Source organism: Pseudomonas sp. 382 (assembly GCF_002759075.1).
Classification (GTDB): Bacteria; Pseudomonadota; Gammaproteobacteria; order Pseudomonadales; family Pseudomonadaceae; genus Aquipseudomonas; species Aquipseudomonas vlassakiae.
The window spans coordinates 228,892-343,343 of the sequence record NZ_PEMX01000004.1 but is presented as its reverse complement, the minus strand read 5'-3'; the positions used below and the strand labels follow the sequence as shown (position 1 = coordinate 343,343).

The 114,452-nt window shown below is 64.1% G+C and carries 105 protein-coding genes and 1 pseudogene (2 of these 106 only partly in view); 86 read left to right on the top strand and 20 right to left on the bottom strand.

Annotation, left to right across the window (positions count from 1 at the left end; genetic code table 11):
- Both CQW31_RS07935 and CQW31_RS07930 read left to right on the top strand, forming a co-directional pair.
- Window positions 1–2,825, top strand: a pseudogene (locus CQW31_RS07935) (amino acid adenylation domain-containing protein) (its annotated part extends 3,811 nt beyond the left edge of the window); the annotation flags it as partial.
- Between the two features lie 59 nt (window positions 2,826–2,884).
- Window positions 2,885–3,832, top strand: a complete 948-nt coding sequence (locus CQW31_RS07930; RefSeq protein WP_099814233.1) for an alpha/beta hydrolase — start codon at window positions 2,885–2,887, stop codon at window positions 3,830–3,832.
- A gap of 447 nt (window positions 3,833–4,279) precedes the next feature.
- On the opposite strand, the gene CQW31_RS07915 is transcribed toward CQW31_RS07930, so the two are convergent.
- From CQW31_RS07915 to pvdM, 5 genes are all read right to left on the bottom strand, one after another.
- On the bottom strand, window positions 4,280–6,760 hold the full coding sequence (locus CQW31_RS07915; RefSeq protein ID WP_082433630.1) for a TonB-dependent receptor: 2,481 nt from the start codon (window positions 6,758–6,760) through the stop codon (window positions 4,280–4,282).
- A gap of 84 nt (window positions 6,761–6,844) precedes the next feature.
- Window positions 6,845–8,503 carry a cyclic peptide export ABC transporter gene (locus CQW31_RS07910; protein WP_099814232.1) on the bottom strand — a complete coding sequence of 553 codons (1,659 nt, stop codon included), beginning with the start codon at window positions 8,501–8,503 and terminating at the stop codon, window positions 6,845–6,847.
- Between the two features lie 156 nt (window positions 8,504–8,659).
- A complete protein-coding gene (locus tag CQW31_RS07905; RefSeq protein ID WP_099814231.1) occupies window positions 8,660–9,514 on the bottom strand; it encodes a formylglycine-generating enzyme family protein in 855 nt (284 codons plus the stop codon).
- A 25-nt stretch (window positions 9,515–9,539) separates the two neighbouring features.
- Window positions 9,540–10,829 carry a pyoverdine-tailoring periplasmic protein PvdN gene (gene pvdN, locus CQW31_RS07900; protein WP_099814230.1) on the bottom strand — a complete coding sequence of 430 codons (1,290 nt, stop codon included), beginning with the start codon at window positions 10,827–10,829 and terminating at the stop codon, window positions 9,540–9,542.
- A complete protein-coding gene (gene pvdM / locus CQW31_RS07895) occupies window positions 10,829–12,187 on the bottom strand; it encodes a pyoverdine-tailoring dipeptidase-like protein PvdM (RefSeq protein ID WP_099814229.1) in 1,359 nt (452 codons plus the stop codon). Before pvdM ends, pvdN begins: the two co-directional genes overlap by 1 nt.
- A gap of 177 nt (window positions 12,188–12,364) precedes the next feature.
- On the opposite strand from pvdM, the gene CQW31_RS07890 reads away from it, so the two are divergent.
- Entirely contained in the window at window positions 12,365–13,996 is a 1,632-nt protein-coding gene (locus tag CQW31_RS07890; protein ID WP_054886192.1) for a twin-arginine translocation signal domain-containing protein, read from the top strand.
- A 466-nt stretch (window positions 13,997–14,462) separates the two neighbouring features.
- Here CQW31_RS07890 and CQW31_RS07880 read toward each other — a convergent pair whose 3' ends face one another.
- Complete coding sequence (locus CQW31_RS07880; protein WP_099814228.1) at window positions 14,463–15,419, bottom strand: endonuclease; 957 nt, start codon at window positions 15,417–15,419, stop codon at window positions 14,463–14,465.
- Between the two features lie 133 nt (window positions 15,420–15,552).
- Between CQW31_RS07880 and CQW31_RS07875 the strand changes: the two genes are divergently transcribed.
- Entirely contained in the window at window positions 15,553–17,391 is a 1,839-nt protein-coding gene (locus CQW31_RS07875; RefSeq protein WP_158238179.1) for a diguanylate cyclase domain-containing protein, read from the top strand.
- Window positions 17,392–17,756: 365 nt separating this feature from the next.
- On the opposite strand, the gene CQW31_RS07860 is transcribed toward CQW31_RS07875, so the two are convergent.
- Window positions 17,757–18,083: an AzlD domain-containing protein gene (locus tag CQW31_RS07860; RefSeq protein WP_099814226.1), complete on the bottom strand. Its 327-nt coding sequence runs from the start codon at window positions 18,081–18,083 to the stop codon at window positions 17,757–17,759.
- On the bottom strand, window positions 18,080–18,799 hold the full coding sequence (locus CQW31_RS07855) for an AzlC family ABC transporter permease (RefSeq protein ID WP_099814225.1): 720 nt from the start codon (window positions 18,797–18,799) through the stop codon (window positions 18,080–18,082). The genes CQW31_RS07860 and CQW31_RS07855 overlap by 4 nt, the downstream gene beginning before the upstream one ends.
- Before the next feature lie 107 nt (window positions 18,800–18,906).
- On the opposite strand from CQW31_RS07855, the gene CQW31_RS07850 reads away from it, so the two are divergent.
- Window positions 18,907–19,785 (top strand): LysR family transcriptional regulator, encoded by an 879-nt coding sequence (locus tag CQW31_RS07850; RefSeq protein ID WP_054886339.1) that lies wholly within the window; start codon window positions 18,907–18,909, stop codon window positions 19,783–19,785.
- 33 nt (window positions 19,786–19,818) lie between these two features.
- On the opposite strand, the gene CQW31_RS07845 is transcribed toward CQW31_RS07850, so the two are convergent.
- Window positions 19,819–20,313, bottom strand: a complete 495-nt coding sequence (locus CQW31_RS07845) for a hypothetical protein (protein WP_054886338.1) — start codon at window positions 20,311–20,313, stop codon at window positions 19,819–19,821.
- 216 nt (window positions 20,314–20,529) lie between these two features.
- Between CQW31_RS07845 and CQW31_RS07840 the strand changes: the two genes are divergently transcribed.
- Window positions 20,530–21,528, top strand: a complete 999-nt coding sequence (locus CQW31_RS07840; RefSeq protein WP_054886337.1) for a sensor domain-containing diguanylate cyclase — start codon at window positions 20,530–20,532, stop codon at window positions 21,526–21,528.
- A 215-nt stretch (window positions 21,529–21,743) separates the two neighbouring features.
- Here CQW31_RS07840 and lpdA read toward each other — a convergent pair whose 3' ends face one another.
- Genes lpdA through CQW31_RS07815 form a run of 4 tightly spaced genes read right to left on the bottom strand, consistent with a single transcriptional unit; the run spans window position 21,744 to window position 26,696 of the window.
- On the bottom strand, window positions 21,744–23,123 hold the full coding sequence (lpdA, locus tag CQW31_RS07830; protein ID WP_099814223.1) for a dihydrolipoyl dehydrogenase: 1,380 nt from the start codon (window positions 23,121–23,123) through the stop codon (window positions 21,744–21,746).
- 2 nt (window positions 23,124–23,125) lie between these two features.
- Window positions 23,126–24,403, bottom strand: coding sequence for a dihydrolipoamide acetyltransferase family protein (locus CQW31_RS07825; RefSeq protein ID WP_054886335.1), 1,278 nt, complete (start codon window positions 24,401–24,403; stop codon window positions 23,126–23,128).
- Window positions 24,404–25,462 (bottom strand): alpha-ketoacid dehydrogenase subunit beta, encoded by a 1,059-nt coding sequence (locus CQW31_RS07820; RefSeq protein WP_054886334.1) that lies wholly within the window; start codon window positions 25,460–25,462, stop codon window positions 24,404–24,406.
- 1 nt (window position 25,463) lies between these two features.
- Window positions 25,464–26,696: a 3-methyl-2-oxobutanoate dehydrogenase (2-methylpropanoyl-transferring) subunit alpha gene (locus CQW31_RS07815; protein ID WP_054886333.1), complete on the bottom strand. Its 1,233-nt coding sequence runs from the start codon at window positions 26,694–26,696 to the stop codon at window positions 25,464–25,466.
- A gap of 197 nt (window positions 26,697–26,893) precedes the next feature.
- Between CQW31_RS07815 and bkdR the strand changes: the two genes are divergently transcribed.
- From bkdR to CQW31_RS07800, 3 genes are all read left to right on the top strand, one after another.
- Window positions 26,894–27,379: a Bkd operon transcriptional regulator BkdR gene (gene bkdR, locus CQW31_RS07810; protein WP_012315571.1), complete on the top strand. Its 486-nt coding sequence runs from the start codon at window positions 26,894–26,896 to the stop codon at window positions 27,377–27,379.
- A gap of 294 nt (window positions 27,380–27,673) precedes the next feature.
- Window positions 27,674–28,915 carry a glutamine synthetase family protein gene (locus CQW31_RS07805; RefSeq protein WP_178075559.1) on the top strand — a complete coding sequence of 414 codons (1,242 nt, stop codon included), beginning with the start codon at window positions 27,674–27,676 and terminating at the stop codon, window positions 28,913–28,915.
- 130 nt (window positions 28,916–29,045) lie between these two features.
- A complete protein-coding gene (locus tag CQW31_RS07800; RefSeq protein ID WP_054886331.1) occupies window positions 29,046–30,389 on the top strand; it encodes an MFS transporter in 1,344 nt (447 codons plus the stop codon).
- Window positions 30,390–30,556: 167 nt separating this feature from the next.
- Here the strand turns inward: CQW31_RS07800 and CQW31_RS07795 are convergent, their stop codons facing one another.
- From CQW31_RS07795 to flgA, 4 genes are all read right to left on the bottom strand, one after another.
- Window positions 30,557–31,300, bottom strand: a complete 744-nt coding sequence (locus tag CQW31_RS07795; RefSeq protein WP_054886330.1) for a flagellar brake protein — start codon at window positions 31,298–31,300, stop codon at window positions 30,557–30,559.
- 80 nt (window positions 31,301–31,380) lie between these two features.
- Entirely contained in the window at window positions 31,381–31,848 is a 468-nt protein-coding gene (locus tag CQW31_RS07790; RefSeq protein WP_054886329.1) for a flagella synthesis protein FlgN, read from the bottom strand.
- A 50-nt stretch (window positions 31,849–31,898) separates the two neighbouring features.
- Window positions 31,899–32,207, bottom strand: coding sequence for a flagellar biosynthesis anti-sigma factor FlgM (gene flgM, locus CQW31_RS07785; protein ID WP_054886328.1), 309 nt, complete (start codon window positions 32,205–32,207; stop codon window positions 31,899–31,901).
- 152 nt (window positions 32,208–32,359) lie between these two features.
- Complete coding sequence (gene flgA / locus CQW31_RS07780; RefSeq protein ID WP_054886327.1) at window positions 32,360–33,112, bottom strand: flagellar basal body P-ring formation chaperone FlgA; 753 nt, start codon at window positions 33,110–33,112, stop codon at window positions 32,360–32,362.
- A gap of 78 nt (window positions 33,113–33,190) precedes the next feature.
- On the opposite strand from flgA, the gene CQW31_RS07775 reads away from it, so the two are divergent.
- The 64 genes from CQW31_RS07775 to CQW31_RS07430 all read left to right on the top strand — a co-directional run bounded on the left by CQW31_RS07775 (window position 33,191) and on the right by CQW31_RS07430 (window position 100,019).
- A complete protein-coding gene (locus CQW31_RS07775) occupies window positions 33,191–34,120 on the top strand; it encodes a chemotaxis protein CheV (protein ID WP_054886326.1) in 930 nt (309 codons plus the stop codon).
- A 50-nt stretch (window positions 34,121–34,170) separates the two neighbouring features.
- Window positions 34,171–34,998 carry a protein-glutamate O-methyltransferase CheR gene (cheR, locus tag CQW31_RS07770; protein WP_099814221.1) on the top strand — a complete coding sequence of 276 codons (828 nt, stop codon included), beginning with the start codon at window positions 34,171–34,173 and terminating at the stop codon, window positions 34,996–34,998.
- A gap of 360 nt (window positions 34,999–35,358) precedes the next feature.
- Window positions 35,359–35,766, top strand: coding sequence for a flagellar basal body rod protein FlgB (flgB, locus tag CQW31_RS07760; protein WP_054886324.1), 408 nt, complete (start codon window positions 35,359–35,361; stop codon window positions 35,764–35,766).
- Between the two features lie 3 nt (window positions 35,767–35,769).
- Window positions 35,770–36,213 (top strand): flagellar basal body rod protein FlgC, encoded by a 444-nt coding sequence (gene flgC / locus CQW31_RS07755; protein WP_027921143.1) that lies wholly within the window; start codon window positions 35,770–35,772, stop codon window positions 36,211–36,213.
- 15 nt (window positions 36,214–36,228) lie between these two features.
- Complete coding sequence (gene flgD, locus CQW31_RS07750) at window positions 36,229–36,942, top strand: flagellar hook assembly protein FlgD (protein ID WP_054886323.1); 714 nt, start codon at window positions 36,229–36,231, stop codon at window positions 36,940–36,942.
- Window positions 36,943–36,969: 27 nt separating this feature from the next.
- A complete protein-coding gene (gene flgE / locus CQW31_RS07745; protein WP_054886322.1) occupies window positions 36,970–38,316 on the top strand; it encodes a flagellar hook protein FlgE in 1,347 nt (448 codons plus the stop codon).
- A 72-nt stretch (window positions 38,317–38,388) separates the two neighbouring features.
- Window positions 38,389–38,574: a hypothetical protein gene (locus CQW31_RS07740; RefSeq protein ID WP_054886321.1), complete on the top strand. Its 186-nt coding sequence runs from the start codon at window positions 38,389–38,391 to the stop codon at window positions 38,572–38,574.
- Between the two features lie 338 nt (window positions 38,575–38,912).
- The gene (gene flgF / locus CQW31_RS07735) at window positions 38,913–39,653 is read left to right on the top strand and encodes a flagellar basal-body rod protein FlgF (RefSeq protein ID WP_099814220.1); all 741 of its coding nucleotides are present in this window, start codon (window positions 38,913–38,915) and stop codon (window positions 39,651–39,653) included.
- A gap of 47 nt (window positions 39,654–39,700) precedes the next feature.
- A complete protein-coding gene (gene flgG, locus CQW31_RS07730) occupies window positions 39,701–40,486 on the top strand; it encodes a flagellar basal-body rod protein FlgG (protein WP_027921148.1) in 786 nt (261 codons plus the stop codon).
- 47 nt (window positions 40,487–40,533) lie between these two features.
- On the top strand, window positions 40,534–41,229 hold the full coding sequence (gene flgH, locus CQW31_RS07725; protein WP_027921149.1) for a flagellar basal body L-ring protein FlgH: 696 nt from the start codon (window positions 40,534–40,536) through the stop codon (window positions 41,227–41,229).
- A 12-nt stretch (window positions 41,230–41,241) separates the two neighbouring features.
- The gene (locus tag CQW31_RS07720; RefSeq protein ID WP_099814240.1) at window positions 41,242–42,351 is read left to right on the top strand and encodes a flagellar basal body P-ring protein FlgI; all 1,110 of its coding nucleotides are present in this window, start codon (window positions 41,242–41,244) and stop codon (window positions 42,349–42,351) included.
- 11 nt (window positions 42,352–42,362) lie between these two features.
- Window positions 42,363–43,529 (top strand): flagellar assembly peptidoglycan hydrolase FlgJ, encoded by a 1,167-nt coding sequence (flgJ, locus tag CQW31_RS07715; protein WP_099814219.1) that lies wholly within the window; start codon window positions 42,363–42,365, stop codon window positions 43,527–43,529.
- 12 nt (window positions 43,530–43,541) lie between these two features.
- Entirely contained in the window at window positions 43,542–45,590 is a 2,049-nt protein-coding gene (flgK, locus tag CQW31_RS07710) for a flagellar hook-associated protein FlgK (protein WP_099814218.1), read from the top strand.
- A 13-nt stretch (window positions 45,591–45,603) separates the two neighbouring features.
- On the top strand, window positions 45,604–47,175 hold the full coding sequence (locus CQW31_RS07705) for a flagellar hook-associated protein 3 (RefSeq protein WP_099814217.1): 1,572 nt from the start codon (window positions 45,604–45,606) through the stop codon (window positions 47,173–47,175).
- 74 nt (window positions 47,176–47,249) lie between these two features.
- A complete protein-coding gene (locus CQW31_RS07700; protein ID WP_099814216.1) occupies window positions 47,250–50,816 on the top strand; it encodes a glycosyltransferase in 3,567 nt (1,188 codons plus the stop codon).
- A gap of 225 nt (window positions 50,817–51,041) precedes the next feature.
- Window positions 51,042–51,815 carry a glucose-1-phosphate cytidylyltransferase gene (gene rfbF, locus CQW31_RS07695; protein ID WP_099814215.1) on the top strand — a complete coding sequence of 258 codons (774 nt, stop codon included), beginning with the start codon at window positions 51,042–51,044 and terminating at the stop codon, window positions 51,813–51,815.
- Window positions 51,797–52,879 carry a CDP-glucose 4,6-dehydratase gene (rfbG, locus tag CQW31_RS07690; protein WP_099814214.1) on the top strand — a complete coding sequence of 361 codons (1,083 nt, stop codon included), beginning with the start codon at window positions 51,797–51,799 and terminating at the stop codon, window positions 52,877–52,879. Before rfbF ends, rfbG begins: the two co-directional genes overlap by 19 nt.
- Entirely contained in the window at window positions 52,876–53,436 is a 561-nt protein-coding gene (locus CQW31_RS07685) for a dTDP-4-dehydrorhamnose 3,5-epimerase family protein (RefSeq protein WP_054886313.1), read from the top strand. The genes rfbG and CQW31_RS07685 overlap by 4 nt, the downstream gene beginning before the upstream one ends.
- The gene (locus CQW31_RS07680; protein WP_054886312.1) at window positions 53,433–54,659 is read left to right on the top strand and encodes a class I SAM-dependent methyltransferase; all 1,227 of its coding nucleotides are present in this window, start codon (window positions 53,433–53,435) and stop codon (window positions 54,657–54,659) included. The genes CQW31_RS07685 and CQW31_RS07680 overlap by 4 nt, the downstream gene beginning before the upstream one ends.
- Complete coding sequence (locus CQW31_RS07675) at window positions 54,656–55,534, top strand: NAD(P)-dependent oxidoreductase (RefSeq protein WP_099814213.1); 879 nt, start codon at window positions 54,656–54,658, stop codon at window positions 55,532–55,534. The genes CQW31_RS07680 and CQW31_RS07675 overlap by 4 nt, the downstream gene beginning before the upstream one ends.
- Window positions 55,524–56,591 (top strand): class I SAM-dependent methyltransferase, encoded by a 1,068-nt coding sequence (locus CQW31_RS07670; RefSeq protein ID WP_099814212.1) that lies wholly within the window; start codon window positions 55,524–55,526, stop codon window positions 56,589–56,591. Before CQW31_RS07675 ends, CQW31_RS07670 begins: the two co-directional genes overlap by 11 nt.
- A gap of 20 nt (window positions 56,592–56,611) precedes the next feature.
- The gene (locus CQW31_RS07665) at window positions 56,612–57,349 is read left to right on the top strand and encodes a cephalosporin hydroxylase family protein (RefSeq protein ID WP_099814239.1); all 738 of its coding nucleotides are present in this window, start codon (window positions 56,612–56,614) and stop codon (window positions 57,347–57,349) included.
- A 30-nt stretch (window positions 57,350–57,379) separates the two neighbouring features.
- Complete coding sequence (locus CQW31_RS07660) at window positions 57,380–60,277, top strand: TIGR00180 family glycosyltransferase (RefSeq protein WP_099814211.1); 2,898 nt, start codon at window positions 57,380–57,382, stop codon at window positions 60,275–60,277.
- Window positions 60,278–60,537: 260 nt separating this feature from the next.
- On the top strand, window positions 60,538–61,473 hold the full coding sequence (locus CQW31_RS07655; protein ID WP_099814210.1) for a ketoacyl-ACP synthase III: 936 nt from the start codon (window positions 60,538–60,540) through the stop codon (window positions 61,471–61,473).
- A gap of 251 nt (window positions 61,474–61,724) precedes the next feature.
- A complete protein-coding gene (locus CQW31_RS07650; RefSeq protein WP_054886307.1) occupies window positions 61,725–62,576 on the top strand; it encodes a flagellin domain-containing protein in 852 nt (283 codons plus the stop codon).
- 72 nt (window positions 62,577–62,648) lie between these two features.
- A complete protein-coding gene (locus CQW31_RS07645; RefSeq protein WP_054886306.1) occupies window positions 62,649–63,023 on the top strand; it encodes a flagellar protein FlaG in 375 nt (124 codons plus the stop codon).
- Between the two features lie 80 nt (window positions 63,024–63,103).
- A complete protein-coding gene (fliD, locus tag CQW31_RS07640) occupies window positions 63,104–64,513 on the top strand; it encodes a flagellar filament capping protein FliD (protein ID WP_099814209.1) in 1,410 nt (469 codons plus the stop codon).
- A gap of 151 nt (window positions 64,514–64,664) precedes the next feature.
- Window positions 64,665–65,060 carry a flagellar export chaperone FliS gene (gene fliS, locus CQW31_RS07635; RefSeq protein ID WP_054886304.1) on the top strand — a complete coding sequence of 132 codons (396 nt, stop codon included), beginning with the start codon at window positions 64,665–64,667 and terminating at the stop codon, window positions 65,058–65,060.
- A gap of 17 nt (window positions 65,061–65,077) precedes the next feature.
- Window positions 65,078–65,374, top strand: a complete 297-nt coding sequence (locus CQW31_RS07630) for a flagellar protein FliT (protein WP_099814208.1) — start codon at window positions 65,078–65,080, stop codon at window positions 65,372–65,374.
- 167 nt (window positions 65,375–65,541) lie between these two features.
- Window positions 65,542–67,017 (top strand): transcriptional regulator FleQ, encoded by a 1,476-nt coding sequence (fleQ, locus tag CQW31_RS07625; protein ID WP_099814207.1) that lies wholly within the window; start codon window positions 65,542–65,544, stop codon window positions 67,015–67,017.
- A gap of 413 nt (window positions 67,018–67,430) precedes the next feature.
- Window positions 67,431–68,648: a PAS domain-containing sensor histidine kinase gene (locus tag CQW31_RS07610; RefSeq protein ID WP_054887160.1), complete on the top strand. Its 1,218-nt coding sequence runs from the start codon at window positions 67,431–67,433 to the stop codon at window positions 68,646–68,648.
- Window positions 68,648–70,024 carry a sigma-54 dependent transcriptional regulator gene (locus CQW31_RS07605; RefSeq protein ID WP_099814205.1) on the top strand — a complete coding sequence of 459 codons (1,377 nt, stop codon included), beginning with the start codon at window positions 68,648–68,650 and terminating at the stop codon, window positions 70,022–70,024. Before CQW31_RS07610 ends, CQW31_RS07605 begins: the two co-directional genes overlap by 1 nt.
- A 106-nt stretch (window positions 70,025–70,130) precedes the next feature.
- Window positions 70,131–70,463, top strand: coding sequence for a flagellar hook-basal body complex protein FliE (gene fliE / locus CQW31_RS07600; protein WP_054887158.1), 333 nt, complete (start codon window positions 70,131–70,133; stop codon window positions 70,461–70,463).
- A 15-nt stretch (window positions 70,464–70,478) separates the two neighbouring features.
- Complete coding sequence (fliF, locus tag CQW31_RS07595; protein ID WP_054887157.1) at window positions 70,479–72,254, top strand: flagellar basal-body MS-ring/collar protein FliF; 1,776 nt, start codon at window positions 70,479–70,481, stop codon at window positions 72,252–72,254.
- Window positions 72,247–73,266 (top strand): flagellar motor switch protein FliG, encoded by a 1,020-nt coding sequence (gene fliG / locus CQW31_RS07590; RefSeq protein ID WP_054887156.1) that lies wholly within the window; start codon window positions 72,247–72,249, stop codon window positions 73,264–73,266. Before fliF ends, fliG begins: the two co-directional genes overlap by 8 nt.
- A 133-nt stretch (window positions 73,267–73,399) precedes the next feature.
- Complete coding sequence (gene fliH / locus CQW31_RS07580; protein WP_054887155.1) at window positions 73,400–74,164, top strand: flagellar assembly protein FliH; 765 nt, start codon at window positions 73,400–73,402, stop codon at window positions 74,162–74,164.
- A complete protein-coding gene (gene fliI, locus CQW31_RS07575) occupies window positions 74,154–75,512 on the top strand; it encodes a flagellar protein export ATPase FliI (protein WP_099814204.1) in 1,359 nt (452 codons plus the stop codon). Before fliH ends, fliI begins: the two co-directional genes overlap by 11 nt.
- A 6-nt stretch (window positions 75,513–75,518) precedes the next feature.
- Window positions 75,519–75,971 (top strand): flagellar export protein FliJ, encoded by a 453-nt coding sequence (gene fliJ, locus CQW31_RS07570; RefSeq protein WP_054887153.1) that lies wholly within the window; start codon window positions 75,519–75,521, stop codon window positions 75,969–75,971.
- A 122-nt stretch (window positions 75,972–76,093) separates the two neighbouring features.
- The gene (locus tag CQW31_RS07565; RefSeq protein ID WP_054887152.1) at window positions 76,094–76,399 is read left to right on the top strand and encodes an STAS domain-containing protein; all 306 of its coding nucleotides are present in this window, start codon (window positions 76,094–76,096) and stop codon (window positions 76,397–76,399) included.
- An 8-nt stretch (window positions 76,400–76,407) separates the two neighbouring features.
- Window positions 76,408–78,099: a fused response regulator/phosphatase gene (locus CQW31_RS07560; RefSeq protein ID WP_099814203.1), complete on the top strand. Its 1,692-nt coding sequence runs from the start codon at window positions 76,408–76,410 to the stop codon at window positions 78,097–78,099.
- A 60-nt stretch (window positions 78,100–78,159) separates the two neighbouring features.
- Window positions 78,160–78,507 (top strand): Hpt domain-containing protein, encoded by a 348-nt coding sequence (locus CQW31_RS07555; protein WP_054887150.1) that lies wholly within the window; start codon window positions 78,160–78,162, stop codon window positions 78,505–78,507.
- Window positions 78,508–78,578: 71 nt separating this feature from the next.
- Window positions 78,579–79,886, top strand: a complete 1,308-nt coding sequence (locus CQW31_RS07550) for a flagellar hook-length control protein FliK (RefSeq protein WP_099814202.1) — start codon at window positions 78,579–78,581, stop codon at window positions 79,884–79,886.
- Window positions 79,887–80,298: 412 nt separating this feature from the next.
- Window positions 80,299–80,796, top strand: coding sequence for a flagellar basal body-associated protein FliL (fliL, locus tag CQW31_RS07535; protein WP_054884191.1), 498 nt, complete (start codon window positions 80,299–80,301; stop codon window positions 80,794–80,796).
- 9 nt (window positions 80,797–80,805) lie between these two features.
- Entirely contained in the window at window positions 80,806–81,774 is a 969-nt protein-coding gene (gene fliM, locus CQW31_RS07530) for a flagellar motor switch protein FliM (RefSeq protein WP_054884190.1), read from the top strand.
- A gap of 47 nt (window positions 81,775–81,821) precedes the next feature.
- Complete coding sequence (gene fliN, locus CQW31_RS07525) at window positions 81,822–82,286, top strand: flagellar motor switch protein FliN (RefSeq protein WP_054884198.1); 465 nt, start codon at window positions 81,822–81,824, stop codon at window positions 82,284–82,286.
- A gap of 12 nt (window positions 82,287–82,298) precedes the next feature.
- Window positions 82,299–82,745 (top strand): flagellar biosynthetic protein FliO, encoded by a 447-nt coding sequence (gene fliO, locus CQW31_RS07520; protein WP_054884197.1) that lies wholly within the window; start codon window positions 82,299–82,301, stop codon window positions 82,743–82,745.
- On the top strand, window positions 82,745–83,512 hold the full coding sequence (gene fliP, locus CQW31_RS07515) for a flagellar type III secretion system pore protein FliP (protein WP_054884189.1): 768 nt from the start codon (window positions 82,745–82,747) through the stop codon (window positions 83,510–83,512). Before fliO ends, fliP begins: the two co-directional genes overlap by 1 nt.
- 21 nt (window positions 83,513–83,533) lie before the next feature.
- On the top strand, window positions 83,534–83,803 hold the full coding sequence (gene fliQ / locus CQW31_RS07510; RefSeq protein WP_054884188.1) for a flagellar biosynthesis protein FliQ: 270 nt from the start codon (window positions 83,534–83,536) through the stop codon (window positions 83,801–83,803).
- A 7-nt stretch (window positions 83,804–83,810) separates the two neighbouring features.
- Complete coding sequence (gene fliR / locus CQW31_RS07505; RefSeq protein WP_054884187.1) at window positions 83,811–84,587, top strand: flagellar biosynthetic protein FliR; 777 nt, start codon at window positions 83,811–83,813, stop codon at window positions 84,585–84,587.
- Between the two features lie 2 nt (window positions 84,588–84,589).
- On the top strand, window positions 84,590–85,732 hold the full coding sequence (flhB, locus tag CQW31_RS07500; RefSeq protein WP_054884186.1) for a flagellar biosynthesis protein FlhB: 1,143 nt from the start codon (window positions 84,590–84,592) through the stop codon (window positions 85,730–85,732).
- Between the two features lie 213 nt (window positions 85,733–85,945).
- On the top strand, window positions 85,946–88,075 hold the full coding sequence (gene flhA, locus CQW31_RS07495) for a flagellar biosynthesis protein FlhA (protein ID WP_099814201.1): 2,130 nt from the start codon (window positions 85,946–85,948) through the stop codon (window positions 88,073–88,075).
- Between the two features lie 11 nt (window positions 88,076–88,086).
- A complete protein-coding gene (gene flhF, locus CQW31_RS07490) occupies window positions 88,087–89,394 on the top strand; it encodes a flagellar biosynthesis protein FlhF (RefSeq protein ID WP_054884184.1) in 1,308 nt (435 codons plus the stop codon).
- Window positions 89,395–89,487: 93 nt separating this feature from the next.
- The gene (gene fleN / locus CQW31_RS07485; RefSeq protein ID WP_054884183.1) at window positions 89,488–90,321 is read left to right on the top strand and encodes a flagellar synthesis regulator FleN; all 834 of its coding nucleotides are present in this window, start codon (window positions 89,488–89,490) and stop codon (window positions 90,319–90,321) included.
- Window positions 90,318–91,058 carry an RNA polymerase sigma factor FliA gene (fliA, locus tag CQW31_RS07480; protein WP_099814200.1) on the top strand — a complete coding sequence of 247 codons (741 nt, stop codon included), beginning with the start codon at window positions 90,318–90,320 and terminating at the stop codon, window positions 91,056–91,058. The genes fleN and fliA overlap by 4 nt, the downstream gene beginning before the upstream one ends.
- Before the next feature lie 107 nt (window positions 91,059–91,165).
- Window positions 91,166–91,540 (top strand): chemotaxis response regulator CheY, encoded by a 375-nt coding sequence (locus tag CQW31_RS07475; protein WP_099814199.1) that lies wholly within the window; start codon window positions 91,166–91,168, stop codon window positions 91,538–91,540.
- A 19-nt stretch (window positions 91,541–91,559) separates the two neighbouring features.
- Window positions 91,560–92,348, top strand: a complete 789-nt coding sequence (locus tag CQW31_RS07470; protein ID WP_099814198.1) for a protein phosphatase CheZ — start codon at window positions 91,560–91,562, stop codon at window positions 92,346–92,348.
- 12 nt (window positions 92,349–92,360) lie between these two features.
- Window positions 92,361–94,580: a chemotaxis protein CheA gene (locus tag CQW31_RS07465; RefSeq protein WP_099814197.1), complete on the top strand. Its 2,220-nt coding sequence runs from the start codon at window positions 92,361–92,363 to the stop codon at window positions 94,578–94,580.
- 47 nt (window positions 94,581–94,627) lie between these two features.
- The gene (locus tag CQW31_RS07460) at window positions 94,628–95,758 is read left to right on the top strand and encodes a chemotaxis response regulator protein-glutamate methylesterase (RefSeq protein ID WP_099814196.1); all 1,131 of its coding nucleotides are present in this window, start codon (window positions 94,628–94,630) and stop codon (window positions 95,756–95,758) included.
- On the top strand, window positions 95,758–96,498 hold the full coding sequence (locus tag CQW31_RS07455; protein ID WP_054884177.1) for a flagellar motor protein: 741 nt from the start codon (window positions 95,758–95,760) through the stop codon (window positions 96,496–96,498). The genes CQW31_RS07460 and CQW31_RS07455 overlap by 1 nt, the downstream gene beginning before the upstream one ends.
- Before the next feature lie 3 nt (window positions 96,499–96,501).
- A complete protein-coding gene (gene motD, locus CQW31_RS07450; protein WP_054884176.1) occupies window positions 96,502–97,359 on the top strand; it encodes a flagellar motor protein MotD in 858 nt (285 codons plus the stop codon).
- A gap of 67 nt (window positions 97,360–97,426) precedes the next feature.
- Complete coding sequence (locus tag CQW31_RS07445) at window positions 97,427–98,218, top strand: ParA family protein (protein WP_054884175.1); 792 nt, start codon at window positions 97,427–97,429, stop codon at window positions 98,216–98,218.
- Window positions 98,215–99,099: a CheW domain-containing protein gene (locus tag CQW31_RS07440; RefSeq protein ID WP_099814195.1), complete on the top strand. Its 885-nt coding sequence runs from the start codon at window positions 98,215–98,217 to the stop codon at window positions 99,097–99,099. The genes CQW31_RS07445 and CQW31_RS07440 overlap by 4 nt, the downstream gene beginning before the upstream one ends.
- A gap of 43 nt (window positions 99,100–99,142) precedes the next feature.
- Window positions 99,143–99,622 carry a chemotaxis protein CheW gene (locus tag CQW31_RS07435; protein WP_016393802.1) on the top strand — a complete coding sequence of 160 codons (480 nt, stop codon included), beginning with the start codon at window positions 99,143–99,145 and terminating at the stop codon, window positions 99,620–99,622.
- A gap of 1 nt (window position 99,623) precedes the next feature.
- Window positions 99,624–100,019: a DUF2802 domain-containing protein gene (locus CQW31_RS07430; protein ID WP_054884173.1), complete on the top strand. Its 396-nt coding sequence runs from the start codon at window positions 99,624–99,626 to the stop codon at window positions 100,017–100,019.
- A 97-nt stretch (window positions 100,020–100,116) separates the two neighbouring features.
- Here CQW31_RS07430 and CQW31_RS07425 read toward each other — a convergent pair whose 3' ends face one another.
- Genes CQW31_RS07425 through CQW31_RS07415 form a run of 3 tightly spaced genes read right to left on the bottom strand, consistent with a single transcriptional unit; the run spans window position 100,117 to window position 104,817 of the window.
- A complete protein-coding gene (locus tag CQW31_RS07425) occupies window positions 100,117–102,858 on the bottom strand; it encodes a dermonecrotic toxin domain-containing protein (protein WP_099814194.1) in 2,742 nt (913 codons plus the stop codon).
- 58 nt (window positions 102,859–102,916) lie between these two features.
- Window positions 102,917–103,261 carry an EscU/YscU/HrcU family type III secretion system export apparatus switch protein gene (locus CQW31_RS07420; protein ID WP_054884171.1) on the bottom strand — a complete coding sequence of 115 codons (345 nt, stop codon included), beginning with the start codon at window positions 103,259–103,261 and terminating at the stop codon, window positions 102,917–102,919.
- Window positions 103,258–104,817, bottom strand: a complete 1,560-nt coding sequence (locus CQW31_RS07415) for a flagellar hook-length control protein FliK (RefSeq protein WP_099814193.1) — start codon at window positions 104,815–104,817, stop codon at window positions 103,258–103,260. The genes CQW31_RS07420 and CQW31_RS07415 overlap by 4 nt, the downstream gene beginning before the upstream one ends.
- Window positions 104,818–104,948: 131 nt before the next feature.
- Here CQW31_RS07415 and ccmA point away from each other — a divergent pair, with 131 nt between their 5' ends.
- From ccmA to CQW31_RS07350, 13 genes are all read left to right on the top strand, one after another.
- The gene (gene ccmA, locus CQW31_RS07410; protein WP_054884169.1) at window positions 104,949–105,581 is read left to right on the top strand and encodes a cytochrome c biogenesis heme-transporting ATPase CcmA; all 633 of its coding nucleotides are present in this window, start codon (window positions 104,949–104,951) and stop codon (window positions 105,579–105,581) included.
- Entirely contained in the window at window positions 105,569–106,246 is a 678-nt protein-coding gene (gene ccmB / locus CQW31_RS07405) for a heme exporter protein CcmB (RefSeq protein ID WP_371263234.1), read from the top strand. The genes ccmA and ccmB overlap by 13 nt, the downstream gene beginning before the upstream one ends.
- 45 nt (window positions 106,247–106,291) lie before the next feature.
- Window positions 106,292–107,059, top strand: a complete 768-nt coding sequence (locus CQW31_RS07400; RefSeq protein ID WP_054884196.1) for a heme ABC transporter permease — start codon at window positions 106,292–106,294, stop codon at window positions 107,057–107,059.
- Entirely contained in the window at window positions 107,056–107,232 is a 177-nt protein-coding gene (gene ccmD / locus CQW31_RS07395; protein WP_054884168.1) for a heme exporter protein CcmD, read from the top strand. Before CQW31_RS07400 ends, ccmD begins: the two co-directional genes overlap by 4 nt.
- Window positions 107,229–107,684 (top strand): cytochrome c maturation protein CcmE, encoded by a 456-nt coding sequence (gene ccmE, locus CQW31_RS07390; protein ID WP_054884167.1) that lies wholly within the window; start codon window positions 107,229–107,231, stop codon window positions 107,682–107,684. Before ccmD ends, ccmE begins: the two co-directional genes overlap by 4 nt.
- Window positions 107,685–107,695: 11 nt before the next feature.
- Window positions 107,696–109,669: a heme lyase CcmF/NrfE family subunit gene (locus CQW31_RS07385; protein WP_177332353.1), complete on the top strand. Its 1,974-nt coding sequence runs from the start codon at window positions 107,696–107,698 to the stop codon at window positions 109,667–109,669.
- The gene (locus tag CQW31_RS07380) at window positions 109,666–110,202 is read left to right on the top strand and encodes a DsbE family thiol:disulfide interchange protein (protein WP_054884165.1); all 537 of its coding nucleotides are present in this window, start codon (window positions 109,666–109,668) and stop codon (window positions 110,200–110,202) included. The genes CQW31_RS07385 and CQW31_RS07380 overlap by 4 nt, the downstream gene beginning before the upstream one ends.
- A complete protein-coding gene (locus tag CQW31_RS07375; protein WP_054884164.1) occupies window positions 110,199–110,675 on the top strand; it encodes a cytochrome c-type biogenesis protein in 477 nt (158 codons plus the stop codon). The genes CQW31_RS07380 and CQW31_RS07375 overlap by 4 nt, the downstream gene beginning before the upstream one ends.
- Window positions 110,668–111,858 (top strand): c-type cytochrome biogenesis protein CcmI, encoded by a 1,191-nt coding sequence (gene ccmI / locus CQW31_RS07370; protein WP_054884163.1) that lies wholly within the window; start codon window positions 110,668–110,670, stop codon window positions 111,856–111,858. The genes CQW31_RS07375 and ccmI overlap by 8 nt, the downstream gene beginning before the upstream one ends.
- Before the next feature lie 12 nt (window positions 111,859–111,870).
- Window positions 111,871–112,287 carry a hypothetical protein gene (locus tag CQW31_RS07365; protein ID WP_099814192.1) on the top strand — a complete coding sequence of 139 codons (417 nt, stop codon included), beginning with the start codon at window positions 111,871–111,873 and terminating at the stop codon, window positions 112,285–112,287.
- Window positions 112,288–112,488: 201 nt separating this feature from the next.
- Entirely contained in the window at window positions 112,489–113,427 is a 939-nt protein-coding gene (locus tag CQW31_RS07360; protein ID WP_099814191.1) for a 2-hydroxyacid dehydrogenase, read from the top strand.
- A gap of 42 nt (window positions 113,428–113,469) precedes the next feature.
- Complete coding sequence (locus tag CQW31_RS07355) at window positions 113,470–114,258, top strand: PhzF family phenazine biosynthesis protein (protein WP_099814190.1); 789 nt, start codon at window positions 113,470–113,472, stop codon at window positions 114,256–114,258.
- A gap of 76 nt (window positions 114,259–114,334) precedes the next feature.
- Window positions 114,335–114,452: the start of a GFA family protein gene (locus tag CQW31_RS07350; protein ID WP_099814189.1), read on the top strand. 290 nt of this gene lie beyond the right edge of the window; only the first 118 of its 408 coding nucleotides appear in the window; it begins with the start codon at window positions 114,335–114,337; its stop codon lies beyond the right edge, outside the window.

The following is a 114,452-nucleotide window of genomic DNA, read 5'->3' as shown; positions in this document are numbered from 1 at the left end:
GCCTGGCCTACATGGTCGAGGACTCGGGGATGGGCTTGCTCATCACCGAGAACGGGCTGCAGGACCGCGTGCCGGCACAGGCCGCCCTGCAGCGCCTGCTGCTCGATGCCGAAGACCAGGGTCATTGGCCAGAAACCGCCCCCGTGTCGCAGGCGCGGCCGGGCAACCTGGCCTACCTGATCTACACCTCGGGCTCGACCGGCCGACCGAAAGGCGTGGCCGTGCCGCAAGGGCCACTGAGCATGCATTGCCAGGCCATTGCCGAGCTGTACGAGATGGAACCTGGCGTGCGCGAGCTGCACTTCATGTCGTTCGCCTTCGACGGCGCGCACGAACGCTGGCTGACCACGCTGATGGTCGGTGGCACGCTGGTGATTCGCGATGGCAGCCTTTGGACCCCGGAGCAGACCTGCCGCGCGCTGCACGAGCAGCGTATCGACATCGCCTGTTTCCCGCCGGCCTACCTCAAGCAGATGGCCGAGTTCGTCGAGGGCAGTGGCATGCCGGCGCCGCCTGTGCGCATCTACTGCTTCGGTGGTGATGCGGTACCGGAGCGCAGCTTCGAGCAGGTCCGCGCTGCACTGCGCCCGCGCTACTTCACCAATGGCTATGGCCCCACCGAGACCGTGGTCACGCCGTTGCTGTGGAAGGCGGCGGGTGGTGACCACTGCGGCGCCGACTACGCGCCCATCGGGCGTGCCGTAGGCGAGCGCAGCCTGCATGTGCTGGACGAGCAGCTCAACCCGTTGCCGGTGGGCTTCCCCGGCGAGCTGTACATAGGTGGTGAAGGGGTCGCCCGTGGCTATCAGAATCGCCCTGGGCAAAGCGCCGAACGCTTCATGCCCGATCCGTTCGGCAAACCCGGCGCACGGCTGTATCGCACCGGCGACCTGGTACGCCTGCGCGAAGACGGCATTCTCGATTACCTGGGGCGTATCGACCAGCAGGTGAAGATCCGCGGTTTCCGTATCGAGCTGGGTGAAGTCGAAGCGGCGCTGCGTCGCCAGCCGGGTGTCGAGGATGCCTTGGTGGTGGCACGCGACAGTGCTTCGGGCAAGCAGCTGGTGGGCTACGTGGTGGGTGAGCCGTCGCTGTCGGGAGACCGGCTGAAGATGGCCCTGCGCGCCAGCCTGCCGGACTGGATGGTGCCCATGCAGGTCATGGTGTTGCCCGTGTTCCCGGTCACGCCCAATGGCAAGCTGGATCGCAAGGCGCTGCCGGAACCGAGCTTCCAGCAGGAGGCCTATGTGGCGCCACGCAACCTCGAAGAACAGCTGCTGGCCGAGATCTGGGCACAGGTGCTGCAGGTCGAGCAGGTCGGCATCGAAGACAATTTCTTCGAGCTGGGCGGTGACTCGATCCTCAGCTTGCAGGTGGTGTCGCGGGTGAAGAACCACCCAGGCCTGGAACTCGACCTGAAGCTGCGTGACCTGTTGCGTTATCAGACCATTGCCGGCATCTGCGAGCGGCCGGTGGAAACCGTCAGTGGCAAGCTCGAGGATCACAGCCTGCAGGCTGGCGAAGGTGCCTTCCGCCTGCTGCCGATCCAGGAATGGCTGTTCGCCGAGGACATGCGCGAGCCGCAGCACTTCAACCAGGCGCTGATGCTCAAGGCGCGCGGTGCGCTGGACCTGGATGCGCTGGAACGCGCCCTGGGCGTGATCCAGCGGCATCACGATTCGCTGCGCTTGCGCTTCAGCCGCGACGGTGGCCGTTGGCTGCAGCACTACCTGGCCGAGGACGCCTGTGCGCCGCAGCTGTGGCGCCGCGAGGCCGCCGATGCGCAAGCGCTGGAGCAACTGGCCAACCAGGCGCAACGCAGCCTGGACCTGGGCGAGGGCCCGATGTGGCGTGCGATGCACGTGAGCATGGCCGACGGTGAAGCCCGCCTGTTGCTGGTAATCCACCACCTGGTGGTGGATGCGGTGTCGTGGCGTGTGTTGCTGGAAGACCTGCGCACTGCCTACGAGGCCTGCTGCCTGGGCCAGGAACCCAGGCTGCCGATGCGCAGCAGCAGCTACCGCGCCTGGGTCGAGCGCCTGGTGCAGGATGCCGGGCGTATCGCCGCCGAAGAAAGCGACTGGTGGCTGGGGCAGCTGGACCGTGCGGGCCAGGACCTGCCGTGCGACAACCCCAGGGGCCGCAACCAGGTCAGTGAACAGGCAGTGGCCAGGGTCGTGCTCGACAGTACCCCGACCAGCCGCCTGCTCAAGGAGGCACCAGCGGCCTATGGCACGCAGATCAACGACCTGTTGCTGACCGCCCTGGGCCGTGTGCTGTGCCGTTGGAGCGAACAGGAGTCGGTGCTGGTGCAACTGGAAGGCCATGGCCGCGAAGACGTGTTCGAGGCCCTCGACCTGTCGCGCACGCTGGGTTGGTTTACCAGCATGTTCCCGGTTCGCCTGCAGCCCGAGGCGGATATCGGCAGCTCGATCCTGGCTATCCAGGGGCAACTGCAGGCGGTGCCCAACAAGGGTATCGGTTATGGCGTGCTGCGCTACCTCGGTGAACCAGCGCTCGGCGAGCGCCTGGCGCGCCTGCCGCAGGCGCGGATCACCTTCAACTACCTGGGGCAGTTCGACCAGAGCTTCGATGACAAGGCACTGCTGGTGCCAGCGGCCGAGGGCACGGGGGATTGCTACAGCCCTGTGGCGCGCCTGGGCAACTGGCTGGAGATCATCGGTCAGGTCTACGACGGTTGCCTGGCGCTGCGCTGTGTCTACAGCACGCGCCGCTACCGCCCGGAGACCGTGCAGGCGCTGATGGACGACTACCGTGCCGAGCTGGAGCTGCTGATCGACCACTGCCTGGCACGACTGGGCTGAGCCTTTCCACCATCCTATCGGGGGAGGCCGCTGCAGGCCTCCCTCTCTCGAGGAACACCATGCTGCATCCTGAACTTGAAGCTTTTCTCGACCTGGCCGAGGCCAATGCCGGCAACGCGCCGTTCCATCACATGAGCCCCGAGCAGGCTCGCCGAGTCTTCCAGCAGTCTACCGAGCAATTGCGCTGGGCAGCGCCCGAGGGCCTGGCCGTCGAAGCGCTGCAAGCGCCGGGCAGGGACGGTGCGGCCATCCCGCTGCGCCTGTACCGGCCGCCGCAGGCAACGGCCCCGCTGCCGGTGCTGGTGTATTTTCACGGCGGTGGCTTTGTCGTCGGCAGCCTCGACAGCCATGATGGCGTGTGCCGCGAACTGTGCGCACGGGCCGGTTGCGCGGTGCTGGCGGTGGGTTACCGGCTGGCGCCGGAGCACCGCTTCCCGGTGGCCCTGGAAGACGGCCAGGATACCTTGGCCTGGTTGGCCAGCGAGGCTGAACAGTTGGGCCTGGACAGTGCGCGTGTGGCCTTCGGTGGCGACAGCGCCGGCGCGACCTTGGCCACGGTGCTGGCAATCGAAGCGGCGCGCGCGGGGGAGCAGGCGGTGCTCAAGCCTTGCGCCCAGCTGTTGTGCTACCCGGTCACCGATGCCAGCCGGCAGAGTGTTTCGCGTACGCTGTTTGGTGAGGGCTATCTGCTGGAGAGCGATACCCTGGAGTGGTTCTACGACCATTACGCACGCACCCCGCAGGACCGCCACGACTGGCGTTTCTCGCCGCTGCTGGCCGAGGACCTGAGCGGTGTGGCGCCTGCCATCATTGCCTTGGCCGGGCTCGATCCGCTGCTGGATGAAGGCCGGGCTTATGCCGAGCGGTTGCGCGAGGCGGGGGTCAAGGTCGAGCTGGTGGAGTTGCCGGGGTTGACCCATGACCTGCTGCGCATGGCTTCGGTGCTGCCGGATGTGCTGCAGGTGCATGAGCGGTTGTGTGCAGTTTTGAGTAGGGTGTTGGGGTAGGGGTAGGGGTAGGGGTAGGGGTGGGGGTGGGGCTGGGGTGTTCGCCTTGAGGTTTGCAGCGCCTGTGAGATCGAGCGCCGCCCGCGCGGCGCATCGCGGGCGAGCCCGCTCCCACATCTGTTTCGGGCCAGTCTCTCCTGTGATGCCAACAGGGACCGCCTTGTTGGCATGGCGATGCATTTCAATGGGCGCTGATGCCGCTTCACCTGTCTCCAGTCATGCACCAAGGCGAATCCTGTTGGCGGCACAGGAGTAACTGGCCCGAAACAGATGTGGGAGCGGGCTTGCCCGCGATGCGCCGCGCGGGCGGCGCTCGATCTCACAGGCGCTGCAACTCTCAAGGCAGGCACCTGCTGCCCTTGCCACACTCTCAATACAGAAAACCAGAATACACAACAAACAAAAAGGGCCGCTAAGCGGCCCTTTCCATGTTCAAGCAAACGCTCTTCAGAAATCGCCCTTGAGGGTCAGCATGAAGTTGCGTGGCTCGCCGTAGTAGTTACCCCAACCGGTAGCACCGATGGTGGAGTAGTACTTCTTGTCGAACAGGTTGTTGCCATTGACTGCTACCGTCCAGTGCTCGTCCAGGCGGTACTGCACGCGGCCGCTCCACAGGGTGTAACCCGGCTGCTCGATATGGATGTTGCCCTGGCGGCGGAAGTTGTCGCTCTGGCTGGACACCCCGGCACCGATGGTCCAGCGATCCAGCGCGCCATCGAGCTGGTAGTCACCCCAGACCTTGAGCATGTGCCGCGGAATGAAGCTGGAAGTGAAGGTCAGCTCGGTCGGGTCGGTATCGTTGATGGTCTTCAGGTACTTGGTCTGGGTGTAGGTGTAGCCAGCCAGCAACTGCAGGCGATCGATCGGCGAACCGCTGATCTCGGCCTCGAAGCCCTGGGCGCGCACCTTGCCGCTGTCGGTGTAGCAGTAGCCATCGCTGGAACCGGCACAGACATTCTCGTAGTCGGTTTCGGCGCGGTGGTCTTCGATGGTGCGGAACAGGTTGAACGAGGTGTTCAGCTGGCCGTCGAGCAGCTCGCCCTTGATGCCGAGCTCATAGCTGCCACCGGTCTTGGGCTGCAGCGATTTCCCATCGGCGGTAGTCAGGTTGCCTTGTGGCTGGAAGATCTGCGCATAGCTGGCGTAGGCGGTCCACTGGTCGTTGAGGTCGTAGAGCAGGGCGCCGAACGGGGTGACCTCGCCATTTTCCTGGCTGCGGATATGCTCCCAGGTGTCCCAGCGCTGGGTGTAGGAATCGCGGTTGTTGCGGTACCAGCTGACGCGGGTGCCCAGCACCAGGGTGAGGGGCTCGGCCAGTTTCAGGCGCAGGTTGGCATAGGTGCCCCACTGGGTGGTGGTGGAGTCGGTCGGAAACGGGCCGCCGCGGATGGTGCCGGTCTGGTAGTCGGCCTTCGACGGATGCGGGAAGTTATCCGATGGGTCGAACGGGTTCTGTGTGCCGCTCAAGGCCAGCAGGGCGAAGTAGTCGTGGTTCTTCTGGCGGCTGGCGTTGGCGCCGATGATCAGCTCGTGCTCCAGGCCGAACGCCTCGAATTTACCGTCGATGTAGCTATCGAAACCGTAGTCGTCCTGGTCGTAATCGAAGCGGCCGGAATAGCGGCCCATCGCTCCGGTGGTGGCGCCCACCGGCACCGAGCCTTCGGAATAGCCGTACTCGATGTTCTGGTTGTTATGGGTGTAGACCGAAGCGAAGTTCAGCGACCAGTCATCGTTGAAGCGGTGCTTGGCGTCGGCGAAGGCGGTGATGCGCTCGCTCTGCAGGTCGTTCCAGCTGGCACCCAGGCAGGTCGAGCGGGACAGCTTCAGGTCGCTGCCGTCGGCATAGCGCGGCAGGCCGTGGTAGCAGGGAGTGGCGTCGACATCCTCGTACGCCAGGCCGAAGCCCAGGGTGGTGTCGGGGGTGACGTCCCAGTCGATGGCGCCGTAGGCAATACGGTCCTGGCGCTTGGAGTTGTCGTAGAAGTACTGCTTGTCCTGCAGCGCCGCCACGGCGCGGCCACGCACGGTACCCGACTCGTTCAGCGGGCCGCCCACGTCCACCTGGCTGCGGTAGTTGTCCCAGCTGCCGGCGGACAGGGTCACGCTGGTGTGGGCCTTGTCCTGGCCACGCTTGCGCACGAAGTTGACGCCACCGGCCGAGGAGCCGGAGCCTTTCATCATGCCGGCCGCGCCCTTGAGGATCTCGACCCGGTCATAGAACGCCATGTCGCTGGAAAAGCTGTTGGCCTGCACGTAGTTGCCGCCCACATCCAGCGGTACGCCGTCGTACTGGTACTGGCCGTCGAGGTTGAAACCGCGCGAGTAGAAGTACTTGCCGCCCATGGGCGAGTCGTAGGTGGTGATGCCGGGCGTCTTGTCCAGCACCTGCTCCAGGGTGTTGAGGTTCTGGTCGTCGAGCATCTTGCGGGTCATGACGGTGACCGACTGCGGCGTTTCCTTCAGGGTATGCACACCTTTGCCAATGGTCACGGCGCGCGCTGCGTACGAGTTGGTCCCCTCACTCGTGGCGTTCAGTGCATTGGCATTGATGTTCAGCGGTCCCAGCTCCATCGCCGAAGACGAACCCGATGCGCCATTGAGGATCACCGTGTGGCCGTCGATCTGGTAGGTCAGGCCGCTGTCACGCAGCAGCAGGCGCAGCGCCTGTTCCGGCTCCATGTTGCCGCGCACTGCCGGTGCGGTGGTGTTGCGCACGGTTTCCGGGCTGTACAGCAGCTGCAGGTCGGCCTGCTTGGCCAGTGTGTTGAGTGCCCCGACCAGCCCTTGAGAAGGGATATTCAGTTGCACGGGCTCGGCGTGGGCGCTCATCGAAGCTGCCAGCGCACAGGCCAGCAGCGACGGGGTGAGCAATGCCAGTGATTTGCTGCGAACCGCCCGGGCGAGCGGCGAAACCGTGGTAATCGACATGCGGATACTCAGTGTTGGCAGATTGACTAGTTATGAGATTTATTTGCATTTATGTGACGTACCGGCTCCCCAGAACCGGAAAGATCAATGTGAAAATTCTGTTATTTCTTCTTCCACCCGCTTGCCGTTGCGCAGACGCAGCAGGTGATCGGCCACGTCGAAGTAGCGGTCGTCGTGGCTGATGACGATGATGGTCTTGCCCAGGCGCTTCAGTTCCGGCAGCAGTTCGGTGTAGAAAATGCGGCGGAACGTCGGGTCCTGGTCGGCGGCCCATTCGTCGAATACCAGCACGGGGCGTTTCTCCAGCCAGGCGTTGACCAGTGCCAGGCGCTTGCGCTGGCCGGTGGACAGGTCGGTGGTGGTGAAGGCGCCGTCACGGATCTGCACCTTGTGCGCGATCTCCAGGCGTTGCAGGTACTTGCCGGCGTCCTCGGGCAGGGCCTGGGCGTCCTGCAGCAGGTCATCGAACAGGTAGTAGTCGGCAAACACAGTGGTGAACAGCTGGCGGTAGTCATCGCGGTTGGCTGCGGTGACCGGCTGGCCATCGAGCAGGATCTCCCCCTGCTGCGGCGCGTACAGGCCCAGCAGGAGCTTGATCAGGGTGGTCTTGCCGCAACCGTTCTCACCGACGATGAACAGGATGTCGCCCTGTTCGATGCGCAGGTTGACTGGCCCCAGCGCGAACGGCGACGCACCGGCGACTGGTGGGAAGGCAAAGCCGACGTCGCGCAGTTCGAGGCTGCGGATCTGCTGGTCCGGCACTTCGGCGGCTGCGAGCAGCAGGTGCGGCTCGGGCGAGGAGAACTGCTGCGACAGCTCGGCAATGCGGCGGAAGGCGATCTGCGCACGGCTGACGATCGGCAGGGTCGAGACCAGGTGCTCCAGCGGCCCTTTCATGTACAGCAGCACCAGCACGAAGCCGCTGGTGACCTTCGGGTCGCTGACCAACTGGGCCTGCTGCAGGGCCAGCACCAGGCCGATGACCACGAAGAACAGCATCGAGCCCAGGCTCTTGGCGATGACGAAGATGTTGATCGAGCGCACGTGGGTATCGCGGATGTAGTTCGCCGTGCGGCTGATGCGTTCGTTGAACATGCGCTGGCGGCGCGGCCGGCTGATGCGCAGTTCCTTGGCACCCGAAGCGACGCCATCGTAGTGCTTCTGCAGTTCGTCTTCGGCTTCGCGCGCCGCATTGAAACCGCGAATGCCGCGGATGCGTGCGATGTACTGCACGGCCGTGCCGATCAGCACGGCAAGCGCGGCGATCAGGAACATCGGCCAGGACAACTGCGCCAGGTAGCCGAGGCAGCCCAGGGTCACCGACAGCGAGATGGCCAGCGGCGCGAAGGCGAAGGCGAAGTCGCTGATGGTGTCGACGTCATGGGTCAGCACCGGGATCAGGCGGTGGCTGCGGTAGCGCTCGATCTGTTCGATCGGTGCGCTGAGCACCTTTTCGCCCAGGTCGCGGCGCAGGCCGGCAATGACGTGCTGGCCGACATAGTTGGTGCCGATGTCCGAGGCGATGGAGGAGGCCAGCGCCACCAGGCAGATGCCGGCGAACGCCAGCACCACGCCCCAGCTCAGGGCGCCGGGGGCATGCAGCAGGTTGTTGATGTTGGCCAGCAGCAAGGTGATGCAGAAGCCGCCGACGATGCCCAGCCCGACGGCAAAGGCGACGATCAGCCGGTAGGGTTTGAGCAAGCCGAGGAGTTCGCGAAGGGCGCCAGGGGTCGATTGGTTCATGCTGAGTTCCTGGTGGATGCGCGGATGCGCTTTGGGGCGCTGTGCGGGGCAGGCGCCGTGCGGGCCATTGCCCTGTGAGGAAGACGTTCGAGAAGTGTTCTTATTTAGGAGGCCCAGGCCGCGGGCCTGGGCAGGTGCAGCTGGGGGGGGCGCGCTTCAGAGCTCGCGGGCTACCCGGAAGCCCAGCCAGTCGCCGCGCACGTAGGGTTCGCGGTAGTTGCGGTTGCCGGAGCGGGAGAACACCGGCGCTTCGCTGTAGTCATTGCCACGGATGTGGTTGTACTCGCAGCTCGCTTCCATCCAGGCGCTGCCGTCGCTGGGGGCGCCGACGTAACTGTCATGCATGCAGTCGGCAACCCACTCGTAGACGTTGCCATGCATGTCGTACAGACCGAAGGCGTTGGCCGGGAAGCTGCCGGCAGGCGAGGTGTAGTTGTAGCCGTCGGCGGCGCCATAGGTGTTGGCATGCTTGGCGATGCTGTATTCCTTGCCTTCATCGAAGGGGAACGGGAACGGGCCGCTGGTGCCTGCGCGAGCACCGTATTCGCGCTCGGCTTCGCTGAGCATGCGGTAGTGCTTGCCGGTCTTCTTCGACAGCCAGGCGACGTAGGCCTTGACCTCGTCATAGCTGATGCACACCGCCGGCTGGTCGGGGCCTTGCGGGTAGCTGGGCTTGCCGTTGGTGCAACGCCGGCCCGGGCGGTCGTCGCCGTCGGGGAGGGTGACCTTGGCGTCGCGCTGCCAGGCCTCCAGCTGCTTGGCCTGCACCTGGAACTGGCTGATGGCGAAGGGCTTGGCGAAGGTCACGGTGTGCATCGGGCCTTCGTCGGGCTGGCGGCCGACTTCGTCATCGGGTACGCCCATGGTGAAGCTGCCGGCCGGCAGCACGACCATCTGAGGGCAATCCTTGCAGTCCTTGAACGTCTTGCCAGGTGCGTGCGCGTCGGCGGCGAAGGCCGGGGCGCTGGCGAGCAGGGCGGCCACCAGGGCCAGGGGCTTGAACATGTGCATGGCGGTTCTCTTGAAAGGCAAAAGGTCAGGCGAGTTGCGGGGCGAGGATGGCCATCACCCGGTCGATCTCGGCTTCGTCGTTGAGCAGGCTCGGAGCCAGGCGCACCACCGGGCCGACGTCACGGTCCACGGCGTCGCTGATTACCTTGTTGGCCATCAGGTGGCGGGCGACGGCGTCACACGCGCGACCCTCGACGCGGAAGAAGGTGAAGCCTGCGGACAGCTGGCTGCTGCGTGGCGTCACCAGCTGCACCTTGGCGTGCTCGGCGAGGCGCTGCTTGAGGTAGTCGTTGAGCTGGTGCACGCGGGCCTGGACATCGGCCTTGCCCAGTTGCAGGTGCAGTTCGAACGCCTTGCCCAGGGCCAGGCGATGGTCGAAGGCGTGGTAGCCACCGGGGGTCATCAAGGTGCCGAAGTTCTCACCCTTGGTGAAGGTCGGCAGGCTGGGCACCAGGTACGGCTGCGGCTTTTCTTCGCGGGCGATGATCACGCCGGTGCCGCGTGGGCCGAACAGCCACTTGTGGGTGCCGGCGATGAAGTAGTCGCAGTTGAAGTCGGCGAAGGTCACGTCTTCGATGCCGAAGCCGTGCACGCCGTCGACCACGTAGATGATCCGGTCCTGCTCGTCGCGGCTCTGGTTGAGGGTTTTCACCAGTTCGCCGACTTCGCGGATCGGCAGCTTGACGCCACTGCCGGACTGCACCCAGGTCATGCCCAGCACGCGGGTTTCCGGGCGGATGGCCCGGCGAATATTGCCGAGCATTTCGTCCACCGAGGCCAACTGCGGCTCCTTGAACAGCGTCACGCGGCGCACCTGGGTGCCCATCAGCCGCTCGCGGTAGGCCAGGCGGGTATTGGTAGAGTAGTGCTCGTGGGCGCTGACCAGGATCTCCTTGCCTGGAGCCACCTGCAGGCCGCCGTAGATCATCGACAAGCCTTCGGTGGTGCTGCCGGTCAGGGCCACCTGGCCTGGCTGCACGCCGAAGTAGCGGCCGGCCCAGGCGCGCACTTCGTCTTCATAGCCCCAGAGCTCCTCGCGGTCCCAGTCGACCATTTCGCCCGGGTTCTGGTCCAGCCGCGCACGGAAGTGGGCGATGGCCTCGCTGACCATGCGGGGGTGCGAGGCCAGCAGGAAATTGCAGAAGTGCAGGTAGGCCGGGTCCAGGTCGAACTGCTGGCGCAGGGCCTGCCATTTGTCCTGGCCGGTTTTTGCCGCAGGCGCGGCTGCCAGTGCGGTCTGGGCAAAGTTGCCGGTCAAGGGCAGGGCGGCGGCGAGCAGGCCGGCCTGCTTGAGAAAGCGGCGACGGTCGTTCATCAGCCACGCTCCGCTTGAGTGTTGGCAGCGGGCTTGGCCAGGCGCTGTACTTCTTCCCACACACGCAGGAAGTTGCCGCCCCACAGCTTGGCGATATCGGCATCGGAGTAGCCGCGCTGGATCAGTTCGGCGGTGACATTGCGCGACTCGCCGACATTCATCCAGCCAGTGACGCCGCCACCGTCGTTGAAGTCGGAGGCGATGCCGACATGATCGATGCCGATCTTGCGCACCGTGTAGTCGATGGCGTCGACCATGTCCTTGACCGTGGCGCGGGGCTCTTCGTCGAGGATGGCGTAGAGCGCGCTGGCGTATTCGCCGAACTTCTTCTCGGGCCAGATGGAAATGATCGCGTCACCCGGCATCAGGGCGTTGGCCAGGCCGTTCAGCGGCTGCAGGTCGAAGCGCTTGCGCAGGGCATTGAGCTTGTCCAGGGTGCCCTGGCTCAGGGGCTTGAGGTAGGCCGGGAAGCCCACCACCTGCACCACGCCACCGCTGTGCTTGATCGCTTGCAGCTCGTGGTCGCTGAGGTTGCGCGGGATGTCCACCAGCGCCCGCGGTGCGGAGTGGGAAGCGACCATCGGCGCGCGGCTCAGGCGGGCAACGTCTTCCAGGGCCAGGGTGGACATCTGCGACACGTCGATGATCACGCCAAGGTCGTTGAGCCGACCCACAGCCTGCTCACCCAGCGGCGACAGGCCACCGAGGGCATCGGGGGTGTCGTTGAGGAACGGCAGCGGGCGCGAGGAGTCGGCCCAGGCGTTGTTGCCCACGTAGCTGAAGCCGAACATGCGCATGCCGCGTGCGGCCCAGGTGTCCAGGGCATCGAGGTCGTGGCCCAGCGGGTAGGCATTGAGCATGCTGAGGAAGATCGCGAACTTGCCTTCGCCATGCAGGCGGCGGAAGTCGGCGGGGGTGTAGGCGATGGCAAACTGGTTGGGGTAGTCGCGGACCATGCCGGTGAGGATCTTGTAGCGCATCTCCTGCTGTTGGCGCGCTTCGTCGACGAAGGCGGCGGTCGGGCGATGGGGGGCGTTCGGGCCATTCCAGATTTCCGGCCAGCCGAAGATCGTCAGCGCAGCGCCGGAAAGGCGACCGCGGCCGGCCTTGACCAGGTCGAACTGGCCGCTGCCATCCTTGTCGGCCTCCTTGCCTTCGGTGCCGAAGTTCAGCGGCACGGTGATGTGGCTGTCGAAGGAGATGATGCGCTCCTGGAGTTCTTCGGCATGTTTCATCACCTCACGCGGGTAACCGGCCGGCAGGTAGATGAAGAAGTACCAGGCCGCGGCGCCCGCAAGCGCGAGGATCAGCGCCAGGGCAGCGAGGTAGGGGGCCTTGCGCAAGCGTGTCGTGTTCATTGCCATCCCGTTGGTTGCAGGGTCGATGCGGTTGCGGCAGCCGCGATCACGGGGCTTGCCTGTCACGGAGGGACGAGAGCGACAGCGGGAAATTTAGCGACGTGCTGCCGGTAAATTTGCCGGGCGGCGTCTCGTTCTAGCTCGATAGGCGTGGCTGACACGGATACGGATGTGGCGATGAGGTTTTCCAGGCGTGGGTTCATGGTGGGGCTGGCAGTCGCCGGGGCGGCGGGTTCGGCAGCGTGGTATGCACGCCAGCCGCGTGACCATGATGAAAAGCTCAACAAAGATGAGGTCGAGACCCCCGGCGAAGCCACGGTAGAGGCCGCCGCAGGTATCGGCGTGCGCACTGCTGACAAGCTACGCGGCATCTGGGACCTGCGCTTTACGGGTACCGAGGCTGGCCTCGATGGCCTGCCTCTTGAGGGTGTGCAGATGCTCCTCGATGTCGGCCCGACCGGGCGCTCGCTGCGCGGTTTTGCTGACCTCGGTGAACGCCTGCGCGGCGCTGACGAACCGCGCTATCGGGTGCTGGGCGAGCTGGTGAGCGCTGATGCGGGCAAGGTCCGCTGGCGCCTGGTACCGGCGGATAGCTCGGCGCCCAGCCATGAACTGGAGGCCACCCTCGACGAGGTCTGGGCAAGTTGGGGCGAAGCGGGAGCCGGCACCCTGAGCGGGCGTATCCGCCGTATCGATCGGCCACTGCTGAGCACTGAACCGGACAACCATTTCGTCGCCAGCAAGCGTGCCTTCCCCGAAGCACGCCAGGTCACGCCGTTGGCGCCAGCGCTGTTGGCCTGGCTGGTATCGCCCGAGCACCGCCTGTTCCACCAGGTGTGGCACGCCACCCGAGACAAGTGGCATCGGCTCGACGAAGACAAGCGCGACGGCCTGCGCGGCGCCGGCTGGCAGCCCGGCCCGCGTGACGCCGAGCGAGGCGCGCGCGGGCGGCGCAAGCACCTCAACGGTTCGGGTGAAGACTTCTTCTTCATGCACCGGCACATGCTGGCGCACGCCCGCCAGCTGCAGCCCGACCTGCCGAACTGGACGAAGCTGCCGCTGCCGTCACCTTATGTCGAAAGCGACCGGCTGGGCTTCATCCGTTATCAGGAGAACCATGACGGCAATTCGGTGCCGCCGGCGTGGGTCGCAGCGGATGACGAGGAGCTGAGCCAGTGGCTGCATGGGGTCAAGGCGGCGGAGACTTTCTTCAGCAATTTTCAGGTCTGGGAATCGCAATACCAGGACCCGGATTACCTCAGCCGCCTGACCCTGGGGCAGTTCGGTTCGGAAGTGGAGATGAACATTCACGACTGGCTGCACATACGTTGGGCCACGGTCACCCGCGACCCGTCCAACGGCATGCCGGTGCTGGGTGACCGCGAGCAGACGGACTACGCGGCACGCTGGTTCCGTGAGGAAAGCGACTTCCTCGGCGACCCGTTCTCTTCCCATGTGAACCCGGTGTTCTGGCGTTTCCATGGCTGGATCGACGACCGCATCGAGGACTGGTACCGGGCCCACGAGCGCGCCCACCCGGGGGAAGTGCAGCGGCGTGAGGTCAATGGTGTGTCGTGGTTTGCGCCGGGGCGTTGGGTGCAGGTTGGCGACCCTTGGCTTGGGCCGATGACCCATGGGTGTGGGGGGATTTCAGATGCCGGGGGCGGGGCTGGGGAGATGGAGGTTGAGGCGATGAAGCTGGCGCTGCGTATTGCCTTCAGTGGTGAGCGCGATGTTGGCGACCTGCTGCGGCGGACGCCGCGCAGGCCTTGGTATGCGCGGCATATGAAGTTGCCGGAGGGGGTGTGATATGGCTTTTGCGCGGGAGAGTTGTGTAGTGGCTTACAGGTGTTCGCCACAACATTTTCAGCGCCTTTGAAATCGAGCGCCGCCCGCGCGGCGCATCGCGGGCAAGTCGGATCGCCGCACCGCCGCTCCCACATCTGTTTCGGGCCAATCTCTCCTGTGAAGCCAACAGGGACCGTCTTGTTTGTCCCCTTCAATATCAAGGTGGGCATCACTGTTTATCAGCAGCCTTCAGCCATGCACCATTGCTTTTAATCAATCTCCAGCCATGCACCACTGCTTTTAATCAATCTCCAGTCATGCACCAAGGCGGTCCCTGTTGGCTTCACAGGAGTGACTGGCCCGAAACAGATGTGGGAGCGGGCTTGCCCGCGATGCGCCGCGCGGGCGGCGCTCGATCTCACAGGCGCTGAACCTGTCATGGCGAACACCTGTCAGCCCTCACACAACCTCACACAACCCTCACGCCTTACTTGCAATTCCCCGCCTTGCGATACCCCGCCGCCTGCGCCTCGGCCTCACTACCAAACGCCACCTGGTTCTTCTGCGAAACCTGGCTGTACCCCGGGCACCCACTGGCCAGGTGATACACATGGCTATTGCGGTTACCCACCACCGCACCACTTGCCGCCGTACTGGCCAGCGTCGGCTTGGCCGCCTCTTTCACTGCCGTGGTCGGCACCACAGCCGCACCCTGCGGGGTATACCCCAACGCCCACTTGCGCTCACCGGTCACGAACGGGTTGTTGTGGCCCATGATCGCGGCAATGCGCTGGTCACGCTGCTTTTCCCATGCTGTCACCGGGTGTTGCTTGTCCCAGGCCATCAGCACCTGTTGCTGCTGGCGCGACATGCTCAGCTTGTAGCGATCGAACATGTAGAACGTGGTGCGTGCCACCAGCCCCTTCACCTCGTCGCGTGGCTCGGCGGTTTTCTGCTGGAAGTCAATCCTGGTGGTGCACTGGCCGTACTGCGGCGCAACGCCAGAGACCATGCCGTAGTTGAAGTTGCTGCGGTCTCCGTTCACTTCGCCCACGGACGGGTAGAGGTTGAACAGGTCGGCCTCCATGGCGCGGAAGGTCGGGTCGCTGTCGACGCACTGCTCGCGCCCGCCGTTCTGCCAGCACTGGCGCTGGTGGCCGAAGGTCCAGGCCGGGACGATGTGCTCCCACTCGGTACGCTCGGCGCGGGTCTGCAGCTTGCGGGTTTCATAACCACAGGATTTCAGGTCGACCCGGCCGCCAGACTTGCCCACCCAGGTCCACTTGCAGCCACAGTACAGCTCGCCCATGGCGCTGTTGCCCTGGTCCTGGTAGATCTTCTGTTTGGCGACCACCTTGGCTTCGGTGAAGGTGGCGGGCGGGGTGGCGAAGGCGGCGGGGATGGCGGCGAAGGCGAGGGCGACGGCGCAAAGCAGTTTCTTCATGAAATACGTCTTAGGCTTACAAAAAAACGCGATTATACGGCTTGAACGCTTTGATAGAAGAGAGATGAAAGGCTTGCACTTGAGCGCTGCGGCGCTATCGTTTGCGGGTCGTGATCCAGTCGAGCGCGTTGTCATGCAAATCGCCCCGTCGCCTCTCAACGAGGCAGCCCGCCTGTGTTTCCTCGAGAGCCTGAACATTCTCGATACCCCGGCCGAGGAAACCTTCGACCGCATTACCCGGTTGGCCAGTGTGCTGCTCGCGGTGCCTATGGCCCTGGTGTCGCTGGTCGACATGAACCGCCAGTGGTTCAAGTCGCGCCAGGGCATCGATGTCGCCGAGACGACGCGCGATGTGGCGTTCTGTGCCCATGCCCTGCATGCCGAAGATGTTCTGGTGATCCCGGATGCCAGCGCCGATCCGCGTTTCGAAAACAACCCGCTGGTGACCGGTGGGCCAGGCATCCGCTTCTACGCCGGGGTGCCGCTGCGCTTTGCCGGCGAGCTGACCGTGGGCACTCTCTGTGTGCTGGACACCCGGCCCCGCCAGGTGTCGGAAACCGAGTTGGCGCACTTGCGCGACCTGGCGCGGATCGTCGAGCGCGAGATGCTGCACCGTAGCCTGGCCATCGACTCGGGTGGCGCGGTGCAGCAGGCGGAGCAGGGCGCCGTGGCGTCTTCCGAGGCGCGTTTTCACCGGGTATTCGACAACAGCCCGACAAGCAAGGCGCTGGTGGGCCTTGATGGGCGCATCCTTGAGCCCAACCGGGAATTTTGCCAGTTGCTGGGCAGGGCCAAGGAGTGGCTGGTGCTGACCCGCTTGGGTGAGTTGATCGACCCTCAGGACCTGGCCAAGCTGGACGAGCCCTGGCAGCGGATCGTTGCCGGTGAGCAGGATGCGCTGGTCATCGAAGTACGGCTGGTGACCCCTGGCAATGGCGCCTTGTGGAGCGAGCTGAGTGTTTCGGCGCTGCGCAACGAGCGCGGCGTTACCGAGCAGTTGGTGGTGTTCGTGCGCGACATCACCGAGCGCAGGCGCCGCCAGCAGCAACTGCAACGCTACCAGGCGACCCTGGAGCAGCAGGTAGCGCAGCGCACCGAAGAGCTGGCCCGCAGCCAGGAAACCCTGCAAGCCATCGCCGACAATATCCCGGTGCTGATCGCGCATATCGGCACCCACCTCGAATACCGCTTCAACAATGCCGTGTACCGGCAGATCTTCGGCGTCGAGCCGACCCAGCTCAAAGGCCGCAAGGTGCAGGAAGTGCTGCCGGCGGATGTGTACCAGCAGCTGTTGCCTTGCTTCCAGAAAGCGCTGGCCGGCGAGCGGGTGGAGGCTGACAACGTGCGTTACAGCCTCGACGACCCGCGGATCTGGCACGCGACGTATGTGCCCGATATCCGCAACGGCAAGGTCGAGGGCTTTTTCGTCATGTCGCTGGATGTGACCGAACGTAAGCGCAAGGAAAAGACCCTGCTCGACCAGGCCACGCTCGACCCGCTGACCGGGCTCCCCAACCGCGCGGCGTTGCATGAGGAACTGGACTTCGCCTTGAAGCAGCGGGCGGCGTTTGCCTTGTTCTTCATCGACCTGGATGGCTTCAAGCAAGTCAACGACCAGCATGGCCACGAAGCGGGCGATGCCGTGCTGCAGGCTGCTGCGGGGCGCATGCTGGCGATCATGCGTGCCGATGACATGGTGGCCAGGCTGGCCGGAGACGAGTTCGTGGTGATCGCCCAGGCCGTCGCCAATCAGGCGTCAGCCCGGGATATCGCGCGCAAGCTGTGCGATGTGCTGTCGGCGCCGGTGGCGGTTGAGGGGGTTGAGGTGGTTGTGGGGGCCAGTATCGGGGTTTATCTGAACTTGTCCGGGCATGATCCGCAGAGTGCCGAGGAGGCTTTGGCGTTGGCGGACAAGGCGATGTATGAGGCCAAGCGAGGGGGGCGGAACAGGTTTAGGCTGGTGGGGGATTGAGGGAGATCGCCTGAAGAGGGCATCAGGGCCTCCATGTGCCTGCCACAACAGTTGTAGCGCCTGTGAGATCGAGCGCCGCCCGCGCGGCGCATCGCGGGCAAGCCCGCTCCCACATCTGTTTCGGGCCAGTCCCTCCTGTGAAGCCAACAGGGACCGCCTTGGTGCATGACAGGAGACAGGTGGAGCCACCGAGATGTATCGCCATGCGAACAAGGCGGATCCTGTTGGCGGCACAGGAATAACTGGCCCGAAACAGATGTAGGAGCGACCTTGGTCGCGATGCGCCGCGCGGGCGGCGCTCGATCTCACAGGCGCTACAACTGTTGTGGCAGGCACATGGAGGCCCTGATGCCATCCTCGGCCAATCACCCCCCCAAATACCGCAACCCCCACAACACCCCCATACCCACCGCCAGGGTCAGCAACGTGCTGCGCGTGCGCCAGGCGACCAGCCCGGCCACGACCGCGGCCGGTATCTGCGGGTTGCTCCAGTCGATACCCGGCTGCCCGGCCTTGAACACCACGGCCGGCAGCACCAGTGCCGCCAACACACTGGCCGGCACATACACCAGCGCACGGCGCAACATCGGTGGAATGCGCAACGTACCGTAGAACTCGATGAACGACAGCCGTATCGCGAAGGTGCCCAGGCCAATCAGGGCAAAGGTGATCCATGGGTTGATGTCGGTCATGGCGCCTCCGTTGCCACGGCTGCGCCCTTGCGCAGCTGTTCGATGCACAGCCCACAGAGCACGCCGCCCAGCGAGGCGACCAGCAAGCCGAGGTTGTAGGGCAGGTCGTGTGCCAGCACCGCCAGTGCGCCACCCACCGCCGCAGCGCCCAGCATCGCCGGGTTACGGATACCCGGTACCAGCAATGCCAGGAACGACAGCGGAATGGCAAAGCCCAGCGACCAGGACTCCGGAATGCCCGTCCCCAAGTACACCCCGGCCAGCACCGCCAGGTTCCAGCCGAACCACATCGGCAAGGCGGTGCCCAGGTAGTAGGGGAAGGCAAATCGCCCGAGGCCGTTGGTACCGAATTTCAGGCTGCACAGGGCGAACGACTGGTCGGACAGCAGGTAGGACAACGACCAGCTCTTGCGCCGCGGCAGATCGCTCAGGTGCGGGGCCAGGGCAGCGCTGTACATCAGGAAGCGCAGGTTGATCACCAACGCAGTCACCACCATTGTCAGCGGCAGCGCGCCGCTCTGCATCAGTTGCAGCACCACCATTTGCGCGGAGCCGGAATAGAACAGCAGGGTCATGCCCATCGCATCGAGCGGCGACATGCCGATACCGATGGCCGTGACCCCGGTAATCAGACCGAACGGCACCATGCCGGTCATGAGTGGCAGAACTGCGCGGACACCCTCGGTGAATGCGTGCATCGCGCTTTTGTAATGCATGGGAGTTCCTTGGAAATTCATCAGGCTCGCTCAAGGTAAAACCCGCACAGCTTGGTCACAACGCAGATTTCTGGAATATTAGGCCTAAAAAAACTAGGCCTGAAACCATGTCACTCGATTCACCCACCCGGCACACCCTGCAGCTCAATGCCCTGCGCGCGTTCGAAGCCTCGGCACGGCTCGGTGGCTTTGCCCGGGCTGCCCACGAATTGAAGGTAACGCCCGGGGCGATTGCGGCGCTGATCAAGACCCTGGAAGCCCAATACGGCGCCGCTCTGTTCGAGCGCCATGCCAAGGGCGTACGCCTGACCCCACTGGGCGAAAGCGTGAAGACGCAGTTCACCGAGGCCTTCGATGCGGTGGAGGAGGCTGCCCGTACCTTGCGCCGGCTGGCCGCGCCGCAGCGGGTGCATATCGTCACCTCGCCGGCTTTGGCCCAGTTGTGGATCGGGCCGCGGCTGCCGCGCCTGACCGAAATGCTCGCCCCCATCGAGGTCTCCGTGACGGCGGTCGATGAACCGCCCAACCTCAAGCGCAGCCCGTTCGACCTTTGCCTGTTCTACGTCGAGCAGGTCGAGCGTGGCCAGTGCAAGCTGGCCGATGAAGATATCCTGCCGGTGTGCAGCCCCGCGCTGGCCGCGCAGATTACCGCGCCGGCAGACCTGGCCAATGCGCGCTGCATCAAGGATGTCGGTTGGCAGGACTGGGATGTCTGGTCGGCGGCGATCATGCCTGAACAGCACTTCGTGGCCCGAGGCCCGGGTTTTTCCCTTTATTCGATCGCGGTGCAGCAAGCCTTGCTGGGCGCCGGTGTGCTGATCGGGCGCAGGAGCCTGATCCAGCCGTATCTCGACAGCGGCGAACTGGTCGCCCCCTTGGCCCGTTCGGTGCCATTGGGGTTGACCATCGCGGCATGGCGCTTGCCGGGTGCCACGGGCAACCCACGCGTGGCAGCGGTGGAAGAGGCCTTGAAGCGGCTGGCCTGAAGTGGCCAACGTTGCGCTGGCCACACCCAGGCTTCAGACCTGCTCGGTTTGCGCTGTCTGCGCGGCCACCTTGGCCTGGGTCTTGAGCTCGATGTCTTCCTTCATGCGCTGGGCGATCTGGTCATCGACCTTGGCCTGTTGCTCAGGTGGCAGGGCGTTGTAGTCGTCCTCGGTCATGCCCAGTTCCTGGAGGATCTTTTCCTTGATCTTCTCTTCCGGCGATTTGGCCATGTAGTCGCGGAAATCCTGCACTGCATCGCTGGTTGCCTGGGTGCTGGCGCCGGCCTGCTGGCGGGCGGCGAGGTCGGGGTTCTGCAGCATCACCTTGAGCTTGGCGAAGGCCTCTTCGCGGGCATCGTCGGCAGTCTGCTGCGAAGTGCTGCCCTGGCTGTTCTGCTGCGCAGACGCATTGCTGGCGGCCAGCGGCGCACGGAACGGTACCAGCTCGGCCTGCGCCTGGTCGTGGTTGATGCGCTGCTGCTGGTGCACGGTGGCCTGCCAACCCAGGCCATTGAGAGTGATTGCCATGTTCTCCTCCTTGGACGTTGCAAAGCCAGAAAGGCAGGGCAAGTCCCATGCCAGCCGTGCAGGCCGCGAAAATAGGACGTTCAGGCTATTTCGATCGTTGGTCGCCAGGCATATGCTTGCCTGTCACAGGAAACAAGTTGCCGCCTGCGGCAAACACAAGCACTGTCGGCAGCCCCTTCATCGGGGCGCAGTTGCTGGACACCAGGGAGAGCGTCCATGAGTCAGGAAGCGATGCCGGCACCTGCCGGCTTCAGTGAACAGCAGCTGGCCACCCTGTTCGCGTTGATCAGCGATGGCATCTGGGACTGGAATGCCAATACCGGCTACGTCTACCGCAACCCTGGCTGGTACGCCATGCTCGGCTACGAAAGCCATTCCATGGCCAACACCGTACTGACCTGGGAAAGCGTGATCCACCCCGAGGACTACCCCCGGGTGATGGCGCACTTCGAGGCCTATATCAACCAGCGCAACGAGCGCTATCTCATCGAGTACCGCTGCCGCTGCCACGATGGCAGCTACCTGTGGGTCGAGGACAGCGGCCATATCATCGACCGCAACGAGGATGGCTCGGTGGCGCGCATGCTCGGCGCGCACCGCAATATCGATGCGGGCAAGCGCCTGGTGGCGCAGCTGGAGCAGAAGAATCATTCGCTGGAAACCCAGGTGGCCGAGCGCACCCGCGAGCTGTCGTGGGTCAACCAGCAATTGCAGCGCCAGCTGGACGAGAACCGCATTTTGGCCGAGCGCGACGCGCTGACGCGTATCGCCAATCGCTACCGTTTGGAGAAGACCCTGCAGCAGGAGTGCGAGCGGGCCAAGCGCTTCCGCCAGCCGCTGGCGCTGGTGGCCATGGACCTGGATGATTTCAAGCCGATCAATGACCGCTACGGCCACGCCCGTGGCGATGCGGCGTTGATCCGCGTCGTCGAAAACCTGAGCACCAGCCTGCGTGAACTTGACCTGCTGGCGCGCTGGGGCGGCGACGAGTTCGTCATGGTGCTGCCGCAGACCACGCTGGGCGAGGCACTGGACCTGGCGGGGCTGTTGCGCCGGGCGATGGAGCGGCTTGAACCGGTGGGTGATTACCGGCTGACCATGAGTTATGGCGTGGTGCAATGGCAGGAAGGGGAAGGCCAGGAAGCGCTGCTGGCCCGGGCTGACAAGGCCTTGTACCGGGCCAAGGAGGCGGGCAAGAACACGATTTCCGAGTGAGTCGCGGTCATTGTCTGTCTCGCTTGATTCTCAAATGCTGGCGCAATCCCTGTGGGAGCGGGCGTGCCCGCGAAGCAGGCACCGCGATGGATGGCACGGGCTTCGCCCGTGTTCGCGGGCGCGCCCGCTCCCACAGCGTTCGTGCAGTGCCTGGATAAAAAAGACCCGCGGCGCCAGGGGCGCAGCGGGTCAAATCGGCCTGGGCCGCTTCAGTGTCAGATATGCAGTGCGTGGCCTAGCGCGCGCAGTGCTGCTTCCTGCACCGCCTCTCCCAGCGTCGGGTGAGCATGGATGGTGCCGGCCACATCTTCCAGCCGTGCGCCCATCTCCAGCGACTGGGCAAACGCCGTGGACAGTTCCGAAACCGCCACGCCAACCGCCTGCCAGCCCACGATCAGGTGGTTGTCACGCCGCGCCACCACCCGTACGAAACCGCTTTTCGATTCCAGGCTCATGGCCCGGCCATTGGCGGCGAACGGGAACTGCGCGACGATGCAGTCCAGCCCCTGCTGGCTGGCTTGCTCCGGCGTCTTGCCCGCCACCACGACCTCCGGGTCGGTGAAGCACACCGCGGCAATCGCTGCAGGTTCGAAACGCCGGGTCTTGCCGGCAATGATTTCGGCAACCATCTCGCCTTGGGCCATGGCGCGGTGGGCGAGCATCGGCTCGCCGGCCACGTCACCGATGGCCCAGACGTTGCGCATGCTGGTGTGGCAGCGCTCGTCGATGGCGATGGCGGCGCCGTTCATTTTCAGGTCCAGGCATTCCAGGTTGAAGCCTTTGGTCCGTGGCCGCCGGCCGACGGCCACCAATACCCGGTCGGCCTCCAGGCGCAGTTGCCCGCCCTGGCCATCGCTGGCCAGCAAGCAGCCGTTTTCGTAGCCTTCGACGCTGTGGCCCAGGTGCAGGGCGATGCCCAGCTTCCTCAACGATTCGGCCACCGGCGCAGTCAGTTCGCTGTCGTAGGTAGGTAGAATGCGCTCACGCGCTTCCACCACGCTGACCTGCGCGCCCAGCTTGCGATAGGCGATGCCCAGCTCCAGGCCGATGTAACCGCCGCCCACCACCACCAGGTGCTTGGGCAGGGCCTTGGGCGCCAGGGCTTCGGTGGAGGAGATGATCGGCCCGCCGAGCGGCAGCATCGGCAGTTCGACGCTGTTCGAGCCGGTGGCCAGCAGCAGGTGTTCGCACTGGATGCGCTGGCCGTCGACCTCGACCTGTTTGCCGTCGAGGATCTTCGCCCAACCGTGAATCACCTTGACCCCATGCTTTTTCAGCAAGGCGGCCACGCCGGTGGTCAGGCGGTCGACGATGCCGTCCTTCCAGGCCACGCTCTGGCCGAGGTCCAGGCGCGGGCTATCGACGCTGATGCCCAGCGGCGACTGCCCGGCGAAACGTGCGGTCTGGTGGAACTGCTCGGCCACGTGGATCAGCGCCTTGGACGGGATGCAGCCGATGTTCAGGCAAGTGCCGCCCAGGGCCTGGCCTTCGACCAGCACGGTAGGGATGCCCAGTTGCCCGGCGCGGATGGCGGCCACATAGCCGCCGGGGCCGCCACCGATGATCAGCAGGGTGGTGTCGATGATCTGGGACATGCTCACTCCAGGAACAGACAGGCAGGTTGTTCAAGCAGGCCACGCACGGCCTGGATGAACTGCGCGGCATCCATGCCATCGACCACCCGGTGGTCGAACGAGCTGGACAGGTTCATCATCTTGCGCACGACGATCTGGCCGTCGATCACCACCGGGCGCTCGACGATGCGGTTGACGCCGACGATCGCCACTTCCGGGGTGTTGACCACCGGGGTGCTGACGATGCCGCCCAGTGCGCCGAGGCTGGTCAGGGTGATGGTCGAGCCGCTCAGTTCTTCACGGCTTGCCTTGTTGCTGCGTGCGGCGTTGGCCAGGCGCGAGATTTCGCCGGCATTGGCCCACAGGCTGCCAGCCTCGGCATGGCGCAGCACCGGCACCATCAGGCCGTTGTCGCCCTGAGTGGCGATGCCCACATGCACAGCACCATGGCGGGTGATGACCTGAGCTTCGTCGTCATAGGTGGCGTTGATCTGCGGGAAGTCGCGCAACGCCACGACCATGGCGCGGACCAGGAACGGCAGCAGGGTCAGCTTGCCACGCGTGTTGCCGTGCTTGGCATTGAGTTGCTGGCGCAGGGCCTCCACAGCGGTGACGTCGATCTCTTCCACGTAGCTGAAGTGCGCGACGCGACGCTTGGCGTCCTGCATGCGCTGGGCGATCTTGCGGCGCAGGCCGATCACCTGCACCTGCTCGCTGTCGGTGCGCTTGGCATAGCCACTCGGCGCCTGGCCGGCAGCGCTGTGCGGCTTGCTCATGAAGGCGTCGAGGTCTTCGTGCAGGATGCGCCCGGCCGGGCCGCTGCCATGCACGTAGCGCAGCTCGATACCGGCATCCAGGGCGCGCTTGCGCACCGCCGGCGAGGCCAGCGGCTTGTCGCCCGGCTGGCGCGGCACGATCGCTGCTTCAACGTGCTGCTCGGGTGCCTGCAAGGCTGCCGGCTGCGGCACTTTCGCTTCTGGCTTGGGGGCAACAGGCGGCACGGGCGCGCTGTGCGCTTCCACAGGTTTGGCCTGCGGCACATCCACATGGTTGCCGCTGCCTTCCACTTCGATGCGGATCAGCTCGCTGCCGACCGCCATCACCTCACCTGGCTGGCCACCCAGGGCCAGCACCTTGCCGCTGACCGGCGAAGGGATTTCCACGGTGGCCTTGTCCGTCATGACATCGGCCACCACCTGGTCTTCGGCGATCACGTCGCCGACCTTGACGAACCATTCCACCAACTCGACCTGCGCGATGCCTTCGCCAATGTCCGGCATCTTGATGACGTGCGTGCCCATTCAGACCTCCATGACCCGTTTCAATGCCGCGCCTACCCGCGAAGGGCCTGGGAAGTAGGCCCATTCCTGTGCGTGGGGGTAGGGGGTGTCCCAGCCGGTGACGCGCTCGATCGGCGCTTCGAGGTGATGGAAGCAGTGCTCTTGCACCAGCGACACCAGTTCGGCGCCGAAGCCGCAGGTGCGGGTCGCTTCATGCACGACCACGCAGCGGCCGGTCTTCTTCACCGACGCGACGATGGTCTCCAGGTCCAGCGGCCAGAGGCTGCGCAGGTCGATCACTTCGGCGTCGACGCCGGTCTCCTCGGCGGCCACCTGGGCCACGTAGACCGTGGTGCCGTAGGTCAGCACGGTGACATCGTTGCCCGGGCGGGTGATCGCCGCCTTGTCCAGCGGCACGGTGTAGTAGCCGTCCGGCACGGCGCTTTGCGGGTGCTTCGACCAGGGCGTGACAGGGCGGTCGTGGTGGCCGTCGAACGGGCCGTTGTACAGGCGCTTGGGCTCGAGGAAGATCACCGGGTCGTCGCATTCGATCGAGGCGATCAACAGGCCTTTGGCGTCATACGGGTTGGATGGCATCACCGTGCGCAGGCCGCAGACCTGGGTGAACATCGCTTCCGGGCTCTGGCTGTGGGTCTGGCCGCCATAGATGCCGCCGCCGCAGGGCATGCGCAAGGTCAGCGGGGCGATGAACTCGCCGGCCGAACGGTAGCGCAGGCGGGCCATCTCCGAGACGATCTGGTCCGAGGCCGGGTAGAAGTAATCGGCGAACTGGATTTCCACCACCGGGCGCAGGCCGTAGGCACCCATGCCCACGGCAGTGCCGACGATACCGCTTTCCGAGATCGGCGCGTCGAACACCCGCGATTTGCCGTACTTGTTCTGCAGGCCTTCGGTGCAACGGAACACGCCGCCGAAGTAACCGACGTCCTGGCCGTAGATCACCACATTGTCGTCTCGCTCGAGCATGACATCCATGGCTGAGCGCAGGGCCTGGATCATGGTCAGTGTGCTGGTGGCCATGGCGGTTTCCGGGTTGATGCTGTTGTTGTGATCGTTCATCTCAGACCCCCAGTTCCTGGCGCTGACGGCGCAGGTGGTCAGGCATTTCCTTGTACACGTCCTCGAACATCGAAGCCGCGCTCGGGATGTGGCCGTTGGCCAGGGTGCCGTACTGTTCCGCTTCCTTCTGCGCAGCGATGACCGCGGCTTCGAACTCGGCAGTGGTGGCCTGGTGTTCTTCCTCGGACCAATGGCCGATCTTGATCAGGTGCTGCTTCAGGCGGGCGATCGGGTCGCCCAGCGGGAAGTGGCTCCAGTCATCGGCCGGGCGGTACTTGGACGGGTCGTCCGAGGTCGAGTGCGGGCCGGCGCGGTAGGTGACCCACTCGATCAGCGAGGGGCCCAGGCCGCGGCGGGCGCGTTCGGCGGCCCAGCGCGAGGCGGCGTAGACGGCGACGAAATCGTTGCCGTCGACCCGCAGCGAAGCGATGCCGCAACCCACGCCACGGCCGGCGAAGGTGGTCTGCTCGCCACCGGCGATGGCCTGGAAGGTGGAGATCGCCCACTGGTTGTTGACCACGTTGAGGATCACCGGGGCGCGGTAGACGTGGGCGAAGGTGAGGGCGGTGTGGAAGTCCGACTCGGCGGTGGCGCCGTCGCCGATCCAGGCCGAGGCGATCTTGGTATCGCCCTTGATCGCCGAAGCCATGGCCCAGCCGACCGCCTGTACGAACTGGGTCGCCAGGTTGCCGCTGATGGTGAAGAAGCCGGCTTCGCGTACCGAATACATGATCGGCAGCTGGCGGCCCTTGAGCGGGTCGCGCTCGTTGGACAGCAGTTGGCAGATCATCTCGACCAGCGACACGTCGCGGGCCATGAGGATGCTCTGTTGGCGATAGGTGGGGAAGCACATGTCGGTGCGGTTGAGCGCCAGCGCCTGGGCGCTGCCGATGGCTTCTTCGCCCAGGCTCTGCATGTAGAAGGACATCTTCTTCTGGCGCTGGGCAACCACCATGCGGCTGTCGAAGATGCGCGTCTTGAGCATTGCGCGCATGCCTTGGCGGAGGATTTGCGGGTCGATGTCCTCGGCCCATGGGCCTTGGGCGTTGCCTTGCTCGTCGAGCACGCGGACCAGGCTGTAGGACAGGTCGGCAGTGTCGGCAGCGTCGACATCGATCGGCGGTTTACGGACTTGCCCTGCGTCGTTCAGGCGCAGGTAGGAGAAATCGGTCTGGCAGCCTGGCCGGCCGGTGGGCTCGGGCACATGCAAACGCAGGGGGGCGTACTCGTTCATGCTTTTTACGCTCGCTCGGATGTTGTTTTTGTGAGCTCTGAAGCGGCCGCCGCTGAGTACCGGCTTGTGACTGGTAGGTCAGCGTCATCTACATCTTAGTGGCAGGGCAGGAGAATTTTTCTCTCAAGTTGATTGCCTTTGCCTGACGGTGGAGATAAACATTCCGGATAAACACAAAAAACCGGTGAATTTGTCTCATGCGCAAGCTCGATCGTACCGATATCGGCATTCTCAACAGCCTCCAGGACAATGCCCGCATCACCAACGCAGAACTGGCGCGCTCGGTGAACCTGTCGCCGACGCCCTGTTTCAACCGGGTCAAGGCCATGGAAGAGTTGGGGGTGATCCGCCAGCAGGTGACCTTGTTGTCGCCGGAAGTGCTGGGGCTGGATGTGAATGTGTTCATTCATGTCAGCCTGGAGAAGCAGGTGGAGCAGGCGTTGCACCGCTTCGAGGAAGAGATCGCCGAACGGCCCGAGGTGATGGAGTGCTACCTGATGACCGGCGACCCGGATTACCTGTTGCGCGTGCTGTTGCCGAGCATCCAGGCGCTGGAGCGGTTTCTCGATTACCTGACGCGGTTGCCGGGGGTGGCCAATATCCGTTCGAGCTTTGCCCTCAAGCAGGTGCGGTACAAGACGGCGTTACCGTTGCCTTCCAATGGCATGACTTTGCGCGAATAATTTTCACCTTTACTGGCCTCTTCGCGGGCACGCCCGCTCCCACAGGACAGCACGAGCCTCAGGCGTTGCCTGATCCCTGTGGGAGCGGGCAAGCCCGCGAAGAGGCCGGAACAGGCAACACAGGGGGTGCTTGATATTTTAAACACCCCAAGCCTATGTTGTTGTCAGCCTATAACAACAAGGACAAGCGTCATGACCACCGCCGCCCATCGCTCGCTGGCCGAGCACCTCCAGGGCATCGACCAGATCGAATGCGTCACCCCCGACCTCAACGGCGTTCCCCGCGGCAAAGTAATGACCGCCGAGGGCTTCCTCGAAGGCCGCCGCCTGCAGATGGCCCGGGGAGTAATGCTGCAATGCATCATGGGCGGCTACCCGCCGGCGCGTTTCTATGGCAGCGATGACGGCGACCTGGCCCTGGTGGCGGAGCCCTCGCAGATTCACCGGCTGCCCTGGAGCGAAGAAGGGCTGGCGCTGGCCATCTGTGACGCCAACGAACTGGATGGCCGGCCCTCGGCGCTGTCCACCCGTGGTCAGCTCAAGGCGGTGATCGCCCGCTACGCCGCCTTGGGCCTGGCACCGGTGGTGGCGACCGAGCTGGAGTTCTTCGTCTTCGCCCCCAACACCGACCCGCAGCAACCCTTCTTGCCACCCATGGGCAAGGATGGCCGCCGCGAGCTTGGCCATTCGGCGTTCAGCGTCAGCTCCAACAACGGCCTGCGTCCGTTCTTCCAGGAGGTCTACCAGTGCATGGCGGCCCTGGGCCTGCCGCGTGACACCTTCATGCACGAAATGGGCGTGAGCCAGTTCGAGATCAATTTACTGCACGGCGACCCCCTGTTGCTGGCCGACCAGACTTTCCTGTTCAAGCACCTGCTCAAGGAGGTGGCGCTCAAGCACGGTCTGAGCGTGGTATGCATGGCCAAGCCATTGGCGCACACTCCGGGCAGCTCCATGCACATTCACCAGAGCGTCGTGGAGATCGCCAGTGGGCGTAATGTGTTCAGCGACGAGCAAGGCCAGCCGACCGAGGCCTTCTACCACTTCATTGGTGGGCAGCAGGCGTGCATGGCCGACTTCACCGCGCTGTTCGCGCCCAACGTCAACTCCTACCAGCGGCTCTGCCATCCCTACGCTTCGCCGAACAATGCCTGCTGGTCCGAGGACAACCGCGCGGCCGGCCTGCGCATTCCGGCCAGTGCCCCGGTGGCGCGGCGGGTCGAGAACCGCCTGCCGGGTGCCGACGCCAACCCCTACCTGGCCATTGCGGCCAGCCTGGCCGCCGGCCTCCACGGTATCGAGCAGCGCCTGCAGCCTGCCCCGGCGATCCAGGGCGAGTTCGAGGTGCCGGAACCCCTGAGCCTGCCGTGCACCCTGCATGCGGCGCTTGAACGTCTCAAGCGCAGCGCCCTGGCGCGGGAACTGTTCGGCAGCGAGTTCATCGAAGGCTACATTGCCAGCAAGACCCTGGAACTGACGGACTTCTTCAACGAGATCACCCCCTGGGAACGGCGCGTGCTGGCAGCACAGGCCTGACCGCGACACAATCGGCACTGGACGCGCCCCTGTCCGCTTATTTGGCGGGCAGGGGACTGCGCCGTGGCCATTTTGCTTTTATGCTTGCCAGCAAGCCAACGCCACCTGACCACGGAGCTCGACGGGACGTATGCGAAACATCTGGAAGCCCTTTCAGTCGTTGTATTTCGCCGCCTTGATGATGTTGATCGGCTCGGGCCTGCTCAGTACCTACCTGGCGCTGCGCCTGGCGGCCGATCATGTCGACAGCCTGTGGGTCGGTGCCTTGATGGCCGCCAACTACTTCGGCCTGGCCGTGGGCGGCAAGGTCGGCCACCGCCTGATCGGCCGGGTAGGGCACATCAGGGCCTACGCCACGTGCGCTGGCATCGTCTGCGCGGCCGTGCTGGGGCATGGGATGACCAGCTGGTTGCCGGTGTGGGTCGGGCTGCGGATGATCGTCGGCCTGGGGATGATGTGCCAGTACATGGTCATCGAAAGCTGGCTCAATGAGCAGGCCGAGGCCAAGCACCGAGGGGCGGTGTTCAGTGGCTACATGATCGCGTCCTACCTTGGCCTGGTGCTTGGCCAGCTGATCCTGGTGGTGCACCCGCAACTGGGCCCGGAACTGTTGATGCTGGTGGCCATGTGCTTCGCCCTGTGCCTGGTGCCGGTGGCGATGACCCGGCGCATCCACCCGGCACCCCTGCGCCCGGCACCGATGGAGCCCAAGTTCTTCATCAAGCGGGTACCGCAGTCGCTCAGTACGGTGCTGGGGTCAGGCCTGATCGTCGGTTCGTTCTATGGCCTGGCGCCGCTCTACGCCTCCAGCCAGGGCTTGTCGACCGAGCAGATCGGTCTGTTCATGGGTTGCTGCATCTTTGCCGGGCTGCTGGTGCAATGGCCCTTGGGCTGGTTGTCCGACCGCTACGACCGGGCGGTGCTGATCCGCAGCGTTGCAATAGGCCTGGCGCTGGCTTCGGTGCCGCTGGCATTGCTGCCGAGTGTGCCGCTGGAGGTGTTGTTCAGCATAGGCTTCGTGATTTCATTGTTGCAGTTCTGCCTGTACCCGCTGGCCGTGGCGTTTTCCAATGACCATGTGGAGAGCGAGCGGCGGGTGTCGCTGACGGCCATGCTGTTGGTCACCTATGGCGTCGGTGCCTGTATCGGGCCGCTGGCGGCGGGGGTACTGATGAAGGTGCTGGGGGCGCAGATGCTCTATGCGTTCTTCGCGTTCTTCGCTTTGGTACTGGTGTGGCGCATCCGGCCGAAGGCGGTCACCGGGCTGCACCAGGTGCAGGATGCGCCGCTGGGCCACGTGGCCATGCCGGCGGCCGGTTCGCCGCTGTCGGCGGCGCTCGACCCGCGGGTGGATGAGCAGACCGTGCAGGAGGTGATGCAGGCGCCGGTGGCGGCTGAGGATACAGAGGATGATCAGAAGGCCGAGCCGGTTGCCGAGGCTCGGGCAGAGGATGAGGTCAGCAAGTCGGTTTAAGCCTGTGCCGGCCTCTTCGCGGGCTTGCCCGCTCCCACAGGTACTGCAAAGGTTTCGAGACCGGTGCAGTCCCTGTGGGAGCGGGCGAGCCCGCGAAGAGGCCTGTCCTGCAAACATAGAAACAGAAACGCCACCCGATGGGTGGCGTTCTTGTATTGGCAGACGACTCAGTAGTCGTCCTTGTCGAACCGCCGCGCCTCACGCTGCAGCTGGTAGACAAAACTTTCGACCTTGCGCTGTGCCTGGCCATTGAGGTTATGGAAACGCACACCGGCGAAGGTGGTGTTGATCCGCTCTTCATAGTGCAGGTGGCGCAGCTCGACCATGGTGTCTACCAGGCCCAGCGGGTTGCTGGCCTTGAAGCGCTCGTATACCTGGCCCAGTTGCAGGCGGTCCTCGACATTGCCCTCGAAGCGCAGCTTGCAGCCGGTGGCAGAGATGTCCAGCAGCTTGCCGCGCAAGGCTCCGTTACCCTTGAGGTAGCTGCCGTCGAGAATGATGTCGACCAGTTGCGACAGCTTCAGCGCGGCGCGGAAGGCATTGCGACGCTGGTGGTAGGTCATCTCTTCGGGCATCGCGCCACGGTAGCAGCGGTGGCCGTCCACTTCGCTGATCTTCAATTCATGATTGCACTCCCAGGCGATGCGCACACCGTCATGGAAGCCTTCGACGCGAAACGGTTCGCCGTTTTCGATGAATTTCTCGCCGTCGCGCGGGATCATTTCGTCCAGCGCGAGGATATTGCTGTCACGGTCCACGTGTACCACGTAGCTCTGGAACCGCTGGCTGCGCTCATGGAAAGTGATGATCAGCGGATCATGGCTGTCTTGCAGCTGGCGCAGGTTGGCCGCGATCTCCAAGGGCGTGTTCAGCACCTTCGGCGGTTGCGGGGCATCGGTTTCATTGAACACGGGTTTTCAATCTCCAGGCAAAAACGACACACGCAAGTAACGGCATTTTGCCAGTATGTTCCGTGCCTTGATAGAAGTAATCACACTTGGCTGAGCGCCCGGGGCTTGGCAAGTGGAGAAGTGGCGCCACGGCTGTCATAGAGCGACGGTGCTTCGCCACCCTGAAGGATTCTGATCTGGTTGGCCGTGACGTGTTGTTGCACCTGGATGATCCGGCCATTGGTCTCGTTGACCTTCTGGCAGGCATCCATCAGCTGGGTCAGCACATCGAGCTGCTGCATGATCAGCTCGCCGTTGTCCGATTGTGCCGCCAATGCCTGCACGCCGGCACGGTTGGCGCTCAGGCCAAGGCTGGCAAGCAGGTTGTTGCGGCGCGTGCCTTGCTGCTCGAGCAGGACGATCAGCGACTGCTTGCGGGCGAGGATGCCCTCCAGCGGCGCCATGTCGCGACCGTGCAAGGCCACTGACTCCTGCTGGAGCAGGTCGAGCAGTTCCTGGGTCGGAGCGATGTCGTCTTCGATCAGTTGCAGCAAAGTGATGTCGTGCATGGCTAACTCTTGGCTTTACATAGCGTCCGTGAAGTCAGCGCGCCGAACGGTCAGCGCTGGGCTTCGAAATCGAGCAGTTTGCTGGCGACGCGGCCGGCATCGACCTGATAGCTGCCGTCTGCGATCGCCTGCTTCAACTGAGCCACGCGGGCACTGTTGACGACGGGCTGGTCGCGCAGCTTGTCGCTGACCTTTTGCAACTGCTGTGCCTCTTGGCTGAGGTGTACCGCTTCTCCGCTGGCGCTTTTTGGCGCTTCTTGGGTTTCGCCGGTTTTCTCGGCGTTGCCGGACGTGGCGTTGCCACGAACGCCGCCCGTGATGGACGGAGAATTATTCAAACGACTGAAGTCGATGACCATGATCAGAAACCTCTGGGTATTTGGACGCTTGCCTTGTTTTCGGCCAACCCGAAAGAAACTTTAGGCGTAAATGCATAGCCGCCTGTCAGCAAGCTCGCGAACCCGTGTTCTGACACAGTTTAGGAAAAGCGGTTCCTCACCGCCAGCGCAATCTACATGGCGACCTCGACCTGCCCGGGGCCGGTGACACGGGCTTTTACCACGCGCTGCGAATTGAGGTTGCGTACGCGGATCTGTTCGCCTTGGCCGCCCTTGGCCAAGGCTTCGCCAGGCATGCGCACGCTCAAGGTGCCGCTGCGCGCGGTAATCACCACATGATCGCCTTTACGCACCACTTCGGCTTGCTCCAGGTGCTGCGGCGTGAGGACCTGGTCGAGTACGGTCGGGCGCAGCATCTTCATGCCTACCGCCTGGTCGAGGTCGGTGAGAAAACCCTGGGGCAGCGTGCCGACGTCACGCTCGCGCAGGGCCACGTCAGCTTCGCCAACGACGTTGTCGCGCTTGAGCGGGCGGGTCACCACCACCACATCGCGGAACAGCTTCACGGTTGCCGGCACGAAGATGGTCCACGGCGCGCTGCCGTCACAGCGGACCCGCACGGTGACCCGGCCAAGCGGTTGCGCCGGGCTCTCCAGCGAGGCGTCCAGCTGCTGGCTGCACAGTGGCATACGCAGACGCGGATCGAGCGGGTTGACCTGGATTTCGTAGCGCCCAGGCGTCTGGGTGGTGGCCAGGTAATCCTCGACACTGAATTCAAGAAACCCTTGGGTGACACCGATAAGCTGTTCAGGCAAGGTAACCGCATCCGCCAGCGTGCGAACGCCGGGTGCCAGCAGGCACAGCACGGCGAGCGTGCCGCTCAGCAGGCGCGTCAGTCGTCGGAAATTTGTCGTTTTCGTGTACATGGCGCTCAAAAAAGCAAAGCCCGTGCCGACTTGGTGGTCATGTAGCACCAAAAAGGCAGAACGCATAAGGAGTCAGGCATGGCGGGGGTAATGGATTCAGTCAACCAGCGTACGCAGCTGGTTGGGCAGAATCGCCTGGAATTGCTGCTGTTCCGTCTCAACGGGGCGCAGCTGTACGGCATCAACGTGTTCAAGGTTCGCGAAGTGCTGCAGTGTCCGGAGCTGACCGTGCTGCCCAAGTCGCACCCGGTGGTGCGCGGCGTGGCCAACATCCGCGGGGCGACCATCCCGATCCTCGACCTGTCGATGGCGACCGGCCTGCCGGGGTTGCAGGAAGACACGCGCAACAGCTTCGTGATCATCACCGAGTACAACACCAAGACCCAGGGCTTTTTGGTGCACTCGGTCGAGCGCATCGTCAACATGAACTGGGAAGAGATCCATCCGCCACCCAAGGGCACGGGCCGCGACCACTACCTGACCGCCGTCACCCGGGTCGACAACCGCATGGTCGAGATCATCGATGTGGAAAAGGTGCTGGCCGAAGTGGCGCCATCGTCCGAGTCGGTGTCTGCCGGCGTGGTCGATGCCGAGGTGCAGGACAAGGCCACGCTGCTGCGGGTGCTGACCGTCGACGATTCGTCGGTGGCGCGCAAGCAGGTCAGCCGTTGCCTGCAGACGGTGGGGGTGGACGTGGTGGCGCTCAACGATGGCCGACAGGCGCTCGACTACCTGCGCAAGCTGGTGGAGGAGGGCAAAAAGCCTGAAGAAGAGTTCCTGATGATGATCTCCGACATTGAAATGCCGGAAATGGATGGCTATACGCTTACCGCAGAGATCCGCAGCGATCCGCGCATGCAAAAATTGCACATCTGCCTGCATACTTCGCTGTCCGGGGTATTCAACCAGGCGATGGTCAAGAAGGTCGGGGCGGATGATTTCCTGGCCAAGTTCAAGCCGGACGACCTGGCCCAGCGCGTGGTCGACCGGATCAAGGCAGCGAATTGAAGCAGCCGGGGCATGTTTCCGGCACCAGTGATTTAAAAGAGGCGGCAGTAGTGTCTACGGGTAATTTGGAGTTCGAACAGTTCAGGGTCTTCCTGGAAAAAGCCTGTGGCATCCTGCTGGGCGAGAATAAGCAGTACCTGGTTTCCAGCCGTCTCAACAAGTTGATGGAACAGCAGGGCATCAAGAGCCTGGGCGAGCTGGTGCAGCGGATCCAGACCCAGCCGCGGGGTGGCCTGCGCGAACAGGTGGTGGATGCGATGACCACCAACGAAACCCTGTGGTTTCGCGATACCTACCCGTTCGAAGTGTTGAAGAACAAGGTCATTCCCGAGTTCATCAGGAACAACCCCGGGCAGCGCCTGCGCATGTGGTCGGCGGCTTGCTCCTCGGGGCAGGAGCCGTACTCGATCTCGATGGCCATCGACGAGTTCGAGCGCGGCAACCTGGGCCAGTTGAAGATGGGGGCTCAGATCGTGGCTACCGACCTGTCCGGCTCGATGCTGACCAACTGCAAGACCGGTGAGTACGACAGCCTGGCCATCGCCCGTGGCCTGTCCCAGGAGCGCCTGCAACGTTACTTCGACGCCAAGGGGCCGGGGCGCTGGGCGGTCAAGCCGGCAATCCGTAGCCGCGTCGAGTTCCGCTCGTTCAACCTGCTCGACAGCTATGCGAGCCTGGGCAAGTTCGACATCGTGTTCTGTCGCAATGTGCTGATCTACTTCTCGGCACAGGTGAAGAAGGACATCCTGATGCGTATCCACAGCACCCTGAAGCCTGGGGGCTATCTGTTCCTCGGTGCCTCGGAAGCGCTGAACGGGTTGCCGGACCACTACCAGATGGTCCAGTGCAGCCCGGGGATCATCTACCAGGCCAAGTAAGCGAAAAGGCCGGCAACTCAAGTTGCCGGCCTTTTTGTTTGCCTGCGCCGGCCTCTTCGCGGGCATGCCCGCTCCCACAGGGTCATCACAAGTCTCCAGGCTAGCGCAGTACTTGTGGGAGCGGGCGAGCCCGCGAAGCAGGCAACGCGGTTTGACGTCAATTTTTTGTTTTGCCGCTTTTACCGCCCGGCAATTGCCGCTTTCGCTTCGCCAGGCGGAAGCACTTTGCCGCTTTTCTGGCATCGCGCCATCAGCCTTCAGTGCTACACCCCAGCATTTCCGGGCTTTCGGGAATGTGGCACAGCCCTTGCTATACCTTGCTCAACGAAATTCCGGCCAACCTTCGAAGGTTTTCCCGACATGAGCATCAGTTTCGACAAGGCGCTTGGCATCCACGAAAAGGCACTGGGCTTCCGCGCCCAGCGCGCCGAAGTGCTGGCCAACAACATCGCCAACGCCGATACGCCCAACTACAAGGCGCGTGACATGGACTTCTCCTCGGTGCTCGCCGCCGAGAGCCAGAAGCAGCAAAGCGGCCGCTTCGCCATGGACCGCACCAACAGCCGCCACATCGAGGCCGAGGGCCTGGCAATGGCCGACGATACCCTGCAGTACCGCGTGCCGACCCAGCCATCGATCGACCAGAACACCGTGGACGCCCAGATCGAGCAATCGAACTACACGGAGAACGCCATCGGTTTCCAGGCCAGCTTCACCTTGCTCAACAGTAAATTCAAAGGGCTGGTTTCGGCCCTGCGCGGAGAGTAATTCATGTCCCTTTCCAGTGTTTTCAACATTGCCGGCAGCGGCATGAGCGCGCAGAACACCCGCCTCAACACCGTTGCCTCGAACATCGCCAACGCCGAGACCGTGTCGTCGAGCATCGACCAGACCTACCGTGCGCGCCACCCGGTGTTCGCCACCACCTTCCAGAACGCGCAGAGCGGCGTCAGCCAGTCGCTGTTCGAGGACCAGGGCGAGGCGGGGCAGGGCGTGCAGGTCAAGGGCATCGTCGAAGACCAGAGCAATCTGGAGGCGCGCTACGAGCCGAATCACCCGGCGGCGAACAAGGACGGCTACGTCTATTACCCGAACGTCAACGTGGTCGAGGAGATGGCTGACATGATCTCCGCCAGCCGTGCGTTCCAGACCAACGCCGAGCTGATGAACACCGCCAAGAACATGATGCAGAAAGTGCTGACCCTGGGTCAGTGATAAGGAAGCCGGACCATGGCCATCGATACCTCCACTACCGGTGTCAATCTCAACGACGTCCTCGCGGCGTCCGGTGTCAACACTGGCACCAAGAAGACCACCACCGATACCGCGTCCCAGACCGGCAACAGCACACTGGGCAAAGATGCGTTCCTGCAGTTGCTGGTGACCCAGATGCAGCACCAGAACCCACTCGACCCGCAGGACAACGGCGAGTTCGTGGCCCAGCTGGCCCAGTTCAGCAGCCTGGAAGGCATCACCTCGCTGAACGAGTCGGTCACCAACATCACCAGCGCCATGGCCTCGTCCCAGGCGCTGCAGGCCTCGTCGCTGGTCGGTCGCTCGGTGATCGTGCAGAACGACAAGGCGGTGGTCGATACCGCCGAAAGCTTCAATGGCCAGTTCGTCGTGCCGCAGGCCATCGACGGGGCGAAGATCACCGTCAAGGACAAGGACGGCAACACCGTCAAGACCATCGAAGTGGGTGAGCAGAAGGCCGGCTATGCCGACTTCATCTGGGATGGTACCAACGCGAGCGGCGAGAAGGTCGACCCGGGTACCTATACCTTCACGGCCAGCACCACGGTGGACGGCAAGTCGGTGCAGATGAACACCCTGTTGCCGGCCAAGGTCACCAGCGTCAGCTTCAACACCACGGGCGAGATGGTGCTCAACCTCGCCGGGGTCGGCAAGGTTTCCCTGTCCGACGTACAAACCATCGGAATCTGAGGCCGGAACGGCACAAGGAGCAACAGCATGTCTTTCAATATCGGCCTTAGCGGTCTGTACGCTGCCAACAAGCAGCTGGATGTTACCGGCAACAACATTGCCAACGTCAACACCACCGGTTTCAAGTCGTCGCGTGCCGAGTTCGCCGACGTCTATGCCGGCGCCAACCGCCTGGGCGTGGGCAAGAACCAGGTCGGCAACGGTGTGCGCCTGGCTGCGGTTTCCCAGCAGTTCACCCAGGGTGACGTGAACAACACCGGCAACGTGCTGGACATGGGTATCCAGGGTCAGGGTTACTTCGTGCTGTCGGACAACGGCTCGATGGTCTACACCCGTGCCGGTGCCTTCCAGACCAGCAAGGACAACTATGTCGTTACCTCCGATGGCCTGCGTCTGCAGGGCTATGCCGCTGATGCCAACGGCAATATCAAGAAGGGTGTCCTGACCGACCTGAAGATCGATACATCGGCCCTGGAACCCAAGGCTACCAGCCTGATCGACCAGGGCATCAACCTGAACTCCTCGGCCAAGTCGATCCCGTTGCCGTCGGTTCCGCCCGTTGCCGGTGACATCGTCTTCGACCCGACTGACGAAACGTCGTACACCAAGTCGTTCTCGACCAAGATCTACGACAGCCAGGGCAACGAGCACACCATGGAGCAGTTCTATCGCAAGACCGATACGAACCAGTGGACCATGTACACCCTGGTCGACGGCCGCAACCCGATGGACCCGACCAGCACTGCCCCGCTGACCGGCACCATCGCCTTCAACAGCGATGGCAGCGTCGCCTCGATGGCCACCGACACCACCGGCGTGCCGGCCGGCGCCGAATGGAGCGTGACCAACAACACCTTCACGCTCAAGGGCTGGATCCCGGCTACCCAGGATGCCAGCGGCAACTGGATCGCCAACGGTTCCACCGAGAACACCAGCGGCTTGCGCATGTCGATGAACAGCACCACTTCGTACAACACCGAGACCGCGCGCATGTCGCAGTCCCAGGATGGTTACGCCACCGGTATCCTGTCGAGCCTGAGCATCGACTCCACGGGGGTGATGTTCGCCAGCTTCAGCAACCAGCAGTCGCGCGCCATCGGCCAGGTGGCACTGGCCAGCTTCGCCAACGACCAGGGCCTGCAGCAGATTGGCGGCACCCGCTGGACCGAGACCTACTCCTCGGGCATCCCGGGCATCGATGCGCCGAAGACCGGCACCCTGGGCAGCGTCGAGTCCAACTCGCTGGAAAACTCCAACGTCAACCTGACCCAGGAGCTGGTCGAGTTGATCAAGGCGCAGAGCAACTACCAGGCGAACGCCAAGACCATTTCCACCGAAAGCACCATCATGCAGACCATCATCCAGATGACCTGATGGTCGCTGGCTGAGCGTGTCTGGACGAGCCCCTTTCCCATGAAGGGGTTCGTCGTATTTGCAGGAGGGAATATGAAAAGGCTGGTTGTCGCATTGATTGCCGCTTTCTGCCTGTATCAGGCCCAGGCCGGCACCGCGCCGTGGTGGCGCTGGGAAAGTCAGGCGGATGGCCGGCTGGTGTGCTCGCAATGGCCGCCGGGGGAGGGCTGGAAGAAGTTTGCCGGCCCATTCAGCAATGGCGGATGCCGCGAGCCTTGATTGGCCTGTGTCGGCCTCTTCGCGGGCGCGCCCGCTCCCACAGGGTTTGCACTGATTTCAGAGGCTGTGCTGTACCTGTGGAAGCAACTGTCTTGCTCAGATGTTAAAAGCTGGCGCGATTCCTGTGGGAGCGGGCTTGCCCGCGAAAGGGCCGGTACAGGATTGCCGCGATCGGCAATCCGGCGCCGGATAACCGGCGGCGCCTGAGTGGCAGAACCCCGAAAAAGCCCGTATTCACGGGCTTTTTCAGCATTTGAAAAAGTTGGTTCGGAACTTGCTTTAGAGCCTGCACAGCAACGGCGAGCGGCAAACGATCGTCAGTGCAGCGGAGGATGACTGTGGACAAGATGCTTTACGTGGCCATGACCGGCGCCAGCCAGAACGCGCTGGCGCAGAAGGCCCACGCCAACAACCTGGCGAACGTTTCCACCAATGGTTTCCAGCGCGACCTGGAGCAGGCGCGCTCGATGCCGGTGTTCGGTGACAGCTTTCCGTCGCGGGCGTTTGCCATGACTGAACGCCCGGCTACCGATTTCAGCGAAGGGCCGATGGTCGAGACCGGGCGTGAGCTGGACGTGGCCGTGTCCGGGCAGGGCTTCATTGCCGTGCAGGCGCCGGATGGCAGCGAAGCCTACGTGCGCACCGGCAGCCTGAACATCGACGCCCTCGGCGTGCTGCGTGCCGGCAACGGCATGCCGGTGATCGGCAACGGTGGCCCGATCGCCATTCCGCCTGAGCAGAAGGTTGAAGTGGGTGCCGACGGTACCATCAGCATCCGCTCGATGGGTGAAGACCCGCGGGTGATGGCCGAGGTCGACCGCATCAAGCTGGTCAACCCGGACATCAAGAGCATGACCAAGGGCCTGGACGGGCTGATCCACACCCAGAACGGCCAACCGGCTGCTGCCGACGTCAATGTGCGGGTGGTGTCGGGCTTCCTCGAAGGCAGCAACGTCAACGCCGTTGAAGAAATGACCTCGGTGCTGGCGTTGTCCCGCCAGTTCGAGCTGCACGTAAAAATGATGAACGCGGCCAAGGAAGGCGATGAAGCCATGGCGCGTGTTTTGCAAATCGGCTAACCAACTGTGAACGGGTGCCGTAAAACAGGCGCACGAGGAGAATACTGATGCTTCCGGCTCTTTGGGTCGCTAAAACCGGCCTGTCCGCCCAGGACACCAACCTGACTGTCATTTCCAACAACCTGGCCAACGTCTCGACCACCGGCTTCAAGCGTGATCGTGCCGAGTTCGCTGACCTGCTGTACCAGATCAAGCGTCAGCCAGGCGCGCAGTCGACCCAGGACAGCGAGCTGCCGTCGGGCCTGCAGGTCGGTACCGGTGTGCGCATCGTCGGCACCCAGAAAAACTTCCAGACCGGCAGCCTGCAGACCACCGAGAACCCGCTGGACATGGCGGTCAATGGCCGTGGTTTCTTCCAGGTACTGCAGCCGGACGGCACCGTCTCGTACACCCGTGACGGTACCTTCCACCTGAACTCCGACGGCCAGATCGTCACCGCCCAGGGTTTTGCCCTGGAGCCGGCGATCGTGGTACCGAACGATGCCCAGACCTTCACTGTCGGCCAGGATGGCACCGTGTCGATCACCACCGCCGGCAACCCGGCTGCACAGGTGATCGGTAACCTGCAGACCGCCGACTTCATCAACCCGGCCGGCCTGCAGGCGATCGGCGACAACCTGTTCCTGGAGACCGCCGCCAGCGGCGCGCCACAGGTTGGTACTCCAGGCCTGAACGGCTTCGGCACCACCCTGCAGCAGACCCTGGAAAACTCCAACGTCAGCACCGTGGAAGAGCTGGTGAACATGATCACCACCCAGCGTGCCTACGAGATGAACTCCAAGGTCATCTCCACCGCCGACCAGATGCTGTCGTTCGTGACTCAGCAGCTGTAAAAGCCCAAGTCCAGGTTCTACTCCCGTTACACCGTGAGGTAAGTGTCATGAAGCGTCTGTTGTCTGTATTCGCCCTGGGGGGGGCGGTTGTGCTGGCTGGTTGCGTCGCGCCGACGCCCAAGCCGAACGACCCGTATTACGCGCCGGTTCTGCCGCGTACCCCGCTGCCGGCTGCAGCCAACAACGGTTCGATCTACCAGGCAGGTTTCGAGCAGGGCCTGTACACCGACCGCAAGGCGTTCCGCGTGGGTGACATCATCACCATCACCCTCAACGAACGCACCTCGGCGAGCAAGAACGCAGGTTCCCAGATCCAGAAGAACAGCAAGGCCGACATTGGCCTGACCTCGCTGTTCGGCTCCAACCCGAACACCAACAACCCGTTCGGCAGCGGCGACCTGTCGCTGGAAGCCGGCTACAGCGGTGACCGCACCACCAAGGGCGACAGCAAGGCCACCCAGGGCAACACCCTGACCGGTTCGATCACCGTCACCGTGGCCGAGGTGCTGCCCAACGGCATCATCGCCGTGCGCGGTGAAAAGTGGATGACCCTCAACACCGGTGAAGAGCTGGTGCGTATCGCCGGCCTGATCCGTGCCGACGACATCGCCACCGACAACACCGTGCCGTCCACCCGGGTGGCCGATGCGCGCATCACCTATTCGGGCACCGGTTCGTTCGCCGATGCCAGTCAGCCCGGCTGGCTGGACCGCTTCTTCATGAGCCCGCTTTGGCCCTTCTGAGTACGGATGAACATGTTCAACGTTAGGCAGCTGATAGCCGCGACCCTGATCTTGTCCTGCGCGTTCGGTGCCCATGCCGAACGCCTCAAGGACATTGCCAGCATCTCCGGCGTGCGTTCCAACCAGTTGATCGGCTATGGCCTGGTGGTGGGGCTCAACGGCACGGGTGACCAGACCACCCAGACCCCGTTCACCCTGCAGACCTTCAACAACATGCTGTCGCAGTTCGGCATCAAGGTCCCGGCCGGCTCCGGCAACGTGCAGCTGAAGAACGTCGCGGCGGTGTCGGTGCATGCCGACCTGCCGGCGTTCGCCAAGCCGGGCCAGGTGGTGGATATCACCGTTTCGTCGATCGGCAACTCCAAGAGCCTGCGCGGGGGCAGCCTGCTGATGACTCCGCTCAAGGGGATCGACGGCAACGTCTACGCGATCGCGCAAGGCAACCTGGTGGTCGGCGGCTTCGATGCCGAGGGTCGTGACGGCTCGAAGATCACCGTCAACGTTCCGTCGGCCGGCCGTATTCCTGGCGGTGCCTCGGTCGAACGTGCGGTGCCGAGCGGCTTCAACCAGGGCAACAGCCTGACCCTGAACCTCAACCGCCCTGACTTCACCACCGCCAAGCGCATCGTCGACAAAGTCAACGACCTGCTCGGCCCAGGTGTGGCCCAGGCCGTTGATGGCGGCTCGGTGCGGGTCACCGCGCCGATGGACCCGAGCCAGCGGGTCGACTACCTGTCGATCCTCGAGAATCTCGAGATCGACCCGGGCCAGGCGGTGGCCAAGGTCATCATCAACTCGCGTACCGGTACCATCGTCATCGGCCAGAACGTCAAGGTCTCGCCGGCGGCGGTGACCCACGGCAGCCTGACCGTGACCATCACCGAAGACCCGATCGTCAGCCAGCCGGGGCCGTTCTCCAACGGCCAGACCGCGGTGGTTCCGCGTTCGCGGGTCAATGCCGAGCAGGAAGCCAAGCCGATGTTCAAGTTCGGTCCGGGGACCACGCTGGATGAGATCGTCCGCGCGGTCAACCAGGTCGGCGCGGCACCGGGCGACCTGATGGCCATCCTCGAAGCACTGAAACAGGCCGGCGCCTTGCAGGCCGACCTGATCGTGATCTGAGGACGCCGCGGATGAATTCGAAAAGCCTGGTCTCCAGCCACGCCGACAGCGGTGCCTACACCGACCTCAATCGCCTGAGCTCGCTCAAGCACGGTGATCGCGACAGCGATGCCAACGTGCGCAAGGTAGCCCAGGAGTTCGAGTCGCTGTTCATCAGCGAGATGCTCAAGGCCTCGCGCAAGGCCAGCGATGTGCTGGCCGACGACAACCCGATGAACAGCGAGACGGTCAAGCAGTACCGCGACATGTACGACCAGCAGCTGGCCGTGAGCATGTCCCGCGAGGGTGGCGGTATCGGCCTGCAGGACGTGCTGGTGCGCCAGCTGTCGAAGCACAAGAGCACCCCGGTCAACACCAGCCCGTTCCCACGCGTCGACGGCAGCGCGCCGACGCTGTGGGGCAACAAGGTGGCCGACCCGGTGCAGGCTACCCAGTCCACGGCCACGCGCAACGATGTCGCCGCGCTCAACTCGCGGCGCCTGGCGCTGCCGGGCAAGCTCACCGATCGCCTGCTGGCCGGCATCGTGCCTTCGGCCACCAGCCCGGCCGCAGCCACCCATACCGCCGCCGTGCCGGCCCGTGACGGGCAGCAGGTGGCCAAGGCTATCGCCATCCCGGACAACGGCCTGCGCATCACCGGCCGTGCCGTGGCGCAGCCGCCACTGGCGCCGAAGAAAGCTTTTGCCGACAGCGACGAATTCGTCGCCACCATGCTGCCGATGGCCGAGCAGGCCGCCAAGCGCATTGGTGTCGATCCGCGTTACCTGGTGGCCCAGGCCGCCCTGGAAACCGGTTGGGGCAAGTCGGTGATGCGCAACAGCGATGGCAGCAGCAGCCACAACCTGTTCGGCATCAAGGCCAGCAGTAACTGGCAAGGTGATTCGGCGCGGGCGATCACCAGCGAATTCCGCGACGGCCAGTTCGTCAAGGAGACCGCAGCGTTCCGTTCCTATGACTCGTACCAGGACAGTTTCCACGACCTGGTGAGCCTGTTGCAGAGCAATTCGCGCTATCAAGATGCGGTGAAGTCGGCCGATAACCCAGAACAATTCGTGCGAGAGCTGCAAAAGGCCGGTTACGCCACCGACCCGAACTACGCCAGCAAGATCTCGCAGATCGCAAGACAGATGAAGTCGTACGAGAGCTACGCAATGCTCGGTACCACAACGAAACTTTAAGGGTATGGAACCATGGCGAGTCTGATCAATATTGGTATGTCGGGGCTTGGCGCCGCGCAGTCGGGGATGTACACCCTCGGTAACAACATTGCCAACGCCGATGTCGAGAGCTACTCGCGCCAGCAGAACGTGCAGAAGACCAAGGGCGGCCAGCAGGTCGGCCAGGTGTTCATCGGCAGCGGCACCACCCTGGCCGACGTGCGTCGGGTGTACAACGCGTTCCTCGAGAACCAGCTGCGCACCACCACCTCGCTGAGCAGCGACGCCACCTCGTACCTGAATCAGATCACCCCGCTGGACACCGCCCTGTCGAGCAGCGACACCGGCATCACCGCCGCGCTGCAGAGCTTTTTCACCGCGTTGCAGGACGCCTCGGCCAAACCGACCGAAGATGCCTCGCGCCAGCTGCTGCTGACCAGTGCTCAATCCCTGGCCAAGCGCTTCAATACCCTGTCGTCCCAGTTCAACCAGCAGAACAGCGACATCAATTCCAACATGGCGTCGATCGCCGACAAGGTCAATGCATTGACCAAGTCGATTGCCGACCTCAACGGCCAGATTTCCAAGATGACGGCGGTCAACGGCCAGCCCAACGACCTGCTCGACCAGCGCGATGGCGCGGTGCGCGAGTTGTCGGCGCTGATCGGTGCCGACGTGGTTGAGCAGAAGAACGGCAACTATGACGTCTACCTGAAAAACGGCCAGGCCCTGGTGCTGGGCAACACCACTCAGACCATCGGCGTCGAGCCGAGCGCCACCGACCCGACCCGCATGAGCCTGATCCTCAATCGCGGCTCGACCAAGATGGACATCACCAACAGCACCACAGGTGGTGAGCTGGGCGGCCTGATCCGCTACCGCAAGGAAACCCTCGACCCGGCGATGAATGAGCTTGGCCGTGTGGCTCTGGTGGTGGCCGATGCCATCAACAGCCAGCTGGCGCAGGGGATCGACAAGAATGGCGAGTTTGGTGCGGCGATGTTTGCCGACATCAACAGCGCCGCAGCCATCAGCCAGCGCAGTATCGCCAAGGCGGGCAACAGCGCAGGCTCCGGCAACCTCGATGTCACCATCAAGGACACCGGCAAGCTGACCACCAGCGATTACCAGGTCACCTTCACCAGCGACAAACAGTACACCGTGCGCAAGTTGCCCGATGGTACCGACATGGGCACCTACAGCCTGGACGACGACCCGGCGCCGGTCATCGATGGCTTCAGCCTGGCGCTCAATGGTGGTGCCCTGAGCGCGGGTGACAGCTTCAAGATCACCCCGACGCGCAACGCTGCGGCCAACATCGAAGCGACCCTGACCGATCCCAAGCGCCTGGCCATGGCCGCGCCTTTGACCGGCACCAGTGGTTCGGGCAACAAGGGCACCGGCGCCATCACCCAGCCGACCCTGACTTCCGAGCTGGATATCTACGATGCAGCCCAGCGTGCCGACCTGCAGACCGGCATCAAGTATTCGACGCCGGTCAAGCTGGTGTTCGGTGACGACACTGCCTCGCCGCAGGCGTACACGATGTACGACTCCAAGGGCAATGCCATTGGCAGCGGCACCATTGTGCCGGGCCAGGACAGCAAGCTGCAGTTGTCGGTGCCGATGGTCGATGCCAGTGGCAACCCGATCATGGATGGCGCCACGCAGAAGACCTTCAGCTTCGAGATGACCGTCTCCGGCACACCGAAGAACGGTGACAGCTTCACCGTGGCAATGACCGCGTCGGGTTCGGCCGACAATCGCAACGCCCAATCGGTGCTGGACCTGCAGACCAAGGGTACCGTCGAAGTCGGTGCCGACGGCAAGGGCATCAGCTTCACCGATGCCTATGCCAAGCTGGTGTCAAACGTGGGCGGCAAGGCCGGCCAGGCACAGATGGACAGCGACGCCACCAACGCGCTGCACACCTCGGCCCTGGAAGGGCGCAATGGCTTGTCCGGGGTATCGATCGATGAAGAAACCGGCAACCTGATCAAGTTCCAGCAGTACTACACCGCGTCGTCGCAGATCATCAAGGCGGCCCAGGAAACCTTCGCCACCCTGATCAACAGTCTTTAAGGAGCCGTAGATCGTGAGCGTACGCATCTCTACTTCGCAGTTCTACAACACCACCCAGTCCAACTATCAGAAGAACTTCGCCAATGCGGCGAAGAGCCAGCAGGACGCCAGCGACAATATTCGCGTGCGTTCAGCCAAGGACGACCCGGTGGGCGCCGCGCGTCTGCTGCAGCTTGAGCAGCAACAGAACCTGCTCGCCCAGTACAACGGCAACACCACCAACGTGCGCAATGCCCTGGGCACCGCCGAAAGCACCCTGAACTCGATCGGCACCATCCTGCAGCGGGTCAACGAACTGGCGGTCAGCTCCGGTAACGCCGGTTTCGCCGACGCCGATCGCAAGGCCAACGCCGCCGAGCTGGACTCGCTGGAGCAGCAGCTGTTCAGCCTGATGAACAGCAAGGACGAGAACGGCAAGTACATCTTCTCCGGCTCCAAGGGTGACACCCAGCCCTACGTGCGCAACGCTGATGGTACCTACACCTACCAGGGCGACCAGTCGCAGCTGAAGCTGCAGGTGGGCGACATGCTCAGCCTGGCCGCCAACGAGACCGGCTACGACGCCTTCGAGCAGGCGCTGAACACCAGCCGCAGCCAGACCACGCTGACCGCGCCGGCTACCGATGATGGCCGCGTCAGCCTGTCCAACGGCCAGGTCTCCGGCAGCGCCACCTACAACGACCGTTTCCGCAGTGGCGAGCCTTACAGCATCGAATTCACCAGCAGTACCGAATTCAAGATCACCGACGCCAGCGGCACCGATGTCACCCTTGAGGCGACCCAGGGTGGCAAGTTCGACCCCAACGGCGAAAATACCCAGATCACCTTCCGCGGTGTCGACCTGCGCCTGGAAATCAGCTTCAAGGCCGGTGATTCCGCCGACCCGGATGCGGCGATTGCCGGCCACACCTTCAGCCTTGCCTCCAAGCCTGACCAGATCAGCGGCACTCGCAGCCCGGGCAACGCCTCGTCGGCGCAGATTACCGGCGCCAGCGTGGTCGACCAGGCCGCCTACAAGGCCGCGTTCCCGGAAGGCGCTGTACTCAAGTTCACCAGCGCCACCGATTTCGAGCTGTATGCGGCACCGGTCAGTGCCAACAGCAAGCCGATCTCCACGGGTACATTGAGCGGTTCTACCGCAACGGCCATGGGCGTGCAGTTCGAGCTGTCGGGGGCGCCGAGCGCGGGCGACTCGTTCGCGGTCAAGGTCGACACCCATCAGACTCAGAACATCCTCGACACCATCAGCCAGCTGCGCGCCGCGCTGAACACCCCGATCGACGGTGATCCGGCGGCTGCGCAAACCTTCAAGGCAGCGCTGGACTCGGCCATCGGCAACATCGCCAGCGCCACCAATCAGGTGACTTCGTCGATCGCCTCGATCGGTGGCCGGGGCCAGGCGCTGGACGTGCAGGCCGAGACCAATTCGGCGCTGAGCGCGGAGAACACCAAGACCCAGACGTCGATCCGCGAAAGCGATCCGGCCGAAGTGATGATCCGCCTGACCATGCAGACCAACATGCTGCAAGCCTCGCTGCAGGCATACGCCAAGGTCGCCGGCCTGTCGCTGGTCAACTACATCTGATAACGCTGCGTGCGTAGTCAATCGTGCGCTGTCACCGTCAGGTGCGGCGCACTTTTTTTTGCAAGGTCGTCAACGTGAACGAAAAGCCTCTCGTCAGTATCGTCATCCCCGCCTACAGCTCGCGGTTCTTCGCCATGGCCCTGCAAAGCGCACTGGGCCAGACCTACGATGCACTGGAGGTGCTGGTCTGCGACGACAGCGAAAGCGAGGAGATCGAGGCGATCGTCAACGCCCTCGACGATGAGCCCCGTGTGCGCTATGTGCGCAATGCCCGGCACCTGGGCTTTGTCGGCAACCTGCTGCGCGCCGTCGAGCTGGCCCGTGGCGAGCTGGTCAAGGTGCTGTGCGACGACGACCGGCTGTTCCCGCAATGCGTGGCACATCAGGCCCAGGCCCTGCAGCAGCATGAGGAAGTCGGCCTGGTGCTGTCCCAGCGCGTGCTGTGCGACGAGAACAATTTCATCCTGCCGATGCGCATTGCCAATGCGCGCTTCGCCAACGTCGACAGCCTGTTCAAGGGCGAAGACATGTTGGCGATGCTCGACGGCCGGCCGGTGAACTTCCTCGGCAACTTCTCGGCCGCGCTGATGCGCCGCGAGCAGGCCCTGCAGTGGCTGCAGGCACTGACCGGCGATGGCCTGAGCTTTGTCGCGCTGCTTGACCTGGCGCTGTTCGCCTGCCTGATGCGCCGTGGCAACATGATCATGCTCAGCGAGCCCGGCCTGATCGAGCGCCTGCATCCGCAGCGCCTGAGCAAGCAGGATGCGGTGGTGCAAGGGGCGCCGCAGGAGTGGCGCTGGATGATGCAGATGCTCGCCGCACGCAGCGGTGAAGCGGCACCGGCCAGCGGCTGGGTGCGCTATGTACCGCTGACCGAGGCGCAGGAGCAGCCGCGCCAGTGGCAGGAACTATGCGTGGCGCGGATCATCAGCAACTGGCAGACCCGCCTGGGCGGCCGGGTCGGCAGTGACTGCGAGAGCTATGCCGAGCTGTACCAGCAATGGCTGGCGGCGCGCCGCTTCAGTGACGTGCAGCGCGGCCTGCTGCCGCAGGCGATCGCCGCCTGGCCGCAGCAGCCGCGCATCGTGCCGCTGGTGCTGGATGTCGCAGGCGATGCCGGGGCGCTGGAGCAGACCCTGCAAAGCCTGGCACGGCAGCTGTACCCGGTGCATGCCTGCGTGGTCCTGAGCGATGCCGCGCCCGTCAGCACGCTAGCGCTGGTGCAGCAACCGCTGCAGGCCGACTGGCCGCAGCAGCTCAACCAGCTGCTGGCTTCGCTGCAGGATGCCGACTGGGTCTACCTGCTGCGCGCTGGCGACCGCCTGAGCGAGTCGGCCACGTTGCTGCTGGCCGAGCGTGCGGCCGTGTTCCCGAGCCTGGCCTGTGCCTACAGTGACGAAGGGGCCTGGCTGGATGGCTTGCCGGGTGAGCCGGTCTTCAAGCCGGACTTCAACCTCGACCTGCTGCGCAGCTACCCCTACGTTGGCCGTACCCTGGCCTTTGCCCGCGAGGCGATCGTCGACCTGGGCGGCTTCGATGCCGGCTTCACCGAGCTGGCACCGCATGACCTGCTCTGGCGCCTGGTCGAGACCCGCGGCCCGCAGGTCATCGAACATATTGCCGAAATCCAGGTGCAGTCGAGCTTGAGCTTTGCGCAGTGGTTGTCGCTGCCTGAGGTGATCGCCCAGAGCGAGGCGGTGCTTGCCGCACACCTGCGGCGCCTGGGTGTGGCGCACAGCATCCGGCACGACGACCTGGCGCTGCTCAATCGCGTCCACTACCTGCACGGCGACACCCCTTTGACCTCGATCATCGTCCCGGTGGGCCGCGACCTGGCCAGCTTGCAGTCGTGTGTCGAAGGCCTGATCGAGCGTACCGCCCAGGGGCGATACGAAGTGCTCATGGTGGCGGGGGCTGCCGCCGAGGGTGACATGGCAGCCTGGCTGCAGGCCATGGACGAGCTGGGTGCCGACATGCTGCGAGTGATCCGCAGCCCTGGCGACTCCCGCATCCAGTTGATTGACGCTGCCGCCGCGCAGGCGCGTGGTGACTACCTGCTGTTGCTCGACCCTGGCGTGCAGGTGCTCGACGGCCATTGGCTGGACGAGATGCTGCAGCACGCTCAGCGCCCGGAAGTGGCGGTGGTCGGTGCCCGGCTGGTCGATGGCCAGGGGCGGGTGGTCGAGGCGGGCTGGGTGCTGGGGGCGTCCAGCGTGGCCGGCCCGGCGTTTGCCGGCGAGGATATGCAGTCGCGCGGCTACCTGCAGCGTTTGCAGGTGGTACAGAACTGGAGCGCCGTCGGCGGTGCCTGCCTGATGGTGCGCAAGCGCGTCTTCGACGACCTCGGTGGCTTGGCTGCGCAGCCGCTCGGCCAGGGCATGGCTGAGCTCGACCTGTGCCTGCGTGCCGGCGCCCAGGGCTATCTGGTGGTGGGCACGCCGTATGCCACCCTGCTCAAGCGCGAGGTGCCGGCCGAGTCCGACGGTCTCGACCGGCAAGTGCTGCTGGAACAGCAACAGGTGTTCTGCGAGCGCTGGCTGAGCAAGGTGATCCGTGACCCGGCCTACAACCCGAACCTTGGGCTGGCTGCCGCCGACTTCAGCCTCGAACCGAGCCTGCGCGGCAGCTGGAGTCCGCTGTGCGCCCGTGCCCTGCCGTCGGTGCTGGGCTTGCCGATCAACGACAGCGCCGTTGGCCACTACCGTGTCGAGCAGCCGTTCAAGCAGCTGGAAGCGGCCGGGCGCGTGGTCGGACGGGTGGTCTACGAATCGCCGACCGTGGTCCAGTTGGCACGCATGGACCCGGATGTGATCATTCTGCAATTGCGGCACAACGATGACTCGGTCCGCGACATCGAGCGCATCGCCCGTTTTTCCAATGCCCGACGCATCTTCGAGATCGACGACTACGTGCTCAGCGCGCCGAAGAAGAACACCCATGCGCGCAACAAACCGGCCGACATCGAGCAGCACCTGCGCCGCGGCATCAGCCTGTGCGACCGTGTCGTGGTGACCACCCAGGCGCTCGCCAACGCGCTGTCGGACATGCACCACGACATCCGCGTGGTACCGAACATGCTCGCCCCGCACCTGTGGACGCAGCTGCCGCCCAGTCGCCGGGGCACCTCCAGCAAGCCGCGGGTGGGCTGGGGAGGGGGCACCAGCCACAGTGGCGACCTGGAAATCATCGCCGATGTGGTGCGCGAGCTGGCCGACGAGGTGGAGTGGGTATTCTTCGGTATGTGCCCGGATGTGCTCAGGCCGTATATCCACGAATACCACCCGGGCGTTCCGCTGGCGCTTTACCCGGCCAAGCTGGCCAGCCTCAACCTCGACCTGGCCCTGGCGCCGCTGGAATTCCACATCTTCAACGACTGCAAGAGCAATCTGCGCTTGCTGGAATACGGCGCCTGTGGCTATCCGACCATCTGCACCGACACCGAGGCCTACCGTGGCTACCTGCCCTGCACGCGGGTCTATGGCAATGGCACCGAGGAATGGCTGCGGGCGATCCGTTCGCACCTGGCCGACCCGGTAGCCAGCTACCGCATGGGTGACGAGCTGCGCGAGGCGGTGATGCGCGACTTCGTGTTGCGCGACGACAACCTGCGCCATTGGGAATGGGGCTGGTTGGCCGACTGAGATCCATCTCGAACAATCCGCAAACCCTGTGGGAGCGGGTTCACCCGCGAACACCGGCAAAGGCGGTGCCAGGCATCGCGTAGGCTGATTCGCGGGTAAACCCGCTCCCACAGAAATTGCGTTTCGCCTGGAGCCAGATTGGCGCATTTCCTGCAGTAGCCCTCGATATCGCCATAAATCCTTCGCCCTGGCGGTGCCGGCGGCGCGAAGTACATGAGGAAATCGATGAAGGCAGTCATTCTGGCGGGTGGGCTCGGCACGCGGATCAGCGAAGAGTCGCATCTGAAGCCCAAACCGATGATCGAAATCGGTGGCAAGCCAATTCTTTGGCACATCATGAAGCAGTATTCGGCGCACGGTATCCACGACTTCGTGATCTGCCTGGGCTACAAGGGCTACGCGATCAAGGATTTCTTCGCCAACTACTTCCTGCACACCTCCGACGTCACCTTCGACATGCGCGCCAACCGCATGGATGTCCATCAGAACTACAGCGAGCCATGGCGCGTGACACTGGTCGACACCGGCGAGGAAACCATGACCGGCGGCCGGCTGCGCCGTGCGGCCCGTTACCTGGAAGGTGAAAAGGCGTTCTGCTTCACCTACGGCGACGGGGTTTCCGACATCGACATCAGTGCGCTGGTCGACTTCCACCATGCCCACGGCCGGTTCGCCACGGTCACCGCCGTACAGCCGCCGGGGCGTTATGGCGCCCTGCAGCGCGACGGCGACCAGGTGCTGGGCTTTACCGAAAAACCACGCGGCGATGGCGGCTGGATCAACGGCGGGTTCTTCGTGCTGTCCCCTGAGGTGCTGCCCTATATCGACGGCGACACCACCTCCTGGGAAGCCGAGCCGCTTTCGCGGTTGGCCAGCGAGGGGCAATTGCATGCCTTCGCCCATGAAGGTTTCTGGCATCCGATGGACACCCTGCGCGACAAGAATCACCTCGAACAGCTGTGGAGCAGCGGGGAGGCACCATGGAAGCAGTGGGCCTGAGCCCTGCGTTCTGGGCTGGCAAGCGCGTCCTGGTCACGGGCCACACCGGTTTCAAGGGCAGCTGGCTGGTGCTCTGGCTGCAGAGCCTGGGTGCCAAGGTGACCGGCTTCGCCCTGGATCCGGCGACCGAGCCGAGCCTGTTCGAACTGGCCCGGGTCGGCGAGGGCATCGATGACCGCCGTGGCGACGTACGTGATCTTGGCGTATTGCTGGAACTGATCGCCGAGGTGCAGCCGGAAATCGTCCTGCACCTGGCGGCCCAGCCGCTGGTCCGGGAGGGCTACCGGGACCCGCTGGGGACTTACTCCACCAATGTCATAGGCACCCTCAACCTGCTGGAGGCGATCCGCCAGGTCGGGGGCGTGCGTGCCTGTGTGGTGGTCACCACCGACAAGGTCTACGCCAACCAGGAATGGGCCTGGCCCTATCGCGAGAACGAAGCGTTGGGCGGGCATGACCCCTATAGCAGCAGCAAGGCCTGCTGCGAGCTGCTGGCCCAGTCCTACGCGGCATCGTTCTTTCCACTCGATAAGCATGCCGAGCACGGCCTGAGTCTGGCCACCGCCCGCGCCGGCAATGTGCTGGGCGGGGGCGACTTTTCCCCTGAACGGCTGATCCCGGATGTGCTCAAGGCGTGGTCAGCGGGGGAGCCGGTGACGCTGCGCCTGCCCCAGGCGGTACGCCCCTGGCAGCACGCCCTGGAGCCGCTGGCTGGCTACCTGGCGCTGGCGGCTGGCCTGTATCAGCAAGGCCCGCGCTTTGCCGGCGCGTGGAATTTCGGCCCCGGTGACGACGACATGTGCAGTGTCGGCGAGGTCGTCCAGTTGCTCGCCGGGCAATGGCCGCAGGCGCCGGGGGTGGAACTGCAGAAAAGCGAGATGCACGAAGCCGGGCTGCTGCGCCTGGACAGCTCGCGCGCACGCCAACTGCTTGGCTGGCGCCCGCGCTGGACACTCGGCGAATGCCTGGAGCAAACCCTGAACTGGCACCTGGCCTGGCGCAAGGGCATGGACATGCGCGCGGTCTGCCTGACCCAGCTGAGCCTTTACCAGGAGTCGCTGTGAGTCAGTACAGCTTGCATGCCTTGCCGCTGTCGGGCCTTGCCCGTATCGAGCACCGCCGCGCTGAAGACGCCCGTGGCGCCTTCTCGCGGTTGTACTGCGAAGACAGCCTGGAGCGCTTCGGCGCGCCGTTCCACATCCGCCAGATCAACCGTTCGCTGACTCGCCAGCGTGGCAGTGTGCGTGGCCTGCACTACCAGGCCGGACCGCAGCCGGAAAGCAAGTACATCACCTGCATGCGCGGTGAGGTATGGGACGTGGTAGTCGACCTGCGCGCCGATTCGCCGACGTTCCTGCACTGGCACGCCGAGCATCTGCAGGCCGGCGACGCGAGCAGCCTGCTGGTGCCGGCAGGCTTCGCCCACGGCTTCCAGGCCCTGAGCGACGATGCCGAGCTGCTGTACCTGCACAGCGCCGACTATGCCCCCGAGCATGAGGGCGGGCTGTCGGTGTTCGACCCGCGCCTGGCGATCGCCTGGCCGTTGCCCGTGATCAACCTCTCGGCCCGGGATGAGCTGCATCCTTGGCTGGACGACTGCTTTACCGGAGTGACCGTATGAATTGCCGTGGTTGTGGCAGCGCCTTGCACCTGCCGTTGATCGACCTGGGAACCTCGCCGCCTTCGAACGCCTACCTGCGTCCCGAGCAACTGGCCGAGGCTGAACAGTGGGTGCCGCTGAAGGTGGCGGTGTGCGAACAGTGCTGGCTGGTGCAGACCGAAGACTACACGCGCGCCGAGCAGCTGTTCGACGCCGATTATGCTTACTTCAGCTCCTACTCCAGTTCCTGGCTGGCGCATGCCGAAACCTACGTGGCAGGCATGGTCGAGCGCTTCGCGCTGGGCCAGGATAGCCGCGTGGTCGAGATCGCTGCCAATGACGGTTATCTGCTGCAGTACGTGGCGGCACGTGGCATCCCGTGCCTGGGCGTCGAGCCGACCCGCAGCACCGCTGCGGCGGCGCGGGCCAAGGGCCTGGAGATCCGTGAAGTGTTCTTTGGCCGTGAGGTGGCCGCGCAGCTGGCCGCCGAAGGCTGGAGCGCCGACCTGATGGCGGCCAACAACGTGCTCGCCCATGTGCCGGACATCAACGATTTCCTCGGGGGCTTCGCGACCTTGCTCAAGCCAGCCGGCGTCGCCACCTTCGAATTCCCCCACCTGCTGTCGCTGATTGCCGAACACCAGTTCGACACCCTGTACCACGAGCATTACTCCTACCTGTCCCTGACCGCTGTGCAGGGCCTTTGCCAGCGCAATGGCCTGGAGATTTTCGACGTGCAGGAACTGCCCACTCATGGCGGTTCGCTGCGGGTATTCGTGCAGCGCGCCGACGGCCAGCGCCGGCCTGCGCAAGCGGCCGTCGCCAGCCTGCTGGCCCTGGAAGAGGATGTGGGCGTGCGCAGCGCCGGGTTCTATTCGAGCCTGGCGCCGGCCGCCGAGCGCATAAAGCTGCAGCTGTTGCGATTCCTGCTCGATGCCAAGGCCGCAGGCAAGCGTGTGGTCGGCTATGGGGCGGCCGCCAAGGGTAACACCTTGCTCAACTATGCCGGCGTCAAGGCTGACCTGCTGGCTTGGGTGGCCGATGCCAACCCGCACAAACAGGGCAAGTTCCTGCCGGGCAGCCGTATACCCGTGGTGGCGCCGGCGCGCCTGGCCGAGGAGCAGCCGGACTATGTGCTGGTGCTGCCGTGGAACCTGCTGCGCGAGGTCAGCGAGCAGCAGGCCGGCATCCGCGAGTGGGGCGGCAAGTTCGTGATCGCCGTGCCTGAGCTGACCGTGCTATGACCGGTCTGCATGTGCTGGTGACAGGCGCCACCGGGTTCGTTGGCCGCCACCTGGTTACCGAACTGCTGGCCCGTGGCTGCCGGGTGCGCGCCATTGCCCGCGACGTGCAGCGCGCACGCAGCATGCCGTGGTTCGACCAGGTGCAGTTCGTCGCCGGCGACCTGCACCAGGCCGATGCCGAGCAGGTGGGGCGCTGGGTCGAGGGCATCGATGCGCTTGCCCACCTGGCCTGGCCAGGGTTGCCCAACTATCAGGCGTTGTTCCATCTGGAGCAGAACCTGATGGCCGACTACCGCTTCATCAAGGACGCGGTCGAAGCTGGCGTGCGCCAGGTGCTGGTCACCGGCACCTGCTTCGAGTACGGCATGCAGAATGGCCCGCTGGACGAGCAGTGCCCGGCTCGCCCGGGCAATCCCTACGGGCTGGCCAAGCACAGCCTGCATCAGTTCCTCCAGGCGTTGCAGTTGCACACGCCGTTTGTTCTGCAATGGGCGCGGCTGTTCTACCTGCATGGCCAGGGGCAGAACCCCAACAGCCTGCTGGCCGCCCTCGACCGTGCCATCGACAGCGGTGCGACGGCCTTCGACATGTCTGCCGGCGAGCAGCTGCGCGATTTCCAGCCCGTCACCGAGGCCGCGCGGCAGCTGGCCGGGCTGCTGCACTGCCGGGCGTTCTCCGGCGTGGTCAACTGTGCCAGCGGCCAGCCGCGGGCGGTGCGCAGCCTGGTCGAGCAGCGCCTGCGCGAGCGCGGCGCCAAGGTGGCGCTCAACCTCGGCCATTACCCCTATCCAAGCCACGAGCCGATGGCGTTCTGGGCCGTGACCGAGCGACTCACGCAACTGCTGGCTGCCCAAGGAGAACCTGATGGCCTATGAACTGTATCGTGCGGTCGGCCTGCCCGTACTGCAGAATCGCACCTTCGCCGATGCCGCCAGCGCGCAGGCATCCGCCAGCGGCGATCTGTGCCTGGTTCAGGACGAGCGTACCGGTCTGGTCTACAACCAGGCCTTCGACGCCTCCCTGCTCAGCTACGACAGCGACTACCAGAACGAACAGGCCCTGTCGCCGGCGTTCCAGCGTCACCTGGACGCGGTGGAGGGCCTGGTGGCCCGGCACTTCGCCGGTCAGCGCCTGATCGAGGTGGGGTGTGGCAAGGGCTACTTTCTCGAACTACTGCGCCAGCGTGGCCACCAGGTGACCGGCATCGACCCGGCCTACGAGGGCGACAACCCGGACGTGATCAAGGCGCCGTTCACCCGCGCCCTGGGGCTGGCCGCCGATGCGGTGGTGCTGCGTCACGTGCTGGAGCATATCGCCGACCCGCTGGCCTTCCTCGGCGCTATCGCCGACGCCAACCAGGGCGGGCTGATCTACATCGAAGTGCCATGCCTGGACTGGATCCTCGAGCACCGTGCCTGGTTCGACCTGTTCTACGAGCACGTCAACTACTTCCGCCTGGACGACCTGCGCCGCTGCTTCGGCAAGGTGCTGGAATCCGGGCACCTGTTCAACGGCCAGTACCTGTACATCGTCGCCGACCTGGCCAGCCTGCGCGAGCCAGCCTTCGATGGCCGGCGCCTGCAACTGCCGTCTGGTTTCAGCGCCAGCCTCGAACGTGGCCAGGCCCTGGTGCGCGAACACGCCGGGCGCGGCGCGGCGATCTGGGGCGCCTCGTCCAAAGGGGTGATCTATTCGCTGTACCTGCAGCGCGCTGGCGTGCAGGTCGACCATGTGATCGATATCAACCCGGCCAAGCAAGGCCGCTATCTGCCGCTGAGCGGCCTGCGCGTGTCCTCGCCTGAAGAAGCGCTGGCCAGCATGCCCGATGGTGCGCAGGTGTTCGTGATGAATTCCAACTACCTGGACGAGATCCGCCGTGACACCGGCAACCGTTTCGTCTACCACGCGGTCGATGACGCCGCGTTCCAATGACCTTTGCAGAGACCGCCTCCATGACTGATACCAACGTCCACCAGGCCTTCGTCGCCGAGTGCAACGAGCAGATCGCCGCCCAGGGCCAGGACCAGAAGCTCCAGGGCCTGGCACGCGACCTGTTCAACGAATCGGCCAAGCACAAGTACAGCTACCACTTCTCGTGGATGGGCCGGCCGATCATCCAGCTGCCGCAGGACATGGTCGCCATGCAGGAACTGGTGTGGCGCATCAAGCCGGACCTGATCATCGAGTGCGGCATCGCCCACGGCGGTTCGATCATCTACTACGCCTCGCTGCTGCAGCTGCTGGGCCATGGTGAGGTGCTCGGCATCGACGTCGACATCCGTCCGCACAACCGCAAGGCCATCGAGGAGCACCCGATGGCGCACCGCATCAGCATGCTCGAAGGCTCGAGCATCGCGCCGCAGATGGTCGCCAAGGTGCGCCAGTTGGCCGAAGGCAAGAAGGTCATCGTCGTGCTCGACTCCAACCATACCCACCAGCACGTGCTCGACGAGCTGCGGGCCTATGCGCCGTTGGTATCGGTGGACAGCTATTGCGTGGTAATGGATACCGTGGTCGAGGACATGCCGGCCGACTTCTTCCCGGACCGCCCCTGGGGCCATGGCGACAACCCCAAGACTGCCGTGTGGCAATACCTGAAAGAGAACAGCGACTTCGAGATCGACCGCCAGGTGCAGGACAAGCTGTTGCTGACCGTCGCGCCGGACGGCTATCTGCGCCGCGTGCGCTGATTCTTCCTCAAGGTCCCCAGGAACACCCTTATGCAGCTTGAAAAGAACACGCCCATCGACAGCGGCCTGCGCGAGCGCTTCACGCTGGTGTTGATCACCCATAACCGCCCGGCGTTCCTGCGCCGGACCTTGCATTACTACCGCGACTTCCCGGCGAGCATCCTGGTGCTCGACTCGTCGAACCAGGCCGATGCCACGCTGCAGGCGGACTACCCGCAGGTGGATTACCGCCACCTGCCGCAGTACACCTACCGCGGCCTGCAGGAAAAGCTCAGCTATGGCGTGAACGAAGTGCGCACGCCGTTCATGACCTTTGCCGCGGACGACGATTTCCTGTTGTTCGATGCCATGGCGCAGTCGGTGGAGTTTCTGACGCAGAATCCGGACTACGGCGTCTGCCATGGTTACGGCATGATGTACGTGGCGCACGGTACCGAGGTGCATTTCTATCGTCGGGACAAGCGTGTGCAGGAGGATTATTGCAGCGACGATCCGGCCCAGCGCCTGGTCGAGTTCATGGGCCAGTTCCTGCCACCGTTCTACGCGGTCACCCGTACCGACCTGCTGCAGCAGTGGTATGCGCTGTTGCCGCCGGGCACCAGCTTCGAATGGCAGGAGATTGGCCACACCTTCTATCTGCTGGCCAACGCCAAGGCGCGCATCCTGCCGATCCCCTACGCGGTGCGGGAGGCCAACCTGGGCGGCTCGGACCACAACACCAATGTGCTCACCGTGCTGGCCAACCGCGATGAGCGCAGCTGCCAGGAGCGCGAGCAGTTTGCCGAATTCCTCGCCTCGGTTCCCAGTGCAATCGGCGCGCTGGGCGTCGAACAGGCCAGGCAGGTGGCCCTGGCCGGTTTCCAGGCCATGAGCGAAGGCCTGCTCAGCGGCCGTGCCCTGCACGGTTGCATGATCGTCACCTCGCGCTGGCATGTGCCGAGCCCTGAGCCGCAGCGGATCTTCGGCAAGCAGCAGTTCGTCGAGATGCCGTTCTACAACCAGCCAATGTTCGACCTGCTGGCAGAGCTGGAATTTCTTATCCATGCCATGCCGTGCGGGCGCCTGCAGTTGCGTGAGCTGGAGGCCATTCTGGTGCGCCAGCAGGCGCTGCTGCAGGTCAACGACAATGACAACGACCGCACGCTGCGCGCACGGCTCTGGCAGGCGCTGGCGCTGAGCCCGTTCAACCGGGTGGTGGTGCAGCGTCTGCTGGCCTCGCTCGAGGCCGCCGGTGACGAGGCCGAGGCCGCGCCCTTGCGCCCTTGGCTGGCGCGTCTGGAGGCCCTGCCGAGCTACGACAGCCAGGCGTTGCTCGATGCGCTGCCGTCCGGCCAGCTGCTGACCTGGCTGGCGGCACGTGCCCCGGATGGCATTCAGCTGAACCTGGCCAGGCAACGCCTGGCCGCCGCCAACGGCGGGCCGAGCTTCGGCATCGTGCTGCTCGACCTGGAGGCGCAGATGGACAAGCTGCAGGCTACTTTCGACAGCCTGATGGCCGGGCCATGCCGTAATTTCAAGGTCGTGGTGCTGACCAGCGGCGACCTGCCGATGGCCACCCATGCAGGGCAGACCGTGCATTTCGTCAAGGCCGACGGCAAGGATCACGTGCGCATCATCAACCAGGCGGTTGCCGAGCTGGGCAGCGACTGGGTCATCCTCGCCGAGGCCGGCGATCGCTTTACCGCCAGCGGGCTGCTGCGAGCCAGCCTGGAGCTGCTGGAGGTGGAGGGTATTCGTGCGGTGGCCATGGATGAGGTGCAGGTACAGGCCGATGGCCGCCTGCGCGAAGTGCTGCGCCCGGGTACCAGCCTCGACCTGTTGCAGAGCGTGCCAGGGGCGATGGCGCGGCACTGGCTGCTGCGTCGTGATCTGGTGCTGGCCGCCGGCGGGTTCGACAGCCAGTATCCATTGGCACTGGAGTTCGACCTGCTGCTGCGTCTGATCGGCGATAAGGGCCTTGCCGGCCTGGCGCACCTTGCCGAACCGCTGCTGATCTGCGCCGCGCCAAGCGCCGACAGCCAGGACCAGGAGCGCGCGGTGCTGACCCGGCGCCTGGCCGAGCGCGGCTATACCGCCACCGTCGGCTCGGTGCATCCGGGCACTCACCAGATCGACTACCGTCATCCTGAGCGCCCTGTGGTGTCGGTGCTGTTGTACTGCCAGGACAATGCCGATGAGCTGCAGCGCTGCCTGGTCAGCGTCCTGCAGCGCACCCGTTACCAGAACCACGAGATAGTCATTGCCGACAACGCCAGCCAATCGCCACCGCTGCGCGAGTGGCTGGCCAGCCTGGCGGCCGCTGGCAGCCGCGTGCGGGTGGTCCGCAGCGAACAGCCGCTGGCGCCTGTGGCCATGCTCAACCTCGCCAGCCGTGAGGCCCGGGGCGAGTACCTGGTCCTGCTCGACAGCGCGGCCGAGGTGCTCAACGCCAATTGGCTGGAAGGCCTGCTAAACCAGGCTCAGCGCCCCGAGGTCGGGGTGGTCGGCGGCAAGCTGCTGGGGGCCGATGGCAAGGTGGTCGAGGCCGGGCTGGTGCTGGCGGGACAGGCGGGCATCCGCCCGGCGTTCCAGGGCGCGGCCAAGGATGCGCCGGGTTACTTGCAACGCCTGCAGGTGGAGCACAACGTGGCGGCGGTCTCCGGCTGCCTGATGGTGCGCACGCAGGTGCTGCACGCTCTGGGTGGCCTGGATGAGCAGCTGGCCACCCTCCGCGCCGCGCAGGTGGACCTGTGCCTGCAGGTTGCCGGGGCGGGTCTGCTGGTGGTCTGGACCCCGCAGGCTCAGGTGGTGCGCCATGGTGACGTGGAGCAACTGGTGGCCCCGGCGCATGCGCATGATCCGTTCTATAACGCCGCCCACAGCCGCTGCGCGGCGTTGTTCACCCTGGATCCGCACAGCCGGGTGGAGTGGCAGGCGCTGTGCAGCTGAACGCTGCCTGCTGAGCGATGAACGCCATGGGCGCCCCCGCGCCCATGGCGTTTTCGTTTGCATCAGCCAGGCGCTTTGCCCATTCGACAAAAAGAGCGTGACTTGAGAGTCAGAACGCGCATCTTCACTGTATATTGTCGAAACCGGGAACCGCCGCGTCGCCCCCGGACAAACCGCCAAGGATCGGATCAACCGTATCGCTTGGCGTTTTGCCGTTCGGCCCAGGCGGGTATTTCGCTGTTACTGAATTGGGAAGCCATATGATTGGCATTAAAAGCATCGCCAGTTACGTGCCGGTCGAAGGCGTGGACAACTACGCCCAAGGCGCGAAATTCGGCAAGGACCAGGATTTCATCTTTGGCAAGATCGGTTCGACCTTCTTGCCACGCAAGGAAGCCGCGCAGGAAACCTCCGACCTCTGCGTAGAGGCCGTGAACAACCTGTTCGCCGCCAATCCGTCGCTGGACCCGGCAAGCATCGATGCGGTGATCGTGGTCACCCAGAACGGGGATGCCGAAGGGCTGCCGCACACTGCGGCGATCGTCCAGCACAAGCTGGGCCTGTCGACGGCCGTCGCCGCTTTCGATATCTCCCTGGGTTGCTCGGGCTACGTGTATGGCTTGTATGCCATGAAGGGCTTCATGGAAGCCGCTGGCCTGAAGAACGGCCTGCTGATCACCGCCGACCCCTATTCGAAGATCGTCGACCCCGAAGACCGCAACACCACCATGCTGTTCGGTGATGCCGCCACCGCCACCTGGATGGGCGAGGGCGCAGCCTGGCAACTGGGCAAGTCGCTGTTCGGCAGCGACGGTGGTGGTGCCGAGCATCTGCGTACCACCGATGGCAAGTTCTTCATGAATGGTCGCCAGGTCTACAACTTCGCCCTGGTCAAGGTGCCGGCGCACCTGCAGCAACTGCTCGAAACCAGCGAGCTGCAGGCCGGCGACATCGACCTGTACTGCCTGCATCAGGGCAGCGCGGCGATCGTCGATGCGGTGTCGGCGCGCTTCATCGAAGGCGAGCACAAGCAGAAGTTCGTCAAGGACATGGTCGAGACCGGCAATACCGTGTCGTCGAGCATTCCGCTGCTGCTGGAAAAGCACGTGCTCGGCTCCCAGCACAAGCGCGTGGCCCTGAGCGGTTTCGGCGTCGGTCTGTCCTGGGGCTCGGCAATCATCGAGCGCCGCGATTGAGCGAACAGTGCTGAAGCAGACGCCGCCGTTTCCAGGCGGCGTTTTCTTTTCTGCGTGGCTGCCGCCAGTGCCTGCATTCTGGCGTCAAGACCTTGATTTCATTGAGCTGGCAGGATGCCAGCAAATTTTTTCGAAAATCCGCTAAAGAAACCCGCCCTGACGAAGATAACTATTACGAAGGTTCTCTGTGCCACACCCGGCGAATTGCCAAGGCCGGAAGCCGTAGTACCCAATCCAACGAGGAATTCGTCATGGCTTTGACCGTTAACACCAACACCACCTCTCTGGGCGTTCAGAAAAACCTGAACCGTGCTTCCGATGCTCTGAGCACCTCGATGACCCGTCTGTCTTCCGGCCTGAAAATCAACAGCGCCAAAGACGACGCCGCCGGCCTGCAGATCGCTACCCGTATGACCTCGCAGATCCGCGGTCAGACCATGGCAATCAAAAACGCCAACGACGGTATCTCGGTTGCCCAGACCGCTGAAGGCGCGATGCAAGAGCAGACCAACATCCTGCAGCGTATGCGTGAACTGGCCGTCCAGTCGCGTAACGACACCAACAGCAAGGACGACCGCGACGCTCTGAACAAAGAGTTCGCCCAGATGTCCGACGAACTGAGCCGTATCGCCAAGTCCACCCAGCTGAACGGCAAGAACCTGCTGGACGGCAGCGCTGGCGTACTGACCTTCCAGGTCGGTTCCAACTCCGGTGCCAACAACCAGATCAGCATCCGTCTGGACAGCGGTTTCGATGCCCAGACCCTGAGCGTCGACTCGGCCGCCATCGCCATCACCGGTTCGACCAGCGCCGAAGCTGAAGCCAGCATGAACGCTGCGCTGGACGCGATCGACAAGGCTCTGCAGACCATCAACACCACCCGTGCCGACCTGGGTGCTTCGCAGAACCGTCTGACCTCTACCGTCAACAACCTGCAGAACATCAACGAGAACGCCGAAGCCGCTCGTAGCCGTGTTCAGGACACCGACTTCGCTGCCGAAACTGCTCAGCTGACCAAGCAGCAGACCCTGCAGCAAGCTTCGACTTCGGTTCTGGCCCAGGCCAACCAGCTGCCTTCCGCTGTACTGAAACTGCTTCAGTAATCGCTGATGGCGACCGGCGGGGGAGTGCACGTTGAGGCGCTTCCCCGCCTTTTCATTGCGAGGTGGTAAGTCATGGACATGAGCGTCAAGCTGAACCTGTCCTACCCGACTGCTCGTCCGGCCGAACCGGCCGCCGACAAGCCGGTTGCCCGCACGGCTGAAGCGCCGCGTGGCAGTGGTATGCTGGAGGACAAGGCAGTCACGGCTGCCGAGCAGGCACACGATGCCGAAAAGGTGAAAAACGCCGTTTCGGAAATCGAGAAGTTTCTCAGTTCGACCCGACGCAACCTGGAGTTCTCCACTGATGAGGAATCCGGCAAGATCGTGGTCAAAGTCATCGCCAGCGAGACTGGAGAGCTGATTCGCCAGTTGCCTTCGGAAGAGGCCCTGCGAATCGCCCACAGCCTGAGCGATGTAAACAGTCTTTTGTTCGACGCCAAGGCCTGACCGGCGGCGAATGCCGGAAGGCGAGATTCATGTCAGTCTTGCAGGAGCAGGACTGACGCTTCGAAAAGAGGGATAACGTTATGGCGAGCACACTCGTTTCCAGTATCGGTCAAGGTACTGGTCTGAACATCACTGACATGGTCAATGCATTGGTCACCGCTGATACTGCCGCCAAAAAGGCGCAGATCACCCGGCAGACCAGCAACAACTCGGCCATGATCTCGGGTGTGGGCTCGCTGCGCAGTGCCCTCACCGCGTATCAGGACGCGATGAAGAAGCTCAACGACCCGAAAGCGCCGTCGTTCAATGCTTATGCAGCGAAGTCGGCCAACGAGTCGGTGGTCAAGGTCACCGCAGGCAACACGGCAGTCGCCGGTAGCTACGACATCATGGTCAACAAGTTGGCCACTGGCTCCAAGGTGGCCAGCCAGTCGTTCGCCGGGGGCTCGACCTCGGCCATCAGCGCCGGCCAGCTCAGTGTCAGCCAGGGTGGCAACACCTGGAAGCTCGACATTGCCAGTGGTGCGACCCTGGAAAGCGTGCGCGACCAGATCAACAAAGAGCTTGGCGTCCAAGGTATCTCGGCCAACATCGTCAACGGCGAGGGTGGTGCGCGCCTGGTGCTGAGCTCGACCACCACTGGTGCTGGCTCCGACCTGTCACTCACCGGGATCCCCGAGCTTGAGATCGATGGCACCACGCAGATGACCGCGGCCGGTGGCGCGGGCTACATCACCGCCCTGGCTCAGGATGCCGAGCTGACCATCGACGGGCTGAAGGTGACCAGTGCCAAGAACACCGTGGACAATGCCATCAGTGGCATGACCCTGGAGCTCACCGGTACCACGCCGGCTGGCAGCACCACCGGGACCAGTGTCACGGTGTCGGCGGACAACGATGGTCTGCAGAAGTCGATCCAGTCGTTCGTCGATGCCTACAACACCTTGCAGAAGGCGATCACTTCGCTGACCTCGACTTCCAAGGATGACAACGACAACCTGGTGCTCGGCCCGCTGACCAACGACCCTACCACCCGTTCTTTGGTCAACGATATCCGCAAGGTGCTCTCGGAAGTGGGGGCGGGCAGCCAACTGACCACCCTGAGCCAGTTGGGTATCAATACCACCAAGGATGGCACCCTGGAGTTCAACTCCACCAAGTTCACGGCTGCGATGAGCGACAAGAAGCTGGGTTCGGAAGTGCAGGAGTTGTTCACTGGCACCAATGGCATCTTCGATCGCATGAACAAGGCCATCGATCCCTACAACTCCAGCGATGGCAGCCTTGCCACGCGCAAGGCCAGCCTGGACAAGGTCGCCAAGAACCTGGCTGACCAGCAGTTGGCATTGGACCGTCGCACCGAGTCGCTGACCGAGTCGCTGACCAAGAAGTTCGTAGCAATGGACACTGCGGTGGCCAAGCTCAATGCCCAGGCCAATCAGATCAAGTCGGTGTTCGATGCGCTGAACGCCCAGGCGAAGAACTCCTGATCGGCATCGCGACGCGAAGACACCAGCAAAGCGACAAAAGCCCGGCAGCGCCAGCAAGCGCGCCGGGCTTTTCGTTTTGCCGCTAAAGTTTTTTGACGTCTCGGCGATACACAGGGTACAAGCAACCTTTTTGCAGCAACGAGGTAGATCCATGAACCCGATGTTGGCCCTTCGGCAATACCAGAAAGTCAACGGCGTGGCCCAGACATCCGAAGCCAGTCCTCACCGCCTGGTGCAGATGCTCATGCAGGGCGGGCTGGACCGCATGGCGCAGGCCAAGGGTGCGATTGCGCGCAACGATATCGCCCAGAAAGGCATCCTGATCGGCAAGGCCATCGACATCATCGGCGGCCTGCGCGAGGGCCTGGATCTGGAAAACCACGCCGACAGCCTGGCCGAACTGGACAGCCTGTACACCTACATGAGCCGCCGCCTGATCGAAGCCAACGCCAAGAGCGACCCGGCCATCATCGATGAAGTGGCGCGGCTGCTGATTACCGTCAAGGAAGGTTGGGACGCCATCGGCGAGCAGTCGTCGGCTTCCTGAGCCAGGAGGAGGGTGCCATGAGCGATGTAATCGCCCGAATCGAACAGACCCGCCGGTTGTTGCTGACGGCGCTGGAGAAGCGCGACTGGGATGCAGTGGGTGAACTGGATCTCGATTGCCGCTTGCGCATCAACGATGTGCTGGGCGAGGCGCACGGGCAGGAAGCCGACGTTCGCGACAGTCTTGAGCAATTGCTGGCCGTTTACCGGCAACTGATTGAAGTTGCAAGTGGTGAGCGTCAATCAATAGTCGACGAGATGACACAAATCCGTCAGGCGAAAAATGCCGCTAAGGTATACCATCTGTTCAGCTGACCACAGATGTGCAAAAAGCCGGGCGCCATTAATTTGACTGCATCGGCTTTTTTGACTTTACTAGTGGCTGTTTTCGAATTCCAGACGTCCGAACACTGACCATTCAGTCGGAGATGTCGAGCATGCCCTGAAAAGGGCGCCGATATGACTAGGGAAGTTGCTATTGCATGTGGCGTGAAACCAAGATTCTCCTGATCGATGACGACAGTGCACGCCGCCGCGATCTGGCGGTGGTCCTGAACTTTCTCGGCGAAGAAAACCTCCCTTGCTCCAGCCAGGACTGGCAGCAAGTCGTAGGGAGCCTGTCTTCGAGTCGTGAAGTGCTCTGCGTGCTGATCGGTACCGTCAATGCCCCGGGCAGTGTCCTTGGGCTGCTTAAGACAGTGGCTGGGTGGGATGAGTTCCTTCCGGTTTTGCTGATTGGTGAAATTTCTTCTGTGGAGTTCCCGGAAGAGTTGCGCCGTCGGGTCCTGTCCAACCTTGAAATGCCGCCGAGCTACAGCCAGTTGCTCGATTCGCTGCACCGCGCCCAGGTCTATCGCGAGATGTACGACCAGGCGCGGGAGCGCGGTCGGCAGCGCGAGCCCAACCTGTTCCGCAGCCTGGTCGGCACCAGCCGTGCCATCCAGCACGTGCGGCAGATGATGCAGCAGGTGGCCGATACCGACGCCAGCGTGTTGATCCTTGGCGAGTCCGGCACTGGCAAGGAGGTGGTCGCGCGCAACCTGCACTACCACTCCAAGCGCCGCGAAGCGCCGTTCGTGCCGGTCAACTGCGGGGCGATCCCTGCCGAATTGCTGGAAAGCGAACTGTTCGGCCATGAGAAGGGCGCCTTCACCGGCGCGATCACCAGCCGTGCCGGGCGCTTCGAGCTGGCCAATGGCGGTACGCTGTTCCTCGACGAGATCGGCGACATGCCGTTGCCGATGCAGGTCAAGCTGCTGCGTGTGCTGCAGGAACGTACCTTCGAGCGCGTGGGCAGCAACAAGACCCAGAGCATCGACGTGCGCATCATTGCGGCGACGCACAAGAACCTCGAAACCATGATCGAGGGTGGGACGTTCCGCGAAGACCTGTACTACCGCCTCAATGTGTTCCCGATCGAGATGGCGCCACTGCGCGAGCGCGTGGAAGACATCCCGTTGCTGATGAACGAGCTGATTTCGCGCATGGAGCACGAGAAGCGCGGTTCGATCCGCTTCAACTCCGCCTCGATCATGTCGCTGTGCCGGCATGGCTGGCCGGGCAACGTGCGGGAGCTGGCCAACCTGGTCGAGCGCATGGCGATCATGCATCCGTATGGGGTGATCGGGGTGTCGGAGCTGCCGAAGAAGTTCCGTTACATCGATGACGAGGACGAGCAGCTGGTCGACAGCCTGCGCAGCGACCTGGAAGAGCGCGTGGCAATCAATGGCCATGCGCCGAACTTCAGCAATCATGCGATGTTGCCGCCGGAGGGCCTGGACCTGAAGGATTACCTCGGTAGCCTCGAGCAGGGCCTGATCCAGCAGGCGCTGGACGATGCCAACGGTATCGTTGCTCGCGCGGCTGAACGTTTGCGCATTCGCCGCACCACCCTGGTCGAGAAGATGCGCAAATACGGCATGAGCCGCCAGGGCGGCGAGGATCAGGCGGAAGACTGATTCGCTTTGGGTGCATGGCTTGAGTTGGATGTTCGGGTGTAGATCGAGCGCCGCCCGCGCGGCGCATCGCGGGCAAGCCCGCTCCCACATTTGTTTCGGGCCAGTCACTCCTGCTAAGCCAACAGGGACCTCCTTGTTGGCATGGCGATGCATCTCGGTTGGCGCTGATGCCGCTCCATCTGTTTCCAGTCATGCACAAAGGCGGCTCCTGTTGGCGGCACAGAAGTGATTGGCCCGAAACAAATGTGGGAGCGGGCTTGCCCGCGATGCGCCGCGCGGGCGGCGCTCGATCTACGCCCCAACACAGTCCTCAAGCCATCCACTCTCAGCCAATCCCCCATCCCCGGCACGGCTATTGCTACACCGCTGGCAACACACCGTTTTTATGACGGTCAGCCACGCGAGAGAGCACGATGCCCCAGGCCGCCCACTTTTCCCGAGTTCCTGATCCGCAAGGGCGTACCCCGGTCGAACAGGAGAGTCGACAGGGGCTGGATCAGGCATTCGCCCTGTTCGATCAGGTGTCTACCCAGCTCAACCAGTCCTACAGCATGCTCGAAGCCCGCGTCAGCGAGCTCAAGGGCGAGCTGGCGGTAGTCGGCCAGCAGCGCATGGCCGAGCTGAACGAGAAAGAACGCCTGGCCAACCGCCTGCAGAACCTGCTCGACCTGCTGCCGGGCGGGGTGATCGTGATCGACGACCAGGGCCTGGTGCGAGAAGCCAACCCGGCAGCCTGTCAATTGCTCGGCGAGCCCCTGGTCGGCCAGCTGTGGCGCCAGGTGATTGCCCGCAGCTTCGCCCCGCGCAAGGATGATGGCCATGAGGTCTCGCTGCGTGATGGTCGGCGCCTGTCCATTGCCACTCGCTCGCTGGACGCTGAGCCCGGCCAGCTGGTGTTGCTCAACGACCTGACTGAAACCCGTCGCCTGCAGGATCAGCTGGCGCGCCATGAGCGCCTGTCGTCGCTGGGGCGCATGGTCGCCTCGCTGGCGCATCAGATCCGTACGCCGTTGTCGGCGGCCATGCTCTATGCCAGCCATCTGGCCGACAGCGAGCGTGAACTTGCGCCAGAAACCCGCCAGCGCTTCGCCGGTAGCCTCAAGGAGCGCTTGCACGAACTGGAGCACCAGGTGCGTGACATGCTGGTGTTTGCCCGCGGCGAGCTGCCACTGGGTGATCGGGTGACCCCGAAGGGCCTGTTCCAGGCCCTGCAACAAGCGGCCCAGGCCCATGTGCAAGGGCACGCGGTGCGCTGGCAGTGCGACTGCCATCTGGGTGAGTTGCTGTGCAATCGCGACACCCTGGTAGGCGCCTTGCTCAACCTGATCGAGAACGCTTTACAGGCCAGCGACAGCCCGGCGCGGCTCAAGGTGCACCTGTTCCGTCGCCAGCACACCCTGCATTTGACTGTCAGCGATGCCGGCAGCGGTATCGATGCGCAGCTGCTGGGGCGCCTGGGTGAACCGTTCCTGACCACCAAGGCCACCGGTACCGGGCTCGGTTTGGCGGTGGTCAACGCCGTGGTGCGTGCGCACCAGGGCACGCTTGCGCTGCGTTCGAAAGTCGGGCGTGGCACCTGTGTAAAGGTGGAGCTGCCGTTGATAAGCGGGCAGGCAGCGGAGGTCGTGTGATGGCAATCAAAGTGCTGCTGGTCGAGGACGACCGCGTCTTGCGCCAGGCGCTGGGCGATACCCTGGAAATCGGCGGGTTTGCCTTCGATGCGGTCGGCAGCGCCGAAGAGGCGCTGGAGGCGGTGGCGGGCGAGGCTTACAGCCTGGTGGTCAGCGACGTGAACATGCCGGGCATGGACGGTCATCAGTTGCTGGCCAGGCTGCGACGGCAGCATCCACAGTTGCCGGTGTTGCTGATGACCGCCCACGCGGCCGTCGAACGCGCGGTGCAGGCCATGCGTGAGGGGGCTGCGGATTACCTGGTCAAGCCGTTCGAGCCCAAGGCGTTGCTGAGCCTGGTCGAGCGGCATGCCGCCGGGCGCCTGACTGCAGCCGACAACGAGGGGCCGGTGGCGTGCGAGGCCGCCAGCCGGCAGTTGCTGGAGCTGGCAGCGCGTGTGGCCCGCAGCGACTCGACCGTGCTCATTTCCGGCGAGTCGGGCACCGGCAAGGAAGTATTGGCGCGCTACATCCATCAGCAGTCGCCGCGGGCGGCCCAGCCCTTCGTTGCGATCAACTGCGCGGCGATCCCGGACAACATGCTCGAGGCCACGCTGTTCGGCCACGAGAAAGGTGCCTTCACAGGGGCCATCGCTGCCCAGGCCGGCAAGTTCGAGCAGGCCGAGGGCGGCACCTTGCTGCTCGACGAGATTTCCGAGATGCCCCTTGGCCTGCAGGCCAAGTTGTTGCGGGTGCTGCAGGAGCGCGAGGTGGAGCGGGTCGGTGGGCGCAAGCCGATCGCCCTGAACATCCGCGTGCTGGCTACCAGCAACCGCGACATGGCGGGCGAAGTGGCGGCGGGGCGCTTCCGCGAAGACCTGTACTACCGCCTTTCGGTGTTCCCGCTGGCCTGGCAGCCACTGCGCGAGCGTGCTGGCGATATCCTGCCGCTGGCCGAGCGCTTGCTCGCTCGCCACGTGGCGAAGATGCAGCATGCGCCGGTGCGGCTGTCTGCCGGCGCGCGTGCCTGCCTGCAGGCGCATGCCTGGCCGGGCAACGTGCGCGAGCTGGACAATGCTCTGCAGCGGGCGTTGATCCTGCAGCAGGGCGGGGTGATCGAGGCGGCAGATTTTTGTCTGGCAGGCGCCATTCCATTGTCGGCTGCAGGGGGCGCCGCTGAATCGCCATCGCCTGCACAGGTGGCGCTGGACTCCGGTGGCCTGGGTGACGACATGCGTCGCCATGAATTTCAGATGATCATCGACACCCTGCGCGCCGAGCGTGGGCGGCGCAAGGAAGCTGCCGAAAAACTGGGCATCAGCCCGCGTACCTTGCGCTACAAGCTGGCGCAGATGCGGGATGCCGGGCTCGATGTGGAAGCCAGCCTGTTTGGCTGAAACAGTCATTTATAGGTTTGCGGGGCGGGCTGGCACATGAGTTGCTAGTTCAGCGCTATCCGCCGCATGAGTGTCAAAAAAATGCGGCCGCCGGAGAGAGAAGGTCATGAGCCAAGGTGTTGAATTCAATCGTCTGATGTTGGACATGCGGGCCATGCAGGCCGATGCCATGTCGTTGCCCAAAGCCACTGTCGCCGCCGAACTGGCGCCTGGCCAAAGCAGCTTTGCCGACATGCTTGGCCAGGCCATCGGCAAGGTCAACCAGACCCAGCAGGCGTCGACCCAGCTCGCCAATGCCTTCGAGATCGGCAAGAGCGGCGTCGACCTGACCGACGTGATGATTGCCTCGCAGAAAGCCAGTGTGTCCATGCAGGCATTGACCCAGGTACGCAACAAGCTGGTCCAGGCGTACCAGGACATCATGCAGATGCCGGTTTGAGGGCGGAAGTAAGTCATGGCTGAAGCAGTCGTCGAAAACGCCCCCGCCAAGAGCGGTGCGCCAGGTTCCAAGCCACCGTTCCTGAACATGGCGTTCCTGGAGAACATCTCGCAGATGCCCATGCTGCGTCAGGTCGGCCTGCTGGTCGGTTTGGCAGCCAGCGTGGCGATCGGCTTCGCCGTGGTGCTGTGGTCGCAACAACCGGATTACCGGCCGCTGTACGGCAGCCTGGCTGGCATGGACACCAAGCAGGTCATGGACACCCTGGCCTCTGCAGACATCCCCTATCACGTCGAGCCCAACTCCGGTGCTCTGCTGGTCAAGGCCGACGACCTCTCCCGTGCGCGCCTGAAGCTGGCGGCTGCCGGCGTCGCGCCGAGCGATGGCACTGTCGGCTTCGAACTGCTCGACAAGGAGCAGGGGCTGGGCACCAGCCAGTTCATGGAAACCACCCGTTATCGCCGCGGCCTGGAAGGTGAACTGGCGCGAACCGTTTCCAGCCTGAACAACGTCAAGGCCGCCCGCGTGCACCTGGCGATCCCGAAAAGCTCGGTATTCGTGCGTGACGAGCGCAAGCCCAGCGCCTCGGTGCTGGTCGAACTGTACCCGGGCCGTTCGCTGGAAGCGGGCCAGGTCATGGCTATTGTCAACCTGGTCGCTACCAGTGTGCCCGAGCTGGACAAGTCGCAAGTGACCGTGGTCGACCAGCGCGGCAACCTGCTCTCCGAGCAGTTGCAGGACACCGCACTGACCATGGCCGGCAAGCAGTTCGACTACAGCCGCCGCATGGAAGGCATGCTGACCCAGCGTGTGCACAACATCCTGCAGCCGGTGCTGGGCAATGACCGTTACAAGGCCGAAGTCTCCGCCGACCTGGACTTCAGTGCGGTCGAGTCGACCTCCGAACAGTTCAATCCGGACCAGCCGGCGCTGCGCAGCGAGCAGGCAGTCAATGAACAGCGCGCCAGCAGCCAAGGCCCGCAGGGCGTGCCGGGCGCGCTGAGCAACCAGCCGCCAGGGCCGGCGTCGGCGCCGCAAACCACCGGGGGTACAGCCGGGGCGGCCGCTGCCATCCAGCCTGGCCAGCCGCTGGTGGATGCCAACGGTCAACAGATCATGGACCCGGCCACCGGCCAGCCGATGCTGGCGCCGTACCCGTCGGACAAGCGTGAGCAGACCACCAAGAACTTCGAGCTGGACCGTTCGATCAGCCACACCCGTCAGCAGCAGGGTCGCCTGACCCGCTTGTCGGTGGCGGTAGTGGTCGACGACCAGGTCAAGGTCGATGCCAATGGCGAAACCACGCGTGCGCCTTGGGGTGCCGAAGACCTGGCGCGCTTCACGCGCTTGGTGCAGGACGCGGTGGGCTTCGATGCCAGCCGTGGCGACAGTGTGACCGTGATCAACGTGCCGTTCGCCGCCGACCGTGGCGAAGAGATCGCCGATATCGCGTTCTACCAGCAGCCGTGGTTCTGGGACATCGTCAAGCAGGTGCTGGGCGTGCTGTTCATCCTGGTGCTGGTGTTCGGCGTGCTGCGTCCGGTGCTCAACAACATCACTGGTGGCGGCAAGCAGGCTGCTGCGGACAGCGACATGGAACTGGGCGGGATGATCGGTCTGGATGGCGAACTGGCCAACGACCGTGTCAGCCTCGGTGGCCCGTCAAGCATTCTGTTGCCGAGCCCGACCGAGGGTTACGAAGCACAGCTCAACGCAATCAAAGGCCTGGTGGCCGAAGACCCGGGCCGTGTAGCCCAGGTCGTCAAAGAGTGGATCAACGCCGATGAGTGACAATCGAGCCATTACCGCCAAGCTGAGCCGTGTCGACAAGGCAGCCATCCTGCTGCTGTCGCTCGGTGAGACCGATGCAGCACAAGTGCTGCGACACATGGGCCCGAAGGAAGTGCAGCGGGTCGGTGTGGCGATGGCGCAGATGGGCACCGTGCACCGCGAGCAGGTCGAGCAGGTGATGAGCGAGTTCGTCGAGATCGTCGGCGACCAGACCAGCCTGGGCGTGGGCTCTGACGCCTATATCCGCAAGATGCTCAACCAGGCCCTGGGCGAGGACAAGGCCAACGGCCTGGTCGACCGCATCCTGCTCGGTGGCAACACCAGCGGCCTGGACAGCCTCAAGTGGATGGAGCCGCGTGCCGTGGCCGATGTGATCCGCTACGAGCACCCGCAAATCCAGGCCATCGTGGTCGCCTATCTCGACCCCGACCAGGCCGGTGAAGTGCTGAGCAACTTCGACCACAAGGTGCGCCTGGACATCGTCCTGCGCGTATCGTCGCTCAATACCGTGCAGCCGGCGGCGCTCAAGGAGCTGAACCAGATCCTCGAGAAGCAGTTCTCGGGCAACTCCAACGCTGCGCGCACCACCCTGGGTGGCATCAAGCGCGCCGCCGACATCATGAACTTCCTCGACAGTTCGGTGGAAGGTGCGCTGATGGACGCGATCCGCGAGATCGACAGCGACCTGTCGGAGCAGATCGAAGACCTGATGTTCGTCTTCAACAACCTGGCCGACGTCGACGACCGTGGCATCCAGGCACTGCTGCGCGAGGTCTCTTCCGACGTGCTGGTGGTGTCGCTCAAGGGTGCCGACGAGCGGGTCAAGGACAAGATCTTCAAGAACATGTCCAAGCGTGCCTCCGAGCTGCTGCGCGACGACCTCGAGGCCAAGGGCCCGGTGCGCGTGAGCGACGTGGAAACGGCGCAGAAGGAAATCCTCACCATCGCCCGCCGCATGGCCGAGGCCGGCGAGATCGTACTCGGCGGCAAGGGTGCCGAGGAAATGATCTGATCCTGCAGGCAGCATGGTTCCTCGTGGGAGCGGGCTTGCCCGCGAAGCAGGCAGCGCGGTGTATGGCACCGGCTTCGCCGGTGTTCGCGGGCAAGCCCGCTCCCACAGGGACCGTTGATGAGTAGCTGAGAACATGCCCACCAAAGAATCCCATCCCAGCGACCTGATCCGCGCCCGCGACCTCGAGGGGTTCGATGTCTGGGCGTTGCCCAGCTTCGATCCGGAGCCTGAGCCGGAGCCCGAGCCAGAGCCGGAAGTCGTCGAGGAAGAAGTCGAGGAAGTACCGCTGGAAGAAGTCCAGCCACTGACCCTCGAAGAACTCGAAGCGATCCGCCAGGAGGCCTACAACGAAGGCTTCGCCACCGGCGAGCGCGAGGGCTTCCACAGCACGCAACTGAAGGTGCGCCAGGAGGCCGAGGAAGCGCTTGCCGTCAAGCTGGCCAGCCTGGAGCAGCTGATGGGGCATTTGCTGGAGCCGATCGCCGAGCAGGACACGCAGATCGAACGCAGCATGGTGCATCTGGTTGCGCACATGGCGCGGCAGGTGATCGGCCGCGAACTGCGCAGCGACTCCAGCCAGATCACGCAAGTGCTGCGCGAGGCGCTGAAGCTGCTGCCGATGGGCGCCGACAACATTCGCATTCACCTCAACCCGCAGGACTTCGAGCAGGCCAAGGCGCTGCGCGAGCGTCATGAGGAGCGCTGGAAGCTGCTCGAGGACGAGGCTCTGCTGCCGGGCGGCTGCCGTATCGAGACCTTGCACAGCCGCATCGACGCGACCATGGAAACACGCATCGAGAAAGCCGTTGCGCAACTGTTCGACCAACTGCACGACCAGGCCCTGCACCCGGCGACACCAGACCTGTCGATCGAACTGGACGCCCGCGATGCGCCTTGACCGCACCAGCTTCGGCAAGCGCCTGGGTGGCTACGCCGAGGCGATCGGGCTGCCGGTGCAACCGGTGGTCGAAGGCCGCCTGTTGCGCATGGTCGGCCTCACCCTTGAAGCCGAAGGTTTGCGCGCTGCGGTGGGCGGGCGCTGCCTGGTGATCAACGACGACAGCTACCACCCGGTGCAGGTAGAAGCCGAGGTGATGGGCTTTGCCGGCAACAAGGTGTTCCTGATGCCGGTGGGCAGCATTGCCGGCATCGCGCCGGGTGCCCGCGTGGTGCCGCTGGACGACAGCGGCCGCCTGCCCATGGGCATGAGCATGCTCGGCCGGGTGCTTGATGGTGCCGGCCGTGCCCTCGATGGCAAGGGTGGCATGCGCGCCGAGGATTGGGTGCCGATGGACGGCCCGGTCATCAACCCACTCAACCGTGACCCGATCAGCAAGCCGCTGGACGTGGGCATTCGCAGCATCAACGGCTTGCTCACCGTCGGTCGTGGCCAGCGCCTGGGCCTGTTCGCCGGTACCGGCGTGGGTAAATCGGTGTTGCTGGGCATGATGACCCGCTTCACCGAGGCGGACATCATCGTGGTCGGGCTGATTGGCGAGCGGGGGCGCGAGGTCAAGGAGTTCATCGAACACATCCTCGGCGAGGAAGGGCTCAAGCGCTCGGTGGTGGTGGCATCGCCTGCTGACGATGCGCCACTGATGCGTTTGCGTGCCGCCATGTACTGCACACGCATTGCCGAGTACTTCCGTGACAAGGGCAAGAACGTCCTGCTGCTGATGGACTCGCTGACCCGTTTCGCCCAGGCCCAGCGCGAAATTGCCCTGGCCATCGGCGAACCGCCGGCCACCCGTGGCTATCCGCCGTCGGTGTTCGCCAAGCTGCCCAAACTGGTCGAGCGTGCGGGTAACGGCGAGCCCGGCGGCGGCTCGATCACGGCGTTCTACACGGTGCTGTCCGAGGGTGACGACCAGCAGGATCCGATCGCCGACTCGGCACGGGGTGTGCTCGACGGCCACTTCGTGCTGTCCCGGCGCCTGGCCGAGGAAGGCCATTATCCGGCCATCGACATCGAGGCCTCGATCAGCCGGGTCATGCCGCAGGTGGTCGATGCCGACCACTTGCGCCAGGCCCAGAAATTCAAGCAGCTGTGGTCGCGCCTGTCGCAGAGCCGTGACCTGATCAGTGTGGGTGCCTATGTCGCCGGTGGCGATCCGGAAACCGACCTGGCCATTGCCTTGCAGCCCAAGCTGGTGGACTTCCTGCGCCAGGGCCTGGACGAGAATGTCAGCATGGGCCAGAGCCGCGACGAGCTGGGGGCGATCTTCACGCCGCCGGCCAAGGGCTGATAGCGCATGAGCCTGCCCGGTCGTGCTGCGCGTCTGGCCCCGGTGGTCGACATGGCCGAAGAGGCTGAGCGCAAGGCTGCCCAGCGGGTGGGGCACTTCCAGCAGCAGGTGGTCCAGGCCCAGGCCAAGCTGGCCGAGCTGGAATCGTTCCGCGAAGGGTACCAGGCGCAGTGGATCAATCGTGGCGGGCAGGGCGTGAATGGCAGCTGGCTGCTGAACTATCAGCGCTTCCTGGCCCAGCTGGAAACGGCCATGACCCAACAGCGGCAGAGCCTGGCCTGGCATGAGAACAACCTGAAGAATGCCCGCGGCACCTGGCAGCAAGCCTATGCCCGGGTGGAAGGGCTGCGCAAGCTGGTGCAGCGCTACATGGACGAGGCACGGCGGGCCGAAGACAAGCGTGAGCAGCGTTTGCTGGATGAGCTATCGCAGCGCTTGCCAAGGCAAGGTCATCTGTAACCTGCACCGGCCTCTTCGCGGGTTTACCCGCGAAGAGGCCGGCACAGGCTACCTTGCCACTCCGGCATCGGGCTGCTAAACCTTGAAGAGTTGCATTCGCCATCATCGAAGGGATCGCTAGCATGGCAGTCGAGACTGATTTTTCGCAGGACGAGAAAAAACTCACGATCAAGGTCAAGGGGCGCTTCGATTTTGGCAAGCATCAGGAATTCCGTGATGCCTACGAGCGCCAAGAGAACAAGCCTGATTCGGTAGTGGTCGACCTGAAGGAGGCTACCTACCTGGACAGCTCTGCGCTGGGCATGCTGCTGCTGTTGCGGGACCATGCCGGGGGTGACGATTCGGACGTGCGCGTGGTGCACGCCAACTCCGACGTGCGCAAGATCCTGGCCATTTCCAATTTCGAAAAACTGTTCGATATCAGTTGAGTGCCCAGATGCCGGCCGAGCATGCGTTGACCGTACTGGTGGCGGAGGACAGTGCGGTAGACCGCGTGTTGCTGGCGCAGATTGTGCGTCGCCAGGGCCACCGGGTGTTCACTGCGGAAAATGGCGAGCAGGCCGTGGCGCTGTTTGCCGAACAGCGTCCGCAACTGGTGTTGCTCGACGCCTTGATGCCGGTGATGGATGGTTTCGAGGCGGCGCGGCAGATCAAGACACTGGCAGGCGAGGCGCTGGTGCCGATCATCTTCCTGACCTCGCTGAGCGAAGAGGATGCCCTGGTGCGATGCCTGGAGGCCGGCGGTGACGACTTCATGGCCAAGCCCTACAGTGCGGTGATCCTCGCGGCCAAGATCCGCGCCATGGACCGCCTGCGCCGTTTGCAGGCGACCGTGCTCGAGCAGCGTGACCAGATCACCCGCCACCATCACCACTTGCTCAACGAGCAGCGGGTGGCCAAGGCGGTGTTCGACAAGGTCGCGCATTCCGGCTGCATCACGGCGCCGAACATCCGTTACCTGCAGTCTCCCTATGCGCTGTTCAATGGTGACCTGCTGCTGGCTGCGTTTACCCCGGCCGGTGACATGCATGTGCTGCTGGGGGATTTCACCGGGCATGGCTTGCCGGCGGCAGTGGGGGCGATGCCGCTGGCGGAAGTGTTCTACGGGATGACCGCGAAGGGCTATGGCTTGGCGCAGATGCTGCGCGAGATGAATGCCAAGCTCAAGCGCATCCTGCCGGTGGACATGTTTTGCTGTGCGCTGCTGCTCAACCTGAGTGTGCAGCGCGGGGCGGTGGAAGTGTGGAATGGCGGCATGCCGGATGGCTACCGGCTGTCGGTAGACGGCGAAGTGCTCGGCAGGCTCGGGTCGCGTCATCTGCCGCTGGGCATCCTTGCGCCGGAGCGCTTCGATGACAGCACCGAAGTGCTGCCGATGGCGGCGGGTGAGCGGCTGTTGTTGCTGTCCGATGGCGTGGTCGATACCGCAGACGAGCACGAGCGCCTGTTCGGTGTCGAGCGCTTGCGCGAGGTGCTGGCCGCCAATCGTGACCCGGCGCAGTTGTTCGATGAGGTAATGCAGGCCTTGGCGCGTTTTGGCGGCAGCCCCCGGGATGACATCAGCCTGTGCGACATACGCATGTTCAGTGGCGAGGACCGGGTGCCCGCGCCGACCCTGTATTCCGACAGTGGGCGCTCCAGTCCGCTGGACTGGGCGTTGGCGTTCGAATTGCGCGGTGAAAGCCTCAAGCGATTCAACCCGGTGCCTTACCTGGTGCAGTTGTTGCAGGAGATTCATGGTCTGCGGCCGCGCACTGGCGCTTTGCACAACGTGCTCAGTGAGCTGTTCACCAATGCCCTGGAACATGGTGTGTTGGGCCTGGATTCGCAGCTCAAACGGGATGTGCAAGGTTTTGCCGACTACTATGAGGAGCGCGCCCGGCGCCTGGTGACACTGGCCGACGGGTTCGTGCGTATCGACCTGAAGGTTGAACCCTCTGGGTCGGGCGGGCGTCTCACCATCGAGGTCCGCGACAGTGGCGCGGGGTTCGATGTGCAGCGTGTGCTGTCGCGTCCGTCGGTGGAGCAGGAGTTGAGTGGGCGCGGGCTACACCTGGTGCGGCGGCTTGGCAGCCATGCCGAGTGGTGCGAAGGTGGCCGCTGCGCCCGCGTGCGGTTTGATTGGTGATGTGTCTGGAGGGCCGCAGGGCGGCTCAGGCATAATCCGGCTTGATCAAGGAGTGAGCAAGTGACTGACATGCATATTGACCACAAGGTACTCAGCGACCTGCAGGAGGTCATGGAAGATGGCTACCTGCAGTTGCTGGACACTTTCCTGGAAGACTCCGAACAGCGTTTGAACCAGCTGCATGAGGCCAAGAGTGCCGATGAGCTCGGCATGGCCGCGCACAGCTTCAAGGGCAGCAGCAGCAACATGGGGGCCGTTGGCCTTTCCCGCTTGTGCCAGCAGTTGGAGGAGCGGGTCAAAGAGCGGCCGCTGTATGGCATCGAAGACCTGATCAACCGGATCGACCAGGAATACCTGGAGGTGAAAGGCTTCTATCGTGGCGAGCGTGAGCGCGTTTCGGCGAGTTGATGGAAAGTTGGCGCGACTTTTGCCTCTCAGTGTCCAGATGATATTCCAGTTTCTGGCGCGGAGACCGCTCAATGCCTGTCGCATCCAACCCTTTGTTGCAAGCCAACACCCTGAGCAAGCCGTCGAGCGCGGGCTCCTCGCGGGTGGACAAGCCGCTGCAGGCGGCGGGCGGGCAAGGCGCCGGCTTCGATCAGGTCATGGCTGGGCAGGGGCGTGACAAGGCACCTGCACGCAACGACAAGGCGGCCCCGCCGGTCGCGAAGGACAAGCCTGACGTTGCCCAGGGCGGCAAGAAGGAGGCCGCCGACAAACCGGCGGTTGCCGATGACGGCAACATATTGCCAGCAGACGATGCGCCGCCTGCCACTGTCGACGCTACCGTGCCCAGTGACGTGGGGTCGCTCGATGCCAGCCTGGTGGCGGGCCAGGTGACCGACGCGCAGCCCGGCGCGCAGTTGCTGCAGGCTCAGGCTGAAGCCGTGGCGCCGGTGTTGCAGGCGGCTATCCAGCAGCCGCCCGTGGCCGAGGTTGCCAAGCCAGTGCCGGAACAGCCCGAGACCGATGCGTTTGACCCGGATGCCGACCCGTTGGCCAATCTGCCGACGTTGCGTCTGGCCCTGGAGCAGAGCGCCCAGGCCAAAGGCACGACGTCGACGCACGCTGCGGAGCCAGGCAAAACCCAGTCCGATGACAATCAGGCGGCCGTCAATCCATTGGCGACCCTGATCGACAAGGTCGAGGGCGAGGCCGGCAAGTCCGAGACCGGCGACAAGGCCTTCGGTACCTTGCTCGAAGACGGGCTCAAGGACACCAAGAGCGCCAGCAGCGACACCCGCGTCGATGACTTTGCCAATCGCCTGGCCAGCCTGACCCAGGCAGTGACTGCCAAGACCGCCAATGCCGTGCCGGTCAATGCCAATCCGTTGCATCAGCCGCTGCACATGAACCAGGGTGCATGGGCCGAAGGCCTGGTCAACCGGGTCATGTACCTGTCCAGCCAGAACCTCAAGTCGGCGGATATTCAGCTGGAGCCGGCTGAGCTCGGCCGCCTCGATATTCGCGTCAATGTGGCGACTGACCAGTCCACGCAAATCACCTTTGTCAGTGGTCATGCCGGCGTACGCGATGCGCTGGACAGCCAGGTGTATCGCCTGCGTGAGCTGTTTGCCCAGCAGGGGTTGGCGCAGCCGGACGTCAACGTTGCCGACCAGTCGCGTCAGCAGCAGCAACAGGCGCAGCAGGACGGCTCGCAGCTGTCCGGGGTGGCTGCGCGCCGGGCTCAGGGCGGCGAGGGCGAACAGAGCGGGGCGGGCGAGGTCTCCCGGGCTGTCGAGCAGCAGGTGGTCATTGGTGACAGTGCTGTCGATTATTACGCCTGATGTGTCTGCCTTGAGATTTTCAGCGCCTTTGAGATCGAGCGCCGCCCGCGCGGCGCATCGCGGGCAAGCCCGCTCCCACATCTGTTTCGGGCCAGTTACTCCTGTGCCGCCAACAGGGACCGCCTTGTTTGTATGGCGATGCATCTCGGTTGAAGCCGACAGGGTCCGGCGATGCATCTCGGTGGGCACAGATGCTGCTCCACCTGTCTCCAGTCATGCACCAAGGCGGTCCCTGTTGGCTTCACAGGAGTGATTGGCCCGAAACAAATGTGGGAGCGGGCTTGCCCGCGATGCGCCGCGCGGGCGGCGCTCGATCTCACAGGCGACACACCTCTCAAGCCAAACATGGCATAACACTTGCTCAAGCCACGTCATCCTTCTTTGAAACCCCGATGGACGACGGATTATTGGCATGGCGAAGAGCGACGCAGTGAAAGACCCCGCCGCAAAAGGCAAACTCAAGCTGATCCTGCTGCTGGTGCTGGCCCTGTTGCTGGCAGTCGGCCTGTCGGTGGGCGCCACCTGGTTCATCATGCACAAGACTGAATCGGCACCCGCCCCGGAAGCAGCTGCCACCAACGCCAAGGCCCCAGCGATCTACGTGCCGCTGGCGCCAGCCTTCGTGGTCAACTTCAACCAGAACGGCCGCCAGCGCTACATGCAGCTGAGCATCACGATGCAAGGCCGTAGCCAGGCCGACCTGGACGCGCTCACGGTGCACATGCCGGTGATCCGCAACAACCTGGTGATGATGTTCTCCGGGCAGGGCTTCGACACCCTGGCGGCCAGTTCGGTGGGCCAGGAGATGCTGCGTCAGAAAGCCACCGCAGTGGTTCAGGAAGTGGCGCAGAAGGAAGTCGGCAGGCCGGTGGTCGACCAGTTGCTGTTCACCAATTTCGTATTGCAGTAGGAGTCCGCAATGGCCGTACAGGACCTGCTGTCCCAGGATGAGATCGATGCCCTGTTGCATGGCGTCGACGATGGGCTGGTACAGACCGAGAGCGCTGCCGAGCCTGGCAGCATCAAAAGCTACGACCTGACCAGCCAGGATCGGATCGTGCGGGGTCGCATGCCGACCCTGGAAATGATCAACGAGCGTTTCGCCCGCTACACCCGCATCAGCATGTTCAACCTGCTGCGCCGCTCGGCCGACGTGGCTGTCGGCGGCGTGCAGGTGATGAAGTTTGGCGAGTACGTGCATTCGCTGTACGTGCCGACCAGCCTCAACCTGGTCAAGATCAAGCCACTGCGTGGTACCGCGCTGTTCATCCTCGACGCCAAGCTGGTGTTCAAGCTGGTGGACAACTTCTTCGGCGGGGACGGCCGTCACGCCAAGATCGAAGGCCGCGAATTCACTCCCACCGAGTTGCGCGTGGTGCGCATGGTGCTGGACCAGTGCTTCGTCGACCTCAAGGAGGCATGGCAGGCGATCATGCCGGTCAACTTCGAGTACATGAACTCAGAGGTCAACCCGGCCATGGCCAACATCGTCGGCCCGAGCGAAGCGGTGGTGGTGTCGACCTTCCACATCGAACTGGACGGCGGTGGCGGTGACCTGCATGTAACCATGCCGTATTCGATGATCGAGCCGGTGCGGGAAATGCTCGACGCCGGCTTCCAGTCCGACCTCGACGACCAGGACGAGCGCTGGGTCAAGGCCCTGCGCGAGGACGTGCTGGATGTCTCCGTGCCGCTGACCGCCACGGTTGCCCGCCGCCAGCTGAAGCTGCGCGACATCCTGCACATGCAGGCCGGCGACGTGATTCCGGTCGAGCTGCCCGAGCACCTGGTGCTGCGCGCCAATGGCGTGCCGTCGTTCAAGGCGCGCCTGGGTTCGCACAAGGGCAACCTGGCCCTGCAGATCATCGACCCGATCGAACGCCGCTGAACGCGTGCCGATCGCTCTCAACGAATTGAATGCCTGTCGAGGACATCATGGCTAACGAAAACGAGATCACTTCCCCTGAAGACCAGGCTTTGGCCGATGAGTGGGCTGCGGCCCTGGAAGAAACCGGTGATGCCGGCCAGTCCGACATCGATGCACTGCTCGCCGCTGACAGCGGCAAGCCCAGTGCCGGTCGCCTGCCGATGGAGGAGTTCGCCAGCTCGCCGCGGCCGAACGAGAACGTCAGCCTCGAAGGCCCGAACCTGGATGTGATCCTGGATATTCCGGTGAGCATTTCCATGGAAGTGGGCAGTACCGAAATCAACATCCGCAACCTGCTGCAGCTCAACCAGGGCTCGGTGATCGAACTTGACCGGCTGGCCGGTGAGCCGCTCGATGTGCTGGTCAACGGCACGCTGATCGCCCACGGTGAAGTGGTAGTGGTCAACGAGAAGTTCGGCATCCGCCTGACTGACGTGATCAGCCCCAGCGAACGTATCAAGAAGCTGCGCTGAGTGAAGCGCACGATGCGGGCCGTGTTGGCCCTGGCCACGCTGCTGGTCAGCGACCTGGCCATCGCTGCTGCCACGCCTGCTGCCTCGCCGGCTGCGGTGCCGGCCACTGCGCCCGGCAGCTTGGGCGGGCAGCTGGCGCAGATGGTGTTCGGCCTGTTGCTGGTGGTGGGGCTGATCTTCTTCCTGGCCTGGGCGCTGCGCCGCATGCAAGGCGCCACGCCCAAGGGCGGGCAGGTGATCGAGATCGTCGGCAGCCGCGCCATCGGCCCGCGTGACCGGCTGCTGCTGGTGCAGGTCGGCAAGGAGCAGATCCTCATCGGTCACACGCCAGGCAGCATCGAAGCCCTGCATGTCATGGCCGAACCGGTCGAAGTGCCCGTCAGCGCCCGCCAGGCGACGCCAGAGTTTGCCCAGCGGCTGATGGAGCTGATGGGCAAGGATCAGAAGGACAAGAAGTGATGAATGGCGCGTTGCGCATTTTGTTGAGCACCTTGTTGCCAATCGCGCTGCTGCTGGCTGCGCCGCTGGCCCAGGGCGCGGACCCGCTGTCGATCCCGGCCATCACCCTGTCCAACACTGCGGACGGGCAGCAGGAGTATTCGGTCAGCCTGCAGATCCTGCTGATCATGACGGCGCTGAGCTTCATCCCGGCGTTCGTCATCCTGATGACCAGCTTCACCCGCATCATCATCGTGTTCTCGATCCTGCGCCAGGCCCTGGGCCTGCAGCAGACGCCGTCGAACCAGGTGCTGACCGGCATGGCCCTGTTCCTGACGATGTTCATCATGGCGCCGGTGTTCGACCGGGTTAACCAGGATGCCCTGCAGCCGTACCTGAGCGAGAAGATGACCGCCCAGCAAGCCATCGACAAGGCCCAGGGCCCGCTCAAGGACTTCATGCTGGCGCAGACCCGGCAAAGCGATCTCGACCTGTTCATGCGCCTGTCCAAGCGCACCGACATCGCCGGCCCCGACCAGGTCCCGCTGACGATCCTGGTACCGGCATTCGTTACCTCGGAATTGAAGACCGCGTTCCAGATCGGCTTCATGATCTTCATCCCGTTCCTGATCATCGACATGGTCGTGGCCAGTGTGCTGATGGCCATGGGCATGATGATGCTGTCGCCGCTGATCATCTCGCTGCCGTTCAAGATCATGCTGTTTGTCCTGGTCGATGGCTGGGCGCTGATCATGGGCACCTTGGCCGGCAGTTTCGGCGGCGTGTGACGCTGCCAGGAGAGCCTACGCATGACACCTGAAGTCGCTGTCGACCTGTTCCGTGACGCACTGTGGCTGACCACCCTGATGGTTGCCATCCTGGTGATACCGAGTCTGCTGGTTGGCCTGGTCGTGGCGATGTTCCAGGCTGCCACACAGATCAACGAACAGACCCTGAGCTTCTTGCCGCGCCTGCTGGTGATGCTGGTCACGCTGATCGTCGCCGGGCCATGGCTGGTGCAGAAGTTCATGGAGTACATCACCGGCCTGTACACCAGCATCCCGCAGCTGATCGGTTGAGCCTGCCATGCTGGAGCTGACCGACGCGCAGATCGGCACCTGGGTCGCCACCTTCATCCTGCCGCTGTTCAGGGTGACGGCGGTGCTGATGACCATGCCGATCTTCGGCACCCGTATGCTGCCGGCGCGCATTCGCCTGTATGTGGCGGTGGCGATTACCGTGGTGATCGTGCCGGCCTTGCCGCCCCTGCCGGAATTCGACCCGCTGAGCCTGCGCGGCCTGCTGCTGTGTGGCGAGCAGGTGATCGTTGGCGCGTTGTTCGGGTTCTCCCTGCAGCTGCTGTTCCAGGTCTTCGTGATCGCCGGGCAGATTGTCGCCGTGCAGATGGGCATGGCCTTTGCCTCCATGGTCGACCCGGCCAACGGGGTCAACGTGGCCGTCATCAGCCAGTTCATGACCATGCTGGTCAGCGTGCTGTTCCTGCTGATGAACGGCCACCTGGTGGCGTTCGAAGTGCTGACCGAAAGCTTTACCACCTTGCCGGTAGGCAACGCCCTGGTTGTCAGTCACTTCTGGGAGCTGGCCGGGCGCCTGAGCTGGGTGTTCGGTGCCGGATTGCTGTTGATCCTGCCGGCCATCACTGCGCTGCTGGTGGTGAACATCGCGTTTGGCGTGATGACCCGCGCAGCGCCCCAGCTGAACATCTTTTCCATCGGTTTTCCACTGACGCTGGTACTGGGCATGGGCATCTTCTGGGTCGGTTTGGCCGACATTCTCTCCCACTACCAGGCGTTGGCCAGTGACGCGTTGCAGTGGCTGCGTGAACTGGCAAGGGCGCGCTGAGCATGGCTGAAAGCGAGAGTGGGCAGGACAAGACGGAAGACCCCACCGACAAACGCAAGCGCGATGCGCGCGAGAAAGGTGAGATTGCCCGTTCCAAGGAGCTCAACACCGTAGCCTCCACCCTGGCCGGTGCCGGCGCGCTGCTGGCCTTTGGCGGCAACCTGGCGGAAACCTTGATGACGCTGATGCGGATGAACTTTTCCCTGCCCCGGGAGGTGCTGACCGACGAGCGCTCGATGGGCATGTTCCTGCTGGCGTCCGGCAAGATGGCCATATGGGCGGTGCAGCCGGTGCTCATGCTGCTGTTCGTGATCGCCTTCGTGTCACCCATCGCCCTTGGCGGGTTCATCTTTTCCGGAAGCCTGTTGCAGCCCAAGTTCAGCCGGATGAACCCGTTGTCAGGTATCAAGCGGATGTTTTCGCTCAACTCGCTGACCGAGTTGCTCAAGGCGATGGCCAAGTTCTTCGTGATCCTGATCGTTGCGCTGGTGGTGCTGGGCAATGATCGCCAGGCGTTGTTGGCCATCGCCAACGAGCCGCTGGAGCAGGCGATCATCCACAGCGTCCAGGTGGTCGGCTGGAGTGCCTTGTGGATGGCGGCCGGGTTGCTGTTGATCGCGGCGGCGGACGTGCCGTTCCAGCTCTGGCAGACGCACAAGAAGCTGAAGATGACCAAGCAGGAGGTCAAGGACGAGTACAAGGACAGCGAAGGCAAGCCTGAGGTCAAGCAGCGCATCCGCCAGTTGCAGCGCGAGGTGTCGCAGCGGCGTATGATGGCGGCTGTGCCCGAGGCCGACGTGATCATCACCAACCCGACGCACTATGCCGTGGCCCTGCAGTACGACCCGGAGAAGGGCGGGGTAGCGCCGTTGCTGGTGGCCAAGGGAACTGACTTCATTGCCTTGAAGATTCGCGAGATCGGCGTCGAGCACAAGGTGCAGATCCTCGAATCGCCGGCCCTGGCGCGGGCGATCTACTACTCCACCGAGGTCGAGGGGGAGATTCCGGCGGGGCTGTACCTGGCGGTGGCGCAGGTGCTGGCCTATGTGTTCCAGATTCGCCAATACCGCTCCGGCAAGGGCAAGCGGCCAGAGCCGCTGAAGCCAGACCTGCCGATTCCGCCGGACCTTCGTCGCGACAACTGATTCTAGCCTGTACCGGCCTCTTCGCGGGCATGCCCGCTCCCACAGGAATATCACAAGGGCTGAGTGTGCACGGTACTTGTGGGAGCGGGCGTGCCCGCGAAGAGGCCTGTTCAGGCAACATAAATCCATAGCCGAGCAAAGTTGGAAGGCTTCTTGCAAAGCCACGCCCAAGCGCCCCTTGGGCGTCAAAGTTTTGCATCAAGAGGACTCGCGGTGGATCGCACTCAGTTAATCAGCAACGCCCGCAACAATCTGGCCGGGCTCGGCCGGGGCAATCTGGGCGTGCCGTTGCTGCTGCTGGTGATGTTGGCAATGATGATGTTGCCGATACCGCCGTTCCTGCTCGACGTGTTCTTCACCTTCAACATCGCCCTGTCGATCGTGGTCCTGCTGGTCTGCGTGTACGCCCTGCGCCCGCTGGACTTCGCCGCGTTCCCGACCATCCTGCTGGTGGCAACCTTGCTGCGCCTGGCGTTGAACGTGGCCTCCACGCGGGTGGTGATGCTCCATGGCCAGGACGGCCATGGCGCTGCCGGTAAAGTGATCCAGGCCTTTGGTGAGGTGGTGATCGGCGGCAATTACGTCGTGGGTGCGGTGGTGTTCGCCATCCTCATGATCATCAACTTCGTGGTGGTGACCAAAGGTGCCGGGCGCATTTCCGAGGTGAGCGCACGCTTCACCCTCGACGCCATGCCGGGCAAGCAGATGGCCATCGACGCCGACCTCAATGCCGGCCTGATCGACCAGGCCCAGGCCAAGGCGCGTCGTGCCGAGGTGGCCCAGGAGGCCGAGTTCTACGGCTCGATGGACGGTGCCAGCAAGTTCGTCCGTGGTGACGCCATCGCCGGCCTGCTGATCCTGTTCATCAACCTCATCGGCGGCATGCTGATCGGTATGCTGCAACACAACATGTCGTTCAGCGATGCGGGCAAGGTCTATGCCTTGCTGACCATCGGTGACGGTTTGGTGGCGCAATTGCCATCACTGCTGCTGTCCACCGCCGCCGCGATCATGGTGACCCGTGCCTCCGGCTCCGAGGACATGGGCAAGCTGATCAACCGCCAGATGTTCGATTCGCCCAAGGCGCTGGGGGTGTCTGCGGCGCTGATGATCATCATGGGCCTGGTGCCGGGCATGCCACACATTGCCTTCCTCAGCCTCGGCCTGCTGGCCGGTGGCGGCGCCTACCTGGTATGGAAAAAGCAGCAGAAGGCCAAACTCGAGGCGCAGAAGGAGGCGCAGCGCCAGCAGGACCTGCTGCCGTCGCCGCAGCGCGCGCTGGAGACCAAGGAGCTGGGCTGGGACGACGTGACGCCGATCGACATGATCGGCCTGGAAGTGGGCTACCGCCTGATTCCGCTGGTCGACCGTAACCAGGGTGGGCAACTGCTGGCGCGGATCAAAGGGGTGCGCAAGAAACTGTCGCAGGACCTGGGTTTTCTCATGCCGACCGTACACATCCGCGATAACCTCGACCTGCAACCCAGCGCTTATCGCCTGACGCTGATGGGGGTGATCCTGGCGGAGGCCGAGATCTATCCGGACCGCGAACTGGCGATCAACCCCGGCCAGGTGTTCGGCACGCTCAACGGTATCGCCGCGCGCGACCCGGCATTCGGCCTTGAGGCGGTATGGATCGACATCGGCCAGCGCGCGCAGGCGCAATCGCTGGGGTACACCGTGGTCGACGCCAGTACCGTGGTGGCCACCCACCTCAACCAGATCCTGCAGAAGCACTGCCACGAGCTGATCGGCCATGAGGAGGTCCAGCAACTGTTGCAGGTCTTGTCCAAGGCATCGCCTAAACTTGCAGAAGAGTTGGTGCCGGGTGTCATTTCCTTGTCGGGGCTGCTCAAGGTCCTGCAGGCATTGTTGTCCGAGCAAGTGCCGGTGCGTGACATCCGCAGTATTGCCGAGGCCATCGCCAACAATGCCAGCAAGAGTCAAGATACCGCCGCGCTGGTGGCAGCAGTGCGCGTCGGATTGTGTCGCGCCATCGTCCAAAGCATTGTCGGCGTTGAGTCCGAGCTTCCCGTGATCACCCTTGAGCCAAGGTTGGAACAGATTTTGCTCAATAGTTTGCAAAGGGCCGGGCAGGGCCAGGAAGACGGTGTTCTTCTTGAGCCGAGCATGGCCGAAAAGCTGCAGCGCTCGTTGATCGACGCCTGCCAGCGCCAGGAGATGCAAGGCCAGCCGGCCATTCTCCTGGTCGCTGGCCCGATCCGTGCCATGCTGTCGCGCTTCGGCCGCCTGGCTGTACCGAATTTGCATGTTCTGGCGTATCAGGAAATACCGGATAACAAGCAAGTCACCATCGTTGCCACAGTGGGCCCCAACGGCTGAGGTAGTGGGTTATGCAAGTCAAGCGTTTTTTCGCCGCCGATATGCGTCAGGCCATGAAGCTGGTCCGTGATGAGCTGGGCTCCGATGCCGCCATCATTGGCAACCGCCGCATCGCCGGAGGTGTCGAGCTGACCGCCGCGCTGGACTACAAGCTGTCCGCGCTGGCCCCCCGCGTGCCTAACGTCGCGCTGGAAGAAGAGCTGCGCAAGACCCAGTCGCGCATCGCCACAGCCCAGGCCGAGCTGGACAACCGCGCCGAAGCCAGCGAAGGCAACCGCCAATTGTTCGCCGGCCAGTCGTTGACCGCGGCCGAGCCGTTGATCGAGCCGCACGTGGAGGCGCCGGCACCCGCTGCCGCGCCCACCCCGGCGCCGGTCGACCCGCGCCTGTTCGACGCCATGCGCTCGGAGCTCTCGGGCCTGCGCGAACTGCTCGAAGTGCAGCTCGGCTCGCTGGCCTGGAACCAGCTGCAGGGCAGCAAACCGGCTCAGGCCAACCTGTGGCGTCGCCTGCAGCGCATCGGCCTGTCCGGCCCGATCGCCCGCGAGCTGCTCGACCTCACCCAGGAGATCGAAGAGCCGCGTCAGGCCTGGCGCATGCTGCTGGCGCACCTGGCGCGGATGATCGAAGTGCCGCAGATCGAGCCGATCGAAGAGGGCGGGGTCATCGCCATGGTAGGCCCTGCCGGCATGGGCAAGACCACCACCCTGGCCAAGCTGGCGGCACGCTATGTGCTCAAGTACGGCCCGCAGAACCTGGCCCTGGTGAGCATGGACAGCTTCCGCATCGGTGCCCAGGAACAGCTCAAGACCCTGGGGCGCATCCTCAATGTGCCGGTGACCTACGTCGACCCTGGCCAATCGCTGGCAGCAGCGCTGGAACCGCTGCTGCGCAAGCGTGTGGTGCTGATCGACACCGCCGGCCTGCAGGCCAGCGACCCGGCCCTGCGCATGCAACTGGAAACCCTGGCCGGGCGTGGCATCGCCGCGAAGAACTACCTGGTACTGGCCACCACCAGCCAGAAGCAGGTGCTGACCGCCGCCTACCATAGCTACAAGCGCTGCGGCCTGGCCGGCTGCATCCTGACCAAACTCGATGAAACGGCGAGCCTCGGCGATGTGCTGAGCCTGGCCATCAGTCATGAACTGCCCGTGGCCTACCTCACCGATGGCCCGCGTATTCCTGACGACCTGCACCTGCCACGCCCGCACCAACTGGTGACCCGCGCGGTCAATGTGCAGTTGCAGGACGAGCCCAGCGAAGAGGCGATGGCCGACATGTTCGCTGATCTCTACCACAACCCGCGGCGCGCGGGTTGAGGATGAAGCGTATGCAAAGTACCTACATTCCGGGGTTGGCAGTCTTGCCCCGCGTGTGGCTTGGGTCCAAGCGAGACAAGGTAAACAACGAACATGGGTAGCATGCATCCCGTACAGGTGATCGCCGTCACCGGTGGCAAAGGTGGCGTCGGCAAGACTAACGTGTCAGTGAACTTGTCCCTGGCGCTGGCTGAACTCGGCCGCCGGGTGATGTTGCTGGACGCCGACCTTGGCCTGGCCAATGTCGACGTATTGCTGGGCCTCACCCCGAAGCGCACCCTGGCCGATGTCATCGAAGGGCGCTGCGAGCTGCGCGACGTGCTGTTGCAGGGGCCTGGCGGTGTGCGCATCGTGCCGGCCGCCTCCGGCACCCAGAGCATGGTGCACCTGGCCCCGGCGCAGCATGCCGGGTTGATCCAGGCCTTCAGCGAGATCGGCGACAACCTCGATGTGCTGGTGATCGACACCGCTGCAGGCATTGGTGACTCGGTAGTCAGCTTCGTGCGCGCCGCCCAGGAAGTGCTGCTCGTGGTGTGCGACGAGCCGACCTCGATCACCGACGCCTACGCGCTGATCAAGCTGCTCAACCGCGACTACGGGATGAACCGTTTCCGCGTGCTGGCCAACATGGCGCAAAGCCCGCAGGAAGGGCGCAACCTGTTCGCCAAGTTGACCAAGGTCACCGACCGCTTCCTCGACGTCGCCCTGCAATACGTCGGTGCCGTGCCTTACGACGAAAGCGTGCGCAAGGCGGTGCAGAAGCAGCGCGCGGTGTACGAGGCCTTCCCCCGCTCCAAGTGCGCCCTGGCATTCAAGGCCATTGCGCAGAAGGTTGACAGCTGGCCGCTGCCTGCCAACCCGCGCGGCCACCTTGAGTTCTTCGTCGAGCGCCTGGTACAACCCACCAGCGCAGGGCCCGTGCTATGAACGCGAGCGGCTTCAAGATGTACAGCAAAGCGTCGAAAGACGCCCAGTTCGAGCTGGTGGAGCGCTATGCGCCGCTGGTCAAGCGCATTGCCTACCACTTGCTGGCGCGCCTGCCGGCCAATGTCCAGGTCGAAGACCTGATCCAGGCCGGCATGATCGGCCTGCTGGAAGTGGCCAACAAATACGACGCCAGCAAGGGCGCCAGCTTTGAAACCTACGCGGGTATCCGCATCCGCGGGGCGATGCTCGACGAGGTCCGCAAGGGCGATTGGGCACCGCGTTCGGTGCACCGCAATACGCGCATGGTCAGTGACGCGATGCGCGCCGTGGAAGCAAGAACTGGCCGCGACGCTAAAGATCATGAAGTTGCTGCCGAACTCCAATTGAGTCTCGATGATTACTACGGGATCTTGAACGATACCTTGGGCAGCCGCCTGTTCAGTTTCGACGACCTGCTGCAGGACGGCGAGCACGAAGGGCTGCACGAGGAAGGCGCCAGTAGCCAGGTCGAGCCGTCACGCGATCTGGAGGACGAGCGCTTCCAGGCTGCCCTGACCGATGCGATCGCCAACCTGCCGGAGCGTGAGCGCCTGGTGCTGGCGCTGTACTACGACGAAGAGCTGAACCTCAAGGAGATCGGTGAGGTGCTGGGGGTCAGCGAATCGCGTGTCAGTCAGTTGCACAGCCAGTGTGCCGCGCGCCTGCGCAGCCGCCTGGGGGAATGGCGGGCGCGTTGAGCCGAGGGTCGTTGCAGTCGTTTTCCACGTTGTACCGAATTGAATGAATACGCGTGCTCGGGGCCGAGCGCGTTTGAGACTGCTTGGAGGTCTACTTGAACAAAGACATGAAAATCCTCATCGTTGACGACTTTTCGACGATGCGGCGGATCATCAAGAACCTGTTGCGTGACCTGGGCTTCACCAACACCGAAGAAGCCGACGACGGCACCACTGCGCTGCCGATGCTCGAAAGCGGCCACTACGACTTCCTGGTGACCGACTGGAACATGCCGGGCATGTCCGGTATCGACCTGCTGCGCAAGGTGCGTGCCCACGATCGGCTGAAAACCATGCCGGTACTGATGGTGACCGCCGAAGCCAAGCGCGACCAGATCATCGAAGCGGCCCAGGCCGGCGTGAATGGTTACGTGGTCAAGCCGTTCACCGCCCAGGTGCTGAAAGAAAAGATCGAGAAGATCTTCGAGCGCGTCAACGGCTGAGTCACGTCAGGGGGGCGCCATGGAATCATCAAATACGTCATTGGGGGAGTTCGAGTCGACCCTCAAGAAGCACGCGCAAGAATTGGTCTCGAGCCTGGAGAAAGGCCGCTTCGGCGATGCCGTGCAACTGATCCACCAGCTCAACCAGACCCGAGACCGTGGCCTGTACCAGGAGGTCGGCAAGCTCACCCGTGAGCTGCACAGCGCGATCGTCAGCTTCCAGATCGACCCGCGCATGCCGCAGGCCGAGGAAGTCTCGCAGATCACCGATGCCACCGAGCGCCTGTCCTATGTGGTCAAGCTCACCGAGGGTGCGGCCAACCGCACCATGGACCTGGTGGAGGAGAGCACCCCGGTGCTCAACGAGCTGGCAGCCGAGGCGCAAGGGCTGAGCGTCGACTGGCAGCGGTTCATGCGCCGCGAAGTCGCAGCGCCGGAGTTTCGCGAACTGGTCAAGCGTGTCGACAGTTTCCTGACGCACAGCGCCGGGGGCAACCGCAAGGTCGCCGGCCACCTCAACGACATACTGCTGGCCCAGGACTACCAAGACCTGACCGGCCAGGTGATCAAGCGCGTCACTGCGCTGGTGACCGAAGTGGAAAGCAATCTGCTCAAGCTCGTGCTGATGGCCAGTCAGGTCGACCGTTTTGCCGGTATCGAACACGACCACCAGCAGCTGCGCGCTGAAAAAGATCAAGAAAAACATCCGACTCGGGGTGAAGGTCCGCAGATTCATGCCGATAAGCGTGAAGACGTTGTGTCCGGTCAGGACGACGTCGACGATCTGCTGTCCAGCCTGGGTTTTTAAGGAGCACGTTTAATGAGCTTCGGCGCCGATGAAGAAATCCTTCAGGATTTCCTGGTAGAAGCCGGCGAAATTCTTGAGCAACTGTCCGAGCAACTGGTCGAGCTGGAAAGCCGGCCTGACGATGCCGACCTGCTCAATGCGATCTTTCGCGGTTTCCACACTGTAAAAGGGGGCGCCGGCTTCCTTCAGCTGAATGAGCTGGTGGAGTGCTGCCACATCGCCGAGAACGTGTTCGACATCCTGCGCAAAGGTGAGCGCCGGGTCGACGCGGAACTGATGGATGTGGTGCTCGAAGCACTGGACACGGTCAACAGCATGTTCGGCCAGGTGCGTGAGCGCAGTGCAGTCACACCGGCCACCCCGGAGCTGCTGGCGGCCCTGTCGCGCCTGGCAGAGCCTGCCAGTGCCGATGCCCCTGCGCCGGTGGTCGAGGCAGCGCCCGAGCCTGTGGCGGCCGAGGCGGACATCACCGACACCGAGTTCGAACAGCTGCTCGACTCGCTCGATGCGGTCAAGGCCGAAGCTGCCGCTGCCCAAGCGCAAATGCAGGGCGAGACCCTGAGCGGCTCGGGTGACGACATCACCGACGCCGAGTTCGAATCGTTGCTCGACCAGTTGCATGGCAAGGGCCAATTCTCGCCCGAAGTCGCCGCCGCCGAAGCGGGGGGCGATGCCAGTGCGCCGGTGAGCGACGAGATCACCGACGAAGAATTCGAGTCGCTGCTCGACCAGTTGCATGGCAAAGGCACCTTCCAGGCCGACGCCTTGCCGGCTGCCGCCGCTACTGCGCAAAACGTGGTCGCACCCGCCAGCAGTGACGAGATCACCGAACACGAGTTCGAAGCGTTGCTCGATCAGTTGCACGGCAAGGGCAAGTTCACCGGTGACAGCGCTGCCAGCGAAGCGCCGGTTGCCGCGGCAGAGCCAGTTGCGGCGGTGGCCGAAAGCAAACCGATCGCCAAGCCTGCAGCAGCACCGGCAGCCGCTACACCGGCTGCGGCTGCCAGGCCAGCAGCGCCAGCCCGTACTCCGGCCCCGGCCGCGGAAAAGCCTGCCAGCGAAGCGGAAACCACCGTGCGCGTCGATACTGCGCGCCTGGACGAGATCATGAACATGGTCGGCGAACTGGTGCTGGTGCGTAACCGTCTGGTGCGCCTGGGCCTGAACAGCGGCGACGAGGCCATGTCCAAGGCGGTGTCCAACCTCGATGTGGTCACCGCCGACCTGCAGACCGCGGTGATGAAAACCCGCATGCAGCCGATCAAGAAGGTGTTCGGCCGCTTCCCGCGCCTGGTCCGCGACCTGGCTCGGCAGTTGAAGAAAGAGATCAACCTGGAGCTGGTCGGTGAAGAGACCGACCTCGACAAGAACCTCGTCGAGGCCTTGGCCGACCCGCTGGTGCACCTGGTGCGCAACGCCGTCGACCACGGTGTCGAGATGCCGGACGAGCGTGAAGCCGCCGGCAAGGCCCGCACCGGCCGCGTGGTGCTCTCGGCCGAGCAGGAAGGTGACCACATCCTGCTGTCGATCTCCGATGATGGCAAGGGCATGGACCCGAGCATCCTGCGCGCCAAGGCCGTGGAAAAGGGCCTGATGGACAAGGACGCTGCCGACCGCCTCAGCGAGTCGGACTGCTACAACCTGATCTTCGCCCCGGGCTTCTCGACCAAGACCGAGATCTCCGACGTGTCTGGCCGCGGCGTCGGCATGGACGTGGTGAAGACCAAGATTTCCCAGCTCAACGGCTCGATCAACATTTTCTCGGCCAAGGGCCAGGGTTCGAAGATCGTCATCAAGGTGCCGCTGACCCTGGCGATCATGCCCACCCTGATGGTGATGCTGGGCAACCAGGCGTTCGCCTTCCCGCTGGTCAACGTCAACGAGATCTTCCACCTCGACCTGTCGCGCACCAACGTGGTCGACGGCCAGGAAGTGGTGATCGTGCGCGACAAGGCGCTGCCGCTGTTCTACCTCAAGCGCTGGCTGGTTCAGGGCCAGGTGCACGAGGAGCAGCATGAGGGCCATGTGGTGATCCTCTCGGTCGGCACCCAGCGCATCGGTTTCGTGGTCGACCAGCTGGTCGGCCAGGAAGAGGTGGTGATCAAGCCGCTGGGCAAGATGCTGCAGGGCACCCCGGGCATGTCTGGCGCCACCATCACCGGTGACGGCCGCATCGCGCTGATTCTCGACGTGCCGAGCATGCTCAAGCGTTACGCGGCACGGCGTATCTGATTTTCGGCGGCGCACCCTGGCGGGTTGCGCCGCCTAATGGAGTGTTTATGGCAGTCAAGGTCCTGGTGGTGGATGATTCCGGTTTCTTCCGCCGCCGCGTTTCGGAAATCCTCTCGGCGGACCCGACGATCCAGGTGGTTGGCACCGCGACCAACGGCAGGGAAGCGATCGACCAGGCACTGGCGCTCAAGCCCGATGTCATCACCATGGACTACGAAATGCCCATGATGGATGGCATCACTGCAGTGCGGCATATCATGCAGCGCTGCCCGACGCCCGTTTTGATGTTCTCCTCGCTGACCCATGAAGGCGCCCGCGTCACCCTCGACGCTCTGGATGCCGGTGCAGTGGATTACCTGCCGAAGAACTTCGAAGACATCTCGCGCAACCCAGAGAAGGTCAAGCAGCTGCTGTGCGAGAAGGTGCACACCATCTCGCGCAGCAACCGCCGTTTTGGAAGCTACGCCAGCCACGCGCCGGTCAGCGCACCTGCGCCGGCCAGCAGCCATGCACCCGCCAGCAGCCTGGCCAGCGCCGCGCCGGTGCGTGCTGCTGCACCTGCCCGTGTGCCGACGCCGGCACCGGCTGCATCACATTCCCCGGCACCCAAGCGCAAGCCTTACAAGCTGGTGGCGATCGGGACTTCCACTGGCGGCCCGGTGGCCCTGCAGCGGGTGCTGACCCAGTTGCCGGCCAGCTTCCCGGCGCCGATCGTGCTGATCCAGCACATGCCCGCTGCCTTCACCAAGGCATTCGCCGAACGCCTCGACAAGCTGTGCAAGATCAGCGTCAAGGAAGCCGAGGACGGCGACGTGCTGCGCCCGGGCCTGGCGCTGCTGGCCCCCGGCGGCAAGCAGATGATGATCGACGGCCGTGGCACGGTGAAGATCCTGCCAGGCGACGAGCGCCTGAACTACAAGCCGTGCGTGGACATTACCTTCGGCTCGGCCGCCAAGTCCTATGGTGACAAGGTGCTGTCGGTGGTGCTCACCGGCATGGGCGCCGATGGCCGTGAAGGCGCACGCCTGCTCAAGCAGGGCGGCAGCACCGTGTGGGCCCAGGATGAAGCCAGTTGCGTGATCTATGGCATGCCCATGGCCATCGTCAAAGCCAACCTGGCCGACGCGGTGTACAGCCTGGATGAAATCGGCAAACACCTGGTCGAGGCTTGCGTCTGATGGATGTGCTCAGCCTGATTGGCCTGATCCTGGCGTTTGTCGCCATCGTCGGTGGCAACTTCCTCGAAGGTGGCCACGTGGGGGCCTTGCTCAATGGCCCGGCCGGCCTGATCGTGCTCGGTGGCACCCTGGCGGCGGCCTTGCTGCAGTCGCCGTTGCCGGCATTCAAGCGCGCTTTGCAGATCTTGCGCTGGATTTTCTTCCCGCCGCGGGTCGATCTCGCCGGTGGTATCGACCGTGTGGTCAACTGGAGCCTGACGGCGCGCAAGGAAGGCCTGCTCGGCCTGGAAGGCGTGGCCGATGCCGAACCTGACCCATACGCCCGCAAGGGCCTGCAATTGTTGGTCGACGGTGCCGAGCCGGAATCGATCCGCAGCATCCTCGAAGTCGACTTCCTGACCCAGGAAAGCCGTGATATCCAGGCCGCCAAGGTGTTCGAGAGCATGGGCGGCTATGCCCCGACCATTGGTATCATCGGTGCGGTCATGGGCCTGATCCACGTCATGGGCAACCTGGCTGACCCGTCGCAGCTGGGCAACGGCATCGCCGTGGCCTTCGTCGCCACCATCTACGGCGTGGCCAGTGCCAACCTGATCCTGCTGCCGATCGCCAACAAGCTCAAGGCCATCGTCCTGCGCCAGTCGCGCTACCGCGAGATGCTGCTCGAAGGCCTGCTGTCGATTGCCGAGGGTGAAAACCCGCGCTCGATCGAGCTGAAGCTACAAGGCTTCATGGAGTAAGCCATGCGCCGTCGCCGTCATACCGAGGAGCACGAGAATCACGAACGCTGGCTGGTGTCGTACGCCGACTTCATCACCTTGCTGTTCGCCTTTTTCGTGGTCATGTATTCGATCTCCTCGATCAACGAGGGCAAGTACAAGGTCATTTCGCAAGCGCTGCTCGGGGTGTTCAACGACCCTGAACGCAGCATGAAGCCGATTCCGATCGGGGATGAACAGCCGCTCAGCGTGAAACCGGCGCAGCCGCTGATCAAGGACAGCGAGCAGACCGATGCCGGGCTGGCGCAGACCAGCGTCGACCCCTTGAAAACCATCAGCGACGATGTGCGCGATGCATTCGGCGATTTGATCAAGTCCGACCAGATGACCGTGCGCGGCAATGAGCTGTGGGTGGAGATCGAGCTTAATTCATCGCTGCTGTTCGGCAGTGGCGATGCCATGCCCAGCGACCAGGCGTTCGCCATCATCGAGAAGGTCGGCAAGATCCTCAAGCCGTTCGCCAACCCGGTGCATGTCGAGGGCTTCACCGACAACCTGCCGATCCGCACGGCGCAGTACCCGACCAACTGGGAGCTGTCGGCAGCGCGGGCAGCGAGCATCGTGCGGCTGCTGGCCATGGAAGGGGTCAACCCGGCGCGCATGGCCTCGGTGGGCTATGGCGAGTACCAACCGGTGGCCAGCAACGACAGCGCCGAAGGGCGTGCACGCAATCGTCGGGTGGTGCTGGTTATTTCCCGTAACCTCGAAGTGCGCCGCAGCCTGACCGGCTCGGGCAGTGCCAACGCCACTGCGGATGCTGCGCTGCGTCGTGCTGGCACACAAAGTGCACCGCCAGCTCCAGCAGCGACGACGGCGAGATGAGCCGTCAATTCTCCGTCACCGCATGCCCTGGGGCAGCCGGCGACACCAATGAGACAAGAGTTGTCCTATGAGAGTCTGGGCAGTAGCCAATCAAAAAGGTGGCGTGGGCAAGACCACCACCACTATCGCCCTGGCCGGCCTGCTGGCCGAGGCGGGCAAGCGCGTGGTCGTCGTCGATCTCGACCCGCATGGCTCGATGACCAGCTATTTTGGGCACAACCCGGATGCCCTGGAGCACAGCTGCTACGACCTGTTCCTGCACAAGGGCAGCGTGCCCGAGGGCCTGCCGGGGCAGTTGCTGTTGCCGACCAGCGATGAGCGTATTTCGCTGCTGCCTTCGAGCACGGCGCTGGCGGTGCTGGAGCGTCAGTCGCCAGGGCAGAGTGGCTTGGGGCTGGTGATCGCCAAGAGTCTGGCGCAGTTGTGGCAGGATTTCGACTTTGCGCTGATCGACAGCCCGCCATTGCTGGGCGTGCTGATGGTCAACGCCCTGGCTGCGAGCCAGCAGCTGGTGATTCCGGTGCAAACCGAGTTTCTTGCAGTGAAGGGCCTGGAACGCATGATCGGCACCTTGGCCATGGTCAACCGTTCGCGCAAGCAGGCGTTGCCGTACCAGATCGTGCCGACCCTGTTCGACCGTCGCACCCAGGCCTCACTGGGCACCCTTAAGGTGCTGCGCGATACCTACGAGCATCAGGTGTGGCAGGGCTACATCCCGGTCGACACGCGCCTGCGCGATGCCAGCCGCAATGGCGTCACGCCGTCGCAGTTCGATGGCAAGAGCCGCGGCGTGATCGCCTATCGGGCACTGCTCAAACATATGCTGACCTACAAGCCCGCCGCGCAGGTGGCCTCATGAATCGACCTGTCGGCACCAAGCCGCAACTGGCCCTGCAGTCCTACCTTGATGGGTTGCTGCAGGAGGCCACCGAGGCCGAGGATATCCTCGAATTGCCAAGCTCGGCTGCACAGCCCGCAGCGGATGATGAGTTCGCCGCCGCCGTGCGTGAAGAGCAGGCACGCGACGCGAATCCGCCGACACTTGCCGCCAAGCCTTTTGCCGAGCCGCAGGTGAAGGTGCTGCCCGCCGTGCTGCCGGTCGAGCAGCCTGTGGTGGCGGTGGTCGAGGCGCAAGTGGTGGCTGAAGCCAGCATCCCGGTGCTGACCGAAGTGCCCACGCCGGAGCCGGTAGCACCGCTGGTGGACGTGCACCTGCCAGCGGCCGGTATGGCTGACATACCGACACCTCCGGCCAGCGTCGATGGCCGCCCGGCCTGGGCGGCCGAGCCGTTCGAGTGCCTGCTGTTCGACGTTGCCGGGTTGACCTTGGCAGTGCCACTGGTATGCCTGGGCTCGATCTACAGCCTGGAGGGCCAGGAGTTGACGCCGCTGTTCGGTCAGCCGGACTGGTTCCTCGGCATCCTCACCTGCCAGGCCGGCAACCTCAAGGTGCTGGACACCGCGCGCTGGGTGATGCCCGACCGCTACCGCGACGACTTCCGCCAGGGCTTGAACTACGTGATTTCCGTCCAAGGCTACGAATGGGGCCTGGCGGTCCATCAGGTCAGCCGCTCGCTGCGCCTGGACCCGGCCGAGATCAAGTGGCGCAGCCAGCGTGGCCAGCGCCCCTGGTTGGCCGGCACGGTCATCGAACACATGTGTGCACTGCTCGACGTCGCCGAACTGGCCGAGCTGATCGCCAGCGGTGCGGTCAAGCAGTTGCATGGCAAACAGAAATAACACCGAACACAACCGCCAACAGCGGATTTAGAGGGCTAGGGGAATGAAAAAGTCGTCTGCGCAAGGTTCTGAAGATCCGATCCTGCAGTGGGTAACCTTCCGTCTGGACAACGAGTCCTACGGCATCAATGTCATGCAGGTGCAGGAAGTGCTGCGCTACACCGAGATCGCTCCGGTACCGGGCGCGCCAAGCTACGTGCTGGGCATCATCAACCTGCGTGGCAACGTGGTGACGGTAATCGACACCCGCCAGCGCTTTGGCCTGATGCCGTCGGATGTGACCGATAACACCCGTATCGTCATCATCGAGGCTGACAAGCAAGTGGTCGGCATCCTGGTCGACAGCGTCGCCGAGGTGGTGTACCTGCGCCAGTCGGAAATCGAAACGGCGCCGAACGTGGGCAACGAAGAGTCGGCCAAGTTCATCCAGGGCGTGTGCAACAAGAACGGCGAACTGCTGATCCTGGTCGAGCTGGACAAGATGATGACCGAGGAAGAGTGGTCCGAGCTGGAGAACATCTGAGTTGATCTTCGAGGTGGCGGTAATCTTGCTGGCGTTGCTGTGGGCCCTGAGCCTGTGGTTCTTCCTGAACTACAGCAAGCGCCAGCGCGAACTGGCGGCGCAGCAGGCCGTGGGCGATGCCCTGCGCGACCAGCGCATCAAGGACCTGGCCAAGCGCCTGGATGACTACCAGAACGGCACCGTGCGCATGGGTGAGGCACTCCATGAACTGCGCGCGACCGTGGCACCGCTGCCCGAGAGGCTCCAGCAACTGGAGCAGCGCGACCCCAACAGCGTGACCTTCACCCAGGCCGCCAGGCTGGTGGGCATGGGCGCCAGCGTGGCGGAGCTTACCGAAACCTGTGGCCTGACCCAGGCCGAGGCGGAGCTGATGAGCAAGCTGCACCGCGGCGAGTGAAGGTGGCAAAGGGTTTCGGATGCCGTCAGTGCACCCAGGATTGGTTCGCGCCAATCCTGGCAATGCGGTCCAACGCCAGCAGATATCGCCTCGTTGCTCATCGGCTACCGGGTGCTGCCCAGCTGTGCGCCTGGCCCATCTGGGCTACCTGGTCCAGCGGTACGTGTTCACGCAGCACGGCATTGAACAGGTTGATATTGAGGGTGGCATGGATGTCGTAGATGGGCGACACCAGGAGGTTGCACAGCTCGCGCAGTTGCTTGAGCCACGGCAACTGATCGTCGATGACGTCGTTCAGCACGCCTGGCCCGCTGATCAGGCTCAGCCGCCGGGCGTAAGCCTGGAATGGCAAAGGTTGCAACAGGGGGTCGGGACGGCTCAGGTAGAAGTCGGGCGCCATGTGAAAGCGCTCTAGTATCCGTTCGGATATTGCGTCGAGTGTGGGGTTGGCCGGGTGGCTGCCGATCATGCTGCTGTTGTACTTGATGTACATGCCCATCTGGTCGTTGGACACCGGAGGTGAGAGCAGCAGGCCATCTGCGGTGGTCTTCAGTTCAAGGCGTTGCAGCGGTAGCTCGGTCCGGGTCCCGGTGGCCAGCAGCAGCCGATCATCGGCATCCAGGTACAGCCCCCCGTAATGTGAAAGCAAGCGGTAGCGCAGGATGTCGCAGGCCGAGCTGAAGTTGCATGCCACGCCGCCATTGCCATCGAGCGCTGCCTGATACTGCGGGAAATAGGGCGATTGGGAAAATGCCTGGAAGAAGTCCTGATCCTCCAATGGCATCAGCAGGGCCTGGTCAACTCGGTGCTCGCGTAATAGACGCAGGTTGGTCAGGTAGGCCAGGCGGTTCTGCCGTGACAGGAAAATCTGAAACCGATAGGGCGAACCGCGCAAGGCGTGGGCGTTGTGGACCAGTGCCTGCAGGAACTCACCTTCGAGTACCTTGTCCCCCAACCAGACACTGCTGACGATTTGCGGAATCGGCGTGCGTTTGAGCTGCGCGTACGGCGCATAGTCGACCGGCAGTTGCAGGTTGATGCCCATGGCATGCAACGTGGCCGCGCGCTGCGCCTCGCTGGCGATACGCCGTTGCGTGGACAGCACGAGGGCCGGATCGCCTTCGGCCTCGATGATCCAGCGCGGTGGGTTGATCAGTTTGATATCCCGCAAGCGGATGAAGCTGTCACTGGCGAACTCGTAGTGTACCCATTCGCTGGTTACCTGGCCGTTGTGCTGTATCCAGGCAGCGAAACGATGACCCAGGTTCTCGTCGATGCGGGTGACCAGCGCTGAGATGGCTCCCGAGGAAATGTGCGCCTGCTCGCGAAAGGCCAACTCGGCCGGTTCGAGCTCCACCGCTTGAACTTGTGGCGCAGCGCCGATTGGCGCGCCGAGCAGTTCGCCAAGGCGCTGGCTGCTGAAAAAGCCCGGGCGGGTGAAGCGAAACACCTCAGCCGGCCGCCCCAACAGGTTGCCGCCGGCAGGCAGCGCATTGAGCAGGCCGAATACCTGTGTGCTGACGCTTTGCTCTTTTTGCCGCAGGCTCTTGCCATTGATCGCGGCATCCAGACCCAGACCGAACTGGGCAAGGCCGCCGACGACCAGCAGCGGGGTCAGTTCGGGCAGCACGATGACCAGCGGCGCGAGCAGGGTGGTGACCAGGCCGAGGTAACCGGCCCAGTGCGCCTTGTTGATGTCGTGGTTGCTGGTGATCTGGCTGTCGGCGTCGGCGTAGGTGCGCTGCTTTTGCAGCAGGGTCAAAGCCTCGAAGAGCTCGCCCTGGATCGGCGGGCTGTACTTGTCGGGCCGATAGTTGATGACCTCGCCTGGCGTCCACACACCACTGGTGGTGAACCCTGGATGGTTGACCGACAGGCGGTGCGGCCGGGGATACAGGCCGAGCCCCTTGAGCGCCGTGTCCAGCCCGCTGAAGTCCAGGCCGTCCGGCCAGTCGGCACGGTTGAAGTGACTGCGCAGGGCGAGCCGGCTCGCTTCGTCCCGGCACTGCGCGGCGATCCACTGCTGCAGCGCGGCAAGGTTGGCGAACTCGTGGAAGGGGGCCGCGTTTCCGGGAATGTACAGCACTACCTCAGGTGCCGATACATGGCTGAGCAAGACGATGCTCGATGACCTGTAGCCATAGATATTGAGCATGCTCGAGCGCACGTCCTCGCGTGGCACCAGCCCTGCGGCACGCCAGATCATCAGGCGGCTGGCCGGGGTCAGGCTGCCGTGCAGGATTTGCTGATTGCAGGCGGCGATGAAGGCGATGCGGATGGCCCGCTGGTAATGCGCCTGGCGCTTGAGCCAGTAGGCGTCGAGCTGGGCCTTGAAGTCGTTGTGAAAATGCAGGCTCCAGATGTAGATCTGGAAGTCCTCCGCACGTATGGCCAGGCGTGTGTCCGGTGCGTAGCGGGGCGGTTGGGTGCGCCGGTAGAGCCCATTGAACACCAGATACGACGGGGCGTTGGAAAATAGCCCAGGTGGCTCCAGTCGCTCGACAATGTGCAGCTCGGTGCTGGGCGCCAGGCCTGCCCAATCACCATAGTGAAAGCCACCATAGCCTTCGGCGCTCTCGCCCTGCCAGTTGTTCAACAGTGCCTCGACCAGGTTCAGGCGCTGGGTGATCACGGCGTTCTGCCTGGTGTATGCGCGGCCCTCGCCGAGCGGTTCGCTCTGGTAGTGGAGGCTCACCACATCGACATCCAGTGGAGAGTCGCTGAAGCCTTGGGTGGCGAGCCAGCCGGCCAGCTTGCTGCGTGCCAGCTGGTCAGGGCGCGGCAGGTCGTGCAAGGCCTGGCGCACCAGGTCGAGGTGGGGTGCAGGTAGGGGAAGCATGATGAAGCCCTCATGATCGAAGAGGGCCCAGTGTGCGAAGCGCGGACGGTGCCGGGCGCTAGATAGTGCTATCGGCTGGCGGCAGCCCGAGAATCGCGGGTGAGATATCGCGCGGTTGCACGGGAGCATCGTCGAACCCTGGCGGCACCTTGCCGCGCAATTGCCAGGCGAAGGCGATGATCTCGGCGATGGTCAGGTACAACGCTTCGGGGATCTGCTCGCCCAGCTCCAGGCGCGCCAGCAGGCGAACGAGTTCGGCGTTCTCGTAGATTGGTACTTCGTATTCGCGGGCCAGGGCCAGGATCGCGTCGGCCAGCTCGTCATCACCTTTGGCGGTCAGTGTCGGAGCCTGCTGGCCGTCGTAGCTCAGGGCGATGGCCTGGCGTGGTTGCTTGTTGCTCATGCGGTTTCGTCCACCCAGCGTTGCTCCACCCGCGTGCGCGGGCCCTGTGGCGCAATGCCAGGGTGGCATTCCAGGTCGCCGACGTCGAGGCCGCGGGCCAACAGGCGTTCGCGCAGGTTGCCGAGCTGGCTGTCGACCAGTCGTGCGGTCTGTTCACGCTCGGCCCAGAGCTGGCCGGACAGCCGCCCCTGGAGCAGTTGCGCCTGCACCTGCAAAGGCCCCAAGGGTGCCAGGTCGAATGCCAGCTCGATCCGCCATAGCGCCTGCAGCGGGTCGTGCGGTTCGTGCTGCTGGCGTTCGGCTTGCTGTTCCGGGGTTTCCTCGCGCTGCAGTTTGACTTGCAGGGGAATGAACTCCTGGCCGTGGCGGATCGGTACTTCTGTCTGCCAGGTGGTCTGCAGGTTGCCGTTTTCCAGCGTGCCGGATTGCTGCAGGCTGCTCAGGGCGTGGCTCTGCAAGCGCGAGATCGCGGCGGCGGCCAGGCGCAGCAGCTGTTGCAGGTCACCTTCGTTTTCCATGGCCTGCAACAGCCTCGAGGGCAGGGGAAAGGCCCCTGGCGGTGTCCTTGGGCTGACCCGGTCAAGCATGCCCAGGGCACTGCGGGCCATGGCCGGTAGTGCTTGGGCCAGGGTGGCGGAGGCGCTCATCGGGCCGCTGGGGGCGTTGCTCGACGCCTGTGCCACCAGCCTGACCAGCTGCGCTTTGAGGTCGGTGGCCACGTTGGCGCCAAGGCCGCCGAGCAGCTTGGCCTCCAGGAACGCCCCACTGTTGTTCAGGGCCTGGGCGAGGGCTTTGCCGTCACTGAGTTGGCGGGCATCCGGCAGGTTGGCCAGCAGGCTGTTGGCGGTGTTGCGCAGCTCGCTGTCGCTGACCGGACTGTTGGCAATCTGCTGCAGCGCGCTTAGCAGGCCGGGCAAGGAAGCCTGGCGGCCTTGCTGGGCAAGCAACTGCTGGGCGATGTTCAATTGCTCCTGGCGCCCGCTGAGCGGCACGAACCGCAGCGACTGGTCGCCTTGCACCAGGGCGCTGAGCAGGCTGCCGATCGGCAACGGGCGCGGGCTGTCGATGGCCAACGTAGCGCCGGCCTGAGCGGTATTGAGCAGGCTGACCAGCGAGCGGAAGGTGGCCGCTTCACCCACGGTCTGGGGCAGCGCCTGGTTGGTCAGGACCTTGCCCTGCAGCAGGGTACCGACCGGCACCTTGCCGGTGTCCAGTTGGGTGAGGGTGGCGATGTTGCTGGCATTGGCTTGTTGCACCATGACGGCCAGGCGATTGCTCTCCGGCTGGCTGACGGTTAACTGGCTGCCTGGCGGGATCGGCTGGTTGGCAGTGGCCTGGACCTGTGTGCGGCTGCCACTGCCCTGGATCACTTGCAGCACCAGCTGGAAGGTACTGCCACTCTGGCGCATCGTCAGCACTTCGGCCTGAGCGGTTTCGCCTGGCTTGAGCAGGCCCGGCTGCGCCTGGGTCAGGTTGAGCAGTTCACCGGTCAGCTGGGCCTTGATCGCTTGCGGATTGATCGCGGTTTGTGCGCCGAGACTATTGATTTCAGTCATGATTGTATACAACCTGTGGAGCCCGCCCTCTTGGCAGCGTGGCAGCACATGTAATAATGCCTGCCGCCTGTCACTGCCAGTATAACGGCAGCGAGGTGGGCGACTTGAGAAGCTATAGATAAGGCGAACCCGTGACCCTTCACCTCCAAGCCGTGGGCCTGGCCTGCGAGCGCGACTGGCGCCTGCTGTTCGAGCACCTCGATTTCCAGCTGCGCCCCGGCGACATGCTGCAGATCAGCGGCCCCAACGGCAGTGGCAAGACCAGCCTGCTGCGCCTGTTGGCCGGGCTGATGCAGCCGACTGCCGGGCAGATCCTGCTGGGTGGCCAGCCGCTTGGCGACCAGCGCCATGCCCTGGCCAGCATCCTGCTGTGGGTCGGCCACGCTGCGGGTATCAAGGACCTGCTCACGGCGGAGGAAAATCTCACCTGGCTCTGTGCCTTGCACCAACCGGCTACCCCTGATGCCATCTGGTCGGCACTCGAAGCGGTCGGCTTGCGCGGTTTCGAAGACGTTCCCTGCCATACCCTGTCCGCTGGTCAGCAGCGCCGCGTGGCCCTGGCCCGGCTGTACCTGGACAGCCCGCCACTGTGGATCCTCGACGAACCCTTCACTGCCCTCGACAAGCAGGGCGTGGCCCAGCTCGAAGCGCACCTGGCCGCTCACTGTGAACAGGGCGGCACGGTGGTGCTGACAACGCACCACACCCTGGAACGCAAGCCGTCCGGCTACCGGGAACTCAACCTGGGGCAATGGGCGGCATGAGCGTATTCATCCTGTTGCTGCGCCGTGAAGCACGCCTGCTGTTCCGCCGCCCGGCGGAGCTGGCCAACCCGCTGGTGTTCTTCGCCATCGTCGTGGCGCTGTTCCCGCTGGCGGTTGGTCCGGAAAGCCAATTGTTGCAAACCTTGTCGCCTGGCCTGGTCTGGGTCGCGGCCTTGCTCGCCGTGCTGCTGTCGCTGGACGGCCTGTTTCGCAGCGATTTCGAGGACGGTTCGCTGGAGCAGTGGGTGCTGTCACCGCACCCGCTGGCCATGCTGGTGCTGGCCAAGGTCCTGGCACACTGGATCTTTTCCGGGCTGGCGCTGGTATTGTTGGCGCCGTTGCTGGCGCTGATGCTGGGCTTGCCCAGCCACTGCCTGCCGGTGCTGCTCGGTTCACTGCTGTTGGGCACGCCGGTGTTGAGCCTGCTGGGCGCTGTTGGCGCTGCGCTGACGGTCGGCCTCAAGCGCGGTGGTTTGTTACTGGCGCTGCTGATTCTGCCGTTGTATATCCCTGTATTGATCCTGGGCAGTGGCGCGTTGCAGGCAGCATTGCAGAATATGCCTGCCACCGGTCATTTGCTCTGGCTTGCCAGCCTGACAGCCCTGGCGGTTACCCTGGCACCCTTTGCGATAGCCGCCGGGCTGAAGATCAGCGTCGGCGAATAACGAGTCCCGGGCTCTCAAGCCCGGCTAATACCCTGGATGTACCTGATGAAAATGAGCTGGACGTGGTTCCACAAACTGGGTTCGCCGAAATGGTTCTACGCCATCAGCGGCCGCATGCTGCCATGGCTGGCCGTTTCCGCCGTGCTGCTGCTGGTGACCGGCGTGGTCTGGGGCCTGGCCTTCGCCCCTGAGGACTACCAGCAGGGCAATAGCTTCCGCATCATCTATATCCACGTGCCGGCAGCGATGCTGGCGCAGTCCTGCTATGTGCTGCTGGCGGTGGCCGGTGTGGTGGGGCTGGTGTGGAAGATGAAGCTGGCCGATGTCGCCCTGCAATGCGCAGCGCCCATCGGCGCCTGGATGACCGCCGTGGCGCTGGTCACCGGGGCCATCTGGGGCAAGCCGACCTGGGGCAGCTGGTGGGTCTGGGATGCACGGCTGACGTCGATGCTGATCCTGCTGTTCCTGTACTTCGGCATCATTGCCCTGGGCCAGGCCATCAGTAACCGCGACAGCGCGGCCAAGGCCTGCGCGGTGCTGGCCATCGTCGGCGTGATCAACATCCCGATCATCAAGTATTCGGTGGAGTGGTGGAACACGCTGCATCAGGGCGCGACCTTCACCCTCACCGAAAAACCGGCGATGCCGGCCGAGATGTGGCTGCCGCTGCTATGCACGGCGCTGGGCTTCTACTGTTTCTTCGGTGCCGTGCTGCTGCTGCGCATGCGCCTTGAAGTGCTCAAGCGCGAGGCACGCGCCAGTTGGGTCAAGGATGAAGTGTTGAACAGCCTGGGACGGAGGGCCACGCGATGAATTTCGCTTCCTTCGGCGATTTTCTCGCCATGGGCCACCATGCCCTGTACGTCTGGTCGGCCTACGGCATCTGCCTGGCGGTGCTGGCGCTGAATGTCGTTGCACCGGTGCTGGCCCGCCGTCGCTACCTGCAAGATGAGGCGCGCCGTTTGCGCCGGGAGAACAACCAGTGAATCCGCAGCGCAAGAAACGCCTGTTCATCATCCTCGGCCTGCTGGCCGGGGTAGCGGTTGCCGTCGGCTTTGCCTTGAGCGCGCTGCAGCAGAACATCAACCTGTTCTACACACCGACCCAGATCGCCAACGGCGAAGCGCCGCTGGACACGCGCATTCGTGCCGGTGGCATGGTCGAGAAGGGGTCGGTGCAGCGTTCCTCCGATTCGCTCGACGTGCGTTTCGTGGTCACTGATTTCAACAAGTCGGTGCCAATCACTTACCGCGGCATCCTGCCTGACCTGTTCCGTGAAGGGCAGGGAATCGTCGCCCTCGGCAAGCTCAACGGCGACGGTGTGGTAGTGGCCGACGAAGTGCTGGCCAAGCACGACGAGAAGTACATGCCACCGGAGGTCACCAAGGCCTTGAAGGAAAGCGGCCAGGCGGCCAGCGGTGCGGAGGCCAAGCCATGAATGCAGCACTGGTGATCCCCGAGCTCGGCCAGCTGGCGATGATTCTGGCAATCTGCTTTGCTGCCGTGCAGGCCACGGTGCCGCTGCTCGGTGCCTGGCGTGGTGACAGCCTGTGGATGAGCCTGGCCCGCCCGGCCGCCTGGGGCCAGTTCAGCTTCCTGGCCTTTGCCTTTGCCTGCCTGACCCATGCGTTCATGACCGACAACTTCTCGGTCGCCTACGTGGCCAGCAACTCCAACAGCGCCTTGCCGTGGTACTACAAGTTCAGTGCGGTGTGGGGTGCCCACGAAGGCTCGCTGCTGCTGTGGGCACTGATCCTCGGTGGCTGGACCTTTGCCGTGTCAATCTTCTCGCGGCAGTTGCCGCAGGTGATGCTGGCCCGCGTGCTGGCGGTGATGGGCATGATCAGCGTCGGTTTCCTGAGCTTCCTGATCATCACTTCCAACCCGTTCCAGCGCCTGCTGCCGCAGGTGCCGACCGATGGCCGTGACCTCAACCCGTTGTTGCAGGACTTCGGCCTGATCGTCCACCCGCCGATGCTGTACATGGGTTATGTGGGCTTCTCGGTGGCCTTCGCCTTTGCCATTGCCGCGCTGCTCGGCGGGCGGCTGGACGCAGCCTGGGCGCGCTGGTCGCGGCCCTGGACCATCGTCGCCTGGGCCTTCCTGGGCGTGGGTATCACCCTGGGTTCGTGGTGGGCCTATTACGAACTGGGCTGGGGTGGCTGGTGGTTCTGGGACCCGGTGGAGAACGCCTCGTTCATGCCCTGGCTGGTGGGTACCGCGCTGATCCACTCGCTGGCGGTGACGGAAAAACGCGGGGTGTTCAAGAGCTGGACCGTGCTGCTGGCGATTGCTGCGTTCTCGCTGAGCCTGCTGGGGACCTTCCTGGTGCGTTCCGGGGTGCTGACCTCGGTGCATGCGTTCGCTGCCGACCCTGCGCGTGGCGTGTTCATCCTGATCTTCCTGCTGTTCGTGGTCGGTGGCTCGCTGACCCTGTTCGCCCTGCGCGCCCCGGTGGTCAAGAGCCAGGTCGGCTTTGCCCTGTGGTCGCGCGAGACGCTGCTGCTGGCCAACAACCTGATCCTGGTGGTGGCCGCTTCGATGATCCTGCTGGGCACCTTGTATCCGCTGGTGCTCGATGCCCTGACCGGTGCCAAGCTGTCGGTCGGCCCACCGTACTTCGATGCCCTGTTCCTGCCGCTGATGGCGCTGCTGATGGGCGTGCTGAGCGTGGGTGTGGTGGTGCGCTGGAAGGACACCCCCGGCAAATGGCTGGCGAACATGATGACCCCGGTGCTGATCGGCAGCGCGGTGCTGGCGCCGATCGCTGGCTTGATCGTCGACGATCTCGACTGGCCGGTCCTGAGCGCCTTCGCCCTGGCGGCCTGGGTGGTGCTGGGCGGGCTGCGCGACATCGTCGACAAGACCCGCCACAAGGGCCTGGCCAAGGGTGTGCGTGGCCTGACCCGCAGCTACTGGGGCATGCAGCTGGCGCACCTGGGCCTGGCGGTGTGTGCCCTGGGCGTGGTGCTGTCGAGCAACAACAGCGCCGAGCGTGACCTGCGCATGGCGCCGGGCGAGAGCGTCGAGCTGGGTGGTTATCACTTCCTGTTCGAGGGCGCCAAGCACTTCGAAGGGCCGAACTTCATTTCTGACAAGGGCACCATCGTCGTCACCCGCGATGGCCGTGAAGTGACGACGTTGCACCCGGAGAAACGCCTGTACACCGTGCAGCAGTCGATGATGACCGAGGCCGGCATCGATGCCGGCTTCACCCGTGACCTGTACGTTGCCTTGGGCGAGCCGCTGGAAAACGGCGCCTGGGCAGTGCGCGTACACATCAAGCCTTACGTCCGCTGGATCTGGCTGGGCGGTCTGCTGACCGGCCTGGGTGGGTTGCTGGCGGCCTTCGACCGGCGCTACCGCGTCAAGGTCAAGACCCGGGTGCGTGAAGCCCTGGGCGTGTCTGGAGCTGCTGCATGAAGCGTTGGATCATGGTCGTGCCACTGGCGGTATTCCTGCTGATGGCGGTTTTTCTCTACAAGGGGCTGTTCCTCAAGCCCGACGAGCTGCCGTCGGCAATGATCGGCAAACCGTTCCCGGCGTTCGCCCTGGCGTCGACCCAGGGTGACCGCAACCTGACCCAGGCAGACCTGCATGGCCGGCCGGCGTTGGTCAACGTGTGGGCCACCTGGTGCCCGTCGTGCAAGATCGAGCACCCGTATCTCAACCAGCTGGCCCAGCAGGGCGTGGTGATCCACGGCATCAACTACAAGGATGACAACGCGGCCGCGCAGAAGTGGCTGGCCGAGTTCCACAACCCCTACCAGCTGGATATCCGTGACGAGCAGGGCAGCCTGGGGCTGGACCTGGGCGTGTACGGTGCGCCGGAAACCTTCCTCATCGACGCCAAGGGCATCATCCGCTACAAGCACGTCGGCATCGTCGACGCTGACGTCTGGCGCCAGCAGCTGGCGCCGCTTTACCAGGGGCTGGTCGACGAGGCCACGCCATGAGGCGCTGGCTGGCAGCCGCCGTGCTGGGCATGAGCCTGGCCGGTGTGGCCAAGGCGGCTATCGATACCTACCAGTTCCGTGATGACGCCGAGCGCGAACGTTACCAGCAACTGACCAAGGAACTGCGCTGCCCCAAGTGCCAGAACCAGGACATCGCCGATTCCAACGCACCGATCGCCGCCGACCTGCGCCGCGAGATCTTCCGCATGCTCGGCGAAGGCAAGAGCAACCAGCAGATCGTCGATTTCATGGTCGACCGCTATGGCGACTTCGTGCGCTACAAGCCGGCGCTCAGTGGCCGCACCTGGCTGCTGTGGTTCGGCCCGGGCATCTTGTTGGCCGGTGGTTTCGTGGTGCTGGCGGTGATTGTCCGCCGTCGCCGTGGCCCGGCGACCCAGGCTGCCGAGGAACTGTCCGTCGAAGAACGCGAGCGTCTCGCCAAACTGCTGGAAAAAGAACAGACCCATGACTGAATTCTGGCTTAGCGCGGGCCTGCTGCTGCTCGCCGCCCTCGGCTTTTTGCTGATCCCGATCCTGCGCGTCCGTCGCCAGCAGCAGGAAGAAGACCGTACCGCATTGAATGTCGCGCTGTATCAGGAACGCGTCGCAGAGCTGGCTGCCCAGCAGGCGGCCGGCGTGCTTGACGACAGGCAGATGGCCAAGGGTCGCGATGAGGCGGCCCGTGAGCTGCTGGCTGACACAGAGGGTGCGGAACCCGTGCGTCAGGGCCACCAGGGCAGGGCCCTGCCATTGCTGGCGGCAGTGCTGGTGCCTTTGCTGGCACTGGGGCTGTACCTGCACTTCGGTGCGGCGGACAAGGTCGAGCTGACCCAGGAATTCGCCGCCGCACCGAAGACCCTGGACGAAATGACCACGCGCCTCGAACGTGCCGTGCAAGCCCAGCCGGATTCGGCCGAAGGTCTGTATTTCCTTGGCCGGGCCTATATGGCCCAGCAACGTCCGGCCGACGCGGCACGCGCCTACGAGCGCGCTGTCGCCCTGGCCGGTCGCCAGCCCGAGCTGCTGGGCCAGTGGGCCCAGGCACTGTATTTCGCGGCAGACAAGAAATGGAGCCCGCAGGTGCAGGCGCTGACCGACGAAGCACTCAAGGCCGACCCGAATGAAGTCACCAGCCTTGGCCTGCGGGGCATCGCCGCCTTCGAAGGCGAGCGCTACCAGGCCGCCATCGACTACTGGAACCGCCTGCTGGCGCAGCTGCCAGAGGGCGATGCCTCGCGGACGGCACTGCAAGGCGGCATCGACCGTGCGGCGGAGCGCCTGGGCAGCACCGGCGGCAAACCGCAGGCCACAGCGCCAGCCCGGTTGAAGGTGCGGGTGGAGTTGGCGGCGGCGCTCAAGGACAAGGTCAAGCCTGACGACACCGTGTTCATCTTCGCCCGTGCCAGCAACGGCCCGCCCATGCCGCTGGCGGCCAAGCGGGTCACCGTGGCGCAATTGCCGCTGGAAGTGGAATTGTCCGACGCTGACGCTATGCTGCCGCAGATGAAACTGTCACAGTTCGCCGAAGTCCAACTGGTCGCACGTGTATCCCGCGCTGGCCAGCCGACCCGCGGCGAATGGGTCGGCCAGGGCGCACCCCTGGCCAATACCACCCAGGCCACCCAGCACTTGACCATCGACAGCCCCGACCAGTAAGAGAACAACACCATGCATAGCACCGTCCGCCTGACCCTGATCACCCTGGCCCTGGGTTTGTCCGCGTGTACGGTGCAGCAGCCGTACGAACAGCCGTCGCCGCCGGCCGAGACCGTGCCACCGCGCCAGGGGCCAGCGGTAAAGCCGCTGCCGGGTGGCCAGCCGTCGAAGCCGAGCAAGCCAGCGGCGATTCCCAAGCCGATGCCACGGACCTCCGCCAGCTTCGCACCACCGCCGGGTGGCGCCAGCCACTGGGACCCGAAGCTCGGGGTGTATGTGCTGGAGAACAAGACCAATGTCTTTTACCGGCAGCGTACCTACTACCACTATGACAATGGCTGGAGCTGGTCGCTGAACCCGGATGGGCCATGGCAGGCAACTGACAGCAGTGGTGTGCCGGGTGGATTGGGGCGCGCCTACGGGCAGTAGTTTTTTGGGGGCTGCGGGTGTTCGCCTTTAGAGGTCCGGCGCTCGATCTCACAGGCGCTGAAAATGTTGTGGCAGGCACATGGAAGTCCTGACACCCTATGACCCGGACCACCCATACAGTACAGTTCCCCGCTGTTTTCCCCATTGACTGTACCGGCCAGTTACTCCGCATAATGCCCCTCTGATATTGAAGGAGGTGGCATGCGCAAAACTGTCCTGGTACTGGTAGAAACCGTCGACGATTATCTGCCGTTGCTGGAACAGACCGGCTACCGCCTGATTCGTGCCCCGTCCCCGCAGATGCGCAGCGACGCCATCCAGCGCCATGCCGGCGAGATTGACGCCGTGCTGACCCGCGGGCCGTTGGGCCTGACCGCCGCTGAAATCGCCGCCTTGCCCAAGCTGCAGATCATCTGCGTGATCGGTGCTGGTTACGAGCAGGTCGACCTGGTCGCCGCTGCCGCCCGTGGCATCACTGTCACCAATGGCGCTGGCGCCAATGCCGCGGCTGTTGCCGACCACACCATGGCCATGCTGCTGGCGCTGTTGCGCGATATTCCTCGCGCCGACGCCAGCACTCGTCGTGGCGAGTGGAACCGGGTGATCAGCCCTTCGGTCAGCGGCAAGCGCCTGGGCCTGCTGGGCCTCGGCGCGGTGGGCCAGGCCATCGCCAGGCGCGCCAGCCTGGGCTTCGACATGACCATCAGCTACCACAGCCGCACCCCACGTACTGACGTCCCTTACACCTGGTACGACAGCCCGTTGCACCTGGCGCAGGCCATCGACATCCTGGTCGTGGCCACCCCCGGTGGCGCCAACACCCGCCATCTGGTCGATGCCCCGGTGCTCCAGGCGCTGGGCCCGCAGGGGTATCTGGTGAATATCGCCCGGGCCAGCGTAGTCGACACCCAGGCCCTGGTATCAGCCCTTGAACAAGGCCGCCTGGCGGGCGCCGCGCTCGATGTGTTCGATGACGAGCCGGCCGTGCCAGATGCCCTCAAGGCCCTCGGCAATACCGTGCTCACGCCTCATGTGGCCGGCCAGTCGCCCGAGGCCGCACGCGACACCGTGACCTTGGTGTTGCGCAACCTGCAGGCCTTCTTTGCCGGCGAACCGGTACTCACGCCAGTCCGCGCATAACCCTTCAATACCCCGGCATGGCCGGATCACAAGGAGCGTTTGATGCAACTCGAAATTTTCCAGGTCGATGCCTTTTCCGCCGAGCCCTTTGGTGGCAACCCGGCGGCGGTGATCCCGTTGCAAAGCTGGTTGCCAGACGATGTGCTGCAACGCATCGCCGAAGAAAACAACCTGTCTGAAACAGCCTACTTCGTACGCAATGGCGCAACCTTCGACCTGCGCTGGTTCACCCCCAGCGTCGAAGTCGACCTGTGCGGCCATGCCACACTGGCCGCGGCCTACGTACTGTTCGAGCAGCTGGGTGAGCAAGCCGAAGTGCTGCGCTTCAACACCCGCAGTGGCGAACTGCGGGTCAGCCGGAGCGCCGATGGCCTGCTGGCCATGGACTTCCCGGCCAAGCAGCCGCAAGCCGTGGACGTTCCAGCCGGGTTGCTGGAGGCGCTTGGCCTGAGTGCGGCCAAGGCGGTGTATCGCTCCGACGACTATGTGGTGGTGGTCGATGACGCTGCGCTGCTCGCGCCGCTGAAGCCCGATTTCGTCGCCCTGTCGGCATTCGACGTGCGAGGCATCGCGGTCACGGCCGCTGGGCGTGGTTTCGACTTCGTCACCCGCTGGTTCGGCCCGCGGGTCGGGGTCAATGAAGACCCGGTAACCGGCTCGGCGCATACCTCGCTTGCACCGTTGTGGGCCGAGCGTCTGGGCAAGTCGTCGCTGAGCTGCGAGCAGGGCGGGGCGCGCAAGGGGCAATTGCACTGTGACGTTCCTGGTAATGGCCGGGTGATCATCAGTGGGCGTGCGGCCTTGTACCTGCGCGGCAGCGTGTTCATCTGATCGAACCGGTGGGGCTGGCGGCTGTGTGGCAGGGCCCGATCTATACTTGCTGGCCCAGCCAGCAAGGAGCCCGATCATGGCCCTGGAAAAAAGCGGCAGCTGCCTGTGCGGTGAAACCCGCCTGCGCGCCACAGTCGACAATACCCATATCAGCGCTTGCCATTGCGGCATGTGCCGCAAGTGGACCGGCGGTC

Bases quoted from the DNA above. Each gene is read 5' to 3' on its own strand.
- CQW31_RS07930 (WP_099814233.1), top strand. From the start codon at position 2,885: ATGCTGCATCCTGAACTTGAAGCTTTTCTCGACCTGGCCGAGGCCAAT.
- CQW31_RS07915 (WP_082433630.1), bottom strand. From the start codon at position 6,760: ATGTCGATTACCACGGTTTCGCCGCTCGCCCGGGCGGTTCGCAGCAAA.
- CQW31_RS07910 (WP_099814232.1), bottom strand. From the start codon at position 8,503: ATGAACCAATCGACCCCTGGCGCCCTTCGCGAACTCCTCGGCTTGCTC.
- CQW31_RS07905 (WP_099814231.1), bottom strand. From the start codon at position 9,514: ATGCACATGTTCAAGCCCCTGGCCCTGGTGGCCGCCCTGCTCGCCAGC.
- pvdN (WP_099814230.1), bottom strand. From the start codon at position 10,829: ATGAACGACCGTCGCCGCTTTCTCAAGCAGGCCGGCCTGCTCGCCGCC.
- pvdM (WP_099814229.1), bottom strand. From the start codon at position 12,187: ATGAACACGACACGCTTGCGCAAGGCCCCCTACCTCGCTGCCCTGGCG.
- CQW31_RS07890 (WP_054886192.1), top strand. From the start codon at position 12,365: ATGAGGTTTTCCAGGCGTGGGTTCATGGTGGGGCTGGCAGTCGCCGGG.
- CQW31_RS07880 (WP_099814228.1), bottom strand. From the start codon at position 15,419: ATGAAGAAACTGCTTTGCGCCGTCGCCCTCGCCTTCGCCGCCATCCCC.
- CQW31_RS07875 (WP_158238179.1), top strand. From the start codon at position 15,553: ATGCAAATCGCCCCGTCGCCTCTCAACGAGGCAGCCCGCCTGTGTTTC.
- CQW31_RS07860 (WP_099814226.1), bottom strand. From the start codon at position 18,083: ATGACCGACATCAACCCATGGATCACCTTTGCCCTGATTGGCCTGGGC.
- CQW31_RS07855 (WP_099814225.1), bottom strand. From the start codon at position 18,799: ATGCATTACAAAAGCGCGATGCACGCATTCACCGAGGGTGTCCGCGCA.
- CQW31_RS07850 (WP_054886339.1), top strand. From the start codon at position 18,907: ATGTCACTCGATTCACCCACCCGGCACACCCTGCAGCTCAATGCCCTG.
- CQW31_RS07845 (WP_054886338.1), bottom strand. From the start codon at position 20,313: ATGGCAATCACTCTCAATGGCCTGGGTTGGCAGGCCACCGTGCACCAG.
- CQW31_RS07840 (WP_054886337.1), top strand. From the start codon at position 20,530: ATGAGTCAGGAAGCGATGCCGGCACCTGCCGGCTTCAGTGAACAGCAG.
- lpdA (WP_099814223.1), bottom strand. From the start codon at position 23,123: ATGTCCCAGATCATCGACACCACCCTGCTGATCATCGGTGGCGGCCCC.
- CQW31_RS07825 (WP_054886335.1), bottom strand. From the start codon at position 24,403: ATGGGCACGCACGTCATCAAGATGCCGGACATTGGCGAAGGCATCGCG.
- CQW31_RS07820 (WP_054886334.1), bottom strand. From the start codon at position 25,462: ATGAACGATCACAACAACAGCATCAACCCGGAAACCGCCATGGCCACC.
- CQW31_RS07815 (WP_054886333.1), bottom strand. From the start codon at position 26,696: ATGAACGAGTACGCCCCCCTGCGTTTGCATGTGCCCGAGCCCACCGGC.
- bkdR (WP_012315571.1), top strand. From the start codon at position 26,894: ATGCGCAAGCTCGATCGTACCGATATCGGCATTCTCAACAGCCTCCAG.
- CQW31_RS07805 (WP_178075559.1), top strand. From the start codon at position 27,674: ATGACCGCCGAGGGCTTCCTCGAAGGCCGCCGCCTGCAGATGGCCCGG.
- CQW31_RS07800 (WP_054886331.1), top strand. From the start codon at position 29,046: ATGCGAAACATCTGGAAGCCCTTTCAGTCGTTGTATTTCGCCGCCTTG.
- CQW31_RS07790 (WP_054886329.1), bottom strand. From the start codon at position 31,848: ATGCACGACATCACTTTGCTGCAACTGATCGAAGACGACATCGCTCCG.
- flgM (WP_054886328.1), bottom strand. From the start codon at position 32,207: ATGGTCATCGACTTCAGTCGTTTGAATAATTCTCCGTCCATCACGGGC.
- flgA (WP_054886327.1), bottom strand. From the start codon at position 33,112: ATGTACACGAAAACGACAAATTTCCGACGACTGACGCGCCTGCTGAGC.
- CQW31_RS07775 (WP_054886326.1), top strand. From the start codon at position 33,191: ATGGCGGGGGTAATGGATTCAGTCAACCAGCGTACGCAGCTGGTTGGG.
- flgB (WP_054886324.1), top strand. From the start codon at position 35,359: ATGAGCATCAGTTTCGACAAGGCGCTTGGCATCCACGAAAAGGCACTG.
- flgC (WP_027921143.1), top strand. From the start codon at position 35,770: ATGTCCCTTTCCAGTGTTTTCAACATTGCCGGCAGCGGCATGAGCGCG.
- flgD (WP_054886323.1), top strand. From the start codon at position 36,229: ATGGCCATCGATACCTCCACTACCGGTGTCAATCTCAACGACGTCCTC.
- flgE (WP_054886322.1), top strand. From the start codon at position 36,970: ATGTCTTTCAATATCGGCCTTAGCGGTCTGTACGCTGCCAACAAGCAG.
- CQW31_RS07740 (WP_054886321.1), top strand. From the start codon at position 38,389: ATGAAAAGGCTGGTTGTCGCATTGATTGCCGCTTTCTGCCTGTATCAG.
- flgG (WP_027921148.1), top strand. From the start codon at position 39,701: ATGCTTCCGGCTCTTTGGGTCGCTAAAACCGGCCTGTCCGCCCAGGAC.
- flgH (WP_027921149.1), top strand. From the start codon at position 40,534: ATGAAGCGTCTGTTGTCTGTATTCGCCCTGGGGGGGGCGGTTGTGCTG.
- CQW31_RS07720 (WP_099814240.1), top strand. From the start codon at position 41,242: ATGTTCAACGTTAGGCAGCTGATAGCCGCGACCCTGATCTTGTCCTGC.
- flgJ (WP_099814219.1), top strand. From the start codon at position 42,363: ATGAATTCGAAAAGCCTGGTCTCCAGCCACGCCGACAGCGGTGCCTAC.
- flgK (WP_099814218.1), top strand. From the start codon at position 43,542: ATGGCGAGTCTGATCAATATTGGTATGTCGGGGCTTGGCGCCGCGCAG.
- rfbF (WP_099814215.1), top strand. From the start codon at position 51,042: ATGAAGGCAGTCATTCTGGCGGGTGGGCTCGGCACGCGGATCAGCGAA.
- rfbG (WP_099814214.1), top strand. From the start codon at position 51,797: ATGGAAGCAGTGGGCCTGAGCCCTGCGTTCTGGGCTGGCAAGCGCGTC.
- CQW31_RS07680 (WP_054886312.1), top strand. From the start codon at position 53,433: ATGAATTGCCGTGGTTGTGGCAGCGCCTTGCACCTGCCGTTGATCGAC.
- CQW31_RS07675 (WP_099814213.1), top strand. From the start codon at position 54,656: ATGACCGGTCTGCATGTGCTGGTGACAGGCGCCACCGGGTTCGTTGGC.
- CQW31_RS07670 (WP_099814212.1), top strand. From the start codon at position 55,524: ATGGCCTATGAACTGTATCGTGCGGTCGGCCTGCCCGTACTGCAGAAT.
- CQW31_RS07665 (WP_099814239.1), top strand. From the start codon at position 56,612: ATGACTGATACCAACGTCCACCAGGCCTTCGTCGCCGAGTGCAACGAG.
- CQW31_RS07660 (WP_099814211.1), top strand. From the start codon at position 57,380: ATGCAGCTTGAAAAGAACACGCCCATCGACAGCGGCCTGCGCGAGCGC.
- CQW31_RS07655 (WP_099814210.1), top strand. From the start codon at position 60,538: ATGATTGGCATTAAAAGCATCGCCAGTTACGTGCCGGTCGAAGGCGTG.
- CQW31_RS07650 (WP_054886307.1), top strand. From the start codon at position 61,725: ATGGCTTTGACCGTTAACACCAACACCACCTCTCTGGGCGTTCAGAAA.
- CQW31_RS07645 (WP_054886306.1), top strand. From the start codon at position 62,649: ATGGACATGAGCGTCAAGCTGAACCTGTCCTACCCGACTGCTCGTCCG.
- fliD (WP_099814209.1), top strand. From the start codon at position 63,104: ATGGCGAGCACACTCGTTTCCAGTATCGGTCAAGGTACTGGTCTGAAC.
- fliS (WP_054886304.1), top strand. From the start codon at position 64,665: ATGAACCCGATGTTGGCCCTTCGGCAATACCAGAAAGTCAACGGCGTG.
- CQW31_RS07630 (WP_099814208.1), top strand. From the start codon at position 65,078: ATGAGCGATGTAATCGCCCGAATCGAACAGACCCGCCGGTTGTTGCTG.
- fleQ (WP_099814207.1), top strand. From the start codon at position 65,542: ATGTGGCGTGAAACCAAGATTCTCCTGATCGATGACGACAGTGCACGC.
- CQW31_RS07610 (WP_054887160.1), top strand. From the start codon at position 67,431: ATGCCCCAGGCCGCCCACTTTTCCCGAGTTCCTGATCCGCAAGGGCGT.
- CQW31_RS07605 (WP_099814205.1), top strand. From the start codon at position 68,648: ATGGCAATCAAAGTGCTGCTGGTCGAGGACGACCGCGTCTTGCGCCAG.
- fliE (WP_054887158.1), top strand. From the start codon at position 70,131: ATGAGCCAAGGTGTTGAATTCAATCGTCTGATGTTGGACATGCGGGCC.
- fliF (WP_054887157.1), top strand. From the start codon at position 70,479: ATGGCTGAAGCAGTCGTCGAAAACGCCCCCGCCAAGAGCGGTGCGCCA.
- fliG (WP_054887156.1), top strand. From the start codon at position 72,247: ATGAGTGACAATCGAGCCATTACCGCCAAGCTGAGCCGTGTCGACAAG.
- fliH (WP_054887155.1), top strand. From the start codon at position 73,400: ATGCCCACCAAAGAATCCCATCCCAGCGACCTGATCCGCGCCCGCGAC.
- fliI (WP_099814204.1), top strand. From the start codon at position 74,154: ATGCGCCTTGACCGCACCAGCTTCGGCAAGCGCCTGGGTGGCTACGCC.
- fliJ (WP_054887153.1), top strand. From the start codon at position 75,519: ATGAGCCTGCCCGGTCGTGCTGCGCGTCTGGCCCCGGTGGTCGACATG.
- CQW31_RS07565 (WP_054887152.1), top strand. From the start codon at position 76,094: ATGGCAGTCGAGACTGATTTTTCGCAGGACGAGAAAAAACTCACGATC.
- CQW31_RS07560 (WP_099814203.1), top strand. From the start codon at position 76,408: ATGCCGGCCGAGCATGCGTTGACCGTACTGGTGGCGGAGGACAGTGCG.
- CQW31_RS07550 (WP_099814202.1), top strand. From the start codon at position 78,579: ATGCCTGTCGCATCCAACCCTTTGTTGCAAGCCAACACCCTGAGCAAG.
- fliL (WP_054884191.1), top strand. From the start codon at position 80,299: ATGGCGAAGAGCGACGCAGTGAAAGACCCCGCCGCAAAAGGCAAACTC.
- fliM (WP_054884190.1), top strand. From the start codon at position 80,806: ATGGCCGTACAGGACCTGCTGTCCCAGGATGAGATCGATGCCCTGTTG.
- fliN (WP_054884198.1), top strand. From the start codon at position 81,822: ATGGCTAACGAAAACGAGATCACTTCCCCTGAAGACCAGGCTTTGGCC.
- fliO (WP_054884197.1), top strand. From the start codon at position 82,299: ATGCGGGCCGTGTTGGCCCTGGCCACGCTGCTGGTCAGCGACCTGGCC.
- fliP (WP_054884189.1), top strand. From the start codon at position 82,745: ATGAATGGCGCGTTGCGCATTTTGTTGAGCACCTTGTTGCCAATCGCG.
- fliQ (WP_054884188.1), top strand. From the start codon at position 83,534: ATGACACCTGAAGTCGCTGTCGACCTGTTCCGTGACGCACTGTGGCTG.
- fliR (WP_054884187.1), top strand. From the start codon at position 83,811: ATGCTGGAGCTGACCGACGCGCAGATCGGCACCTGGGTCGCCACCTTC.
- flhB (WP_054884186.1), top strand. From the start codon at position 84,590: ATGGCTGAAAGCGAGAGTGGGCAGGACAAGACGGAAGACCCCACCGAC.
- flhF (WP_054884184.1), top strand. From the start codon at position 88,087: ATGCAAGTCAAGCGTTTTTTCGCCGCCGATATGCGTCAGGCCATGAAG.
- fleN (WP_054884183.1), top strand. From the start codon at position 89,488: ATGGGTAGCATGCATCCCGTACAGGTGATCGCCGTCACCGGTGGCAAA.
- fliA (WP_099814200.1), top strand. From the start codon at position 90,318: ATGAACGCGAGCGGCTTCAAGATGTACAGCAAAGCGTCGAAAGACGCC.
- CQW31_RS07475 (WP_099814199.1), top strand. From the start codon at position 91,166: ATGAAAATCCTCATCGTTGACGACTTTTCGACGATGCGGCGGATCATC.
- CQW31_RS07470 (WP_099814198.1), top strand. From the start codon at position 91,560: ATGGAATCATCAAATACGTCATTGGGGGAGTTCGAGTCGACCCTCAAG.
- CQW31_RS07465 (WP_099814197.1), top strand. From the start codon at position 92,361: ATGAGCTTCGGCGCCGATGAAGAAATCCTTCAGGATTTCCTGGTAGAA.
- CQW31_RS07460 (WP_099814196.1), top strand. From the start codon at position 94,628: ATGGCAGTCAAGGTCCTGGTGGTGGATGATTCCGGTTTCTTCCGCCGC.
- CQW31_RS07455 (WP_054884177.1), top strand. From the start codon at position 95,758: ATGGATGTGCTCAGCCTGATTGGCCTGATCCTGGCGTTTGTCGCCATC.
- motD (WP_054884176.1), top strand. From the start codon at position 96,502: ATGCGCCGTCGCCGTCATACCGAGGAGCACGAGAATCACGAACGCTGG.
- CQW31_RS07445 (WP_054884175.1), top strand. From the start codon at position 97,427: ATGAGAGTCTGGGCAGTAGCCAATCAAAAAGGTGGCGTGGGCAAGACC.
- CQW31_RS07440 (WP_099814195.1), top strand. From the start codon at position 98,215: ATGAATCGACCTGTCGGCACCAAGCCGCAACTGGCCCTGCAGTCCTAC.
- CQW31_RS07435 (WP_016393802.1), top strand. From the start codon at position 99,143: ATGAAAAAGTCGTCTGCGCAAGGTTCTGAAGATCCGATCCTGCAGTGG.
- CQW31_RS07425 (WP_099814194.1), bottom strand. From the start codon at position 102,858: ATGCTTCCCCTACCTGCACCCCACCTCGACCTGGTGCGCCAGGCCTTG.
- CQW31_RS07420 (WP_054884171.1), bottom strand. From the start codon at position 103,261: ATGAGCAACAAGCAACCACGCCAGGCCATCGCCCTGAGCTACGACGGC.
- CQW31_RS07415 (WP_099814193.1), bottom strand. From the start codon at position 104,817: ATGACTGAAATCAATAGTCTCGGCGCACAAACCGCGATCAATCCGCAA.
- ccmB (WP_371263234.1), top strand. From the start codon at position 105,569: ATGGGCGGCATGAGCGTATTCATCCTGTTGCTGCGCCGTGAAGCACGC.
- CQW31_RS07400 (WP_054884196.1), top strand. From the start codon at position 106,292: ATGAAAATGAGCTGGACGTGGTTCCACAAACTGGGTTCGCCGAAATGG.
- ccmD (WP_054884168.1), top strand. From the start codon at position 107,056: ATGAATTTCGCTTCCTTCGGCGATTTTCTCGCCATGGGCCACCATGCC.
- CQW31_RS07380 (WP_054884165.1), top strand. From the start codon at position 109,666: ATGAAGCGTTGGATCATGGTCGTGCCACTGGCGGTATTCCTGCTGATG.
- CQW31_RS07375 (WP_054884164.1), top strand. From the start codon at position 110,199: ATGAGGCGCTGGCTGGCAGCCGCCGTGCTGGGCATGAGCCTGGCCGGT.
- ccmI (WP_054884163.1), top strand. From the start codon at position 110,668: ATGACTGAATTCTGGCTTAGCGCGGGCCTGCTGCTGCTCGCCGCCCTC.
- CQW31_RS07365 (WP_099814192.1), top strand. From the start codon at position 111,871: ATGCATAGCACCGTCCGCCTGACCCTGATCACCCTGGCCCTGGGTTTG.
- CQW31_RS07360 (WP_099814191.1), top strand. From the start codon at position 112,489: ATGCGCAAAACTGTCCTGGTACTGGTAGAAACCGTCGACGATTATCTG.
- CQW31_RS07355 (WP_099814190.1), top strand. From the start codon at position 113,470: ATGCAACTCGAAATTTTCCAGGTCGATGCCTTTTCCGCCGAGCCCTTT.